Origin of the sequence: Arcobacter sp. CECT 8983 (assembly GCF_004118855.1) — a bacterium.
GTDB lineage: Bacteria > Campylobacterota > Campylobacteria > Campylobacterales > Arcobacteraceae > Halarcobacter.
On sequence record NZ_PDKF01000007.1, the window covers coordinates 1 to 115,343 of the forward strand.

The window sequence follows — 115,343 nt, forward strand, 5'->3', positions numbered from 1 at the left end:
TCATCTTCTACTGTTCCATTGTTAAATGTAAAGTCATACTCTTTTGCAGCTTCTGCTTCTCCACTTAATGTTACAGTGTGAACTAAAGAAGTTCCTTCTGTTTGTGTATCACTTGTTACACTTGATACTTCTATATCTTCTTCATTTGCTTGAGGATCATCTGTAGTAGTTGCAGTTTCATCATCATTATTAGTAGTTCCTTCAACATCAACTAAATTTCCATCTGGATCATTAAACTCTAGCCCAGTTCCTCTTCCTTCTGCTCCATAAGTGTTTCCACTAATAGCCTCTGATGCAAAAAATGTAGATGCACCGTTTGAAGTTGATTCACCTGCTGCAGCTGCTTCTAACTGTTCTGCTAATGAACCGAAATCATCTATTATAATTCCATTTTGATTTGTGCTACCATCTGTTTGAGCAAGCAAATCTTTTAATTCTCTAATAATATTATCACTTTTAAATTCAGGGTTTAATACTGTTTGATTAAGTTCATCCATACCTTCTTGGTCATTTATAATTCCAAGTACAGATTTATTTTCAGTTAGTAAGCTAGATTCTTTAATTAATTTTGCCATATCTTCAAATTTAAACTTATATTTTTGTCCATCTTTATTGAACAAAATTTCAATAGAGTCTTCCCCATCACTTAAGTTAAACTTGTATTTTTTGGCATCTAAATTCTCAAAGTAAAACTGTTGTCCTGGTTCTGGTTTAATAACCATTCCATCCGTTAATTCTCTAACTTCTTTTGAACCATCTACATTTTTAATTATCACTTTAATCATAGTACTACCCTCATTATTAGAATTTCATACTATCCATTATATATGAAAAAAGTTTCTTTTGAGACACTTTTGCAGGTTTTATAAATATTTTTATTGCTAGTTTTATTATTATTTTAAAGGTGAGATTATTTTAAAATTTGCTCCATAATTTTTATTAGAAACAAGAAGCTTTCCATTCATATTCTTTTCGATAATTAATTTTGACATAAAAAGCCCTATTCCAGTACCTTCCTTTTTACCATAAGTAAAAAAAGGTTTAAAAATATTATCAACAGGTGTTACTTCAATTCCACCTGCATTATCTTCAACACTAAGAATAGAATTTTTATTATCAGAATCTAAAGTTATAATAATTTTAGGTTCTTTTATTTTTCTATCAACTAAAGCATCTTTTGCATTATTTAATAGATTTATTAAAACTTGAGTATATTCATTTTTATAGCCATAAATAGTAGGATTATTTTTAATAACGATATCAACAAAAATCCCATTTTTACGTAGCCCTGTGATGATTATTCCTAAAGAAGAGTTTATTTGATCAGAGAGTTTAAACTCGGTTTTTTCTTTATTGGTTGCAAAGAAGTTTTTGAAGTCATCTATTGTATTTGACATATATTTGGTTATATGATTTAGTTTAGAAATAGAGTCTAATAACTCATCATTATTTATACTTTTATTAAAATTGAGTTTAGCTTCAATAGGAATAAATAAAGAAGACAACTCCATTAAGGGTTGTCTCCATTGGTGGGCAATATTCTCTAGCATTTCACCCATTGCAGCAAGTTTATTTTGTTGAAAAATTATTTCATCTTTTTGTCTATTTTTTTCAACTTCTATAGCAACTAATTTTTCTAACTCTTTATTTTGTTCTTCTAACTCCATAAAATCTTCTAAACTAGTTTGCTTCATTTTTGCCTCTTTTAGTTTTATTTAATCTCTATTTTAAACTCTACTCTTCTTGATAACTCAGGATTTTCAGAACCATCACTATTTAATATTAACTCTTTTGAAGATTTACCTACTGCTTTAAAAGTATTATCTATAAAACTTTCATTTTCAATAACTATAGAATCTAAGCTTGTTTTTAAATACTCTAAAACTGCATCTGCTCTTTCTTGTGATAGAGCCATATTTTTACTAAATTTTTCTTCTTCTGATTTAGCACTACTATAAGCTGATGATGTATGACCTTCTACATAAACATTTTTTATAGAATTTTTATATTCAACTAAAGCAGCTATATATCTAGGGAAGAAATCCGATAAAATATTTTTGTACTCTTGCTTAAGATTATTACTTCCTCTTTCAAACATTAAAGAAGGGTTATTAAATCTAAATATTAATCTATTTTCATCAAAAGAAGCATTCCATTTTGCGAAATCATTTTCAAACTCTTTTTTTAATAATGCAGGTAAACTATTGATTGCTTTTATCTCTAGTTCTTCAGAGGTAAGACCCTTTTCATTAATTGAATTTACAGAAATTGCATCAACTCTATAATAACCATTTAAAAGTTTTTCTTCTACTTGTGCACACCATCTTTTCCCTAAAATATTAGCTTCTATTACACTTTCTCCTGAATCAAATGAAATTTGAATTCTTCTTACATCCTCATCATAGATATCTCCACAAATATTTGGCGTATTATCAGTTAATATTCCGTATTCATCTATTGAGATTTGATTATAAAATTGTGTATTTGTAGTTTTTTTAGGAGTTATTACTTTGCCAATACATTCTTGTTGAATATTCTTTGAACTAAGTAATTTTGCTGTTCTATTATCATTTAATTCTCTCGCATACTCATAAACAGAAACACCCTTTTCATCTTTTGCATTTATTTTTGCACCATTACATATTAGAAGTTCTGACATAAAAGTATAACCTTTTTTTACAGAATCAATTAAAGGTGTATCAAAATAATTGTCTTTTGTATTTATTTGGGCACCCTTTGATATAAGAACTTTTGCTATATCAAAATGATTAAATCTTGCAGCAATATGTAAAGGGGTATAACCATATTCATCTTTTGTATCTATATTCTCTTTATTAAGTAATTCATTTAATAACATCATATCATTTACTCTAACAGCGTAGTGTAAATCTTTTTCAACAGGTGAGCCTGTATTTTTAGTTGCACAACCTGCAAAAACACTTAGTATAAAAACTAAACTAAAAAAATATTTATTCATTTTTTTCCTTATCTTTCATGTAAAGCATTTTGCTTTACTTTTAATATTGGTTTTAATATAAAGTCAAGTATTGTCTTTTTACCAGTAATAATATCAACAGAAGCCACCATACCTGGAATAATTGGTAGTTTCTCACCATTACGTTCTAAATAATTCTTCTCTGTTCTTACAATAACTCTATAATAACTTTTACCCTCTTTTGATTCCTTATCTACAATACTATCAGCAGAGATTTCTGTGATTTTTGCATCTAATCCACCATAAATTGAAAAATCATAGGCAGTTATTTTTACAATTGCTTTTTGACTAGGATTAATAAAAGCAATATCTTTAGGATCAATCTTTGCTTCAACTAATAAAATATCACTTTGAGGAACTATTTCAACTAAATCTACCCCTGGTTGGATTACTCCACCTATTGTATTAAAATATAACTGCTTCACTATTCCATCTACTGGCGAAACAATAGTTGTTTTAGCAACTTTATCTTTATCTCCCACTAATCTTGCTTCAAATTTACTAATTAATCCAACAGTTTCTTGTAAAGTATTTGAAGCTTCCGCTCTAAAATTATTTAATTTTTCAGATACTCTACTTTTTGCTTCTTGTATCGCTAGTTCAGACCTTTTTACAGATAATAAAGCTGTTTCTAATTCAGAACTTACATCTGTATACTCTTTTTCTATATTTAAAAGTTCATATTTAGACTTAACCCCTCTTCTTACAAGCTTATGAATTGTTTCCCTTTGTTCTTTTATAAGGGCAAAACTTTTTTTAAGATTCTTAATAGTATTTTTTATTTCAGTTAATTCTTGTCTTTTTTGTGCAAGTTGAGTTTCCAAAACATCTACTGATGATTTTAACTCTTCATATCTATTAGCTAAAAGAGTCTGTTCCAATCTATCATAACCTGATTTATCTTCTAATACTTCTTTAGGAAACTCCAAAATAGGAACTGGTTTTGTTAAGTCTAAAGTAGCTTCAGCTTCAAGTCTTTGTTTAACTGCTAATAAACTAATATACTCTTGCTTACTCTCTTCTAATGTTGCTTGAAATCTTGTTGTATCAATTTTCATTAAAGGAGTGCCTTTTTTCACTGACTCACCATCTTTTACTAGAATTTCTGAAATAATACCTCCATCAAGAGACTGAACTCTTTGAATTTTATCTGAAGGAATAACTTTACCATTTCCTCTTGCTAACTCATCAATCTCTGCAAATGCTGACCAAAGAATGACTAAAGTAAAAAAAGAAATTATAAATATAAAAGTTAGATTTGCCACTTTACTAGGTGTCTCATTTGCATTTGCATAACTTGAATAGACAAACTCTAAATCTTCATCAGGACTTTTATCAAGACCATAAAGCTTATTAAACCATTTTTTTATCATTGTTTTGCACCTTTTGGTTTATTAAAAACTTCTTCTTTAGGACCATCAAAAGCAATCTGCCCATTTTCCACAATAATAACTCTATTTACTAAATGAAGCAATGAAGTTTTATGAGTAACTATAATTAATGTTTTGTCATGGATAATTTTTTCTATTTTTCTAATAAATGCTTGTTCTGTTTGTTTATCCATTGAGTTCGTTGGCTCATCAAGCATTAGAATATTTGGATTGGAAATTAATGCTCTTGCTAAAGTAACTGACTGTCTCTCACCTCCACTTAAACCTTCACCTCGTTCTCCTACCATCAAATCAAAACCAGCTTCATGTTTTCCTAAAAAGTCATCGAGTCCTGCAACTTTTGATACCTTTAAAAGCTCTTCATCGGATACATATTGTTCTCCAATTGTTATATTATCTTTTATTGTTCCCATAAATAAAAAAGGCTCTTGGGGTACACAACCTATTGCTCTTCTTAAATCAACTGGATCAATTTGTCTTGTATCTAAATCATCAACTAAAACAGAACCAGTAGTTGGTTCATAAAGATTCATAATAAGTTTAAGAAGTGTTGACTTTCCAGAACCAATTTTCCCTAATATAGCAACCTTCTCTCCAGGTTTTATACTTAGGTTTATATTTTTAAGAGTTTGATGATTTTGTTCTTTGTATGCAAAGTTTACATCTTTTAATTCAATTTTACCTTTTAATATAGGTCTACTGATATATGTTTTATTCTCTTTTTCTACTGGCATTTTCATAACTTCATCTAAGTTACTTAATGAAAGCATTGTTTTATCAAACTTTATAATAAGTCCTACCAATTGAGAAACAGGAGCAATTACTCTTCCATTTAAAATCATAGCTGCAATAATAGCACCCATTGTAATATCACCTTCACTTGCAAGATAAACTCCCCCTGCAACAATTGCAATATTTGAAAACTGTGAAATAAAAGCAGTAAAATAAGTAATACTTTGAGATAGAAAATGCCCTTTATCTGCATAATGAACTGTTTTATTTACTGAATTATCCCAGTTAGTTCTCATTCTATTTTGAGCTCTTACACTTTTAATAATTTCTAAACCAGTAACTGTTTCAATCATTGTTGTTTGTTTTATTTGCTCTTCTTTTACAGATTTTTCAATTATCTCTTTTAATGGTCTTTGCATATACCAAGAAACAAGAATTGAAATAATTACTGTAAAGATAGTAATATAAGCCAATGGTCCTGCGATATAAAAAACAACTATTATAAAGATAATAACAAAAGGGAAATCAACAAAAGCAGCTACTGTAGCACTTGTAAAAAACTCTCTCACGCTTTCAAAAGATTGTAGCCTACTTACAAATTGTCCAGTAGAGGCTGGTTTTGAGTTTATTTTTATATTTAATACATGATTAAAAATTTTATTTGAAATAATAGTATCTGTTCTTTTACTTGCAACCCCTAAAAAATAGGATCTTAAAACTTTTAAAACAAAATCAAAAAGCATTACAATACTAATACCAATAAACAATGCCCACATAGTTTCAATTGCATTATTAGGTAAAACTCTATCATAAACATTCATTGTAAACAATGGTGTAGCTAAGATGAATAAATTAATAAATAAAGAAACCAAAATAACTTGTTTGTAAATATTTTTATTTCTAAATAAAGTTCCCCAGAACCATTTTTGAGGGCTATCTACTTGTATTTCTTTTTCTATTCTATTATTAAAATTAAATTCTGGTTTTAAAATAATCAATTCACCTAAATATTCAGAATTTAATTTTTCTAAAGTCATTTCTGTTTCACCAGAACTAAGACCAGGAAGAATTACTTTTGCTATTCCTTCTTTCTCATCATAATCAAGTAAAACACATGATCTATCTTTTTCAAGCAAAAGCACAGCAGGAAGAGCAAGCTTTGTAAGTTTTGTTATTTCTCTTTTAACAACTTTACTTGTAAGTCCAATTCTTTTTGCAGCATCAATAAACATATCTAAATCTAACGATTTATTATGAACTGGAAGATTAAATTTCAAAGATTCTGCTGAGGCTTCTCTTTTATGATATTTTGATAAAAATATCAAGCACTCTAAAAGTGTATCAACAGTTCTTCTGTCCTTGAGGGTATTTAGACTTTCATCTAATTTTTCTTTTTCTTGCAATTTGCAACCTTGATAATATTAGTTAAAATTTTAGATTTTATTTATATTATCAATATATGCCTTATTAGACAATACAAGAGTAGAGTTTAAACTAATTATTTTATCTTTAGGTATATTTAAAAAGCTATCTAATTTATCTTCTAAATTATCATTTTTATTTAAAATATCATTTGTTTTTCCATCTAATTCTAACTCTCTTTTTAAATCAAGATTTAATTCTTTTCTAATTAATTCACTGTCTGTATCACTAATTAAACCTTCAAGTTCTTTTTCAATATTATTATTTTGTTTTTTAGGTTTATAATTAATTATTCTTGGAGCAATATTTGCACAATCTTGATTTTTTGAATTCACTACTGAGTTTGTTAGGTTTGATAAGTTAAACATCAAGTCATAATAATTGTTTATTAAAGCGTATTCAACTTCTATTAACGTTTTTGTTGATTCATAAAGTTCTCTTTCTGCATCTAAAATATCAACAAAAGTTCTTGTACCTGCTTGAAATTCACTTCTATATACATCTACAATATTTACATTTGCTTTTACATATTTTTTTAGCTCTTCAATTCTTCTTTTATATGTATCATGTTTCCCATATAAAGATTTTATTTCTGCAACAATTTCTTGAGTAATATCATCTAAAGTTTTCTTTTGTTCTTCTAAGAAAGTTTTTTCTTGAGTCGAAGTTACATTATTTTTATTACCATTAAATAAATTCCAATTAAAATTCAACCTAATATATTTTTCATCTGTTCTACCATTTTCAGTTAATTCTAAATCTTCATCAATTGAAGCTTTTAACTCTAAATCTATTTTTGGTAAAAATGATGCGTTCGCTTGTGCAATTTTTTCTCTTTGCATTTTTATTTTTTCTATTTGTTCTAATATTCTATAATTACTAGCAACCGCTTTTTTTATAGCTTCTTCTAAATTTTTTGGGATTTTAGTTTCATCAATAGCTGGTCTACATGTTTTACTAGTAGGATTTTCACCCACTAATTTAAAATACTTAGCTAATGTTGTATCTTTTTTATCTTCTTCATCAATATATCTATCTCTTATAAAATGCAGTTTTGAAGATACTTGATATGTTTCTAAAACTTCTCCACTAATACTTTCTTGTTCTTTTGCTATAGCTAAATTATCTTCATTTATTTTTATCATAGACTCAGTTAACGTTAATACTTCATCTGATTGAACTAAGCCTGTGTAAGCTTTAATTGTTTCTAAAACTGTGTTTTCAATTGCATAAAAACTTCTGTGTTTATTTGCTAAATCTTGATATTTCGTTTGTGCAACTTCAGAAGGAGTCAATCCTCCATCATATATATATTGTCTTAAAACAATTGCTGCACTATAACCATCTTGATCAGTCCATTCACCATCAGTAGCTGTTTTATTTATATCTCTTTTTTCTCTTTCACTTCCCTTTTGAAAATATGATTCTATATCTAATGTAGGTAAATAATTGCCTCTTCTTTCATCAACATACATTTTATATGCTTCTTGATTCTTTCTTTCAGCTATAACATTTGGATTTGTACTTAAAACTTTTTCAACACTATCTTTTAAACTAGTTGCACAAAGAGATGTCACTGATAGATACAAAAACAAACTCAAAAAAATCATTTTTATGCTATTGTTAGATTTCATTATCTTTCCTTAAGTAATCATTTCTTGCAAAACTGATTATTTTATTATATAATTATTTTTACATTTTAGCATAAAAAGAATAAAAAGCAATGGAAAATTACATAAATAATAAAAAAAGTGTTAAAATTATTAAAGAACACTTAAATATTCTTTATATTGAAGATGAAAGAAATATAAGAGAAAAGTTAAAAGAGGCTATAAAGCTTATTGTATCGAATGTTTATGATTGTGAAGACATTTCTCAAGCAAAAGAGATTTTAGATAAACATAGAATTGACATAATAATTTCTGACATTAATTTAAAGAATGAAAATGCCTTAGAATTTATAAAAAATATAAGAAAATATTATTTAAATTTACCTATTATTTTATTATCAGCATACACTGAAAAAAATTATTTATTAGAAGCAGCAAAACTAAAACTTGTTGATTATTTAGTAAAACCCATTGATTTTAAAATATTAAATAATACTATAGATAAAGCTGCACAGGAGCTTATTCAATACGGAAATTACATTGTTGATTTTGAAAATAAAACATCTTATAATATTCTTAATAAGAAATTATTATCTAAAGAAACCAAGAAAGACATTATATTAACAGCAAAAGAGATAGAATTGCTTGAATATTTTATTTCTAACAGTAATAGAGTCCTTTCCCATGATGAAATAAAAAATAAACTTTGGATAGATTCTTATGAAATTACAGACTCTGCACTTAAAAACTTAATTAATAAACTAAGAAAAAAAATAGGGAAAGAGTCAATAAAGAATATTTCAGGAGTTGGATTTAAAATAGAATTGATTTAAAATTTCAATTTTTTAAACTCTTTAATTAAAAATAACTGCCGTTGATAAATATATTTTTCTAAAATCTTTCTATCCCCAAAAGACAATTCATATATAAAAACTATTTTACTATAATCATTATTGATTTCTTTAATTTTATGAACTAAAGCTTTGAAGGCTAATCTTTCTTTATGAACAATTATATTTTCAAAGGAAGCTTCATGTTCTGTTTTAAAACCTATTACAATATCTACCTTATCTCCTAACCTTAACTTATTAGTTATATTTTTAGCAATAAAAGAAATAGAGGAAGAAGAAATAGACTCTACTTTATAACTATATCTTTCACTATTAGCAAAAATTGATCCATTAAATGTCTCATCAGGATCGACTCGTACAGTTTTTCTATTCTTTGAACTAGTTTCAACTTGAACTAAATCCTTTAAACAAACAATATTGCTAAGTTCATCATAGCTTTCAAGTTTAGCATTTAGAATTTTATTTTCAATATGTATTGTTGTCTTTTTTTCATATCTTATAGCTTTTATCTGTACATTTTCTGTTTTTATTCTTATTCTATCTTTTTCAATATTTATAATAGAAGCATCGTGAATAAAAGGAATTCCTTTATAATGGTTAATTAGTTCAATTTTATTATTGTTTAGTTTAGAGTCATAAAGCTCTTTAAATAAATCATCTTCAATTGATTCTTCATCACTATTTTCTATCTTTTCAATTGAACACAATAAAGAAGAAATTAAAGTATCGTAGTTTACTGGTTTTTGTATAAACTCATTTATTCCAAGTTTTTTAAACTTCATTATATTCTCTTCATAAGCATGAGCAGATATTATCACTACTTGTGCATGAGGGCTAAATTCTAATAATTTTGCAATAAATTCATGTCCATCCATTTGAGGCATTGTTAAATCAGTTAAAACTAAATCTGGTAAACTTTTCTTAAAAATTTCTAAACCAACTAAACCATTGTCAGCTACATAAACTTCTTTAAAAAGTTTACCCACAAAATTTTTCATCTGCTTTTGAATATGCTTACTATCTTCTACTATTAAAACACTATATTCACTTGCTTTATTTTTTAGTTTCATTAATTCAGACAATTTCACCCCTTAATACTATTTCAAAGCAAGCACCAAAATTTTGATTATATGCTTTAATTTTACCTTCTAGATGTTTTTCTACAATAATCTTCGACATATAAAGCCCTAAACCTGTACCCTCAAGCTCATCTTTTGTAGTAAAATATGGTTCGAAAATATTATTTATAATCTCTTCAGGTATTCCTCCTGCATTATCACATATTTTTATTATGATATTTTCACCATCTAAATACTCATAAACATCTATTCTTTTGTGCTCTATGTCTCTTTGAACTAAAACTTCTTTTGCATTTTTTAAAATATTTATAATTACTTGTAAAAACTCTTTTTCAAAACTATTAACTTTTTTACCTGATGTAAACTCTTTCTTTACTTCAATATTGTTATTTTCTAAAGTTTTACCCATAACAGAAATTGCATCTTTAAATACATCTTCTACAAAAAAGCTCTCTTTTTGTTTATTTGGTTTAAAAAAGTTCCTAAAATCTTCAATTGTTTGAGATAAGTATTGTGTTTGAGATATTATGTCTTGTGCATTTTCTTCTAATGCTTCTTTATCTATCATATCAAGATCTATATCCATTAAAATATTGTTTGCACTCATTGCTACAACAGAGATTGGTTGTCTCCATTGATGAGCAATCATACTTATCATTTCACCCATTGCAGCATGTCTTGATTGTGCAATCATTAGTTCTTCTTTATCTTTTAATTCTTCTTGTAGTTTTAGCTCTTTTGTTATCTCTTGTTTGATTGCCATATAGTTAATGATTTTTTTATCTTTTTTAGAAAAAATTGGGAAAATTATAGCTCTTTCCCAAAACTCTTTTTTATTTTTACTGATATTTCTAAAAACTCCACTCCACGTTTTTCCAGAAGAGATTGTTTGCCATAAATTATCATATTCCTCTTCATCCATAGTATCTGATTGTAAAACATCAATATTTTTACCTGTAATTTCAGAAAAACTATATCCACTTACTTTAGTAAAGTGAGAATTTACATACTCAACCTCACCTTTTTTATTTGTAATAACAAAAGAGATAGGAGCTTGCTCTACTGCTTGTCGTAAAATAGAAAGTTCATTTTGGATCAATGCAAACTCAGTAATATCTTGAATAGTACCTATTACAAGATGAACTTCTTTACTTTTATCTTTTTTAAACTCTATATTACAATTAACATGTCTTACTTCTTTATCTGATTGTCTTATGATTCTATACTCTGTTCGATATCCTCTTTTTTTGTATTTACCTAAAAAGAATCTTTTTACCACATTTTCTCTATCTTCTTCATGGGTAAAGTTTTTAACTAAATCTTCAAGGGTGATTTTTGTTTCATTGGCTAAACCAAAAACAGATTTAATATTTTTTGATAGAGTTAAAGTATTAGTTTTAAAGTCATATCTAAAGTGCCCTAAATTTGACATTTTCTCAGCTTTTAGAAGATTTTTCTCACTTGTCTTTAAATTAACTTCTAACTCTTTTTGCTTTGTAATATCAGTATGAAAACCAACCATTCTAATTGCATTTCCATTTTTATCAAAGATAGTCTTACCTCTATCTAAAATCCAAACCCAATGCCCATCTTTATGTTTTAATCTATGTACATTTTCATAATATGTAGTTCTTCCTCTATGATTTGCTTTTATATCACTTATAGCTGATTCTATGTCGTCAGGATGAACTAGCTTTTTCCATGTTTCTAATGAATTTGCTAATTCATTTTCTTTATAACCAAGCATCCCTTTCCATATTTTTGAAAAATAGACTTTATTTGAACTTAAATCCCAATCCCACAAACCATCATTTGAACCATTTATTGCATGCTCATATCTTTGTGATAATACTCTATTCTTATCTGAGATTCTCATTATTATTCTATGTTTTTTATAAATATTATTTACAAAATAAATCAATACTAAAAATACTATTAAAGAAATAAAGAAACTAAATAACATATAGTAATCTCTTTTTTTATTTGCATTTATATAGAACTCTTGATAATCGCTTGTATTTAAAGTAACTCTAATTCCACCTCTTATATCTCCAATTTTATATCCTTGAGAAGAGTGGCAATCTAAACATGCTCTTGTTACAGTCAATGAAGCCATATATTTTAATTTATTTCTATTTTTGTTAAATTCAAAAAACTCTGTTTTATCTTTCTTTTCAAACTCTTTTAAAACTTTCTTCTCAAAATAATTAGGTTTATTTCCTTCATTACTTGGGTTTAAACTAGTTATCTTATAACTTTGAATATTGCTTCTACTTGAAAGGTCAAAAATCTGTTTTGTCATACTTATAGGACTAATTATTGAATAATCTTCATCTTCTTTAATGTAAACCCCATTATTTGTTGTATTCCACATTTTAATTGTAAGAAAACTAGTAAAACTATTTCTTGCTTCTTTTAATATATTATTTTCATAAATTTTGATTTGATTTGATATTGAAAAGTTTATATAATAAACTTGTAAAAGAAAAGCAAATATAACAACAGTAATAGTAAGTAAAACAGCTTTAGTTTGATTCATTATTCTCTTCTTGCTAATAAAATATCATCATTATATATAACTTTATTAATATTCTATCTTATTAATATTTAATTTTTTTTTTACAATCAGCTTACATACTAAATTAAACAATTATAATATTTATCCTTTATTAGTTAAAATAAATCTAATATTTATAAAGGAGGAGTTTGGATTTGAAAAAAATAGCCTATCTTATAATTCCTCTAATAATATCTTTACTTCAAGCAAAAAATATATTAACTAATGAAGAAATATCATTTTTAAAAGAACATAAAGAACTAAAAGTTTGTATTGATCCAAATTGGATGCCTTTAGAAAAAAATGAAAAAGGTAAACATGTAGGTATGACTGCTGATTATTTAAGACTGTTAGAAAAAAGTCTTAATATAAAAATGACAATGGTTCCAACAAAAACTTGGATTGAATCATTAGAACTAGGGAAAAATAAAAAATGTGATATTTTTTCCCTTGTAATGCCTACAAAAGAAAGAAAATTGTATTTAAATTTCACTAAACCTTATTTAGAAATTCCTTTAGTACTTGCAACAAAAGAGAGTGAAGTTTTTATTGATGACATAACAAAAGTAAAAAAAACAATGGGTATTGTTAAAGGCTATGCATATGCAGAAATTTTAAAAGAGAAATATCCAAGCTTAGATTTAGTTTATGTTAAAAATATTGAAGATGGCTTAAAAAAAGTTGACCAAAACAAGCTTTTTGGTTTTATAGGTACTTTCCCAACAGTGGGATATAATATACAAAAAAAATATGTAGGAAACTTAAAAATAGTAGGGAAATTCCAGCAAAAATGGGACCTAGGCATTGGTGTAAGAAAAGATTATCCCATTTTAGTTGAAATATTCAACAAAGCTATTAACAATATTAAATATGAAGAACACCAAGAAATTTTAAATAAATGGCTGTCAATTAAATATGAAAAAATAACCTATAAATATCTATTTGAAATAATTTTAGTTTTCTTTTTTGTTTTAGGAATAATTATCTTTGTAAATAGAAAATTATCAAATGAAATCAAAAAAAGAAAAAGAGTAGAAAGTCACTTGAAACGTGTTATTCAAGGAGCTAAGCTTGGTACTTGGACTTGGAATATAAAAGAAGATAGAAATATTATAAATAATAGATTAACTGAGATTATTGGATATTCAAAAGAGGAGTTAAGCAATAAAAATCACCTTTCTTTTATTCTAGAAGAAGACAGACCTTTAGTAGATAAAGCTCTTGAAGAGCACATAAAGGGAAATCAACCTTATGAAGTGTGCTTTAGAATGAAAGCAAAAGATGGTTCTATAAAATGGATTTTATCCAATGGAAGTATTGTAAAAAAAGATAAAGATGGTAATCCAATAATTATGGCAGGTATTTATCAAGATGTCACAGAAAGTAAAAAACTTGAACTTGAATTAAAAAGACAAAATGAATTTATTGTTCAACAATCAAGACAAGCAGCAATGGGTGAAATGTTAGAAAATATTGCCCACCAATGGAGGCAACCTCTTTCTATAATTACTACTTCTGCAAGTGGAGTTAAAATAAAAAGTGAACTTTCAGATTTAAATCAAGAACAACTATTTGAATTTATGGATCAAATAATTAAAGGTGGAATGTATTTATCTCAAACAATAGAGGATTTTAGAAACTTCTTTAAAAAAGACAAAAAAGCTACAAATATTCAATCAACTATTCTAATAGAGAAGTCTCTTCAATTTTTAAAATCAAAAATTAACAATAGAGAAATTGAAGTAATAACAGATATTCAAGTAGAAGAGTTAAGAGTATATGAAAATGAATTTATACAAGCATTAATTAATATCTTTAGTAATGCAATAGATGCCTTGGAAAAAGTAGAAAACAAAAAATATATTTTTATAACTATTAAAGAGAGTAAAAATAATTATATTATTGAAATAAAAGATAGTGCAAAAGGTATTGAAGATAAAATATTACCAAGAATTTTTGATCCATACTTTACAACTAAACACCAAAGCCAAGGTACTGGAATTGGACTTTATATGACTAAAGAAATTATCGAAAAGCATTTTTTAGGTAAAATAGAAGTTAAAAATGAAGATTTTAATTATCAAGAAATAGCATTAAAAGGAGCTTGTTTTAAAATCAAAATTCCAAAAATGGTTAAAGATTTATGAAAAAACTATTAAAAATCACTCTTGTAGCTGCTATACTAGGTGCATTATTTAGTTATGGCACACTGAAATTCCTATATTATAAAATGGAACAAGAACTTATTACATATTTAGTTCTAAATGAAGAAGCAAAAAAACTTCAAGATATATATGCATTATGCAATGGATTATTAACTACAAATCCAAGTAATGAAAATTTATTAAGTTGCAATAGTATTGTATCAAAAGTAGATAAGCTATCTATACAAATAGAAGAAAAATGTCCATATATAAGTTTTTATACAACATATATAAATAAATTAGAATAAAAAAAGGAAACCCTATAAGGTATTATTATAATACCAAGATTTCCTTTTTAGATATGCATGAAATTAATCTTTGTAAGATTACTCCCTTTTTTCTGAAAAAATACTTAATTTAACATAAGATTTACTTATAACTAAAACAGTCTTAATAATTTTTATTATTCTTATAGTAATAATAATTTTAAATTATAAAGTAATTTTGATTTATTTTGAAATGTAATTTTGATATAATAACTTTATGAATAAAAAATACATCAATAAAGAATTAGCACTAAAATATTTAGACTATGATATAAAATTGTATAAAAATATTCTAGAAGGTTTTAAAGAACAATATTATAATCTAGATTTTTTAAAGCTTGAAGATTCTACTTTTTTTAAAGAAGTTCATCAATTGAAATCAATAAGTAAAAATATTGGAGCAAATGAACTTTTCAAACTTGCTGATCATATGAACAAAAATAAAACTAGAAAAGATGAAATTTTGCTTCAAGAAACTTTGTTAAAAGTATTAAAAGAAATAGATGAACTATCCTTTATAGATATAAATAATACAACAAACACTACAGGTGAAACCTATTCAAAAAAAGCTCTTATAGAAGAAATTTTAAATGGAGCAATAAAAAATCGTCCTAAAAAAGTCGAAGAACCACTTGAAAAATTAAAACAAATGCAAAACCTTACAAAAGAAGAGAAACTTTTAGTCTCAAAGCTAGATAAAGAAATTAAAGTATATAATTTTAGGAACATTGTAAATATTCTTTCATAATAGGGGAAGTATGACTAAACCTTTAATTCTTATCGTAGATGATAACCAAGCAAACATAAAAATACTTGTTGAATTCCTTTCAAAGGACTATGAAGTCATTGTATCAATGACAGGAACAGAAGCACTAGAAATAATAGATAAAGAAGAAATAGATCTTGTATTATTAGATATTTTCATGCCTGATATGAACGGTTTTGAAGTATGTGAAAAAGTTTATGAAAAGCATGAGATGTATGATATTCCTATCATTTTTGTAACTGCAAGTAGCAATGATGATGATGTTGAAAGAGGTTTTAATCTAGGAGCCGTAGATTATGTTACAAAACCTTTTAGAAAAGTAGAGATTTTATCTAGAGTAAGAACTCATATTCTTTTAAAAGATTATAAAAATAATTTAGAAGAAAAAGTAAAAGAAGAGATTGAAAAAAATAGATTAAAAGAAAAAATTATGTTTCACCAATCAAAACTTGTAAGTATTGGAGAAATGACAAATAGTATTGCCCACCAATGGAGACAACCTCTAAACTCTATTAATTCTGCAGTTATGGGAATTGATACTTGTATGATGAGAAATAATATAAAAAATATAGAGATAAATGAAAAACTTGAAGAGATAGAAGTTCAAACTCATTATATGTCTAGAACAATTGAAGATTTTAGTAACTTTTTAAATCCTAACAAACAAAAAGGAGAAAATGATTTAAAAGAGATTGTTAGGAAAACTCTTACAATTATTCATACAAAGTTTTCTAAAAATAGTATTCATTGTGAAATAATAGAAAAAAATAAATCAATAGTCTCTTGTACAGAAGGAGAGATCATTCAAGTATTGATTGTTATATTAAATAATGCAGTAGATGCATTAAAAGAAAATAAAATAGCAAATCCAAAAGTAACTATAGAAATTGATACAAATAAAATAAGTATTATAGATAATGCAGGTGGAATAAAAAAGGATAATCTCAACAATATATTCTTACCGTATTTTACTACTAAAAAAACAGATGAAGGTCTTGGAATTGGACTTCATTTAGCAAAGTCTATTATAGAAGAATCTAATAATGGTAAACTTTCAGTAGAAAATGTTGATTGTGGTGCTAAGTTTGAGATAAGTTTTAATAGATAGTGGTGCGAATGGTGAGAATCGAACTCACACTCCGAAACCGGAATGGGATTTTAAGTCCCACGCGTCTACCTATTCCGCCACACTCGCACTTCTATATAATGGAGGAGGTAGCCGGACTCGAACCGACGCATACAGGATTTGCAATCCCGGGCATTACCAACTTTGCTATACCTCCACAAAATGGAACGAAATTATATCAAAAATAACTTAATTTTTTTTTAATCTTTTTTCTTTCTTTCTACTTTAATTAAATATACCCCAGAAAGAATTACAATTATTGCCCCAAGTATTGTTAAATTATCAGGTATATCATTAAAAATAATCCATCCTAATAATGTTGCACTAATAATTTCTAAATATTGAAAAGAAGCTAATAAACTTGCATTAGCATAATATAAAGCATTTGATACAAGAAGTTGGCTAGCTATTGTGACTACTGCTAATAAAAAAACTAACCACCATAAAGAATGGTCTATTTTATTAAAAGCAATAATCGCAAAATCAGAACCTTGAGTAGATAAAAGAACTATAGAAATAAAAATAGAAGCTACAATACCTATCCAAAAATGCATGGTAAAACTATCTTTAATATCTTTTGAAACTCTAATTGTCATAAGATAAAGAGCATAAAATAAAGCAGCTAAAATTGGTAAAATAGCTGCTGTTCCATATGCTGACCAGTTAGGTCTTATAATAATCATTGTTCCAATAAGCCCAATAATTAAAACAATAATTAAGCTTTTAGTAATTTTTTCTTTTAAAAATATAATAGATAAAAAAGTCAAAATCAAAGGTTCTATAAAAAATAAGGCAATATTATTTGCCAAAGGTAAATATACTAAACCCCAGAAAATCAGAAACATACAAGAAGAAATAAAAAAAGCTAAATAAAGATAAATCATTTTAAATGCTGCAATTTTTTTTCTTAAAATTTTTGCTAAAAAATATATTAAAATAGCTTGTAATAAAAATCTGAAAAAAGTAATTTGCATAGGAGAATATGTACTAGAAAGCCATTTCCCAATTGCATCTGAAAAAGGAATAACAAATACTGCAATAAGCATAAAAATCATTCCTTTTTGATTATTCGTTATTGAACTATTCAAAATGATATTCTCCTTAAAAGTGTTAAACTTTTGTATTCTTTAATAAAAAATTGTTTTAAGCTTTTAGAATATTAAATAAAAAGTGATTTGATTGATTTTGTGAAAAGTGGCAGTGAGTGAGGGATTCGAACCCTCGGAGGCGTGAACCTCGCCGGTTTTCAAAACCGGTACTTTCGACCAACTCAGTCAACTCACTACAACGTTAATATTTATAAGTGGTGCGAATGGTGAGAATCGAACTCACACTCCGAAACCGGAATGGGATTTTAAGTCCCACGCGTCTACCTATTCCGCCACACTCGCACTTATTGGTAGAATTTAAAAACAGATTGTTTTCAAATTGGACTGGAATTATAATAGCTTTTTTTTTATTTGTCAAGAGTTTTTTAAAAAAAGTTGAAAAATTTTTCAAATTTAATTATTTAATCATTTTTGAACAGCAAAAAAAGTATAATGTCCACCATATTATAATAGCACTAGTAAAGGATATTAATTGAGAAGTAATGAGATTAAAAAAGGCTATGACAGAACGCCTCATAGGTCACTATTAAGAGCTACGGGACTAAAAGATGAAGATTTTGATAAACCCTTTATTGGTGTAGCAAACTCTTTTATTGAACTAATTCCAGGACATTTCTTTTTAGATAAAGTTTCACAAATCATAAAAGAAGAAATTAAAGCAAATGGATGTGTTCCTTTTGAGTTTAATACTATTGGTGTTGATGATGGTATTGCAATGGGACATGATGGAATGTTATTCTCTCTTCCTTCAAGAGAGTTAATTGCGAACTCTATTGAAACAGTAATGAATGCACACAAACTTGATGCAATGATTGCTATTCCAAACTGTGATAAAATCGTTCCAGGTATGATTATGGGTGCATTAAGAGTTGATGTTCCAACTGTATTTGTATCAGGTGGACCAATGCAAAAAGGTCATACTAAAGATGGTGCCCCAATTGATTTAGCTACAGCTTTTGAAGCAGTTGGTAAATATGAAAAAGGTGACATGAACGAAGAAGAACTAAAAGATATCGAGTGTAATGCCTGTCCAAGTGGTGGTTCATGTTCTGGGATGTTTACAGCTAACTCTATGAATACTTTAATGGAAGCTATGGGAATTGCCCTTCCTGGAAATGGAACAATCTTAGCCCTTACACCTGAAAGAGAAGAGTTATATAGAAAAGCAGCTAGAAGAATTTGTGAAATTGCAAAAGATGAAAAGGCAAGTGAAGAGTTTAAACTAAGAAATATTTTAAACGAAAATGCAGTAAGAAATGCATTTGCAGTTGATATGGCAATGGGTGGTTCTTCAAATACAGTTTTACATATGTTAGCAATTGCAAAAGAAGCTGGAGTTAACTTTAACTTAGAAGATATTAACTCTATTTCTAAAAAAGTTTCTCATATTGCTAAGATTTCTCCATCTTTATCAACTGTTCATATGGAAGATATCAATAAAGCTGGTGGAGTAAATGCCGTTATGAAAGAGATGTCAAAAAGAGGTGATGATATTTTAATTGATAATCCAACTATTGGTGGGATTTCAACTTTAGAAAAAATCAAAGATGCCCAAATTAAAGATACAAATATTATTCACACTATTGATAATCCATATAGTGAAGTTGGTGGATTAGCGATTCTTTATGGTAATTTAGCAGAACAAGGTGCTGTTATAAAAACTGCTGGTATCACAGGAGATAGAGTTTTCACAGGTAAAGCTGTATGTTTTGATGGACAACCAGAAGCAATCAAAGGTATTGTAGAAGGTAAAGTTCAAGCTGGTAATGTAGTTGTTATTAGATATGAAGGTCCTAAAGGTGGTCCAGGTATGCAAGAAATGCTAGCACCTACTTCACTTATCATGGGAATGGGACTTGGAGATAAAGTTGCTTTAATCACTGATGGTAGATTCTCAGGAGCTACTAGAGGAGCAAGTATCGGTCACGTAAGTCCAGAAGCAGCAGAAGGTGGAATGATTGGATTATTAAAAGATGGTGATGAAATTCACATTGATGTTGACCAATATATTTTATCTGTAAATTTAAGTGACGAAGAAATTGCAAAAAGAAAAGCAGAATTTACTCCACTTAAAAAACCTCTTAACTCAAAATGGTTAGGACAATATAGAGCACTTGTAACTAATGCAAGCTCTGGGGCAGTACTTAAAACTGACCTTTAAAATACTAAACAAAGTATGAGAAAATTCATACTTTGTTTTAACTCTTCTTTCTTTTACATTAATCTTTTATTTACGATTTATTCAAAAATAGTTTACATTTAGCTATTATAATTCTTTTTAAATATATTAGAAAGGATAAATGAAAATGTTAAAAAAACTATTTTTCGCCGTAATATTTATAGCTACATGTTCATTTGCTGAGTCAATAGACTTCCAAATGGCTGACAAAAATCCACAAAGAGTAGCTCCAAGTAACCCAAATCAAATTTTGTCATTTAATGATAGTATCAAAGAACCAATGAAATCAGTTGTAAATATTGCAGCTAAAAGAAGAGTATCTTCAAATGCTGGCAATATTCCATTTCAGATGTTTAATGATCCATTCCTAAGAAGATTTTTTGGAGATCAATTCAATGAACAATTTGGACAAAATAGAATTCAAAGATCACTTGGTTCTGGTGTTATTATCTCAAAAGATGGATATATCGTAACAAACAATCACGTTATTGAAAATGCAGAAGAAATTATTATTACTATTGCAGACAATCCAAGAGAGTATAATGCAAGAGTTATAGGAAAAGATTCAGATAGTGACTTAGCTGTTATCAAAATTGAAGGAAAAGATTTTGATGCTATTAAATTTGGCTACTCTGAAAACCTTCACGTTGGGGATTTAATTTTTGCTATTGGTAATCCATTTGGTATTGGTACAACAGTAACACAAGGTATCATCTCAGCACTTAATAAAGACCATGTAGGTATCAATAGATATGAAAACTTTATCCAAACAGATGCGTCAATCAACCCAGGAAATTCTGGTGGGGCTTTAGTTGATAGTAGAGGTGCATTGATTGGTATAAACAGTGCAATTATCTCTAAGTCTGGTGGAAACAACGGTATTGGATTTGCAATTCCTGTTTCTATGGTAAAAGATGTTGTTAAAAAACTTATTGAAGATGGAAAAGTTACAAGAGGATACTTAGGTGTTGTTATTGGAGAACTAGACCAAAGAGTTTCAAAACTATATAAAAGATCAGACGGTGCACTTATTTTAGATGTTGCAAGTGATACACCAGCTTCAAAAGCAGGATTAAAAAGAGGTGATTTAATCTACTCAATCAACAATCTTCCAATCAAAGATAGAAAAGATTTACAAAATGTTATTGCATCATTTAAACCAAATCAAACAATAGTTGTAAAACTTGAAAGAGATAAAAAAGATGTAAAAATAAACGTAACTTTAGGAAATAGAGCGGGACTTGTAACTTCTGATTCAAATAATGGTAAGTTCTTAGGTGGACTTTTATTATCGGAACTTAATGCAAATGTTATAAAAAGATTTAGACTAAGCTCAAATACAAAAGGTGTTTTAGTAGTAAATGTTGAACCAAATTCAGATGCTGAGAAAGTTGGATTTGAACCAGGAGATGTTATTATACAAATAGAAGATATTGAAGTAAAAAGCTTCCCTGATATGCAACAAGCAATAAGAAAGTATAATAAAAAGCTAAAAAGAATTTATGTAAATAGATATGGTCAGACAATTGTTCTAGCTATAAAATAAAGGATTTCCTATAATACAAGTACTAATGATAGAAGATGATTTAGAACTAGCTCAAATCATCACAGAGTATTTAGCCTCACAAGACATTGAAGTAACAAATACAGATAGCCCATATAATGGGCTATCTATGTTAAATCTAAAAAAATATGAATTAGTTATATTAGACCTTACTTTGCCGGAAATAGACGGATTGGAAGTTATTCCTAAAATTAGAGAAAAATCTGATATTCCTATTATTATTTCAAGTGCAAGGGATGATATCCTTGATAAAGTAATGGGACTAGAAAGAGGAGCAGATGATTATCTTCCTAAACCATATAATCCAAGGGAACTTCAAGCTAGAATCAAAGCTATTTTAAAAAGAATTGGTGGAACTGAAAAGAAAAAAGAAGAAGAGAAAAAAAGTGACTTCATACTAAAAGAAGATGATATGCAAATCATTTTTAAAGATGAATCACTTAATCTTACTCTTGCAGAATATGATATTTTAAGACTTCTTATTCAAAGAAATGGTGCAGTTATTGCAAGAGAAGATTTTATCTATACTAGTGACCATATTGAAGATGACAGCAGTTTAAAAAATATTGATGTTATGATTTCAAGAATAAGAACAAAAATAGCTAAAATAGATGACTCTAAAACATATATAAAATCAGTACGTGGAATTGGTTATCAACTAGTATGATTCGAAATATTTCTATCTCTGCTTTTATCAATACTATTTTTATTTTGGCTTTAATTGCTGTTTCTATTACCTTTGCGATTTTTATAAAGCTTGATAAGCAAAGATACAATATCACTATGCAAAAAAAATATGAACTTGTAGCAGAAAATATACTTAAATCACTTGAAAGTAAGCCTAACAATGCTGGTGTGAAGTTTATTATTGAACAGTTTAAAATGGTTCAAGTTGATAAAAAAGAACTAAAACTAAAAATCATAAACAATGGAAAACCCTTGATTTTAAGAGATACTCTTGATGGAGTGTATAGAATTATTAGCTTAGATGACATTTTATATATTTATGTTCAAAGAGATGGTTATAACTTGATGATAAAAGATACTCAAAGTTATACCTATAATCTCATGATTATTTCCCTTGCTATTGCTATTTCTCTTGGTGTACTTTTTTTACTATATTATATTTTAAAAAGAAAACTAAAGCCTCTTAGAAGACTAAATAAAGAGATTAAGAAATTCTCAGAAGGCAATTTTAATGTAAAAATCAAATCAAATAGTAGTGATGAAATAGGAACTATTGCAAAAACTTTTGATGAAGCATTAACTCATATAAACAATCAAAGAAAATCAAAAGATTTATTTATGCGTAATATGATGCATGAACTAAAAACACCAATTACAAAAGCCATGTTTATAGCAGAGACTTTAGAAGATGAGAGAAAAAGAGATATGCTTCAAAAAGCCTTTCATCGTATGGACGATATCATCAAAGAACTTGCAATGGTTGAGAAACTAACTTCAAGTAACACTTTTGTGTATAAAGAACTAACTTCATTTTTCAAAATCTATACAAAGACTTTAGACATAGCTCTTTTAAGTCCTGATAAAATAAGTTCTAAAATAAAAGACTTTAATCTAAATGCAGATACAGGAATGCTTTCTGTAGCTCTTAAAAACCTCATTGACAATGCAATAAAGTTTTCACCAAATTCACATGCAATATTAAATGCGAACAAACATAGAGTAGATATTATTTCAGAAGGTGAACCTTTAAAAGAGAGTCTTGAATACTACACAGAACCTTTTTCTCAAGAAGAGAAAAGAAGTGATGGTTTTGGTTTAGGTTTATATATTGTAAAAACTATTGCAAATTTACATGAATTTAAATTAGTTTACAATCACAATAAAGGCAAAAACATCTTTTCTATTTTGATAGATTAACATTTTTCATTGCCTCAAACCAGTTTCTATTAAAATTCTTTTTAATATACCTTTCTTTGTGTGGGACTAAACATCCTGCGCAGTTTTGATGGATATAATCTTCCCCTTCAAACTGGGCACCATCTTTTGAATCAATGCTACAATAGGAATACAAGGTTTTTCCTTCTTGTTTTTTTACCCCATCATCATCAAACCTAAAGTTAGGACAGGCACAGAAGTAACAGTTTAACTCATCATAATCATGACACTTTTTATTGTCTTTGTACAAAGGACAAAAGTCAGGTTCATTTTTTACCATATTTTCAAATTTGAAATATGCTATAACCTCATCTTTAGTTTTGTCTTTTAGCTTTTCCATTATCTTTGCATGTTTGTTTCCATGCTCTAAATACCACTGTTTATATGTCATTTTCTCTTCTTAAATATATATCATTTTTTTTGTCATTCCACCATCAATAGTAAAATTACTACCTGTTATAAAACCTCTATTTTCTAATAAAAACTTTACTACATCAACTATATCTTTTACACTTCCAACTCTTCCTGATAAGTGTTGTTCCTTATCTTCTTTTGTTGGAATATACTCTTTACTTGTATTTATCCACCCAGGACTAATAGAGTTTACTTTTATCTCTTTTGATAAAGAGTTTGCTAAAGCATGAGTCAAAGAACTTATGCCTCCTTTTGAAGCACTATAAGCCTCTGTTCCCTTTTCAGACATAATAGCTCTTGTAGAAGAAATATTTATAATATGCCCTTTTGATTTTTTTAATCTTTTTGCAAACTTTTTTGATAGTATATACGGTGCTCTTAAATTTGTATTTAAAATTTTATTCCACTCTTTAATAGTTTGCTCTTTTAAAGGTTTGTGTGTAAATATTCCAGCATTATTTATAAGCGCATAAATATTATCATGGTTATTTTTTATATTTTTAATAGTTTCTAAAAGCTCTTTTTTTGAACTCAAATCACATGAATAAAACTCTACACCTTTTATATCATTTTTCTGAATATCTATATTTATAATCTTGTATTTTTTTCTTAAAGCTTTGGCTAATGCTCTTCCAATACCATTTGAAGCGCCAGTTATAATTATAGTTTTCAATTTAACTCTTTACTATCTATTATAAATGTAACTGGACCATCATTTTGAATACTTACATCCATATATGCTCCAAATACTCCGCTTTGTACTTTTATACCTTGATTTGCAACTGTAACTTTAAACTCTTCATAATATTCATTTGCTATTTGGGGATTTTCACTTGCATCAAAACTAGGTCGTCTTCCTTTTTTGATATTTCCTGCAAGGGTAAACTGAGAGATAATCAAAGCTTCTCCCTGTACATCTAAAAGTGATAAGTTCATCTTGTCATTTTCATCTTGGAAGATTCTAAGATTTACTATTTTGTTTACTAGCTTTTGAATGTCCTCTTTTGTATCACCTTTTTTAACTCCAAGTAAGATATTTAATCCTTGTTTTATTTGCCCTACTATTTTATCCTCTACTTTTACAGATGAAGATTTTACTCTTTGAATAACTGCTATCATTTATTTTCATCCTTGATTAAAATACCTGTTTCTATGAAGTTGCTTATTTTATTAAAAATATCTCTTTCTGCTTCATTTTTACTTTCTATTAAACTATCAAAATCTAATTTTTTAAAATAAATAAAACTCTTCACTAAATTTTTATAGTCTTCTATAAAATCTTGAATTTCTGCACTATTATCAGCATAATCTGATTTTTTATTTCTTTCTCTTTCTTCTATGGCAACAATATTCTTTAAATGAACTATATTATCAGCCTCATTTATATATGAAGATAATCTATCTATTAATGAAATATTAGAATTTATAGAAAAATTTAGTTCATCTGGATTATTACCTACTATTTTTGAATAATCAAGTTCAAGATTAGCTTGAATTCCTTTTATATCTTTATCTTTGATATATGCATAGAATATATGGTGATTCAATATGAAATTTATATTTACTAATATAAAATATTTAATAAAGCTTTCACTTTTTCCAATATCACTTTTTTCTATCCACTCTAAAAGATTATCTAATACTTGAATATATATTCTTGCATTTAGTTCTTCTGTTTCTTCTATTGTTTTAAGTATTAGCTCTCTATGCTTTTCTAAGTCTTTATACTTTTCTTTACTATCAAATATTAAATTAAACAACTCTTCTATACTTGGATTATAGTACAAGTATTTTGATACAGTTTTCTCTTTTACATTTGAGAAAATATCTTTCTCTTTTCCTTCAAATACATCATCGTTTAGGATAATCACTATCTTACACCCAAAGTTTAAAGATAGTTGTGTAATAAAACCAAAAAGGTCATTTAGGTCTATCTCTTTTGATTTTCTTTCAAAATCATCAAAACAAATTATTCCACCATTGTTTAATCTTGATAAAGCAACTCTTTCTATATTATCTTCTTGTTCTTCTCTTAAACCATTTGCAATTTTCTTTGAACCAAATCTTTTCATTCTTTTTGTAAAAGTTGAAAAACCGTTAGTTACAAAGTTCTTCCCACCAATTGCATCATAGTAAACTTGTGAAAAAATATCATTTTCTATCTCTTCAATTGAGCTTTTACCATAAAGGCTAATATATGAATAAACTTCTCGTTTCTTTTTTAACTCTTTTTTTAATTCTTCAGTAGCAATCTTTTCTTGCCAAAAATGAGTCTTACCACTTCCCCATTTTCCTGATAGCATGATTACCTTGCCATTGTTATCATCACTTCTTAAATAACTATTTTCGCTACCTACTAAATACTCTTCTAAAACTTTTTGATTTGCCATATTTCTTCTTTTTTATTTCGTATATAATATTTTACAATATAAAAATAAAAGAACTAGTTGTGTGTAGATTCAAGGCGCTGATTGTTTTTCTTGATTGAACTTACTTAAAGTAAGTGATTGAAAGAAAAATAATTAGCAACGAAGAAGATGCTTACAAATTGTTCTTTTATTTGTACTCCAAACTTTCTATTACCAACTTCTTATTCTTAAAGGGATCAATTATCGCTTCTATCTCTTCTAATTTATACTTCAAAGGAAATCCTATTTTAGAGTTTGTTGCTGTTGTTTCTAGTTTATAATAAGCTTGCGCATTTACATAAAGAGCTTTTTTATTTGCTAACTTTTCATTTAATTTTACTATTACAAAAACATGCTTTGGTACAAATACAAAATATGATTCATAGCCTTTTGTTTTAAGTAGTGAGATAAGCAAGTTTGACTTATCATCACAGTCTCCAAAGTTTTGATCTACTACATGTTTGGGACTTCTAGCTACACTTTTATTCACTTTATAAGGAATTCTTGTCACAAAATCAAGCATTGATTGTACTTCACAAAGCTCATTTCCTAAACAATTTTTTGTAAGAAAATTTGAGAGTCTTTTAGTGTAATAATCTTGTCTAACTTGATTTACATAAGTTGCTCCATCTATACTTATGAATTGATTTTTAACTATAAAAAATGATTTAAATAAAAAGGTTATCAAAATAGCAAAAAATAGTACTGAAACTATAACTGCAATTTTATTTGCTAACTTACTATCAAAAAGCATTTAATGCCTTTTTTAAGCCTTTTATATTATTTAAAGATCCCACATAGAAGCTTACAAAATACTCATCTATAAAATCATACTCTAAACAAGAATTTATCATAACTCCATATTTTTGGATTTGCTTTTTAAACTCATTTGAGTCAATATCTTTAAGTCTTATTAAAAGTGAGTTAGAATTACTTTGAAACATAGACTCTACAAATTTATGTTCTTGAAGTATTTTTTCTAACTCTATTCTATTTTTGATATATATTGAGTTTGTTATAGTTGCAAATTTTTTATCTTTTAAAGCCTCTTCTAAATACTTTATTTCAAAGCTTGATATCTTATTTTCAGGTTCATATTTCCGTAAGTTTTCAATACTCTTTTCATTTGCAAAAACTGTTGCAATATTTAGATTCTTTCTTGCGTAGAATTTACTTAAATCTTTTACTATAAATAGATTTTCAAAATCTGCTAGATATTTTATACATGAGCTTTTTCCACAAAAATCAATTAATGTTTCATCTATAATAATTTTCGCATTTTTACTTGCCCAATACTCAAAAAGTTTATCAAGCTCATAAAAAGTTCCATCTAGAAAAGAAGGATTCATAAAAACTACTACACTATCATCTTTGATTGGCAAAAATATATTTTCAAATCTATTAATTAACCTTGTTTCATAACCTAAGTTATTTGAAGCTTGTTTATACTCCAAGTTACAAGGAGAATAGATATAACAAAATTTTGAGTTTAAATATTTTAGAAGTGAATAAATAGAAGAAGAGAAGCCATTAAAAAGCTCGATATTTGTTTTCTTGATTTTATATCGTTGTTCAAGCTGTGATAAAAGAGATTGATAACAAGTACTTTCATCACATACTTCATTAAAATCAATTTGTATATCTGGCTTTAAAAAGTTAACTTCACTTCTAAAATCAAACATCTACAAACCTAAAAAGTTCTTTATTCCCGTAAATACAATTTGAGCAGATAAGGCTGCTAAAAAAAGTCCAGTGATTTTTGAGATTACAAGAAGTCCTTGTTTTCCAACTAATCTTTCAATAATAGAAGATGAATAAAGCATTATTCCTATAACTACAATTGCACATATAAGAGCAAGACTTCCTAAAACCATAGAGCCATTTGTATTAAAACCAGCACCCATTACAAGTAAAACCCCAATAGTTCCAGGACCAATTGTAATTGGAATAGAAAGAGGTACAACAGCTAATTCTTCGATATCTTTTTGTTCTACTTTTTGAGTATCTTTATTTCCTTTGATTAACTCTACTGCTGAAAGAAATAATAAAGCCCCTGCTCCAATTCTAAAGGCATCTAAAGTGATACCAAATACTGCAAAAATATATTTACCAAAATAAAGCAGTATTAAACTAATTATAATAACTGATAGTGTTACTTTAATAGCTAATGCTCTTTTCTGAGAAGAGCTTGCATCACTTGTAACTGTTAAAAAAACTGATAACACAAAAAATGGTGTCATAATAAAGAACATCTTTAAAAATGTCGAAAAGAATAATTCCATTATACTTCCTAAAAATTATTAAGGAAGTATAACAAAATATAGTTTTATTTATTTTAGAATTATTTAAAGTTTTTGTTTATAACTTCTAAAAACTCTTGTGGATTTTTATATCCGATTATTTTAGCTGCTTTCATTTCTTGATTATTTTCATCAAAGAAGATTAAAGCTGGTGGTCCAAATACTTGGAATTTTTTCATTAAAGCTTTATCATCATCTGTATTTTTTGTAACATCAGCTTTTAAAATAGTAAACCCTTCAAGTACTTTTAAAACCTTTTCATCTTGAAAAGTAATATTATCTAACTCTTTACAAGATACACACCACTCAGCCCAAAAATCAAGCATAACTGGCTTAGTTGAAGCTTTTATTTCTTGATCTAATTCTTCAAGATTCTTAATTTTTATATAATTCAAATCAGTAGAATATGTTGATACAACTTTTGAAGAAGTGAACTTTTCAAGAGGTTTTAAAACATTTGTTGCACCACTTATTGCTCCAATGAATGTCGCTGCTCCATAAATAAGTAATACTACTGCTAAAAGTTTCACTAAAATATGTTCAAAAGTTTTGATAAACAGTCCCGCTCCTAGGAATAATAATGCCCATAAATACATTATTAACGTAGGATTTAGAACTCTATCTAGCATCCAAACTGCAATTGCAAGCATTACAATACCAAATACTTTTGTAACTTGTTCCATCCAACCACCTGGTTTTGGCATAAACTTACCAGCTCCAAGTCCTATTAAAAGTAGAGGAACTCCCATACCTAAACTCATTACAAATAAAGCAGCTCCACCTAATATAGCATCACCTGTTTGACCAATGTAAACTAAAGCTGCAGCAAGTGGTGGTGCTACACAAGGACCAACTACAAGTGCTGAAAGGAATCCCATCACAGCAACACCAAAGACACCTTGTTTTTCTTTTCCTTCTGTTGTTTTATTTACTTTTGTTTGTAAACTTTGTGGCAACTCTAATTTAAAGTATCCAAACATAGAGAAAGCCAATACTACAAAAATAAATGCAAATGAAACCAATACATATGGATTTTGTAAAGCAACTTGTAAATTTGCACCAAATAGCCCTGCTATAACTCCTGCAATTGTGTATGCTAAAGCCATTGCTAAAACATAAACTAAAGATAAAAAGAAACCTTTTGAAGCTGTTAATTTTTCACTATCACTTGCTTTTACTATAATAGATGAAAGAATAGGAATCATTGGGAAAACACAAGGAGTTAATGATAATAAAAGTCCAAAGCCAAAGAAAGTAGCTAATACTAAGATTGCACTTTTATCTTTAAGTGCATTTACAATTGAATCGCTCTCAGAAATATTTTCACTTTCTACTGTTTTATTAGTAGCTACTTCTTTTTTAACTTCTTCATTTTTTGTAGTCTCTAATTTTGAAGCTAAATTTACAGAAATAGTTTCACTCATTGGTGCATAACAAAGTCCTGCTTTTGAACAACCTTGGAAATTTAATTGAATTTCATAATTATCTGATTTTATTTCTTGTTTTAATACTGAAAAAGGAATATCTATAGAGATTTCATTAAAGTGAACAATAAACTCATCATACTGTTCTGGTTTTGGCATATTAAGTTTGGAAGTTATCTCTTTTTTTTCTGGTTTTGTAATTAGAACTTTTAATTGCTCATCATAAAGATATATATCTTTACCAAGTTTTATATTTGCAACAATTTTATCTTGTTGCTCTTCTAGTTTTACTTTAAATGCATCTTGTGGCTCTAAAAATGACCTTTGAATAGAAAAAGCATACACAACCATAAGCATTAATAATAGTATTTTTTTCATCTATAGTATTACCTTATTTAAATATTATTGACATTATAATCAATTTATGTGAAGTATTTGTTTATATATGGATTATAACTTTCTTATATTTTCGAATTATAATTAAATATTATAAAATATTTGATATTTATTAGTTATTATTTTAATTATTAATTATAAGGAATACTAATGAGTGAAATTATTGATTTACCTGTAGATGAAGTTGAAAAACTGATAAATGAAGATGTAATAATGATTGATATTAGAAGAGAAGATGAATTTAAGCATACGGGAATTATCAAGAATTCACACAAAATGACTTTCTTTGATATGTTTGGAAACTGTGATGTACCAACATGGCTATCTCAATTTGAAAAATTAGTTAAATCAAAAGATCAATTAGTTGTTTTAATCTGTGCTCATGCAAATAGAACAAGAGTTGTGGGAGATTTTTTAATACAAAATCATGGATATACAAATATTGCACATTTAGAAGGTGGTATGGCTAATTGGTTAGACCATAATAAACAAACAGTTTTTAATTAATATGTGCAAAGAAGAGATTACTCCTCTTCTTCTTTTTTCTTTGCACTTGCTTCTTGTAAAATCTCAATTACATCATCTAAATTTGCATAGGGAATATGTGACTTCCACTCAATATCTTTTCCGTTTAATGAGATACCAATACTTACAACATCTGGCGTTCCCTTACCATATGGTTCAGAAACATTTGAAATAGAGATAATACCTTTTTTTGTTCCATTTAAAGGAAGAGTTCCTAATTCTGTAGTTGCCATGTGTAATCCTTTTTTTAATTTTATAAATTTTACTAAAAATAACTTTTATTTAGTTAAAAAAGAGGTGCTGGTTCACCTAAATAAAAACCTTGATACTCATCAGCACCTAGTTCTTGAAGTATTTTATAAACTATTTCATTATGAATAAACTCAACAACTACAATTATGTTTAAAGATTTGCAAAAATCAATTATTGATTTTACCATTTCATAAGAGGTTTGATCTTTATCTATATTTTTAATTAAAGAACCATCAATTTTTATATATTCTGGTTTTATATTTAAAACATGAGTAAAGTTAGAATATCCTGTTCCAAAATCATCTATTGCAAATTTTATACCCTTTTCTCTAAAAGTTAATATAAAATCATCTAACACTTTATGGTCTGAAATAAAGTCACTTTCAAGTATCTCAAAAACAACTCTTTGCCTTTGTTCTTTGCTTAAAAGCTTTACTTCTTTTTCAATGAAATCCATAAAATCTAAGTTTAATATATCGGAAAAACTGATATTTACAGATACAATTTCTGCTATTTTATCTAAATTATCAAAGGCTTTTTTAATAACTATTTGATTTAATTTAAAATACTGTTTTGTTTTAATTGCTACATCGAAAAAGTTCCCAGGAGCTAAAAAATGTTCTTTTCCATCTACAGTATCTTTTATCCTCATAAGAGTTTCATACTTAATTAATTTTTCATCTTTATTAAATATTGGTTGAAAAAATGGAATTACATTATCATTTTCTATTGCATTTTTAATCTTATCTTTCCAGTGCATCATTTTTTTGATATTTTCTTTTACATCAATATTTTTATTATAAACAACAGTTCGTTGTGAAGTTTGTTTTGCTTTGTTTAAAGCAGTATTTGCGCATTTTACAGGTTGGGTTTGAGAAATTGAAGTACCAACTGTAACTGATAGGTATAAATCTACACCTAACCCTTCTATTTTAAACTCTTTAATAAATAATTCATGTATTTTATCTATCATTTTTTCATAGGCTAAAAATCTAACAATATTTGTATCTTTTAAAGCAAAAATATCCCCATTTACTCGATATAAACTTAATCCATGTTCTTTTGCAAAATCCTGTAGTCTTTTAGTTATTTTAATTAATAGTTCATTTCCTATTTGAAAACCATAAAGTTCGTTTATATCATCAAAATTATTTATATCTATAAAGTTTATTGCAACAAACTCTTCATCTTTGATACTTTCAATTAAACACTCTCTATTTTCTAAACCTGTTAAATCATCATAATAAAGTCTTTTTCTAAGTTCTTCTGTTCTTTCTTCAATTTTTTCTTCTAGATTTTTTGTATTTTCTTGAATTGAATCTAGCATTCTATTAAAGTGATTTGCTAAAACACCTAATTCATCATTACTTTGAACTATTGTTCTTACTTCTAAATTTCCTTCTTCTACTAACCTTGCATTTTCTGATAAGTCTTTAATAGGTTTTAAAAGTTTTTGTAAAAATACTATTGCTATAAAAAGTACGATTAGAAGTAGAATTACTGATAAAGTAATTAACATTGAATCAATTTCTTCGACTTTTTTCTCTAAATCTTTTTTATAAACAGAAGAAACTATATACCAACCAAAAAAATCATTATGTTCTACCCAAGCAAGTTTTTCATAAATAAAGTTTTCTGGGTCTTCTTTTGTATTCCAAGTATATTTCCAGACTTCTTTGCTTAAAGAAGCTTCTTTAAGCTCTTTTGCTAGCTTAGAAACATTAAGATATTTACCATATTTGCCTAATGCTAAAGAGTCTCCAATAAATGATTTATTTGGATGAGCGATAACTCTAAGCTCTTCATCCATGATAAATATATCTCCATGTCCTTCCATAAAAAGAGTTTCAATTAAAGGCGTAAGCTTTTGGATTGCTTTTTCTTTTTGAGCATTTATTTCCATTTGAATATTTGATTTAGCAGTAGTTGAAGATATTATAATATCAAAAGGCTCAAAATAAATACTGTGCACAATCTTTTCTGAAACTATATCTGAGTTTAGTTTTTTCCAAGAATAACTACTATAAGTCTCTTTTTCTTCTATTGCATTTTTTATTATTGTAGGAGCAAACACTTTACCCTTGGCATCTTTCAAGTCATAAATATTTCTTCCAATATTGCTTTTTGTTGGATGAAATAAAACATTACCTTTAAGATCAATAATATATAAATAAGCTTCATCAGAATAATTGATTTTAGAAATAATAGAAAAGGCTTTTTTTAATACTTCTTCTTTTGAGTAGCTATTTTCTTCATATTCTTTATAATAGTCTTCAAAGATATTATAAGCAAAATAAGAAAGATCTCTTATTTTTTGTCTGTACTCTTTTTCTTTGAAGGTTTCAAACTCATTTATTTGTTCTTTTTTTGAATTTACAATATAAGATATTTTTTCAAGTTGTGATTTAACTTGATTTTTTTCAAAATTAAATAGATATTCTGTTATTTTGGGTGAAATAATAAATGTTATAAAAAATAGATATACTGAGATAATAAGAATAAAAATTGCGCCTACTTTTAAGAAAATCTTATTTTTCATATTCAGTAACCTTTTTTATAATAAAGTATTTATTGTATTAGTTTTTTTGGCAAATTTTTTGCCCATATTTTATAGATTGACCTATTAAACTTTCTAATTCAACAAATCCTTTTTCCCAAAACATTACTACAGTAGAACCCATTTTAAAATAACCAAGGCAGTCACCTTTTTTAATTATTTTATCTTCATATTCATAAATTTGTATATCTCTGATTTTTGTATTAGTCTCAACTTTTGGTTCAAATTCAAATACCATTTGACCAACATTTAGTGCTCCTACAAAAACCATATAAAATAGTTTGTCTTCATGAATACACTCTAAAATAACTCTTTCATTCTCTGCGAATAAATCTATTTGTTTATTTAAATATTTTAAGTTTACTGGATAAAGTTTTCCTGGAACATGAATCAATCTTTTAACTTCAAAATCACAAGGTGAATGATATCTATGGTAATCCCTTGGTGATAAATAAAAATTCATATATTTACCATCTACAAGTTTTTCAAAATTATTTGCGCAATTATAAGTTAAAAGCTCTTCAAAAGAGTATTCCATTCCTTTGATTTGTAAAGCTAAATCTCCTTTTACATCTCCTGCTTGAGTAATTAAACTATCTGTTGGAGAAATAAATACATTTTCATCTTCATTTATTTGTCTTGCAATTGATAATTCTCTTGTAAAAAGATCATTTAGCGATTTATAAAATTTTTCATTTCTAAATTCACTCATATCTAACTTCATACTTTTCACATATACTTTATTAATAAATTTTTGAATAAATGATGGAAACTCTGTTTTTGCAAACTTTCCAAAGTATTGAGAGATAATATTTGTAATATGCATTTTTGCCCTTGTCTAGTGTAATATATATATTTTATCTAAATTATACTTGATTTTTTAAAGCAATTTTATAAATGATTATTATAAGTCTATTTAAATTTTTTTTTGATAATCTTCAAAAAAATATTATAGGGAGAACTTTTAATGCATAAAGTTATTGTAGAAAAAGAGTGTGGTTGCTTTAAAAGAAGTGATTTACAAAACAACTTAGAATTTAACTCAAAAGACGATGCTTTAAGTAAAGCAATTCAAATGAAAAACCAAATGAATTTAGAATTTTGCAAAAAACATGAATTTGATTTAGTAGAACATGGAAACAATTTTGTTATTGATTTTAGACAAGAAGCTCCATCTTCATGTTGTGGTTCAGGATGCTGTAGTTAGCCAAGTAAATAATTAATTTTTATTATTACTTGGTACAAACTCTTTAGGAACAAGGATTGTAAGCCTTCCTTGTTCTTTCATGCCACCTGCATAAAGCTCTGCATGATTTCCACTTCCATAAAAGAAATCAGCTCTAATTTCACCTTTAATTGCTCCACCAACATCTGCTGCAACCATAAGTCTATTTATTTTCTCTTGTGTTACTGAATTTTTTGTATTGATAAATACAGGCATTCCTAAAGGAATATATTTTCTATCAACAGCTAGATTTCTTCCCGGTGTTAATTCAGTTCCTAATGCTCCAGTTGCCCCTTGGCTTCTTTTTGAGAAGAAAATATAACTTTCATTTGCATATAAAACCTCATCAACTCTTTGGGGATTATCTTGCAAATAAGCTTTAATACCTTGCATTGAAGCTCCATAACCTTGTAAAACACCTTCTTGTAAAAGCATTCCACCTATTCCTTTGTATTTATGCCCATTTTGGTTTGCATAACCTACATTTAAAATTTCCCCTGTTTCTAGTTGAACTTTTCCAGAACCTTGAATATGTAAGAAAAACAAATCAAATCTATCATCTACATAACAAATAGCTTCTAAATCATCCCTTTCATTAATAGCTTCTCTATCATCATAAGGAATTATTTTATTACCTTTTAGTTTTCCTCTTAATCTATATTTTTTAAGCTCTGGGTAAACTGAAGATAAATCAACAATATACATGTCTTTTGGTGTTTTATAAATTGGGTATTTGTATTTTTCACTTTTTATTAAACTACCTTTTAATAAAGGTTCATAATAACCTGTGATTACACCAGTGTTTGTTTCATTATTATTATAAAGTTCATAAGCAACAAAGTTTTCAGTGAAAAATTTTGAACCATTTGTGTAGTCATTGGCTTTTGAGCAAGCTTCTTTAAAGAGTTCATATCTTTTTGCTCTTTTACAATCTTTTTTAAATACTTCTAAGGCATAGTTTAAATCATCTTCATAAAAACCTTCAATAGTATTTAAATCTACTTTTAAAACTTTTGCTTTTGATATTTTATTTAATTTTTCAAGTTTTAAAGGCTCTTTTTGAGAACATCCTGTAAAGAATAGAATTAAAAGAGAAATAGAAAGAATTATTGTTTTCATGCTTTGAAGTCCTACTAAGTTTTTGGAATTCTAACATCTAAAAGTTAATAAAAGATTACATAGAACAATTAGATGATGCGCTTAGGGAATAGACCTCTTTTAGTCCACATGTTTTGCAAGTATATTCAATATCATTAACCCCAGAACAACCATGATTTTTTAGTATTCTAGCAGAAATAACATCTACTTTAAAAGTGCTTCGTGTTCTTTCATCATAAAAGGTTTTAGCTTTGTCTCCACAAGAAGGACAAATACCTTTATTTAGTTTATCTACCCTTGAGTGTTTGTTTTTAAAATAGAGTAAAACAGAGAAGATTACTATTAAAAAAGTTAATAGTAAAAATATTAGAGTTTGCATGAAGTAGAGATTACTCTACTTCTGCATCGATAACATCGTCATCGTCTTTCTTAGCTTTTTTATTTGGTTGTGCACCAGCACCTGCTTGATCACCACCTTCTTTTTTATACATAGCTTCTGCTAACTTATGAGAAACTTCTGTTAAAGCTTTTACTTTTTCTTCAATTTGCTCTTTTGTTGCATTTTCATCTTTTAGAGTTTCCTCTAAAGCTGCTGCTGCATCAATAATAGCTTTTTTCTCTTCTTCAGAAACTGCACTTTCATTTTCTTCTAAAGTTTTCTTAGTTGAGTGTAATAATGCATCTGCTTGATTTCTTACTTCAATTACTTCTTTTCTTTTTGCATCTGCTTCTTTATTTGCTTCTGCTTCATTTACCATTTTTTCAATTTCTTCATCAGATAATCCAGACGAACCAGAAATAGTAATTTTATTCTCTTTTCCAGTACCTTTATCTTTAGCAGATACATTTAAAACCCCATTTGCATCAATATCAAATGTTACTTCAATTTGAGGAACACCTCTTGGAGCTGCTGGGATATCAGATAATTCAAACATACCTAAAGATTTGTTATCTTTAGCAAATTCTCTTTCACCTTGACCTACGTGAATTGATACAGCTGGTTGATTGTCTTCTGCTGTAGAGAATACTTGTGATTTTTTAACAGGAATTGTAGTACCTTTTTCAATCAGTTTAGTCATAACTCCACCAAGAGTTTCAATACCTAATGATAAAGGAGTAACATCTAGTAATAATACATCTTTTACATCTCCTCTTAATACACCAGCTTGAACAGCAGCACCAGCAGCAACAACTTCATCAGGGTTTACACCTTTATTTAAATCTTTTCCAAAGTACTCTTTAACTACTTGGTTAGCTTTTGGTAATCTTGTAGAACCACCAACCATGATTACTTCTTCGATTTCATTTTTATCTAATCCAGCATCTTTCATTGCAGTTTTAATGTGCTCTAAAGTCTCAGCAATTAAGTGCTCAGTCATAGATTCAAATTTTGCTCTAGTTAATGATTTAACTAAGTGAACTGGTCCAGCATTACCCATAGAGATAAATGGTAAGTTAATTTCTGTTGATTCAGCAGAAGATAACTCTTTTTTAGCATTTTCAGCAGCATCTTTTAATCTTTGTAATGCCATTTTATCTGTTTTGATATCAAATCCATTTTCGTCTTTGAACTCTTTTGCTAACCAATCAATAATAGCGTTATCGAAGTCATCACCACCTAAGAATGCATTACCATCAGTTGAAAGTACTTCAAATGTTCCATCACCAATTTCAAGAACAGTAACGTCAAATGTACCACCACCTAAATCGTATACTAATACTTTCTCTTCACCTTTTTTATCAAGTCCATATGCTAATGAAGCAGCAGTTGGCTCATTGATAATTCTTAATACGTTAAGACCAGCAATAGTACCCGCTTCTTGAGTTGCTTTTCTTTGTGCATCATTGAAGTATGCTGGAACAGTAATAACTGCGTCAGTTACAGGAGCACCTAAATACTCTTCTGCATCAGCTTTTAATTTTCCTAAGATTTTTGCAGAAATTTCTTGTGGAGTATAAACTTTATCAGCAATTTCAACTGCTGCTGCACCGTTTCTATTAACGATTTTGTAACCTACTTTTTCTTGTGCTTCTTTAGCATTCTCTTCGTCCATCATAAGACCCATAATTCTTTTTACAGAATAAATAGTTTTTTCTGGGTTTGTAATAGCTTGTCTTTTTGCTGGGTCACCAACTAATACTTCACCTTTATCAGTGAAAGCAACAATTGATGGAGTTGTATTTTTTCCTTCTTTATTAGGAATAACTTTAGCTTCACCACCTTCATAAACTGCCATACAAGAGTTTGTTGTACCTAAATCAATACCAATTACTTTACTCATATTAAATCCTTAATTTTATTTTATAAAATGAAGGAACCTAATCTTTTGATGTTCTTTAGCGCTTGAAATAAATTCAAGCTAAGAACCAATCTAAAGAGCAAACAGAAGTTTGCTTTGGTTGCCTTCAAAGTTTTTTATCTTTTATCTAATTTATCTTTTAGTTTAGAGACGTTACGGTCAATCACCTACATATCACTCAAAAGTTTTATTTTGAGGATAGTTAAAGGAGGACAATTAATTTAACGAAAGAGTTTACTTAGAGTAAATGACTTTGTTAAATTATGAAGTCCAACGCAAAAATATTCCAAAAGAAAACTTTTGGACTAATTTGCGATACTAACCATTGATGCTCTTAGAAGTCTATCTTTAAACTTATAACCTTTTTGCATCACTTGAACGATTTCACCTGTTTTATGGTCTTCACTATCTACTTGCATTACTGCATCATGGAAGTTTGGATCAAACTCACCATCTGTTTCAATTATTGAGATATCATGCTTCTCAAATGCTGTGTAGAAGTTTTTAATTGTTAATTCAACACCTTCTTTTAACTTAGCAAGTAGCTCTTCTGCTGGAAGCTCTTTTGCTGCTTCTTCTGCTGCAAGTGCCATTTCTAAAGTATCAATTGGCATTAATAAATCTTTTGCAAATTTTTCAGAAGCATAATCAATTGCTTGATATTTCTCTTTTTCTAATCTCTTTTTAATATTTTCAAAATCTGCATGAACTCTAAAGTATTTGTCTTCAGACTCTTTTAATTTTGCTTCAAGCTCTGCAATCTTTTCTTCAGCAGTTAACTCTTTTGCCTCACAAGATTCATCTTGATTTTCACAAGTTTGCTCTTGTTCTTCAACAGTTTGCTCAACTTCCTCTTGATTTACTTGCTCTTCGTTTAATTCTTCTTTATTTTCACTCAAAATATATCTCCTAACTCATATTTATTTTGTTATAAAAATACTCATAGTCCTTTGATAACTCACCAACTACTAACATTTTTATATTTTTATTTTCAATTTTACAACTATGACAAACAGCTATATAGCCTTGTGGAATAATATTATCAAAATAAATTCCTTCTTCTAAAGAATCAAGAATTCTTCCTTTTAAAAATCCATTAATACTTTTTTCATCATAATTATATTTCAATGATAAAGAGAAAAACTCTTTAGTATTATAAATATGAAAATTTTTGTTTTGTAAATGTTGACTTACTTTTTCATAGATTTCATATGCCCCAACTTGTTTTGAGATATTCACAATGTGAACCAACTCTAAACCTTGCATATCATTTAAAAATCTATACAGTGCATCAGAATATTTAACTGTAATTGCAAAAGAACTAAACTCTAAAATCATATACCTATTTTCAACATTTAAAATGTCATTTAAAGTATCTGACTTTTGTTCTTGAACAAAAACTGTGATTCCAAGCTCTTTTGAGAAATACTCAATTGCTTTTTCATCTACAAAATCAAGTTTAAAATCTAATTTATTACTCCAATATTGTTTTAAAGCCTCAGTGGTTGGAGTTCTACCTGAACTCACATGCTCTTGGGCTAAAAAACCTTCTTCTCCTAACTTCTTAAAATATCCTCTAATCGTTGCAGGAGAGTAAGCAATATCATACATTGATTTTAATTGTGTAGAACCAATTGGTTCTAAATGTTCAATGTATGCTTTTATTATTGAATGTAATAAATACTCTTTTTTATCAATCATAATTTACTCACTTTTAGCACTTGAATTCTCAAACTGCTAAAAATATTATACTATATGAGTGAGTAAATGTCAAGTTCTTTTTAGCAAAAGATTCATAAAAGTGCTAATTTTTCTGGATACCCCTTTTTTTGCCACTTTAGTTTGGTATAAAGTTAAAGTAACTATAATTAAATAAATAATTTTAAAGAGTTTAAATGAAAAAGATAATTGCTATTTTTGCCCTATTATCAGTTAAAATATCACTATTTGCTGCTGCTGAGTTTGTTACAATTGGTACTGGAAGTATTACAGGAACATATTATCCAACAGGTGGAGCAATTTGTAGATTAGTAAATAAATATAAAAAAGAAACAAGAATTAGATGTTCTGTTGAAGCAACTGGTGGCTCTGTTTATAATATAAATGCAATTAGCATGGGTGACTTAGATTTTGGTATTGCCCAATCAGATGCAGTTTATCATGCAATAGAAGGGAAAAAAAGTTTTAAAAAAAATCCCATGAAGAAATTAAGATCAGTAATGGCTATTTATCCTGAACTTCTTTCTCTTATAGTAAAAAAAGATTCAAATATAAACTCAATATATGATATAAAAAATAAAAGAATCAACATAGGAAATCTTGGAAGCGGAAATGAAACTACAGTTTCATATTTATTAAACCATTTAAATATCAAAAAATCTGAACTTGCATATGTTGGAAAATTGAAAGTTGGTGAAGCTCCTGATGCATTAAGAGAAGATAGAATTGATGGTTATTTTTATATGGTAGGACATCCTACAGCAAATATAAAAGATGCTGCAAGTTCTTCTAATATAAAGCTAGTTCCAATAGAGGGAAAAGAGATTGATAAATTTATTGAAAAAAACCCTTTTTATGTAAAAGGAAGTATTCCAGCTTCTTTATATAATGGAGTTTCTACTGCAACTGCTACCTTTGGTTCAAAAGCTGTTTTAATTACAAGTTCAGATGTAAGTAGTAAAGCAGTTTATACTTTAGTAAAAGCTATATTAGAAAATTTTGAAAAATTTAAAAAGTTACATCCAGTATATAGATATATAACAAAAGAGTCTTTACTTGAAGGATTAAGTGCTCCTTTACATGATGGAGCAATTAAGTATTATAAAGAGAACAACTTTATTAAATAAAGTTGCTTCTTTTTATTTTTTTAGTTGTTTTTCGATTATGTATCCATAACCTTTATGAGAAATAATAAAGTCATCATCTTTAACTTTATCTTTTAATCTTTTCATTACTGTTCTAAAAGCAGAATCATTTGTATTTATATCATTCCATACATCTTGCTTAAATTTTTCTACAGGAACAACTTCCCCTAAATTATCAATTAGAACTTTTAAGATATCTAACTCTTTTTTAGAAAGTTTTACTATTGATTCTTGATTATATAATTTATTTGTTTTTATATCATAAGTATATCTTTTATTTAAAGGAATTAATGTTTCTTGTGTATTTAATACTGCATTATCAGCTAAAACTTCTTCTTTAGCTTTTTTTAGCATTTCCATCATATTATCAATATTTAAAGGTTTTACAAAATATCCTAGAACTCTTAAGTTGATTAATTTTAATAAGTCGTCTTCATTTTTATGAGCACTTACTATAATAAATCTTTGATTTGGAACTAACTCTCTAATATCATCAATCATAGACATTCCATCTTTATTAGGCATTTTTAAATCAGTTAAAACTAAATCAAAAGTTCTATCTTCATCAAAATCCTTTTTAAAGATTTTACTTGCCTCTTGTCCGTCACAAGCAACAACTACTTCATCAAAAATAGTATTAAGATAAAAAGATAAGGTCTTTCTTGCTACATCTTCATCTTCAACTAATAACACTCTAGTTTTATAATTTTTCATTATTCTTCCCACGCAATTAATTATTTTATTATAGCCTTAAAGTGGTAAAATAATAGTAAAAACTACACCATCGTCAATATTTTTAACATTTATGTTACCATTCATATTCTTTTCAATAATTGTCTTTGCCATATATAGCCCTATTCCGGTACCTTGGTCTTCGAATTTTGTAGTAAAATATGGTTCAAACATTCTATCCATAACTTCAGTTTCTACTTCGCCACAGTTGTTTTGTAATAGAATCTTTACATTATTTTTTTCTTTTATTATCTCTATTTTTGTTTTTGCTTGGAAGTTTTCTTTGCTATTTTTTATCTCAGCAGCATCATTTGCATTATTTAAAATATTTAAAATAACTTGCTGAAACTCATTTTTATAACTTACAATTTCTATACTTTCCCCAAGAACTTCAACATCCATATTAGTTTTTTCTAATTGTGTTTCAACTATTTTTACACAAGAGTTTATTGAATCTTTTATATTAAAGCTAGCCTTATCTTTTGTTGGCTGATAGAAGTTTCTAAAGTCATCAATTGTTTGAGACATATAATCAATTTGAAGTTTGGTATCTGAAGTAATATCTTCTATATCTTCTTTTTTTAAGTTCTCAAAATTATCTCTAATAAAGTGAGTTAAAAGATTAATATTATTAAGTGGTTGTCTCCATTGATGGGCAATATTCCCAAGCATTTCACCCATAGCTGCTAGTTTACTTTGATGAACTAAAAGTCTATCTTTTTCTATATTTTTGGCTAACTCTTCTTCTACTTTTGATTTTAACTCTTCTTCTGTTAATTTCATTTTTGTAATATCTGTTATATATCCATAAAGATGAGTCACATTTCCAAAATCATCTTTTAAGAAAATTGTTCTATTAAACACCCATCTAATAGTTCCATCTTTTTCAATAACTCTAAAGACTTTAGTAAAAGATTTTGCATCTTTTTTTATAAACTCTTTTAGCTCTTTTTGTAACTCTTTAGCATCATCTTTATGAACAAAATTTAAAAAACTATCTTTTTTATTTTCAAAATTATTTGTAGCATAACCAAAAGAACTAATTGATTTAGATACATATTCAGGAGTCAAGAAATCATCATTTTTCCATTTGAAAATAACAATTCTTCCATATTCAACTAGTAAATCAACATATTGAAGTTCTTTAGAAAGTCTTTTTCGTCTTTCAATATCCATAGACATCATAAGCATTCGTTTTGGTTTTTTCTTTTTATCTCTAAAAGCTTTACCTCTAACTAATACCCATTTATATTCATTCCATTTATTTTTAATTCTATATTCACTAATGAAATGTTCAGTCTTACCTTCAAGGTGAGTTTTTAATCTATTTTCAACAATTGGTCTATCTTGTTGATGAATTATATTTAACCAAGCATGTAAATTTTTTATTTCACCCTTTTTATAGCCAAACATCTCTAACCATTTTTTTGAGAAAAAGATGTTGTCAGTTTCTAAATCGATATCCCAAAGACCATCATTTGATGCAATAATAGCAAGTTCATATCTATCTTTCCATTTCTTATACATTTTATTTCTAGTCTCTAGTCTTTTATTGTATCTATGGAAGATAGAGTTTATAAATTTTGTAAAAACAGTAGAAGCTAAAATTAAAAATAGTGCTACTAATATAACAATAGCAATAGATACAGATAGTTTAGAATTATATTTATAATTTAAATTGGCTAGTTTACTTGGTAGTGTATAACTTTTTATTGAGACTAAAAAATTGTATTTAGTAAAATTGTATGTTTTATGACTTTTATTCACTTCATTTTCAGTTATATATTTTCGTAAGACTTCGCTTGAACTGTCAAATCTATCTTGTTCTAAAATATATTTAGCATTTAGTTTTTGTCCTTTATTATAATAATTATATACATACCCTTTATTATAATCATAGAACCAAAAGTAGCTATCTGAATAGTATTTACTTTTTTGTACAATTGAGTTAAGAATAACTTTCCTAATAGAGTCTTCCATATCATCAATTTTTGAAAAGGCTCCAAGATACCAGTTTTTGTTTTTTATATCTTTAAAATAACTAAGCCTAATTTTATGATTAGTTTTATCAATCCAATATATTAAATTATCATCTCCAATATAAAGAATATTTTCTAACATATGTTTTTGAAATCTTGTTATTTCAATTTTTGAATCAGTAATAACTCTTAGATAATTTATCACCTCTTTTCCATAGATAATATTTAACTTCTCTTTATCAAAAATCACAAACTCAAAATTACTACCTCTTTCAAGGTCTTGAATAAAACTTTTAATATCATTTAATCCAGCTTTTGTTTTTGAGTACTTTAAAAACCCACTTAAAGAAGTAACTGCATCATTTAGAGCAACTTCTTCTCCATCAAAAGATGAATTTGCTTTGAATTTTATGTCATTTATATATTGATTTAAAATATTTCTTTTTTCAAATTGTTCTTTTTGTGTTAATAATTTTTCTTCATTTTTTTGTTTTACTTCTAATACTGAAACAATAACTATCATCGAAATAATTGCAGAAATAAATACAAAGATTAAAGGAGTGTATATAAGATGTTTTTTTATGTCACCAAGAGTATAAAATTTTCTTTTTATAAACATTAGTAATAGACCTTAGCTAAATATAATCCATAAGGACTGGCTGGTGTTTTAAATATATGTTGTTCTTTTTTAAGTTGTTTTTCTAAGTCTTCACAGCTTAATTTACCATCAGATATTTTAAGAAGTATTCCAACCATAAGTCTAATTTGAGACCTTAAATAAGAGTTTGCACAAAAATTAAAAACATAAATATCTTTATATTTATAGAATTTTGTAGAAAAAACTTCTCTTACTGTATTATGCTTATCACTTCCTTTTTTATGGAAGTATTCAAAATCATGAACACCTTCAAAAAACTTTATTGCCTTTTTTATTTTTTCTTCATCTATATTTTTATGATAAGAGATATAATCAGCACTAAAAACTGTAGGTTTTTTTGTAGTTACTAAATATCTATAAACTCTTTTTTTAGCATGAAATCTTGAATGAAAATCTTCATTAACTTCTTGAATAGATTTTATGCAAATAGAAGAAGGTAGATGCTTATTAAGTACTTTTTTTAATTTTTTTAAATCAAGCCAAAAAGAAGGAATAATACAATTAAAAACTTGTCCTGTAGCATGAACATCTTTATCAGTTCTACCACTAAGAACAATTTTCGTATTAATATTTATTTCCTTGAAAGCTTTTAAAAGTGCATCTTCTACACTTAAACCATTGGGTTGGGTTTGGCTTCCTTGAAATTTTGTTCCATCATAGGATATTACAAATTTTGCATTCATTTTAATATTGTTGTTTTATTGTTTTTGTATATATAAAATATGTACTTATAATCCAAATTGTAGGTAAAATATATAATGAATTTAACAAAAATTTATCTGTTAAAACTTCTAAAAGAATATAAAAGATTACAACTGAAACCATTGCATAAGATACACTTTTATTCTTATCATATCGAGGATTATAATATCCAAAAGCAACAACTAAGAATAGAGACATTAAAGGGAAAAAAGAAGTCAAAATATAAAAAGAGAATTTATCTTTTTTCCCATTTGTAGTAAGCTCTTTTAACCAAAAGTTATAACTATTTAAAAAAAAGCCTTGAGTGTTTTTAGAAATAGAATCATTTATATCAAGTCTTTTATAATCAATTTGATTTAACTCTTCATTGTCAATTAAAAAAGATTTACCCTCATATAGTTTAAAGCTAAGTTCTCCTTGCTGATTTACAAGTTCTGCACTTTTTGAAATAACAAATTGATCTTTATTGTTTTCAGTTTTAAATAACTTCACTTCCTCATAAGTCTTATCATCTTTTGAATCAATGTATATTAGCCATTTTCCGAATTTTTGACCGAACTCTGAAGCTTTGATATTAAAATTTGCTTCTTTTTGTTTTTGGTCTAAAAATCTTTCATTTAAAAACTTTGCTTTTGGAATAAGTCCAACAGAAATAAACAATAAAGATATTGATAAGGCTATGGTTACGGGAAGAAATATCTTTAAAATTCTTAATGGATTTAAGCCAAAAGAAGTAATAACAATAAGTTCATATTCACTTGATAATTTTCCTAAAGTAATAACCAAAGAAACAAAAAAAGAAATAGGTAAAGTATAAAAAACAATTGTTGGAATAATATACATGTATAGTCTTAAAAGTTCTAAAACATTCATAGTAATAACTGATGTTAACGCAGCAATCTTAACTAAAAAAATAATTGATGTTATAAAATAAAGACCCAAAAATATAGGGAAAAATGTATGTGCAAATTGATTAAGTAAATAGTGTTTTAATTTCAAAAAATAACCTTTGTAATCTCAAAAAAATATTCAAATAAAAAGCCTAATGATAAAAATGGTATGAAAGGAATCTCTATCTCTTTATTTTTATACTTATAATATAAACTTGCTATTATAGCAAAAATTGAAGCAAAAAATATAGCAACAAAAGAACCCAAAGTTCCAATTACTATTGCAAAACTTGCTATTACTGGAATATCACCTTCTCCTAAAGCTTCTTGTGTTTTTAATGATTCATCTTTAAAAATCCTTGCTTTAATATTTTGAATATAAAAAGTCACTAAGAAATTTAATAAAACAAATCCTCCAGATAATAGACAAGCTGCTTTTAAAGCTTCAATAAAATTTTGTCTTGCTATAAAAAAAGCTACAAAAAAGATTAGTATTAATAAATAATCTGGAACAGCTTTATACTTTAAATCAATAAAAGATAAAACAATTAATATATAAAAAAATATAGAGGTTAAAAATAACTCCAAAGAAAAGCCAAACTTTATAAAAAGAGCCAAAGTTATAAATGCTGATAAAATTTCTACAATAAAATATTGAAAAGAGATTTTTTCATTGCAGCAAGAGCTTTTAGCTTTTAAAATTAAAAAAGAAAAAATAGGAATATTATTATACCAAGAAATCTTTTCATTGCAGTTTGGGCATTTACTTCTTGTGAGTATTGACTCACTTTTAGGAAGTCTTAGAATAAGTACATTTAAAAAAGAGCCAAAAATAGCTCCAATTATAAAACTAAATAGCTCCAAATCTTCGTTCTCTATTTACAAAATCACTTATCATATCATCTAGTTCAGATGTTGTAAACTCTGGCCAATAAGTATTAGTAAAAAAAAGTTCAGCATATGCATTTTGCCAAAGTAAATAATTAGATAATCTTATTTCACCACTTGTTCGAATTAACATATCCACAGCAGGAATACCTGCTGTATCAAGACAAGATTCAAAGTTCTCTTTTGTAACTTCTAAATTTTGTTCATTTAATTTATGGATTGCCCTTAAAATTTCATCTTGTGAGCCATAATTTAATGCTAATATTTGTGTAAGATTTTTTCCATTTGCTGTTTTTTCTTCCGTTTCCTTAATTATTTTTTGTAAAGAATTAGAAAACTTTGATAAATCTCCGATTGCTTTAAAACGAATAGAATTAGCTAAATAAACTTCAAGCTCACTTTTTAAATACTTCTCTAAAAGCTTCATTAAAAATTCAACTTCTAGTTTTGGTCTAGCCCAGTTTTCAGTAGAAAAAGCATAAAGAGTTAGATACTTTAATCCAAGCTTTGAACAATGTTTTGTTATTCTTCTAACTGTTTTAGCGCCTTCCTCATGACCAGCTGTTCTTTTTAAGCCTTTTTCTTTTGCCCATCTTCCATTACCATCCATTATCATTGCGATATGAACAGGGTTTTGTTTTTTCTTTTCATTCATAGGCAAACTTTTGGGCTAATTTTTCTATTATTTCAAAAGAGATTTCATCTTTTTGACCTTCAAAAGAAAAGCTTTCATCATTAAAAATAAGTTCTATTGCATTATCATTTGTTCCAAAAGAGTTTTTATCTTTTAAAATATTTAAACAAACTGCATCAAGATTTTTCTTTTGAAGCATTTTTGTTGCATTATCATTTGCAACAACCTCATCCATTTCTGCTTTAAAACCTATTGAAATTAAGCCTTCTTTATCTAATGAATTTAAAATATCAATATTTTGTTTTAGCTTTAGATTCCAAGTTTGCCCTTTCATCTCTTTTTTTATTTTTCCTGAAAAGTTTTCCTCTGGAACATAATCACTAACTGCTGCAACCATAAAAAGATAAGGTTTTTTCTCTTCTTTTTTAGCCTTTTTTGTTAAGATATTTAAATCCTCATACATTGCAAATGTGCTTTGAACACTTATTGTATTAATCTCTTCTATAAGATTTTCATGCCCTCGTGTACTAACTAAAGAAACATTAGCACCTTTAATATATAAAGCAAGGGCTAAAGAAGAAGCCATTTTACCTGATGAATAGTTTGAGATAAATCTTACATCATCAATCTTTTCAACTGTTCCTCCACCACTTAAAATAGCACTTCTTTTTTCCCAATATTTTTCTTTTAAAAGTTCTCTTGCTGTTTTATAAAAAATAGTTTCAGGTTCTGCTAAAGCTCCATTTCCTACATCTTTGCAGGCTAATTCTTTAACTTGTGAATTAATTACTTCAAAGCCTGATTTTTTTAACTTTTTTATGCTTTTTACTGTGATTTTATTTTCAATCATATTTGTATTAGCTGCTGGTGCTATTACTTTTGTACCCTTATAAGCTAAAACTGTTTGTGTTAATAAATTATCAGCAATTCCATTTGCTAATTTATTTATTGTATTTGCACTACAAGGTGCAATAACTAAAATATCAGCCCATTTTCCAATATCAATATGATTATAATCTTGATTTTTTTCCCATGACTCAGAAGACTCATCTAGAACCTTATTTTGAGAAATTGCTTCAAAAGATAGTTTTGTTACAAATCTTTGTGAAGCCTCAGTCATAAGAACTTTTACATTCGCTCCTGCTTTTACATAAAGTCTTGTTAACTCTAATGCTTTATAAGCTGCGATTGAACCAGTAATACAAAGTAGAATATTTTTGTTTTTTAAAAGCATAATCTTACTTCTTATCCTGAAAATGTTTATAAAAGTATCCTTCTACAACTCTTTTTTTAGCTCTTGTTGTATAAAGTTGTCCTTTTTTTAAATCACTCGTTACAGTACTTCCTGCACCAATAAGAACATCGTCTTCTACTGTAATTGGAGCAACAAATTGTGTATCACTTCCTACAAATACATTTTTACCAATAATAGTTTTGTACTTATTGATTCCATCATAATTACAAGTAATTGTTCCACAACCAATATTTGTACCTTCATCAATTTCACAATCACCAAGGTATGTTAAGTGTCCAGCTTTTACACCAGTTAATTTTGCTTTTTTTGTTTCTACAAAGTTTCCAATGTGAGTTGAATCAAGTTCAGATCCTGGCCTGATTCTTGCCATTGGTCCAGCATCTGAATCTACTAAAATAGAATCTTCTATTACTGTGTTTGTTTTAATATGAGAGTTTATGATTTTAGTATTTCCTAAAAGTGTAACACCATTTTCTAAAATAGATTCACCTTCAATTTGAACACCCTCTTCTATATAAATTGTGTCAGGTAGTCTCATAATTACACCTTCAGTCATAAAAGCTTTTTTGATTCTATTTTGATGAATTACTTCTGCTTGGGCTAATTCTACTTTTGAATTAACGCCTTTAAAGTTCTCTTCACTAACTATAATTGGCTTTAATACCTTTTTTTGCAAGATTGCCATTTCTATTAAATCAGTTATATAATACTCTTTTTGAGCATTATCATTTGAAAGTTTTGGTAGATTTTCTAATAAAAACTTTGTGTCAAATTGATAAATTCCTGCATTTGCTGTTGTAATTTTAAGTTCATCTTCGCTTGCATCTTTTTGTTCAACTATTTTTTGAACATTCCCATTTTCAATTACAACCCTACCATATCCAGAAGCATCTTCTAATTTAAGTACAGACATAACAATAGTTGCATTTATATCAAATTTTTTTAATTCAACTGCTTGAATTAAAGGCATGTCTGCATTTAAAACTAAAGTTTTTTCATACTTAGGAGTTATATTCATAACTGCCCCACCTGTACCTGGATAATTTTCATGGTCTTGTATTACAAAATTAATATTTGTAAAATATTTTTCCATTTCTTCTTGTACAAGTTTTGCTTGATGATAAAGAACAACAGTTACATCATTACTGACTTTTAAAGCCTCTTTTATAGAATAATATAACATTGGCTTTCCAGAGATTTTATGTAAAACCTTTGGTGTTGTTGACTTCATTCTAGTACCAGCACCTGCTGCTAAGATTATAATTGACTTACTTGACATTTAATATTATCCCTCTAATGCTTCATTTATTTCTTTTTTTAGATTATCCACCACTTCTTGTAAAGCTTTTTTCATTTTTTCATCTGACAAATTAGCATTTGTTAGCTTATCTAAATTGCCTTCTCTTTCTTTAAAAAACTTTGCTACAGATTTACTCTTTTTTCTGTGGTTGTACATTAAAATTCCTGAGGCAATTAAAACCACAACTAATCTGGTATGTCCTAAAATTGCTGCATAATTAAGAATTGTAAATCCTGCATAATCTGCTGCATTTATATCTGCTCCTGCTGCTATTAAAAGTCTTGCAATTTTATAATTACCTTTCCATTGGGTATGATGAAGTGCTGTTCTACCTTGCTTATCTTTAATATCAAGATTAGTTTTTTTACTCAATAGTTTTTCTACTACTTCAATATCATCAGCCATTACTGCTTTATGAAAAATAGTTCTTCCATCTTTATCTACTGTGTCGATATCTACTCTAAATTTAAGTAAAAAAACCAATCTCTCTAAGAACTGTTCTTTTTCTCTTTGTCTTGTTATTTTAAGACCATTATCAATCAGATAAGATAATGGTGTCGAACCATTATTGTCTTCAACATTTAAATCAGCACCTGCATTAACTATAAGTTTTATAATATCTAAATTATTTTCATTTACTAAATCAAAGATTAATGTTGTTCCATCTACTCTTGGTTGATTTATCTTTGGTTTAAATAGAAGCATTTTCTTTAATAATATAAAATAATCTTCCGTTTCTTTTAACTCTAAAAATCTTTTTAAAGTAGGTTTTTTATTATTTCTTGTGATTAAAATTGCTTCACATAAATCATCAATCACTGTTCTTTGAAAATGGTCTCTATGATCAATATCTACACCATTTTCTATTAAATGGTCAATCATTTTCATATTTGAAGGACCTTTTAAAACTGCATCAAAAAGAACAGTTTTCCCTTCATTGTCTTGGGTATTTATATCAGCACCTGAAGCTAGAAGAAAATCTATTGTGTCATAATTTTCTCTTTCAACCTCTTTGTATAAAACAGTCTTTCCATGTGCGTCTGTTCTATTTATAGCAAGTCCATTATCAATTAAAAAGCCTGTTAGCTTTAAGTAATTTCTTGTAGGGTCAACAAACCTATATTTTCCTTCTACCTTGATGTCATCAAGTTTTGAGATTGCAAGAATTTTTAAAATCTCATCTAAAAGAGTTTTATCAGCTTGGTCTTTTATATTAAGTTTTACTCCTGCTTCAAGTAAAACTTCAATTGTAGGAATAGCTTGTGAACCTAAAACTATTGCGTTAAATAAAACATTTTGTCTTTTTTTATCTAATATATTTACATCTATTCCATTTGAAATTAAATATTTTGTAATTTTATCATCATCTTTTAATACAGAGTGAAAAAGTACTGTTTGTCCATTGTTGTCTTTGATATTTATATCATCAACATTATTTACAACTTCTTTTATTATCTCTAAGTTTCCACCTTCAACTGCATCAAAAAGAACAGTTCTTCCATAATGATCTGTTATTGAAAGATCAGGGTCGTGAGCCATAAGAATTTTAAATACTTTTTCATTTTCTTCTAAGGCAGCATCTTGAAGAACAGTTCTTCCTGAAGAATTGATATGATTAACAGAAGATCCATTATCAAGAAGGAATCTTATCATCATTCCATCCATCTTATCAGAAGCTTCACTTAATACTGTTTTTCCATAATTATCTTCAGCATTAATATCAATTCCATTTTTTATCAAAATTTTTATTGATTCAATTCTTCTTTTTGCAGCAAGTTCGAACAATAATGTTCTACCTTTACCGTCTTTTTTATTGATATCTACTCCACTATTTATTAAGGATTGTATTTTCTTTTCATCAATATAATTTTTAAGAAGCTCCTTATGGAGTGCTTCTGTATTGTCACCTTTGAACATACCTAACATATAAGTTTCCTCAAGTTTTGCCTTTTACCTAAAGGATTTATTTTACCAAAAAAATGTTTAATTATCTTCTTCTATCTCTTCTTGAGTTTCTTCGTGGATTTTTATGATTACTATTACGTGAATTAAAGAACTTTTTCTTATCATCTCGTCTTTCTACTTTTAAGTTACTTTTTAATGATTTTTCAATAAAAGAGTTAAAAGAGTTTCTTAAAATTAAAGCTTTCTCGTGATCAACAAAAATATCTGGGAATTTATAAGAAAGCCAAAGATATAAAGATATTTTTTTTACCTCATCTTCTACAAGTAATAAGTCTTTTTGAGTAATAGCCTTTTTAGGCAAAGTAATAGAAGGCTTATATCTACAAACTCTATTTTTAATAACTGCTGCAATATAAGCTTCATAAGCTTGCAAAATAATATTTGATTTAGTTGTAATTGGAGCTTGTGCTAATAAATATTTTGCTTCTAAATCTAGTTTTTCTCTTTTATCAACTATTGTTGAAGCCTCAATTAAAGATGAAATATTTGAAGCAATAAAAGGACCATCAAATTTCATATTTGTTTTAAAAAATCTTAGAATCTTAACTAATGATTTTGTTTTTATATGATTACTTAATTCTAATAATTGTTCCGTTGAAATTTTTACTTTATAAGGAGGTTTTATTGTTGCTATTGGCTGTTCAAACTCTTCTTTGATATAAGATAAAACATCTCTTCTTGTTGCCCCTAAAAAACCTGCATCAAACAGTTTATATCTTCCTGCACGACCTGCTATTTGAACTATTTCATTTACAGATATTTTTCTTCTACTTACTCCATCAAATTTTGTATCAGTAGTAAAAAGTATATTTTTAATTGGAAGATTTAATCCCATTGCTATTGCATCTGTAGCAATTAAAATATCACTTTTTCTTTCTCTAAATCTTCTTGCTTCATCACGTCTAACTTCTGGAGATAGATTTCCATAAATAACTGAAACCCTATATTTCTTTTGTAACTTTTGTTTTAGTTTTAAAACATCCATTCTTGAAAAAGCAATAAGTGCAGTTGCTGGTTCTAGGTTATCTAAAGAAGTATGTCGTTCCATAACTTGCAGTGGAGTTTTTCTTTTGTGCTTTACTATTTCTAATTCTTCACCTAAATAAGAAGCTATTTTTTTAACAGCATCTAAAGCATTTACAGATCCTGTCATAATAACAGTTTTAGCTGGACATCCAATAATTGCATTTACCCAAGCCCAACCTCTGTCAATGTCATCTAACATCTGTACTTCATCGATAATTGCTACATCAACATCAAGATTAAAATCAAGCATTTCTATAGTTGAGCAAACATGAGCTGCATCTTCATTTATTTGTTGTTCTTCACCTGTAATAAGTGAGTTTTCTATTCCTGCTTCTTTTAGTTCTTCATGACCTTCTAAAGCAAGCAGTCTTAAAGGAGCTAAATAAAGACCTGAATTAGCCTCTTTTAACTCTTTCATGGCGTTATATGTTTTTCCTGAATTTGTAGGACCTACAAAAAACTTTAGTTTTCTATTCATAGATCTTGCAAGGGGAAAAAGTTGTTTTAAATCACACTTTAAAAGTGTTTGTAATTGTTGTTGGAAAGTTTCTTTCATGGGCGTATTATAGTAAATAGAATATAATATCAGATTAAAAAAATAAAATAGTATAAATTAAATTTAAAAATAGGTAGAACAACAAATGAATTGTGAATATTTTGGAAAATGTGGAAGCTGTACTTTATATGAAAAAACTTACGAAGAACAGTTGGAGTATAAAGTTCAAAGAGAAAAGAAAAGATTCTCACAATTTGATATTCCAAATATTGATATTATAAGAAGTGAAGAACAAAATTTTCGTACAAGAGCAGAATTTAGAATTTGGAAAAACTTTGATAATGAAAACAATCCTACTATTTCTTATGCTATGAATGATTTTGATAAAAATGCTTTGGAGATTGAGTCTTGTCAAATCGTTTCAGAAGATATTGCCTGTTTAATGCAAAAGCTTTTAGAAAAAATACAAAATGATGAAGAACTAAGACTTAAACTTTTTGCCTGTGAATTTTTAAATTCAACTACAAAAGATATGCTTGTAACACTGATTTACCATAGAAAGTTAGAAGAGAACTGGATAGAAAAAGCAAAAGAATTAGAAAAAGAGTTTGACATAAAAATAATTGGAAGAAGCAGAAAACAAAAAGAGATTTTAAGCAAAGACTTTATCGAAGAGACTTTAAAAATTGAAAATAAAAAGTTTCACTTCCAATACAAAGAAGGTGGCTTTACTCAACCAAATACAAAAGTAAATATCAAAATGATTGAATGGGTTTTAGAGCAACTAGAGACTTCTTCTAAAGACCTTTGTGAGTTATATTGTGGAGGTGGAAACTTTACAATACCTATGAGTCAAAAGTTTAATAAAGTACTTGCAACAGAGATCTCAAAAACATCTATTAAATCTGCCCTTACAAACTGTTCTTTAAACAATATCTCAAATATAGACTTCATAAGAATGAGTGCCGAAGAGTTTGTTGAAGCCTTAGAAAGTAAAAGAGAGTTTAATAGACTTAAAAATATTGACTTAAAATCATACAACTTTGAAACAATATTTGTTGACCCACCAAGAGCAGGACTTGATGATACAACAAGAGCTTTAAGTAAAGAGTTTGACACTATAATTTATATTTCATGTAACCCTGAAACTTTACATCGTGATTTAGAAGAATTAACAAAAACACACAAAATAATTAATTTTGCACTTTTTGACCAATTTTCATATACAGAGCATATCGAGAGTGGCGCTATTTTAAAGAGGCTTTAAAATATCAAAGGATAAAATATTATATGGAAAATAACTCAATACCAAAAGATATTATTAAAATTCAAAAAAAGCTTTGTAGTTTTGAAAAAGGTTCAAGAAACTATATCAAATATACAAAGATACTTAACAAGCATCTAAAAAAGCATGCAATGAAAAAAAGGGTTTTAAGTAATATTAAAACTATAGAAGCCATAAAAAAAATAGAAAAAAAGTCAAAAAGTAGTTAAAATTTAATCTAAATTTAAGAATTGGTATGTGATAATTCTATATAAGTTATATAGGGATCAATGGATTCCAAAGGACTAAATCCTATGCTTGGGCATTGCACAAGAATGTATATAAGGCTGTAAAATACTTATTTTACAATGTGTCATAATTAAAAGGATTTATTATGAGAATTAATACTAACGTATCATCTATTACTGCACAAGAATCTGCAGTTAATACAAACAAAAACATCAAAAGTTCATTAGAAAAATTATCTTCAGGTTTAAGAATCAACAAAGCGTCAGATGATGCATCTGGTCTTGCAATTGCTGATAAATTAAGAACTCAAGCTACTTCTATTAACCAAGGTGTTTCAAATGGTAATTCAGCGGTTACATTACTTCAAATTGCTGATAAATCAATGGCTGAGCAATCAAACATTCTTGATACTGTAAAATCTAAACTAATTCAAGCTAATACTGATACTACATCACCAGATGGTAGAGAATCTATTAGAAAAGATATCGTTAAATTACTTGAGCAGTTAGATAATATTGCTGAACAAACTAACTATAATGGTAACGTTCTTTTACAAAAAAGTGCAGAAGATACTGGACTTTCTGAAGAATTATCTTTCCAAATCGGTGAGTCAAAAAGAGACCTTATCTCTAATACAGCAGTACAATCAAATACTGATGGTTTAGGTTCTAAAGTTGATTATGCTTCTGGTTCTGAAATTGCACAAGGTGAAAAAGTAACTCTTGCAGCTTCTGGAACTATTACATTAAAAGGTTCAGATTCTTCTGATGCTAATACAGTTGAAAATGTAACTTTAGCTGGAGATGTTGATTCTTTAGATTTAACTGCTGGTATGACTATTTCTGGAGTAAATGCTGATACTAAAGCTATCTTAGATGCAGCTGTAACAGCTGGTGATTTAACTGAATCTGGTGGTACATATACTGTAACTGATGCTGGACAAGGTAAATCTTTAGATTTATCTAGTGTAGATGACGTTGCTGCAACTGTACAAATTTCTACAACTGGTGACACTGGAACTACTGCTAGTTATTCAAAAGGTGACGTTATTGATAGTGCTACAGTAACAACTGGAAGCGCATTAGATACAGCACTTAAAGATACAAATAAGTTTACAGAAGTTTCAACAGGTAGTGGAATATACTTAGCTAAAACATCAGGTTCTCTTGATATTGAAGTAGGTGAAAGTATAGACTTAACTACTCCAACAGTTGTAGATGGAACAACAGGTGGAGACTTTAGTGCAGGTGATGTTATTAAAGTAAATAGTGTTGCTACTGGTGGATTATTAGATAATGCATTAAAAAATTCTTCATTATTCTCAACAGGTTCTACAACAGGAACATATGTTGTAAAAGAAGACTTTACTGCGGGTTCTATATTCTTAGGTGATGGAGATTCTATTACAATTACTGCAGGTTCACCTGTTACTGTTGCTAATCAAGCTACTACTGGTTCTGGTCTTACTGAGTCTAACTTACAATACAATGGTAGTACAGCATATAGAGAAAATACAACTGGTTCTACAGATCAAATTAACTCAGATCAAGCAACTGGTGGTTCACAAATCAATGCATCGGGTGAAGATGAAATTTCATTTACATTAACTGCTGCAGGTGCAGGGTCAACTGGTGGTACAAATGTTAATGTTCTTGAAGGTGATATTATTACATTTACAGATGACTCTTCTGCTACTGGTGGAGATCAAATGTCAATGGATATTTTAGAATCTGGTAACTACTACCACTTAGGTGGAAATAAATATCAAGCAATATCAGATAATACTATTGAAATGGACACTAATGACGTTCTTAATGTAACTAGAAAAGTTGGTGGTTCTGGTGCAGAAACTGACTTTAAAGGTGCGACTGCAACTACTACAGCAGGTGCAGGAAGTGCAGATGCAGTTGTAAAACTTACAACTAGTTCTACAGTTGATGTAACAAACAATGATACTACAGCTGGAAATAAACTTACTATTGGTGGAACAGGTATTTCAAATGGTGAGCTTCAATTAAGTGCACTTGCTTCTTTAAAAGAAGGTGAGTTAACTAAAGAGTTAGCTGATTCATTCCAAAGTGTAGTTGATGATGCAATTACTGATCTGAATGGATACAGAGGTGACATCGGTTCGACTCAAAATCAAGTTGAATCTGCCGTTAGAAACTTAATGACACAAGCTACAAATGTAAAAGCAGCTGAGTCTATTATTAGAGATGTTGATTATGCACAAGAATCTGCAAACTTCAACAAACAAAATATTATCGCACAAGCTGGTTCATATGCTATGAGTCAAGCTAATGCTACTCAACAAAACGTTTTAAGATTATTACAATAATAATCTACTATAAAATAGCAGTTATTACTGCTATTTTATTATTTATGTATTAAAGAAGTAAAAAATATTACTTCTTTAATACTCCTTCTACTACATTTATGTAAAAATCTATAATCTTACTTAATTGATTAAATAATCTTTTCTTTAATACTTTCATATGTTTTTTAGGATTATCTAAACTCCTAATATTTAATAAATAAACAATATATGGTAAATTATATTTATAATAATTTTGAATGATTTTATTTAAATCAATAGACTTTGGATTATTTGATAATATTTTATTAATTTCTTCAATATCAGAAAGTAGTTCACTTACTTGTGAATGTTTTCTTTTTTTTAATTTTAACTCAAAAAATTCTTTTAGCTTTTTTGCACCTTCTAATTTAAGTTCATTATACTTTTTATCTTTTTCTAAAAACTTATCCTCAGATATTGAACTTAAATCTTTTTTAATCTTTTTTGATAATAATTCTTTATCTATATCTTCAAAACCACTTAATTTTATATCTTCAAGTTTGGTAGGAATTGTTCCTTCAAAATAAGCTCCATCAGATAAATTGAAAGTTTTTGTGCCAGTACTAAACATATTTGTAAATCTATTCATAATTTTTATTGAAATCATAAATACAGGTAGAGTTTTAACTTCATTAAGAAAATTACCTTTTATTGTCAATACATTTTTTCTAAAAGAAAAATTTTCTATATTTTGTTTTTCACTAGATTCACTTAATTCTAACTTGTTTCCGATATATCCATCAAAGTGACTGCTTCCTGTCTCATTATCCAATGCCATATCTAGTCCAAGTAGATATAATTCTTTAACTCCTAAAATCAATAAAACTGCGTAAGTGATTTCTCCAATAGAAGGTCCTGTTAGGCTACCCATATTATCTTTTGCACTATAAAGGGCATTAAATAAAAATAAATTCTCTTTTTTTATTTTATTAGTAACTAATTCAGTAATATGAGAAGAGAAAATAAATACTGTATTTTTATAAATCTCTTCATCCCAAAACTCTATAAATATACTACTAATTAAACTTACATTTTCATCATATTGAAAGATGATATCAGGGATAATATCTTGTTCTTTTAAATAAGGAACAACAGAAAAGATAGATACAATCATAAACTTATTTTTATTTTCTTTTATTAATTGTATATTTTTCTTCAATGATGGACCTGCAGCTAATAATAGTACTGGTTTGTCATTGAAAATACTTAATGGTTCATTTGAATTTAAACGTAAGAAGTTACTTTCTTTTTTAACGTATTCATATGTTTTAGCTAAACTTGCAAGTTCTCTGTTATATGAGTATAAAATATGGTGTTGTGAAATTAATATATTTTGAATAACATCAAAATATATTTCACAACTTTTCGAAAATAAGAAGAATTTAATATAGTGATTATATATATACACTTTTGGAATAAAAGAACTAAATCTCTCGTAGAACTGATCTTTATTTAAATTTACATATAAATACAATTTTGTTCTTTTACTTATTTCTTCATAATCAGTAGTAAATAAAGATAATCTAAATATTTCTAATGATGGTTCAATTATAATATTTAATCTTGGTTTCATTTTATTTATTAACAAAGGAATATGATGACCTAGTCCTATTCCAAAAGTTAAAAAAACATATATTGTTTTTAGTTCTTTTTCTTTTGGTTCATTTTTATTTACATAGTCAATAATAGGAGCATTATTATAGTCAGGATTATCAAGAATTGATATCTTATCAATATTATCAACAAAACCAGAGGCATATTCTTTTGCATAAAAACTTTGGAAACTATTTTTTGATGCATTGAAACTTAATTTATTTACTGCTTTTTTTGAATATTCTATTGAGTTTTCATTATAAAACCAACTATTATTTACTTTATCATAAATGTCAAAATACTCATTATACTCAAGGACATATCTTTCTTCAATTAAATTACTATTTAAAGATTCTTCAAATAATAAAACTTGATTATAAAGCTTATTATCAAACTTTTCTAAGAATTTCATATTCTTAGAATACAATGCAATTGCTTTTTCTTCTACTTCGCTCATATTATAGTTCTTCCTCCATCCATATTTAAAATAGCTCCATTCATATATGAACTTGCTTCTGAACATAAATATATAATCGTTGCATTGTATTCATCTATATTTGCCATTCTTTTCATAGGAATAAGCTCCTCTATTTTGTCTAAAAAATCTTTAGAATGATTATTAAATACTCCTCCTGGAGCAAAAGCATTACATCTAACTCCCTTATCAGCCCAATAAGAAGCTATGTATTTAGTTAATCCAATGATTCCATGTTTTATTACTGAATAAGTTACTGGTTTAACATCTTGTTCAAAATCAGATAAATTCTCTTTTTTATATAATCTTTGATCTGGAGCAATTACTCCTAAATCTGAAGAAACATTGATAATGACACCTTTATTATTTTTTGCCATTTCAATTCCAAATATTTTTGAGCATAACATAGCCCCTGTTAGCCCTACTGATATTTCTAAATTCCATTGATCAATACTAAAATTTTCTAATCTACTTTTATTGATATTTGAACTATTATCAAATTTAGGATCAATTGCAGCGTTATTGATAAGAACATTAGGATATTTGTTTATCTTATTAAATATTTCATCTTTTGCATTTAAAATATCACTCTCTTTTGTTATATCTACTTTGTATGTGAATATTTTATTTTTATACATATTTGAAAATCTATTTTCTAATGTGTTTAAAGATTCTGCATTAATATCAAATACTACTACTGTTGCTCCTGATTCTAATAAAACCTCTGTATACTGAGATCCTAGCAAGCCAGCACCACCTGTTAATAAAATTACATCAGAGTCCAAACAAAAAATATTTTTTTTCAAAATTAGTCCTTTTTTACTTATCTTCAGCTTCTTTTTTTATAAACTTAATATAGCTTAATTGATTATATGCTGTATTTACAGGGTCAATTCCCCTTTGACTTTCAAAAACAAAGTTTTTCTTATACTTTATTTCATCTAAAGCTGAAAAAACTTCATAAAAATCAACTGATCCAGTTCCTATAAGCACATTGCCTTTATCATTTTTATCTTTTAGATGTACATGAAAGATCTTATCTTTTAGAACTCTTATTTCTTCTTGTAAACTTACTTTAAAAGTAACTCTATTTCCTGTATCATAAACTACCCCTAAATTTTTACTATTAAAAGAGTTTATATATTCATTTAGTTGAACTGCTTCTATGTTAGTTTCTAAAGCTACTAAAATGTCTTTTCTTTTTGCTAATTCAAGAATTTCAGTTATCACTTGTCTATATGATTCAAGATTATCTACATTAATTTCACTTAATTCATAAAAAGGAAGAACAATAATTTTGTAATTAAGAAGTTTGTGATTTTCTATTAATGAAAATAAAGATTCTTTTACTTTTGGTTCTTCATTTAACGAATGTTTTATCATGTAATTAAAACAAATAGAATATACTTCAGAGTTATGAAGATCTAAATTTTTTTTTAATCTTTCTATACCCATATTGCTATTTAGTGGATTTTCGTTATTAAACTCTTCATCAATAAAAAACTCGATAAAATCTAAATGAGCTTTTGATAAAAAAGAAATTTCATTTTCCCATTTTCCAAAGGGAAAACACTGAAGTTCCCCATTAATTGAAGGACTAAGTCTTCCTTGCATAATACCAAATTTACTCGTTTGCATTTATTGCCTCTTTTATTGATATTGCCATTTCTAAACTATCAATTCCATCGTCAATAGTAAGAAAAGAATTGTTTTTTGTATTCACTGAATTTATAAAATGTTTCATTTCACTTAAAAATAAATCATTTCTTTTAAAAGATTCATTAACTAAATAATTATCAATCAAACCTTTTTCATTGAATACTTTTAATTCATTTTCTACTAAATCTAATATAATAACTGCATTTGACAATGATATTTTTATGCTTCTTGTTTCATATACTTGTGCAAAAGATAAATTAAGAGATACAACAAATTGTTTATCATTTTCTTGATATTTAAACAAACTAAAAACTGTATCTTCTGCATTAATATCAATTATTGAATTACTTGACTCAACAGATAGAACTTTTGACGGCTTACCGAAAAAATAGTTTAATAAGTCAAGTTCATGACTTAATGAATGAATTACTCCTCCTCCTAAATCTTCCCTTGCTGCATATCCTTTTTTATAATCTTCATATTTATGATGACTTGGTAAAAATGTTCCCCATTCAATATTTGCACTAGTTATAGAACCATAAATCTTTTCTTCCAAGATATATTTTAGTTTTTTTATAAGAGGATGAAATCTTGTTTGATAACCAATCATACATATTAAATTTTTATCTTTTATAATTTGCTTTAAGTATTCTACTTTGTCATAATTATTTGATAAAGGTTTTTCTATAAATAAATTAGCCCCTATTTCTGCAAAAGTAATTGCAGTATCCAAATGACAAGAGCTAGGATTTGTTATAAATACAATATCTGGTTCTATTTGTAATGCACTATTTAGGTCTGTTAGTTCTTTAATTTCATAAAATTTTGCTAAGTTTTCAACTTCTCTTGCCTCACCATCTTTTATATATAAATTATTATTAGAATGTTTTAATTGATATATTTCAAAATCATTCGGGTAAAGAGCTTTTAAGTTCTGAAGATGTCTTTGTCCAATTGAACCTAGTCCTACAAATAAGGCTTTCATTTTTAATCTTTAATTATATAAGAAGGTCTATCATGAGAAATAGATAATTTTTTAATTTGAATATTTTTATCTTTAAAAAAATCATCAACTGCTTGAGTTTCACCAGGCCAAACACCATAATCATCTAAAATTACAATACCACCTTTTACAACTCGATCCCACATCTTTTCCAGTGTCACTTCAACAGGTTCATAAGTATCAGTATCTATATGAAGTAATGCTATTTTTAAATGAGGATTCTCTTCTACATATTTAGGTATAGTCTCTAAAATATCACCTTTTACTAATTCAAAATTTTTTAATCCTTTATTTCCTAATACATTAGCTAAACTATCTTTTGCAAGAGATTTACCAGCTGATGAAACAAACTCTTCTTTATATTTTTTATCTTTTTCAAAAGTTATAGAAGGAAATTCATCAAATATATCAAAACCTATTACCTTTCTTGAGTTTTCATTTTCTAACAAATTTCTAAAAGATAGCCATCTAATAAAAGATACTCCTTTAAATACACCTGTCTCTACTATATCTCCAGGTAAATCACTTATCTTTTTATACAATTCATAATGTGCTAATATTTTACCTATTCTTGTTAAATCACTTGTAAGATAAAATCCATTCTCATAATCCCAAGATTTATTGATATCAAAATCCATTTTTATTTCTCCTAATCCTTATTTTTTTATTGCACTACTAACTAACATCAATTCTTTTGACCATCTGAAAAATTTAATTTTTGATCTAATTGGAACAAAGTTTGAAATAAATGAACATATGTAATTTACAAAAGGATATTTCCAAACTATTGGTAATTGTCTAAATTTAATTACATTTACATCTTTAAATCCATTCATTTTTAATATATTTTCTAAACTTATTTTATTAAAAGGTGTTTTATGGGTATAATCATCGTAATATACTTTATAACAACTTTCCCAGTCAGGAACTAACGTAATTAAAAGTCCATTAGGTTTTAGAACTCTAAAAACCTCTTGCATATATATGTCAGGATCACTAAGATGTTCTAACAATGACTTAGAAAAAATAACATCAAAACTTTCATCTTTGTAAGGAAGCTTTTCTTTTTCAACATTACAAGTTTTAATTAAAATGTCTGGGTTAAATTTTTGAGCCTCTTTAGATAAATCTGTTCCTTCTACATAAATACCTTGTTCTTTAAATGATTTTAATATCTCTCCTCTTCCACAACCTATCTCTAGAAGAGAAGAATACTTATTCAAATTAAACTTTGAAAATAAATGTTTTGCAAGTTTTTGAGGATATGTAGTATATGGTCTATTCCCCTCGCTATAACAAACATCTAGATAATCTACTTTTTTTTCTTTATCTTTTTCCTGCACTTTTATACTTTCAATATTTTCACTGATTTTATAATTGTTCTTTCTTGAAAGGAAATCCAAATATTCAAACTCTTCTTTTGTATCAACTTCAGGAGTTACTTCTGTTACAAAAGGAAAGATATTTGTTCCATATACTTTTTTTGTATAAATTTGTTCAGGCTTCAAAATATCTACATAGCCATTTGGAATATATACACTTTCAAACTCTTGCCTCGGTTTATTTGTATCTTCAATTTCTAAATTATCTGATAATGTTGTATAAGATTCTCCCTTTATTCTAAACCACTTAAAAGGACTATCTGGAGAAAGATGAGAAGAACGTAAAGAATCAAAATCATCAAACCTTTCTAAAAAATCATTTATCGCTTTATCTACGATTATTGAATCTCGATAAGGAGTAGTAGGTCTTAATAAAACAACTAAATCAGGCTTATAGTTTTCATTATCTTTAAGCCATTGTAAACAATGAATTAGAAACTCATAATCTTTTGAACTATCACTTGCATATTCTTCTGGTCTTAAGAAAGGAACTTCGCATTTATATCTCTTTGCTACTTCTACTATTTCATCAGAATCAGTTGAAACTATTATTTTATTGATAACTTTTGATTCATTTGCTGTTAACAAAGAATAAGATAATAAAGGTTCACCATTTAAATCTTTGATATTCTTCTTAGGAACACCTTTACTTCCACCTCTAGCAGGTACAATACATAGTATTTTTTTAGCTTCCATTTAGATATGGTTCTCCATTCTTTCTAAACTTATCCAGAATCCTTCTCCATTATTTTTGTGTCCTTGCCAAACTTCTGGAATAAAAGAAGCATCAGGAGAGTATTCATTTATTATAGGATACATATTTTCAAAATCTACATTCCCTTCTCCAACTTGAATACCTTCCCCATCAACTCCTGTTCCATCAGAGATATGATAGTGTGCAGTGTATGGCGCTAGTTTTTTTGTATACTCTAAATGGTCCCAATTAAACTTGTTACAAGCTAAATGAGAATGTGAAACATCTTGACAAATTTGTAATTTAGTTTCATTACAAAAATCTATTATTTCATCTGCATCAATAAAAATATTTTGGTATCTTTGGCCACCAAAAAGCCAAGGAAAAGGAGCCATATTTTCAGGAAGTAGTTCTACTTGAGATAAATTAAGTTTTGAAATAGAATCTTTTAAATTTTTATAATAAAGTGGTCTTTCTGATATATCTAACTCTTCATCTTTTGTAAAGCCACCACAATGAACTACTATTTGAGGTATTTTAGTTTTAGGAAAATATCTTTTCATCTTTAATGTTTTATCAATTACTCGTTGAAGATTTTTAATAGAAAGAGCTCTATACTCTTCATTAGGAGTACATAAATCTAACAAATGGTCATCTTCAAAAAGTTCAGGGGCATGAACAATATATTCACAATCATACTCTTTTATTAAAAACTTTTCTAAATCTTCTTCTATATCTTTAAAACTCATATGAAACTCTACTGACTTAGGGTTTGTATTTTCAAGTAAAGAATTTAAATCATGAAATCTAACAGGTAAAGCCCATGTTCTATTAAAAGAATACTCTTTCTTTGCTCTTATAAGTCCTCCTAAATCTGATTTAAATAATGCTTTTCCTTCTTCTATATCTCTTATTGCTTTATAACCAATTATTTTATTTAAATATTGAGGACTAAGTCCTTGTCCTGGACTTTTAATTTCAAACATATCTTTTGTAAAAACTTCATCTTTTTTTATATCTACTTTTGCAAAAATACTTTTTGATAAGTTTTCTCTATTTATTAACTCACCTTGAGTTATTTCTCTATCTTTATTGCTTCCTAAAGATAACTCTACTTCTCTTATACCATCAACCAATGATTTAAATTCATTATATTCTAAACTTGCAGTATGATCAGGGCCTTCCATATCTCTATCAAGAGTAAAGTGTCTCTCAATTATTCTTGCTCCCATCGCAACTGATGCAATTGAAACTGCTGTTCCTCTTTCATGCCCTGAATAACCAATAGGTACATTATATTTTTGTAAATTTTCTAGATTTCTTAAATTTATATCTTTAAAAGGAGCAGGATAAGTTGAATTACAATGCAATAATGCAAAATCAGCTTTTAATCTAGTCAAAAACTCTACTGTTTCATCTATTTCTTGTTTTGTACTCATTCCTGTTGATAAAATTAAAGGTAAGTTTTTAGCTACTAAATATTCTAATAAATCAAAATTTGTTAAGTCTGCTGATGCAGTTTTAAAAGCAGGAACACCTATTTTTTCAATTGCATCTGCACTTTTCTTATCCCAAGGAGTACACATAAATATGAGTCCCTTGCTTCTTGAATACTCTGCTAATTTTTTATATTCATCAAAAGTTAATTCAAACTTTCTTAGTAATCCCATTGTGTACTGTGTAGATAAATCACTTTTTGTTACATCTAAAGCATCTTTTGAATATAATTCATTTAAATCTCTCATTTGAAATTTTACACAGTCAACACCTATTTCTGAAGCTTGATCAATTAGTTTTATTGCATTATCAAAAATTCCATTATGGTTCATTCCTATTTCTGCAATTACAAAAACTTTATCATTTTTTCCTATTTCTTTTCCTAAAATATTCATACTTTTTCCTTTGTAATCCAACTTCTTAATCCTATTTTATCAAAAGTAAAGGTCTCGATTTCATAACTTCTTTCTTTTAATTTATTTATTAAGTTTAACTTCTTATAAGTAGGCACATAAAAAAGAAAGAACCCTCCTCCTCCTGCACCTAATAATTTGCCACCTAATGCACCATTTTTTATGGCATACTCATAGATTTCATCTAAATTTGTATTTGAAATATTGTCTGAAAACTTTCTCTTTATTCTCCATGATTTATCTAGTAGTTCTCCAAAATTATCTAAATTACCTTTTAATAAATTTGTTTTCATTTCCTTTGCAATACTTTTTGCACTTGTTGCCAAATATTTTATATCTGCTTTCTTCATATTTTCTTTTTGTATATCATGAATATCTCCTGAATTATGAGAAATTCCTGTATAGCATAATATAAGAGCATCTTCCAGCTCATTTTCTATATTATTTGGTATTCTAAGTGGGTTAATTATATTATCATTGTTTTTAAACTCCATAAAATTAAACCCACCAAAAACTGTAGCATATTGGTCTTGCCAACCACCACTTAGACCAAGTTCAATCCTTTCCGCGTGAAAGGCTAACTCTGCTATTTCATAGTCAGTTAATTTATTTTCTCTAAAATTATTAAAAGCTCCAATAATTGCAGATAATAATACAGCAGAGCCTCCTAAACCTGATCCGGGAGGAACATCACTGTATATGTAAAGTTCAAATCCAAAATCTGGATTTAACAATTTAATAACAGCCTTTACCAAATCTAAATTATCATCATAAGTAATATCAGTTATTGAATTAAAATTAAGTTCTATTTTAAAATCATTAGAATTGATTTTTATTTTTGAATCTTCTCTTTTCTCTAAGATAGCATGGGCAAATTTATTTATTGTTGAATTTAAGACCACCCCATCGTCTTCATAAAAATAGTTTGTTAAATCAGTTCCACCTCCAGCAAAACTAATTCTTACTGGAGATTTTGCTTTTGATATAATTTTTTCTTTCTGATTCCAATCAATATTGTCTTTTGAAACAATACTGATTAATTTCATATCTTCTGAAAGTATAGGTATCTTCTTTATCTCAGAATCTAGTAGCTTTAGAATATTTTCTCTTGTTGCATTTTTTTCTGTTAGAAATACAAATTTATTATTTATACATTTTCGAATTGACTCATCAAGTGTTGTTTTATTGATTAAAGCTCTTCTTATATCTCCATCTGTTGCACACCCAACAATTTTGTCATCTTCAGTAACAAAAACTATTCCTGCTTTATTTGACTCAATTTTAATTAATGATTCTTTTATTGACTCATCATCTTTTACTACAAATTTATTTTCCAAGATTTTTAACCTTTATATATTCTTGCATTAAATAATAATCTTCTGGTATACCAATATCTATAAATATTCCATTATATTTAAAAGAACCTATATTATTATTTAAATTAAGATACTCTATAAAAGCATCTTCAAGAGCAAATTTCTCAGTTTTATTATCTATTAAAAAACTAAGTTTTTTTAAAAAATAGCATCCTGCATTTATATAAGAATTTGTAGTTTTTTGTTTTTCTTTGAAAGATATAACGCAATTATCTTTTATTTCTAGTGTTCCGTATCGAGAACAATCTTCTTGAAAAGAGGCTAAAATATTTATTTCTTTAGAACTTTCTAAAATAAACTTTTTAAAATCAACTTCTAAATATGTATCTCCATTTAAAATAAGAATTGATTCATCTTTAGATAAGTTTAACTCTTTAATTGCATTCTTAATACTTCCTCCCGTACCTAAAGCTTCTTTTTCAACAATTATATTTATATTGCTATGATCAGCATAATATTTTGATATAATTTCTGCTTTATAGTATGACAATAAATATATCTCTACATTATTTAAACTTTTTTCTATTTCATTTATTTGATAATCCAAGAAAGGTTTTCCATGAATCATAGCCATTGGTTTAGGTACATCTTTAACCACACTTCTTAATCTTGTACCATACCCTCCCACAAGAATAAATACTTTTACTTTATTATTGAAAATTGACATATTATAGTATCTGTTGCCCCAATAGAAGATAATTGTGCTTCATATGCATTTGTTAACTCAGTAGAATCTATAAAGCTTCCCCACTCTTTATCCCCGCCTGGTTTTCCATTACTTAACCAATATAAATGGTTTGACAAAGGATATCTTTGAATATATTTAATAAAATCTACATTTAAACCACATTGTTTTGCTAGTATTTTAAGAGTATGTTCTGTATAAAGAAATAAGTGGCAACTCCAATATGTAAATTCCGAAAAAGGCAAATTTTTATATATTGTCAATAATGCATCATTTGCATTAGGTACTTCAATAATTATTTTTCCATTTTCTTTTAGATGTTTTTTCATATCTATTAAAATTTCATGAGGATTTTTAAGGTGTTCTAGAACATGAAAAGAAGTAATGATATCAAACTCTCTTTTTGTATCTTTTATACTTTTATATAAGTCAATTTCTCTGTCATGATAATAAGGTATTACTGCTTTTTCTAGTTCAACTGCACATACATAATGTGCTATATTTTTAGCTAAGTTAACAAAACCTCCATTGCCACTACCAAAATCCATTAAAGTTTTATTTGATAATTCTTTTTTTAGAAAATTAAAACGCCTCTCATCATCTATAGCTGTTGTTCTTTGCCATTTAAAAAAATCTACTTTATCATGTATCCCAGACTCTTCATAAAAATCATTGTTAATATGATCAAACGAGTCTAAATAAACCAATCCACAATTGTCACATTCAACAATTTTTAAATCTTGATTGTCTCTGACTTTACCTTCTCTAAATTTATATTTATCTGAATCGCACAACATACATTTCATTTAATATCGCCTTAGTATAATATGTTATCATATTAACAAAAGTTTGATAAATATATCAAAAATATTATATTACAAATTGCAATATAATCTACTACTTTAAAAAAATTGTGCTAAAATTCCAACATAATTAAAAAAGACACCAATAATTTAGGAAATAAAATGGATGAAAATCAAAAAAAATCACTTGATTTAGCAATTAAACAAATAGACAAAACTTTTGGTAAAGGTACTCTTATTAGATTAGGAGATAAAGAAGTAATTCCAACTGAAGCTATTTCTACTGGTTCTTTAGGGCTAGATTTAGCTTTAGGTGTAGGAGGTCTTCCAAAAGGTAGAGTTATTGAGATTTACGGTCCTGAAAGTTCAGGTAAAACAACTCTTACTCTTCATGCAATAGCTGAGTGCCAAAAAGCAGGTGGAGTATGTGCATTTATCGATGCAGAGCATGCTTTAGATACTGTTTATGCAAGAAATCTTGGAGTTGATATTGATAATTTACTTGTTTCTCAACCTGATTATGGAGAACAAGCACTTGAAATTTTAGAAACAGTTATTAGATCAGGAGCTGTTGATTTAGTTATTGTTGACTCAGTTGCAGCACTTACTCCAAAAGTGGAGATTGATGGAGATATGGATGACCAACAAGTTGGTGTTCAAGCAAGACTTATGTCTAAGGCCTTAAGAAAAATCACTGGTCTTTTAAATAAAATGCAATGTACAGTAATTTTTATTAACCAAATTAGAATGAAAATTGGTATGACAGGTTACGGAAGTCCAGAAACTACAACTGGTGGAAACGCACTTAAATTCTACTCTTCAGTTAGACTAGATATTAGAAGAATTGCTACACTTAAACAAGCAGAGAACTCTATAGGAAATAGAGTAAAAGTTAAAGTTGTTAAAAATAAAGTTGCACCTCCATTTAAACAAGCAGAGTTTGATATTATGTTTGGAGAAGGTATTTCAAAAACTGGTGAACTTATTGATTATGGTGTAAAACTTGACATTGTTGATAAAGCAGGAGCTTGGTTCTCTTACGACAATACAAAAATTGGTCAAGGTAAAGAAAACTCAAAAGTATTCCTAAAAGATAACCCTGAAATTGCTAATGAAATTGAAGGTAAAATTCTTGCAGCAATGGGTGTAAATGATCAAATCATTCAAGGAGAAGTAGAAGAGTCTGAAGAAGACTAACTTCTATGTGTACTTCAAAAACTTTTGAAGTACATTCCCTACTCTACACAATCCCTCACAAAATACATTTTTTTATCATTTTTATTTATCAAAGCAACTCAAAATAAATTTTTTTGTATAATATTTAGATTTAATGAATTTAGGAGACCTAAATGGTATTTATTGATAATGTTTATGCGGATGAAGTTTTAGACTCAAGAGGTAATCCAACTGTAAGAGCAACAGTTGTATTAAGTGATGGTACTAAAGAGAGTGCTATCGTTCCAAGTGGAGCAAGTACAGGTAAAAGAGAAGCCTTAGAATTAAGAGATGGTGATGATAGATTTTTAGGAAAAGGCGTTCTTAAAGCTGTAGAAAATGTAAACACTGTTATTGCTGATGAATTACTGGGATTAAGCCCATATAATCAAGCTGAAGTTGATGCAACTATGAAAGATATTGATGGTACACACAACTACTCAAACCTTGGTGCTAATGCAGTTTTAGGTGTATCTATGGCAGTTGCAAGAGCGGCAGCAGCTTCTTTAAATACTCCTTTATATAGATACTTAGGTGGAGCAAATGCAATGACTATGCCTGTTCCAATGTTCAATATTATTAATGGTGGAGAGCATGCTAATAACTCTGTAGATTTCCAAGAGTATATGGTTATGCCAGTTGGGTTTGAAGACTTCAACGAAGGGTTAAGAGCAGTTGCAGAAATCTACCAACACTTAAAAAAAGTTATTGATAGTATGGGTGAATCAACAGCAGTTGGTGACGAAGGTGGTTTTGCACCAAACTTAAAATCAAACGAAGAACCTATTACAGTTATTATGGAAGCAATTGAAAAAGCTGGATATAAAGCTGGTGAACAAATTGCTATCGCACTAGATGTAGCAGCTTCAGAACTTATCAATGATGCAGGTAAATATGTATTAAAAGGTGAAAATAGAGAATTAACTTCTGAAGAGTTAGTAAACTACTATGCAGACCTTTGTGACAAGTATCCAATCGTATCTATCGAAGATGGTTTATCAGAAGATGATTGGGATGGATGGAAAATCTTAACTGAAAAAATTGGAAACAAAGTTCAATTAGTAGGTGATGATTTATTCGTTACGAATGCAAATATCTTAGCTGAAGGAATTCAAAAAGGAATTGGTAACGCAATTTTAATTAAACCAAATCAAATTGGAAGTGTTTCTGAAACTATGTTAACTATAAGATTAGCCCAAAGAAATAATTATAATTGTGTAATGTCTCATAGATCAGGTGAATCAGAAGATGCCTTTATTGCTGACTTTGCAGTTGCTTTAAATTGCGGTCAAATTAAAACTGGTTCAACAGCAAGAAGTGATAGAATCGCTAAATACAATAGATTATTAGAGATTGGTGCAGAAATTGGTTATGCTGAATACTTAGGGAAGCAACCTTTTTCTAAAAAATAATTCATGAGAGAAAACCTTCATGAGCTAAAAAAGTTTTCGTTAATAGCAATAGGTTCTATTGCTATTACGATGCTTCTTAGCTATCATGTTGCAAATATTCTTTTTGGAGATAACTCTTTAGAAGTTTATACTTCTTTAAAAAATAAAAAAGAGTATCTCCAAAGCGAAATTAAAAGATTACAGCTTGAAAATGCTCATTTGCAAAAAGAGTATTTTGAACTAAAAAATTTGGAGCCGGAAGAATGAAAACTTTATTTACACTGTTACTACTTTTACAAGTTAGTTTAATTGCTAGGGAAAATCCTTTTCAACCAACTACTGCTTATGAAGAAGAACAAGCAAGAATGATTGAACAAAATGAGATGGATGAAAATTATGCGATTGAATTCCAAGCGGAACAACATTATATAAATGAAGTATATGAGAAGATGAATAATCCTGCTGAAGAGAAAAAAGCAGAAAAAAAAGAGCCAAAGAAGCCAGCATTAACAAAAGAAGAAGTTAAAAAGTTAATTGAAAAAGCTAAAAAAGAGACAGAAGAAAAAGCAAAAGAAATTGTAAAGAAAGCTGTTGATGAAAAGCCAAAAGAGATTGAGCAAGTTGTATATGTTAAACCTAGACTTGATGTTACTTATGAAAAACAGATGCTTCCTTTTGTAAAAGTTGAATATGATAATGACAAAATTGATATTCACTCAGACTATAAAGTTTCTAAAAAACTAACACTTCCAGGGAAAAAGAAAATTATCTTAGATTATACTGCAAAAGAAAATTTCTATACTGTAAGAGAAAAACTAGAGTCAACTAACTTCTTAAAAGTAGCAGTAGGAAATCATAAAAAAGACGGTTATTTTAGAATTGTTGTTGAATTAGCGCAACTTCCAGAAAATTATGAAGTATCTTATAATGATGATAGAGTTACTATCGTTAGATTATACGAAAACTAAAAAACTTTAATTTATTTAGCCACTTTCGCAGGTGGCTTTATAAAATTAGATAAAACTCTAATAGCAACCATTACAATCAATACTTCCATAATAGCAGCTAAAATAAAGGCATAATAATAAAACTGTGTAATAGAATGATTATTATATGCAATTGTAGCAACCGCAATTAAAAGTGTAATAGGCATAGAGTGAGAAAGCCCTACCATATAAAATTTATTCCATCCCATTTCTTTAACAAATAGTAAAGATGCAACAAATCTAATACCTATCATTGCAATAGTGATTAAGAAGGCTTTTACTACCAAACCATCTTCAAATAAAGACTCTAATTCAAAAGATGAACCTACATAAATAAAGAAAATAGGAACAAGCCAACCAAAACCAAAGTGCTCTAACTTATGAGGAAGTTGTTTATTATGCTCTTCAAAGAATGTAGTAATAAAAGTTCCTGCAATAAATGCCCCAAAAGCAACTTTAAGATTTAATAACATCATCACTGCAATCATAAGAAAGAATATCCCCATAGATAGTCTAATATCTTGTTCTTGATGATCATTTTCTGGCATAAGTACTGCTTTAATTTCTGGGTACCACCAAATAAGATTATGGAAAAACTTATAAATAACAACCATAAAAATAAGAAAAAGAATAAACAAGGTCATTGTTCTATAAAAATCAAAATTTATTCCAAATTCTAAGGCAGCAGTAACAGTTGTAAGTGCAAAAATAGAAATAATTTCTCCAATTAGTCCTACTGTAATTGCTAACCTAATCCACTCTACATCCCCATACTCTTTTTTAAGTGCTGCTAATAGTCCAATGGAAATTAAAGGAAGAATTACAATAAAAATATATCCTATTTCAAGATAAATTGAACCTATTGCAGCAAGGGAAAAAAGTATAACATTATAAAAAATTGATTTTCGTAAGAGGTTCCCTGAGATATTTATAATCTTTTTTAAATCAACTTCAAGCCCAGCTAAAAACATCAAATAAAGGAATCCTAATTGAGCGACAAGCTTTAAAATAGAGTGTTCTACAATAAAAGCAAAATATGCAGCTAAAGCTCCAAGTATTATTTCAATAGTAATTGTTGGAAGCTTTACAACTTTTGATATTAAGGGAGAAGTAAAGATTATCAAAGAGATTGATATTATAATTAAGATTTCTTCACCCATTAAATACCTACTTAGTTTCTTTCTCTAATAACTTTAATACCTTGCTTTTCAAGCTCAGCTATATCATCAGCAGGTGTTCTTCCAGCAGTTGTTAAATAATCCCCGATAACAAAGGCATTTGCACCTTTTTCAAAGATTTTATATTGCTCATCACCAAACATTAGTTCTCTTCCACCTGCAACCATTATTTTCATTGCATTTGGCACCATCTTTCTAGCTAATTCAATTAATTCAAAAGCTTCTTCTCTTGTAACAGTATTTTCAACTAAAGGCAATGCTTCATTTGGATGAAAAAAGTTTAAAGGTACATTCATAGGTTCTAATGATGCAATAGATTCAAGCATAGAAACTCTTTGTTCTTGAGACTCACCTAAACCAAAAATACCACCACAAACAAGTCTAAGACCTACTTCTTTTACATTTTTACATGTTTGGTATCTCTCATCCCAAGTATGAGTTGTTACAATCTCTGGATAAAAGTCTCTTGCTGTTTCAAGATTATGATTATATGCATCAACTCCAGCTTCCTTTAAAGTCTGTAGTTGCTCAACTGAAGCTGTACCATTACATGCAATTAAAATAAGTCCTAAATTCTCTTTTTTTACTGCCCTTGCAGCTTCACAAACAAAAGCTAGTCTTTTATCATTTAAACCTTTTCCTGCTGTTACAAGACAGAAACCATTTGCATTATTAGCTCTTGCTCTTTTTGCTTCTTCAACAATTTGTTCAATTGCTTTTTTCTTATATCTTTGAATATCAGCTTTATACTTTACACTTTGCGTACAAAACTTGCAATCTTCATTACATGTACCACTTTCTATATTACAAATAGCACATAAAAAAATCTCTTTATTTTCGCTCATATTTTATCTCTTTTTCTAAAAAACTATTTTCATTTATATTTCTTGAGTAATACTTGATTATATACTCATTTTCATTAATTTCTAACATCACACACTCAATCAAAGGTTTCTCTCTAGCACAAACTTCCCCTGGATTTATAAATAAAGTTCCATTATTATACTGGCACTCAAATATATGTGTATGTCCAAAAATCACAACATCACTATCATTTGCATTTAAATAAAAAGGTAAATGCATCAACTTAAATTTTATATCTTTTATCTTAAAAAGATATGGCTCTTGTTTTATATTATATTTATTAACATAGGACAATAAAGAGGAATCATTATTTCCAAAAACTGATATATATTTAAGGTTAGAATTCTCTAAATGTTGTAAATTCTCTTCTATACACAAGTCCCCTGCATGCACAAGATATTCACACTTCTTTTCTTTTAAGTGCTCAATCACTTCTTGGGTATAGTCACTTCTATGGTGACTATCCGATAATATTCCTATTTTCATCTATTTAGTTGTTTTTTTAGTAGTTGCCGTTTTCTTAGTTGTTGTAGATTTTTTTCTAGTTGTTTTCTTTGCAGGTGCTTTTTTAGCTGTTGTCTTTTTTGCACCAATCTTTGATTTAGGATCTTTTTCTATTATTTCTAATACTTGCTCTAAAGTTAAGTCTTCAGCTTCAACACCCTTTGGAATTTTAAAGTTTTTTCTTCCCTTTTTAATATATGGACCATATCTTCCTATTAAAACTTGAACTTTTTCTTCTGGAAAATCTTTAATTAAAGCTTTTGCTTTTGCTTCAGATATTTCTTTTATAACCTCTTTTGCTCTATCTTCTTTTATAGTATAAGGGTCATCTTCTTTTAAAGAGTAGTATGTTGATTTAACTTGTAAATATGGACCAAATCTACCAATATTTGCTTTAATATCTTCACCTTCATCTGTTTGACCCACGACCCTTGGAAGAGTAAATAAAAATAGTGCTTCTTCAAGTGTAATAGTATCCATATTTAAATGATTAGGAATAGCTACAAACTTTGGCTTTTCTTCATCATCTTTTGTTCCAATTTGAACAAATGGACCATATCTTCCAACTCTTGCACTAATTGGCTTACCTGATTTTGGGTCTGTTCCTATTTCTCTAATTTGTAAATAGTCTTCTTTATTTACACTCTCTTCTTTTTCATCAATAGTCTTTTTAAAACCACCATAAAAATCATTCATTACTTGTTGCCAAGCAATTTTACCTTCTGCAATATCATCAAACTCTTCTTCAACTTTAGCAGTAAAACCTAAATCAACAATTTCAGGGAAATGGTCAACTAAAAAGCTATTTACGATTTCACCTGTAGCAGTTGGGGCTAGTTTTTTATCTTCTGTTTTTTCTACATATTCTCTTTGTTGAATAGTAGAAATAGTTGGTGCATAAGTAGAAGGTCTTCCAATTCCTTCACTCTCTAATTTTTTAACTAAAGAAGCTTCTGTATATCTTGCTGGTGGTTTAGTAAAATTTTGTTCTAAATCTAGTTTTTCTAAATCTAAAACTGTATCTTTTTTAATAGTTGGTAAAATCTTTTCACTACTATCTAAAGCGCTTTCTGGATTATCACTTCCTTCAGTATAAGCTTTCATAAATCCAGCAAAAACAATTCTTTGTCCCTTTGCTTGAAACTCTAATTCTTTATCTTTTCCAGCTTCTATTTTATATGTAGTATTTGCAATAACAGCTGGTGCCATTTGTGTTGCAAGTGTTCTTTTCCAAATTAAAGAGTAAAGTCTAAATTGAGCTGGCTCTACATATGCTTTAATGTCACTTGGTTTTAGCGCCATATTAACAGGTCTAATTGCTTCGTGAGCTTCTTGTGCACCTTTAGCTTTTGACTTATATGCTCTTGGTTTAGATAATGAATACTCTTTCCCATATTCAGTTTCAATTACTTCTTTAGCTGCGCTTGTAGCAACTTTTGAAAGGTTAAGTGAGTCTGTTCTCATATAAGTGATTAAACCACCTGTATGATTTGGAATATTTCCAACATTTCCTTCATATAATTGTTGAGCAATTACCATTGTTTGCTTAACTGAAAGCCCTATTTTTCTACTTGCTTCTTGTTGCAATGTTGAAGTAGTAAATGGAGCTGCTGGATTTCTTTTTGATTCTTTTTCTTCAATATCTACTAAAGTGAAGTTAGAAGCTAAAGCTGAAGCCTCAATCTCTTTTGCTTCTTCTTCATTTCTAATTTTTTTAGCTTTCCCATCAACTTTTGCTAATATTGCTTCAAGTTCTGGATTTGCGAAGTTTGACTTTATTTTCCAAAACTCTTCAGGCTCAAATGCTCTAATTTCATTCTCTCTATCAACAATAATTCTAACTGCAACTGATTGAACTCTACCTGCACTTAGACCATATCTTACTTTCTTCCAAAGTAAAGGAGAAAGTTCATAACCAACTGCTCTATCAAGAATTCTTCTTGCTTGTTGAGCATCTACTAGATGTTGATTTACTTCCCTTGGATTATTAATAGCTTCTAAAATAGCATCTTTTGTGATTTCATGAAAAACAATCCTTTTTAATGGATTTTTTTCTATTTTTAGTGCAGGAATTAAGTGCCATGCGATAGCTTCTCCCTCTCTATCTTCATCGGCTGCTAGGTAGATTGTAGTATCTTTTGTAATCTCTTTTTTTAAATCACTAATAACTTTTTTCTTATCAGTTGAAACCAGATACTTTGGTTCAAAATTATTTTCAGGATCAAATCCCAACTTTGACTTTGGAAGATCTCTAACATGCCCCATTGAAGCCATTACTTTGAAATCTTTTCCTAAAAACTTTGATATTGTTTTTGCTTTTGCGGGAGACTCTACTATTACTAAATTTTTCACCAAATCATACCTTACACTAATTTTAAGCTTTGAATTCTAACATAAAAAAATGAAAACTCTATTAAGCTTAATATATAATTATTTCTTCTTCTATTTCTATATTAAATTCATCTTTTATTCTCTGTTTTGCTAGGTTAATTAAAAAAATTGCATCCTCAAAACTACCCTTGCCATAATTAACTAAAAAGTTTGAATGCTTTTGGCTAAATCCCATTTCACCCTTTTTAAAACCTTTTAAACCAACTGCTTCAATTAATCTTCCTGCGAAATCACCTTTTGGGTTTTTAAAACAACTTCCCGCACTAGCAACTTGTGGTTGATTATCTCTCATTTGTTTAAAAAGTTCTGCTTGTTCTTTTGAAAATCCATATTCAATATTAAATACAACCTCATAAACTATTGTATCTATTTTAGTTTCTCTATAAGAATATTCAATATCATCTTTTTTAATATATCCATCTTTTGTTTTTATTGAATGAATATAATTAAAAATTTCCCATTGTTTAAGTCCTGCATTCATTTTAACTAAGCCACCAAGACTTCCTGGAAGTTTTCCTAAAAATTCTAAGTTTGCTAAGTCATTCTTTTTTGCATATGAAAGTAGCTTTCCAGATTTTGTAGCACAGCCTACATATAAAAGGTTATCTTCTTTTCTTATATAATCAAAGGCTTCACCTAAAACTGCAAAGTTTGGATGAGTATTTGAAATAAGAACATTATTTGCTCTTCCTAAAATAACATAATTACTATAATCACCAATCTCATTTATAACTAGAACTTGCGCTTTTGGTCCTATGTGAATAGAAGAGTACTTTGAAAAATCTATCTCTTTAGTATAATTATTCATTATTCACTTTTCACTATTCATTTAGAACGAAGTTCCTCATATTCACTTGGAATTAAAAAATCTTTTGCTTTTACTTGAGCTTCATAAAAACCATGCTTATATCCTAATTCATATAGCTTGTCTAAAGCTTCATATTGAATATCACTTAATTGAACTGAATTATCATTTGCATAAAGGTCTAAATAGTTATCTAAAGTATTGGCATCTACTCTAATAAGACCTTTTTCAAGTAACATAGGAGCTAAAACTTTTCTATTTTTATTTGCAACATCAACGGCTTTTATTAAAGTATTTTCATAATCAATTGCATTAGTTAAAGGAAGTGATCTTCTTAAACACATTCCTCCAAGAGGTAAAGGTAATCCTCCACCACTTAACTCTTCCCAAATATCCCACATCTCTTTTTCTACTTCAAGTTCTTTATCAAAAGTAAGAATTGATTCATGAATTAAAACACCAGCATCAACAGTTCCCTCTAATACTGCTTGCTCAATATCTAAAAAGTTCATATATGTGATTCTAGCTTCTGGATAAGCTATTTTAAAAAGTAATGCATTTGTTGTAAACTCACCACTAAGAGCTACTTTGAAGTTTCTTTTTAGCTTTACATCTTTTTTCTTTACTAACTTAGGACCATAGCCTTCACCAAAAGATACAGCAGTTTTTAAAAGTGCAAAATCTTCTTTAACAAAAGGATAAAGAGCAAAAGAGATAGCACAAATGTCATACTCACCTTTTAAAGTTGCTTGGTTTAATGTTTCAATATCCGCTGCAATATTAGTAAACTTTGCATCTTTAGGAGTAACCCATCCAAATTTAATCGCATAATACATAAAAATATCATCAGCATCAGGAGAGTGTGCAACACTTATTTCTTTCAAGACTATTCCTTCTTTATTTCATTTTCTATGGGGATTGTATCAAGTTATGGATTACTTTTTCATTTAATCAAAATTATTAGATTAAAGAAATTAACTTTTTTAAGTAATGATTTTGTCACTTAAAAGTTATATACTTTTGTTAATATCTATTTAGAATATAAAAAAGGTAAGGATATGATTGTAAAATTTATTGACTGTACCGAAACCTATCACTCTGATATGAATAAAATCATAGAGTTTTTATCTAATTACCTTAAATCAATGAAGATAAAAAATTACATACTAAAATTAAGTGAAATGAGAATTGTTAGATGTACACAATGTAGATGTTGTACACTAAAAAAAGGAAATTCTCCTGTTAAATGTGTTATTAAAGATGATATGAATAAAACAATAGATGAAATAGAAGAAGCAGATGCTTATATTATTTTAGCAGATAGAAATAACCTATTTTCAGAAAATAAAATTCATGAAAAATTTTCTGAACGCTTAGTTGCTTACTATTATTGGCCTTATAGCCAAACCAATTCAACACCAAGAAGAATAAGTCTTCAAAAAAAGTCTATTTTAATAAACTACAATACAACAAAATATTTTTTAAACCATAGTTTCTATACTGCAAAAAGATATATGGAACATGCTTCAACTTCTATTGGAGCAAAAGTTTTAGATTGGGAAGCTATAACTCCACAAAGCAATCTTATAAAAAGTTATAGCAGTAGATTGAAAAATATGGCTGATAATTTAATAGCTTCTTTTGAAAAATAAATCGTGGGTACTAATATTTTTTAGTACCCTGAAATTTGAACATAATATGAAATAATTTCTAATAATGGTTCTATTAAAAAAATTGAAAAGATAACTAATACTGTACAAACTCCTATTACTACTTTTATTGGAGTTGTTGAATTGAGTAAAATATCATCTCTTTGTTCAGTTGCTTCTTTAAAAAACATAAACACAATTGGTTTTAAATAATAATAACCTGCAATTGCAGAATTTAGTATCATAATTAATGCCAACATCAAATATCCAGCATTTACAGCACTTCCTATTAAATAAAGTTTTCCCCAGAATAATGCAAAGGGAGGAATCCCTGCAAGAGAAAATAAAAACAATCCCATTAAAAGTGCAAAAAATGGCTCTTTTTTTATCAATCCTGAATATTTATCCATAGCATTATCAGAAGTAGAAGAAAAATCACTACTTGTTTTATTTCTATTTATCCATATAAGAGAAAAAGCTCCTAAGTTAGTGATTAAAAACATCATCCAATATAAAAAAAGACCTTCCGTAGCTTGTGTACTTCCTATTAAAATAGCAGTCATTGCAAAACCTGCGTTTGAAATTGAAGAGTATGCAAGCATTCTTTTTATATCATTTTGTAAAAGAGCAACAATATTTGGAATGGTTATTGTCAATACCACAGTTATATACAAAATTATTTCAACAAAAGGATCTGAACTTGCAATAAATATTTCAAAAAACCTCAAGGCTACTACAAAGGCAGCCATCTTTGGAACAATAGATAAAAATCCTGCAAGTGATGCAGTTGAACCTTCATATACATCTGCTACCCAAGTATGATAAGGAACTAATGATAACTTAAATCCTAAAGCACCTAAAATAAATACTACACCTAAAAGAATCAACGGATAATTTTCATAATTTGAAGCAACTAAAACCTCAGAAATCTTTCCAAACTCTACAGTACCTGTTACTGCATAGAAAATCAAAGAACCAAAAGCAAAAAAAGCAGTGGATAAAACTCCCATTGTAAAGTATTTAATAGCGGCTTCTAATGCATTTAATCTATTATGCATAGCAATCATTGTATATAATGCCATAGATGCTGTTTCAAGTCCAACAAGTATCAAAATTAAAGAATCAGAACTTACCATAAACTGAAATCCAGCTACCATAAATAAATATAGTGCAAAATATTCAGGATATCTGTACTCTTGAAATCTAAGTTTACCCATTGCTGTTAGTACAAAGAATATTGAAGCTAAGACTATAATTCCTTGAGATAAAATAGAAATCCCATCAACTAATAAAAGATCAAAAAAACCTCTTACATCAGAAGTGAACCCAATAATTACACCTAAATCTATAATCAAAAATAAAACTGCTATCATCACATAAAGTGATTTATCAAGGTTTTTATTTATTAGATCAATTATTAAAATAACCAATGCCCCAAGAATAGCTATAATCATTGGAACAATAGTTGGAAAGTTTAAACTTGCAAACTCAATTGCAATTGGTGAGATACTATTCATTATCTAGCTCCTTCAATTGAGTTTCTATCTAATATCTCAACTCTTGTATTGTCTTCAAAAGCTTTTATTTTCATAACCTCAACTACATGATTTACAGAAGTTTCTATTGATTTTAAAATAGGTTTTGGATAAACACCTAATATTACAACTAAAGCAACAAGAGGAATTAAAGCACTTAACTCTGTTTTATTTAAATCCTTTAATTCATTATTCTTTTCATTTTTAATTGGACCAAAAAAAACTTTTTTATACATTGTTAACATATAAACTGCTCCAAAAATAATTGTAAGTCCAGCTATAAAAGTTAAGGTTGCGCTAACTTTAAAAAACCCAAGAAGAGATAAGAACTCTCCTACAAAACCTATTGTCAAAGGAAGTCCAATTGAAGCCATAAGCACAATTGCAAAAATAGTTGCATATTTTGGCATAACAGAAGCTATTCCACCATAGTCTTTTATCATCTTAGTGTGGGTTCTATCATAAACAACTCCAACTAACATAAATAAAGCTCCTGAAACAATACCATGGGAAATCATAAGAAAAATTGCTCCACCAATACCTTCAACATTTAGTGCAAAAATCCCTAAGATAATCACACCCATATGTGAAACAGAAGAGTAAGCAATAACCTGCTTCATATCTTCTTGGGCATAAGCTACCATTGCTGTATAAACAATTGCAATTAAAGCTAAAATAGCAATTGGAATTGTGAAGTAAACACTTGCATCAGGAAAAAGTGGTAATGAAAATCTAACAAACCCATATGTTCCCATTTTAAGTAAAATTGCAGCTAAGATTACTGAACCAATTGTTGGGGCTTGACCATGGGCATATGGAAGCCATGTATGAAATGGGAACATTGGAACTTTAACAGCAAACCCACAAAAGAATGCAATAAATAACCAAAATTGCATATCAAATGGTAAAATAAGCATATTCCAATCTTCTAAACTAAAGCTATAAGTTCCTGTAGTTATATAATAAATATATCCTAAATATAGCATTCCTACAAGCATTATTAAAGAACCTAAAAATGTATATAAGAAGAACTTAATAGAAGCATAAATTCTTAACTTTCCACCCCATGCTCCAATAATATAAAGCATAGGTATTAATGATAATTCCCAGAAAGTATAAAAAATAATTGCATCAAGGGCTAAAAATACTCCCACCATAGTCATTTCTAAAAATAAAATTGTGATAATTAAATTTTTTAAATCTCTTTTTTCACTAAGACCAATAAGTGAAATCATCGTCATAAAAGTTGTCATAATCACTAAAAACAATGAAATCCCATCAACTCCAACATTATAATTAATTCCATATGAACTAATAAGTGGAATTATATGAGTAAACTGCATTTGTCCTTCTGTGATATCAAACTTCAACCAAAGAACAAGTGATAAAACAAACTGCATTGCAGCAACACAAATTCCATAAGCCTTAATAGAGTTTTGTTTTACCAAAAACCCAATTAATGCTGCTACTGCTGGAAAAAATATTAATATTGATAAAATATATTCCATCTTAATAAACCCCTTGGCTTGCTACTGCTAAAACAACACCTAAAACTAAAAGAAAAACTATTCCCAAAACCATTAATCTTAAGGAACTTGATAAGTTTCCACTTTGTGAAACTCTTGTTTTATCACCACTTTTATAAATTACTTTTGCAATACCATCAACCATAAAATCTATTATTTTCATATCAAAAATTCTATATGCAATTATTGAAAGAATTAAATATGATTTATTTACAATTGCTTCTATAAAGTGTGGAATATAAAATTGATTGGCTAATAATCTATAAAAAAACTTATCTTCTAAGAAAGAAGAAAAATAAGTACCTCTTTTTCTAAATCTTAAAATTGCAAAGGCAATAGAAATTAAAACAATAGCAGATGTTGCAACAATTAAAAGATACATAGTAGAATAATCTAAATGCACATTTAGTACAGGAAGTTTTTTAGTTACAAACTCTACGAACAGAGGTTTAAACCACCCTGCAACTATTGAAAGAATAGCTAAAATTGACATTGAAGCAATTACAAAACTCTTTGCTTCGTGTGGATGATAATTAAACTCTTTGAAGTTTTCTTTCCCAAAGAATACATACATAATAAGTCTAAATGAATAAAACGCAGTAAACCCTGCTGTTATAAATAACACTGTCCAGATTATAAAGCTATGACTTCCAAAGGCAACTTCTAAAATTAAATCTTTTGAGAAGAATCCTGCTAATGGGAAAATTCCAGCAAGTGCAAGAGAAGCAATTATCATAATAATTGCAGTTGCTTTCATATGCTTATATAAGCCACCCATATTTTTTATATTTATTTCATCATTAAGTGCATGCATAACATTTCCAGCTCCTAAAAATAAAACTGACTTAAAGAAAGCATGAGTTGCAAGGTGAAATAATGCAACCCAATAAGCTCCAAGCCCAGCTGCTACAAACATATATCCAAGTTGAGATAAAGTAGAAAAGGCAATGATTTTTTTAATATTTGTTGCAACTAATGCCATAAGTGCAGCCCCAATTGCTACAAAAGCACCAAGAGAGGCAATAAAATATCCTACATTTGGAGCTGCTACAAAAATCTCATTTGCTCTTATTACTAAATAAACACCAGCTGTAACCATTGTTGCAGCATGAATTAGTGCTGAAACAGGAGTTGGTCCTTCCATTGCATTTGCAAGCCATTGATTAAAAGGAAACTGTGCTGATTTTCCCATTGCTCCTATAAATAAAAGTATAGCAATCCCTACAATTAAACTATTATCCAAAGCAATTATATTTGCAAACACTACATCATATTGTAAGCTTCCAATATTCCAATAGATTAAAAACATCCCTAAAAGCATTGCTAAATCAGCAATTCTATTTGTGATAAAAGCTTCATTTGCTGCAAATGAAGGGGAAATAGAAGAGAATGGTGATAAAGTAGAAAATGGTGATTTTTTAATATCATTTGATAACTCTTGGTCTTTTTTGTAATACCAAAAACCAATTAAACCCCAAGAACAAAGACCAACACCTTCCCATCCAATAAACAATCCTGCGAAGTTATCACTCATAACAAGAATCATCATTGAAAATACAAAAGCCCCTAACCATGCAAAAAATCTATTAAAACTTTTATCATGTTCCATATAACCAATAGAATGAATATGAACCATAGTTGAAACAACTGTTACAACAACCATCATCACAACACTTACTTGATCAACTACAAAACCAAAAGGTATTGATAAATTACCTATTTCTATCCATGAAAAAAGTTTTGTTAAAACTACTACATCAGTTGAATAAACAAAATATAAAAGTTTTAATGAAGCAAACATTGAAATTGCAATAGAAAATGTTGCTAATACTCCAATAAAAGTTTGTTTTTTACTATTTGAAAATAAAGCAGCTATTAGTGAGCCTACAAGTGGAGCAAAAAGGGCAATATATAAATAATTTTCCATAAACATTGCCCCCCTATCCTTTCATGCTTTGTAAAGTATCAAGATTGATTGAGCCTTTTTTCTTGTACCAAAGAATAAGAAGTCCAAGTCCTATAGCAACCTCACTTGCTGCAACAGCAACAATAAAAAAGGCAAACATTTGTCCTGTGATATCTTCTTGAAATTTTGATACAGCAGCAAGTCCAACATTTACTGAATTTAACATGATCTCTGTTGAAAAGAAAAGCATTAAAAGATTTTTTCTTCTTAATACTCCAAGCATCCCTATAAAAAAAAGTATTGCAGATAAAATTAAATATGCATTTAAACTCATTTGTTTCTCTCTTTCTCTTCTTTTTCTAGTGCATCAATTTGTTCTTCACTAAGTTCTGTATATGATACATTCATCTTTTTACCTGCTAGAATAATTCCACCAATCATGGCAACTAAGAGCATTACTGCTGCAATTTCAAAGGGAACTAAATATTTTGTAAACAGTATAATTCCAACTTGTTGTGAATTTCCTAATTCTGTATTTACAGGATAGTGAGCATTAATATTTGATTCGATAATTGGAGCAGTGAATATTAACACTACAATTAAAGAAGAAATTCCAGTTAACAAAAATACTAATCTTGGATTTTTTATATTCTCTTTTACAGTTGATAAAGAATCAAAAAACATCATACCAAAAGCATATAAAGCCATTACAGCTCCTGTATAAACAACAATTTGTACAGCTCCTAAAAACTCTGCTCCTAGCAGAAAGAAAAAAGCTGAAATAAATATCATTCCAGCTGCTAATGAACTTAATGCATATAAAGAGTTATTTGTAAAAACTGTAATTGAAAACATTGATACAGTTAAAAATGCAAAAAGATAAAAGGCTACAATCTCAAACATTCAAACTCCTTAATATAATAGTGGTGTTTTTTTAATTTTTTTATCAGCATCAGGGGATACAGCACCAAAACCTGGATACTCTTTTTGCTCTAATAATTTATCAAGGGGTGTTAATAAATCCTCTTTTAAAGCAAAATGAGCTCTTTGTTCACTTGCATTTTCATATCTGCCACCATGAACAATTGCAAGCTCTGGACAAACTTCTGCACAATAACCACAAAAGATACATCTACCCATATTAATTGTATATTCAAGTACTTCTTTTCTAGAGTTTTCGTCAATTCTAGTATCCATTCTAATACAATCAGCAATACAAATTTTCTCACAAAGACCACATCCAATACATCTATTTTCACCAGATTCTAAAAGTGCAAGTAATTTATGAACTGCTCTATATCTAGGTCCAATAGGAAGTTTTTCAGCTGGATATTGGACTGTTTGCATTTCACCTTTAAATAGTGCTTGTCTCATAATATTTAAAACAATTCCAAGTCCTTTAAAAAGTTCACCCTTTAGTGATCTTTTTATAACTTGTTTAAAATGTTCCCATGAAGTTTTTGGATAGTTATCTTCAAATATGTTTATATAATCATCTACGCTAACATCTCTATTTTTTAATTTATCTAAACTCATTATCAAATCCTAAAACATCAAGATTAAACCAGTGATTAAAATGTTTATCACTGATAATGGCATTAAAACTTTCCAGCAAAGCCACATAAGTTGGTCAGGTCTAATATGAGGCCATGAAGCTCTTGTCCAAAGGAAAAAGAAAATTAACATCATTACTTTTAGTACAATTGCTAAACCACCGGGAATAAACCAAAGGTCATTAAACCCACCAAGGAAAATAAGTGAAATTAAAAAACATACTGTAAATAAATTTGCATATTCACCTATAAAAAACATTCCCCATCTAAGTCCTGAATACTCCGTTGCATATCCTGCAACAATCTCTGCTTCGTGCTCTAATAAATCAAAAGGTGTTCTATTTGTTTCTGCAAAACCAGCAATTACAAACAAAATAAAAGCCATTGGTTGAGACCAGATTATCCAATTTGTAAATCCACCTGCTTGATAATTGTTTATATCAATTAAAGATAGACTTCCAACTAACATTAAAGGTGCAAGTAATGCAAGTCCTGAAACAACTTCATAGGATAAAAGTTGAATAGCTGTTCTTGCTCCCCCTAAAAGTGCCCATTTATTAGCAGAACTCATTCCTGCTAATAATGGTCCATAAAGACCTACAGAGGCAACTCCTAATACAAATAAAACACCAACATTAATATCAGCAATAATTGGTCTTACGGTATATCCAAAAAGTTCAAACTCTGGAAAGAAAGGAATTGCAGTCATTGCAATAAATGCAGTAGCAGCTGTAATAATTGGAGCTATCATAAAGACAGGTCTTGCTGCATTTGCAGGAATAAAATCCTCTTTTGTAAAAAGTTTTATTCCATCAGCTGCTAATTGTAAAAGACCATGTGGTCCAACATTCATAGGTCCCAATCTTCTTTGCATAAAAGCTAAAATCTTTCTTTCAATATATGTTGTAAACCCTGCAAGTGCTGCAAATACAGAAAGCACAACTACTGCTTTAACAACTGTTTCTATTAAAATTGAAGTTTCCATTTTAGTCTCTCATAACTTTTGCTATTGCATATCTTGAATTTTCAAAGAAAACTTTGGTATCTAAAGCTTTTTCAAAAGTAGAAACTAAAGCAATCTCACCATCAATTTGGTTTTCACAATAAGCTTTTAAAGTTCTTTTTATTTCACCTACTTGAACAGTAACTTTTTGATTCTCTTCTAATTGTAGTTTTTCAAATAAAGCTTTTGAGAAGAAAATACCACTTTGAAGATTATTCTTAAACTCATGGGCAATAGCTGTAAACTCATTAAACTGATTTATAGGATTAGCTTTATAAATAACTATTTCATTTTCACTTGAAACTAAAGAAGTTGAAGTTTTTAACTCAAACTCATTATCTACTTCAATATCATCAATTTTTAAATCATAACCTCTGTATTCAACTCTATCATTGCCAAAATAGTTAGGAAGGTCATCAAACTCAATTTTACAATAGCCTTTATTTAAAGGAAGTTCCTTTGTATATTCAATGGTATAATCAACGTCACATTCTAAAATCTCATTTGCAAGATCATTTAAAACATAACCTTTATAATCAATGGCTGCATTTGTAGGAATTATTTTTTTATCAATATTTGTAAAAGTTCCTTCTTGTTGATTAAGTGCTGGAATATCAAGCTTACCATCACCTAAAGCACTTAATTCAAAGTCAGCTTTTTCATTATAACCAACGGTTAAACCAGTTTCTTCTTCAAATAATTCATCACAAATTAAACTAACACCCAAAGTATTTGTTTGAGTAGGAAGAATCAACACATCAAAAGAAGTATATTTATCAACCAATCCACAAAGTTTTGCCAATTCTTCATAATTTTCATTATGAATTAAATCTTCACCAATGATTAATGAAAACTTATCTTTTTTTACAAGCATTGAATCTATTAACTCTAAGAACGTTTCATCTTTTTCAATTGCCTCTAAAAATCTTATATATTCAAACTCTACTTCTTTTTCTTCTTTTTTAGTAACAAGTTTTTTAACCTCTTTTTCTTCCCCTGTCTCTTCATCTTTTACAAGTTCAACTACTTGCTCTTTTTTAGACTCAACAACTGTTTTAGTTCTTGTTTCTTTTTTAGAGTCAATAAACTCTTGAATTTCATTTGGTAAATCTTTTCCAAAAAGATATAATAAAAGATATAAAATTGAGCTCTCAACATTTGGTTTATGATATATAAACTCAGTTGTTTTGCCCTTCTTACCAACTTTTTCCATAACAGGGTCACTTACAGGATGAAAATAAAGTCCTGCACCTTTATTCATAATAACAGAGTTATTAAAGGCATACCTAGCACTTGGTAAATCAGATTTTAAGTACGCACCTAATGAGATTACAAAATTTGAATCATGTACATCTTTTAGTGTCGCAGAATAAAGAGATTTACCAGAAGTTAAACTATAATTTTGCATAAATCTTTTAAATCTAAAGGCATCTTTATTTACTAATTTTGCTCCTGTTTTTAAAGCAATTTTTTGTAAAAGTAAAGTCTCTTCATTTGTAATATAAGAATTAAACTTTATAGTGTCTGCTTTTTTGAAAGCTTCAATTGCTTCATTGAAAGCTTTTTCATCTTTTCCTTGAGTTTTATTTTCAAAATCATAGGCAAATCTTGCTGCACCATTTAATGTTGAATAATGATGTTCATTTGTAACCCTATAAATTTTAGGACTTGAATCATCTACAGAGGTATGCTTAGTTTCATAATACATAAAAGCACAATCACTAGAGTGAGGATTTGCTGCTGGAATTTTTGTAAGCTCCCAAGCATTTGATTTATATTGGAAATCATTTGAAACTAAGGCTCCAACAGGACAAACAGAAATACACTCTCCACAATCAGTACAATTGTCTTCTTCAAAACCAATAAGTGATTTATTAAGTTTATTCCACATTGAGTATGCATCTTTTGGCATCTGCTCTTTGAAAACTTTTTCAATTGCTTCAGAACCTCTTTTTACTGTACTTAAAGCATTTGAACCAATCATATCTTTACAAACTGTTACGCACTTTTCACAAACAATACAAAGACCTGGGTCATAATTCATAACTCCCCAGTGTTGTGTTGGTCTTGGAACATCTTTAATAGCATAACTTTGTGAATCAAGTTTCATATAAAGAGTATAGTTTTGCAATTCACACTCTCCACTTTGATCGCAAACTCCACATTGCAATGGATGGTTTACATCATAAACCTCCATAATGGCTCTTCTTTCTTTTTCAATATTAGGAGTTGAAGTGGTAATATTCATCCCCTCTTTTACTTTTGCATTACATGCGTAGATTTGTTTGCCATCTGCTTCTACAAGACAAAGCCTACAAGCTAATGTTGGAGAACATCTTGTTAAATAGCATAAAGCAGGAATAAAAATATCATTTGCCCTTGCTGTGTTTAATACAGTTTCATCACTTTTAGCTTCAACAACTTTTCCATTAATTGTTAAGCTGATTGTATCACTCATTATTAAGCCTTCTCTACCTTAACTTGTTTATATCTATAATCTTCAGTTAAAAAGCTAATATTACTATCTAAAATAGGACATAAGGCAACTGTTCCATAAAGGTCTTCATTTATAATAAACTGCTTTTTCACTTTATGTCCATTGTAGTTTAAGTAAACCTCATCGTTATCTTCTATCTTAGCAATTCTTGCAAAAGATTGACTCCCAACTAATTTTTGACAATCTTGTTCATCAAAAATAGAATAAACTATTGTTCCATTGTATGAATCTAACTCTTGTACTTCTTCAATATCTTCATCAGTACAGGTATCAACTTGTTCTTGTGTTTTTTCATCTAAACAAATAACTTCTAAATCAGAATATCTATTTATTGCCGCTAAAATCTTTACAATATTTTCTACTCTTTCATGAGTAGTGATATCTCTTCCTACTATTAATACTTTTGAAGTCTTTTCTTGGGCTTTCTCTAAAGCCTCTTCAAACTCTTCTTCCCCAGCAGAACTTTCACCAGAAATATATCCTATATCTAAATCATTTAGATAAGCTTTGATTTTATCACTTGCATTAATTGCAAAGGTATCAAGTAGCATTGAAGCAATTCCTTCTTCACTTCCTACTTCATATTTAATTAACTGCGAATAAAAAACTTTTAAATCAATATTATCAATAGGATGCATATAGATAAACTCTGCATTTCTTTGTGCGATAGTTTCTATAATCGCTTCTTTTACTTGCTCATTATCTTGGGCTAAAAATGACCCAAATGAGATAATATAATCGCTATTTAAAACTTTTTCTATTTTAGTATTCATTAGTCCTCTTTATCTTCTTTATTAATCTCTTCTTGTGGTTTTTCTTTTTTCACAACAATAGTCCAATCAACTTCATTGAATTTAATTGAATTCATAAGTGTATATCCAGCATCTTTAATAACATCTGCACTTTTTTGAACACAGGAGAAGTCCCCTATTTCAAAAAGGAAAATTGCATTTTCACCTTTTGAAATATCTTTATCCATAAGTTCTAACATTCTGTCATAAAAATCATCTTTCAATGGTCTTAAGTCAAATCTTTTCATCCTCTAGCCTTACCTATCAATCTCACCAAATACAACATTTAAATTACCAATAATAGTTACAACATCAGCTAATTGATGTCCTGGTAATAAGTCTTCTAAAACCCCTGTATGCCAGAAAGATGGTGCTCTTAATTTCATTTTATAAGCATATGGACTTCCATCACTAACTATCATATATCCTAATTCACCTTTTGGGGATTCAGTTGCTACATAAATCTCACCCTTTGGTGGCCTCATTCCTTGAGTTACAAGGACAAAGTGTTGCATCAAAGAGTAGTTTTGAGTCATAATATCTTCTTTAGGTGCTGAAATATATTCAGGTGCATGAGCCATTAGTTGACTATCACTACTTTTATACATAGGAATTAATTGTCTTAATATTTTTGCAGATTCTCTCATTTCTTGAATATAACACTTATATCTTCCATAAGCATCACCAGTACTTGCAATCGGTATATTAAACTCAAGCTCAGGATAAAGTCCATAAGGCATTTCACGTCTAAGGTCCCATTTAACTCCAGCTGCTCTTAAAACAATTCCTGAACATCCCCAAGATTTTCCTAACTCTTCATTTATTACACCTACATTTTCAAGTCTCATTTTCCAGATTCTATTTTCTGTAAGTAAACCTTCGTATCTATCAATCTCTTTTTCAAAGTTAGTGATAAATCTTTCTAAGTCTTCACACCAGTTTTGTGGTAAATCTAAAGGAACTCCACCAATTCTAACTGCACTATGAGTAAGTCTTGCCCCACAATAGTCTTCTATTAAATCCATTGCATATTCTCTTTCTCTAAAGGCATATAAAAATACAGACATAGCTCCAACATCAAGGGCATGTGTAGCAAGCCAAAAAAGATGAGACATTACTCTATTTAATTCTAAAAGCATAGTTCTAATAACTTCAGCCCTTCTAGGAGCTTCAATACCTAATAGTTTTTCTACTGCTAATGCAAAACCATAGTTATTTGAAGTAGAGGCAATATAATCCATTCTATCTGTTGTAGGTAAAAATTCATTATAAATCATATTTTCACCCATCTTTTCCATACCTCGATGAAGATATCCAATTCCAGGTGTTGCTTTTATTACTTCTTCTCCTTGAAGTTCAAGCATAAGTCTCATTTGACCATGTGCAGAAGGGTGTTGAGGACCAAAGTTTACTATCATAGTATTATCTTCACGCTCAAAGTTAATATTTTCAAAAAAAGGTTTTAATCTATTTGCTGTTTGCCGCATTTATCTTCTCTTATCTTCTTTTTTTAAGTGTAACACTTTTGTTTTCATCAAATCTTTTGATAATAGGAACTCCACCCTCTTCTTGATAAGCTAAAGGAGTATGTTCAGGCTCTTTGCCATTTGTAATATCAACGCCATATGGAACTTCATGACCTAACCTTGCAAATCTTTTAGTATCATATCTATCAATAGCAGCAGAGTCTCTTATTTCAGCCCCTATTTCTTCCCTTGCTTCTTTACCAAAAATTTTATCAACCTCATACCAAGATGCTGCTTCATCACCTTGTAAAGGATATGTCTTTCTTAATGGATGATCATACCAATCATCTGGCATAATAATTCTTTTTAGATTTGGATGATTTACAATTTTAATACCATACATATCATACATCTCTCTCTCAGACCAATTAGCCATTTTAAAAACTTCATAAACAGATTTTAGCTCTTGTTTTTCTTTGATAAAAGTTTTAATTCTTACTCTTTTTCTTTTTGTTAAAGAAAGCATTTCATAAAAAATTTCGAAGCCACCCCTTTGTGCAACATAATCAATTGCAGAAAGTTCCATTAACATTTCATATTCTAATGCTTCTTTGAAAAATGCAATAATATTTACATTATCATCAGGGTTTATATAAACAACTAATTCATCTATTTCTATATATGAATTTAAAATTTCATATTTACTACTTAAGAAATTTAAATCCTCTAAATAGATTTCATCACTATTTACTTCTTTTTTTGGAGTTTCAGGGGCAATATAAAATCTATCACTAAAGTATGATTTCTTTTGTACATCATTTTTAGGTGTATATTTTCTCATTATACAAGCCTCTTTTTCTTGATTTTTCTAAAAATAGACTCTTTTCTAATCTTTTTTTGAAGCATCATAAGTGCATACTGTAAAGTCTCTGGTCTAGGAGCACAACCTGGTAAATAAATATCAACTGGCACAATTCTATCAGCACCTTGAACAGTTGCATAAGTGTTAAACATTCCACCTGTATTTGCGCAAGATCCCATTGAAATAACCCATTTAGGTTCTGGCATTTGGTCATATAACCTTCTCATAAACTCTGCGTGTTTTTTTGTCAAAGTTCCCGCAATTACAATAACATCTGCTTGTCTTGGACTTGCTCTAAAAATTGTTCCAAATCTATCAAAATCATATCTTGAAGCACCCGTTGCCATCATTTCAATAGCGCAACATGCTAATCCATATGTTAAAGGCCAAAGTGAGTTTGACCTTCCCCAATTTACTAACTTATCAACTGTAGTTAATGCAATTGGAGCTCCGCCATCTTTAAAATAGTCTACTTTATGCTGTGCCATTCTAAAGCTCCTTTTCTCCATGCATAAATAAATCCGATTGTAAGTAATAAAATAAATAAAATCATCTCAACAAATCCAAACCATCCTAAAACTTGGAAATTTATAGCCCATGGAAACATAAATATAATCTCAATATCAAATAAAATAAAAAGTAGTGCCATTAAATAAAATTGTATAGATACACTACTTGGTTGTTTTGTAACTTCTGGTCCACACTCATATAGTGTGGTTTTTAGTTTTTCAGTATTTAACCTTGCAATTTTCCTACCAATAACTCTTGCAATATAAACTACTGTAAGGAAAACACCGAAACTCAAAACAAACATAACAAAAACGCCGAAATACGGATGTGAAAACTCCATATGTGTCATGTTTTATCCTTAAAATTATTAGTTTTTATAATAACTAACCCTTAATCTTCTTCAACTTATAAGATTAAGTAATACTTTTTCTTTAGTTATCAATTATAGTTAATTTTTATTTATAAAGTCTAATTTAGAAAAAACCAACTTTATTTTCTGAATCAAAGTTACCTTTTAATTCTTTTGCAATCTGTTCTTCAAAAGATTTATTTGTAAAAATTGGTTCATCATCAACGGCTATTTTAAATGCAGTATTTTTTATAACCATCTCTATTTGACCACCTGTTAATTCATAGTCTGCTAATTTCTTTATATCAAAATCTTTATCCAAAGGTAAAGTTGTTGGAAGTAGTTTATTCCATAACTCTACTCTTTGCTCATAATTTGGTTTTTTAAATTCTATTTTGTAATTAAACCTTCTTGAAAATGCTTTGTCTAAAGACTCCAAAAGATTTGTTGTTGCAATTAAGATTCCATCAAATCTTTCTATTTGTTCTAAAAAAATATTTTGCATTTGATTATGCATTTTTTCACTTCCACTAGCACTAGAAGTTGTTCTAGAACTTAAAAATTGATCTGCTTCATTTAATAATAAAATCGGTTCAGATTTACTTTTGTCCCTAATCTCATAATATTTATCAAATATTGCTCTAACATTTTTTTCACTCTCACCAACATACATAGAAAGAATCTTTGAACAATCAAAACTTAAAACTTGTCTTTTTAAAGTCTTTGCAAAAGCAAGTGCTGTTAAAGTTTTACCAGTACCAGCAAAACCATAAAAGATAATTCTTGCTTCAATACTTCTTTTATGTTTTATTCCCCACTCTTTAAGTCTATTAAATACTTTTTTATCCATTTGCTTTAACAGTGAATCTAAAACTTCTCTTGTCTTGTCATTTAAAACAACATCATCTAAAGTTTTATTTGTAGTAATAAGTTCAAATGTTTCTTGCTCTTTTATCAAAGAATCAAGCTTCATCTTCGTACTTCTATTTGTCTTTTTAGTTGGATGTGAAATTTTATATAAAATATCATCGGGAATATAGAAGTTTCTATTTATTCCCCCAAAAGGAGTTAAAACTTCATCATAATCAACCAATGAACTTGAAACAAGGTTTGATCCCTCTTCCAAAAGTGATCTATATTTTATTTTTTCATAATCATCACTTGAAATTAGTGTGATTAGAGAGTTCATATCCCTTAAAGTTCCATCACCACCTGAATACTCCTCTTTTAAAAGAGCTAGAAACAATAATTGTTCTTGTTCATTTAAAGTATATTGTTTAAAAAAATCTTCCATCATAATAGAGCCATCAGTCTCTTTTACTCTCTCTTTGATTCTGTTTTCAAGAAGAGTTAGTTTTGACCTTAATCTATTTATATTTGGTGAATTTTCATCAAAGTTGTTTTTTACTAGATTTAATTGTTGAGCTAAATCTATTCTAAAAAATTGATCTTGTAAATATTCTAAATGGTCTTCATATTTTTTAACTTCTGGTAAAACAAACTCTAATGAACCTTTTTCTAAAAGCTTTAAAAATGCAGGAGATAGAGTAATCATCGAGTTTAAAAGTTCTAATTGTGACATTTCACTAAGTTTTAGTTGGTCAAAACCACTTTGAACAAGCCACCCAAACTCTAATAAAGACTTGATTAATTGAATTTTATTTAAATGCTCATATGTTTTTACATCATAAAATTCACTTAAAATATCTATAACCATAGAAGTATCTCTTCCTTGGATATATTGTCTTGTGATGTATTGTAAAATTTGTGCTTCTTCTTTTGAGCATTTTAATTGTTTAAAAAATGCTGACTTCTCAACATTTTTTGCCTTTATAAATTCTATTATCTCGTTCATCTGTTTTTTCTTTCCTCTATTAAATTATAAAATTTTTCGAGGTTCTGTTTTTTTTGAAACCGTATTTTATAATTTTTATTTATAATTATCATTAAATTTTCTTTTTTTACTTCATTTATTTCATTAAATTTAACAATTTCTTTATCTTTTTGCAAATCTGGACTAAAACTGTTAGGTATTTTTAGGATATAATCTTGACAAAATCCCTTGTATTCACCTTTTGAATAGATGACATTTAAGCACTTTTTCTTTAAGTAGTAATTTTCAATTTTTTGTAAATTTGAATTATCATAAATGTTTAAGGCAATAAATATAAAAGCTAAAAGCCCGAAAAAAATTATAAAAATCATTTTACTCCAATTATATGTTTTATTAATCATATTACATTAAAATCTCTTAACCAATAATGAACCATTTTTTTTATTGTTAAATCTATATTAAGATTATTTCTATATGATTGCATGTTTATTATAAATAATTTTTAGGAGGTAAAATGAAACAACTATTATATAGTATCTTAGTATTTATATTTTTAACAGGTTGTGCAACAAATAATTTTTTTAATGGTAGTAAATATCCAAAAGAAACTTTAATCAATCAAGCAAACAATGGTGACTTAAATGCTATGCTTGAACTTTCAAAGTATTTTGATTTCCCTCAAACAATTGAAGGTTTACAATATTTTGATAAATGGTATGAAAATATTGATGAAAATGATGCTGCAGAACAAGTGGCACTTTTAGGTGAAATATATTATGACTATAGTGATATGTTTTTAAATGGAGAAGAAAAAGCCTTAAAACTTTTAAACCAAGCTTCTAAAAAAGGGAATCTTGATGCAAAGATATCTTTGATTAAACATTATCTCAATGAGTACAAAACACAAGAAGCAAATGAAATAGAGAATAATATTATTGATAAATTATCAGTAAAACAACTTCAAAAACTTTATTCTATTTATTTTGATAAAAGAAAAAGAGAAAAAGCTGAAAAAGTTGCCTCATACTTAGCAGAAAGAGAAGCAGATATTCCTTATGATTTACAACTAAAAAAGGTAAAATCAATAATCTACAGAGGAAGTTCTCAGGAGAAGGTTAAAGAGTTTATTGAAAAAACAATTGCTACTAATGATGTTGAAAAGATAACTAAATTAGCTGATATACTTGTAAAAAGACGAGCTTATAAAGAAGCTATTAAATTATATACTGCACTTATTAAATTAGATAATGAAAATGCTGATGCTTATTATAATCTTGCAATGATTTATAATAGAGGTAGCTATTTACAAAATCTAGAAAAAGATAAAGAAAAATCAAATAAGTACTTTATGAAAGCAGTTGAATTAAATCATCTAGAAGCTACAGTTAACGTTCTTGATGCATATTCAAATAGTAAAGAGAGTTTAGATAAATACTTAGAGTTAAAAAATAAGCTACTATCTTCAAATGAAGGTATTTTGGTTTTAGCAAACTACTACAAGAAAAATAGATATAATGAAAAAGCAAGAGAGTTATTCGAAAAACTTGCAGAAGAAAACGATCATAAAGCTATTTTAGAACTTGCATTAAAAATTCCGTCTAACTATAACTTTAACCCTGAAGAATATGTTAGTGCTAGAAGATGGCAAGAGTTTATTCTATCAAGTAGCAATACAAAGTTGAAAGATAAATTTACCAAAGAAGTTATAGAAAAACGAAGTTTCAGAAGAGCCTTCCCAGAAGTAACTAAAAAACTAGAACAAGAAATTTTAAACTCTGATAATATCTTGACTTTAAGAAAATTTGCTCAGAAGAACAGATACTCAAATATAGACTTTTCAATTAAACTATATGAAAAAGCTTCCAAAGCAGGAGACATAAAAAGTTCCCTTGAACTTGTAAGTCTTTATACAAATAAAAAAGTAAATAAATATGATAAAGCCGTAGAAGTTTTACAAAAACTAATAGATAAAGGGGACAAAAAAGCTGCTTATAAATTAGCAAACTTATATTTACATCCACCCTACTTTTTAGATGAAAAACCAAACTATAAAAAAGCTTTAGCTATTTATGAAAAGTTAGCAAAAGAAGATGATATAAAAGCTATTGAAGAACTAGTAAGATACCATCTTTGTAACTCTTGTGAGAAATCTCCATTTATAAATCAAGAAACTGGTTTTTTCTATATGAAAAGACTATATGAATTAAGAAAAACTCCTAGAGATTATGCTTCAATGGGATGGGCTTATGCTTATGGAAAAGGAGTTAAAAAAGATCTGAAAAAAGCTGAAGAGTATTACTTCCAAGCTGCACAAAAAGGTTATACTTCTGCTTATTATAACTTAGCTTGGTTATATTATAGAAATAAAGAAAATAAAGATAGAGATATCATTAGACTAGATTATAAAAAAGCAAAAGAATACTTAGAACTTGGGGCTAAAAACTACAACTATCCAAGTATAAATCTTCTAGGAGTTTTTTATAAAGATGGTCTAGGAGTAAAAAAAGATATGCAAAAAGCAGTTCGTTTATTTGAAAAAGCAGCAAGATATGACAAATATGCAGCAAATCATCTTGCAAATTATTATAGAGATAAAAAAGATTATAAAAGTGCTATGAAATACTATGAATATGCGAAGAGTAAAGGTGATGCATCAGCTCAAATAGAACTTGGAATACTTTATGAAAAAGGACAAGGAACAAAAAAAGATATTGAAAAAGCTTTAAAATATTATAAAGATGCTTTTAAAAACTATAGAGATGATTCACAAAAAGATATTGCGGCATATAATATAGGACTTATATATCATTATGGAAAAGGTGGCATGAAAAAAGACCTAGAAAAAGCCAAATACTGGTATTCTAGTTCAAATTTTGATAAAGCAAAAAAAGAGTTAAAAAAGATAGAGAAACTAAAAAAGTAATCTCTTTTTTAAAACTGATTTTGAATTAACATCAAAATCACAGAAATAGACAAAATTGAAAGCAATGTCTGCATAGTAATAACTGCAGACATTAGCTTTAAATCTCCTCCAAGTTGCCTTGCTAAGATATAAGCCGAAGAAGCAGTAGGCATAGAACCAAATACTACAAGTACTAAAAGTGCAAGTCCTGTTATCCCTAAAGTCTTTCCTATAAAATAAATTGCTAAAGGATAAATAATAAGTTTAAAAATAATTGCTAAAATTAGTTCTAATTTTGCTTCTTTTATATGTGACAAATGAAGTCCAACCCCTACAGATAAAAGACCTAAAGGAAGTGCTGCTGAACTTAAAATACCAAGGGTTTTTTCTATTGGAGTAAAAAGAGTTATTCCAAAGAAGTTTAATAAACCACCAACAACACAACCAACAATAAGTGGATTTTTTATAATTGAAAGAATAAACGACTTTACAGTTATTTTATTACTTGCTGCATAAATTGAAAAAATAGAAATACAAAAGATATTTATAAGAGGAATCATAAAGGTCATTAAAAGTGCAGCTAAAACTAATCCACTATCACCATAAATAGCATCAACAAGAGCTAAAAAAACATAGGTATTAAATCTAATGGCACCTTGATAAATTGAAGTAAAAGAATCCCCTTTAAACTTCTTTACAAAACGATTAAATATCATAAGAATAAGCGTTAAAATAAGCATTGTTAAAAATGCACTTAGAATAAAATTAAAACCATCAATTCCTTCTAAAGAAGCAGTTGATAACTTATATATTAACAATGCTGGAAATAGAACATAATAAGTAAACTTGTCTGAACTTGCCCAAAATTCTTCATTTGGGAACTTTATTCGTTTAAAAAGATATCCTAAAATAATAAGGAAAAAAATTGGTAATAAGGCTTCAATTATATTTTGCATAAGTGATTATACACTTCTTTTGCTTTTTTACAAAAAATTTAAAGGTATTATTTTTTCAAGGGTTTATTATGCCCTTGAAAGTTTATCTAACTGCTGAATCATATTTTTAGCAGTTTCTTCATTTAATGGTTTATCATAACTTGTTAAAATCTCTCTAGCTAAAATATTTGCACCTAAGTGTTGAAATTGAATTCTCATAGCTTGAAGACCTTTTTGACCTCCACCCCCAGAGTGAGTTGCTAAACCTACAACTTTTTCATTAAATGCATCTCTCCAATCTTTTGTAGTTCTTGAAGTCCAAGCCATAGCATTGTTTAATACAGGAGGCATAACTCCATTATATTCAGGAGCAACAACTATAAATGTTTTTAAAGTTAATATCTTACCTGCTAATTCTTTTGCAGCTTCAGGAAGTCCATTTTTTTCTTCTTCAACTGTACTATATAAAGGTAAGTCTAAATCTACTAAATTTATAACTTCAGATTCAACACCCACTTCTTTAGCAAGCTCTTGTAGTCTTTGCCCTAATTTTAGGTTATTGTTTGCACTTGCAACTAAGATTCCTATTTTTGACATAAATCATCCTTCAAATGTAATATTAATTTTTCCTTGCATTTTATTCTCTTTTGATAAAAAAAGACTAAATTTTTAAAAATAAATATTTTCCTTTAATTATTCTCACAACTTAATTCAACCTGTTTTATCACTAAAGCTAAAGCTTCTACTGCATTGTCTGGTGGATATTTATATTTTTTAAGAAGTCTTTTTACTTCTCTTCTCATTCTAGCTCTTGTGTTTTCTTTGTATTGCCAATCTATTGTTTTAGAATTTTGTATTGTTTTTGTAAGTTCTACTGCTAACTCTTTTAAGACACTTTCATCCATAGCTTCTTTTACTGTATCAAACTTTGTCAATGCATCATAAAAAGACTTCTCTTCATCTGTTAGACCTAGTTCATTTCCTTTTAGAAAATCTTCCATCATATCTTTTGACATTTTTAAAAGTTCATCTATCACTTCTGCATTTGTAAGAGCTTTGTTATTGTATTTGTTCATCACTTCATTCATCAAAAATGAAAACTTTTCACTTTGAACTAAATTTGTTTTTTCATAAGCTTTTATCTTATTTGATAATAATCTTTTTAAAAGTTCTAGGGCTATATTTTTTCTTTTCATTGAAGATATCTCTTTTAGAAACTCTTCATTAAAAATATCTAACTCATTTTGTTTGATACCTAAGATATCATTTAGCTCCAATATAGAATCTTTTTGTATAGAGTCTTTTACTAAACTTAGAACTCTTTGGTTTATCTCTTTTAGATTAAACTCTTTCCCCTCTAGCTTATTTAAAGCACTTTTTACTGCTTTAAAATAAGCAATCTCTAGTTTCATATCATCATCAAGCATTGAGTTACAAAGTGTTTGGGCCGCACTTAATTCACTTACTTTTTTATTAAACTCTTTTTTTATATTTTCTTCACCATAGCTTTCTATTAAAACATGTTCTACTCCATCTCCAATAAGAGTTAATCTATCTTTATCACTTCCTGTTTTAAATCCATTATAATCAAAAGCAGAAAAAAGTTTTCTCAAGAAAGTCAGAGCATCTTCTAGCTTATGAAAAGCCGCATCAAGGTTTAGTTCAACTTTATCTATATCTCTTCTTGTATATGTTTGTAAAGCCTCTTTTAGTGAGCCCATAATTCCTATATAGTCAACTACAAGTCCACCTACTTTGTCTTTAAAGACTCTATTTACTCTAGCTATAGCTTGCATTAGATTGTGTGATTTCATAGGTTTATCAATATACATTGTACTCATAGAGGGCACATCAAAACCTGTAAGCCACATATCCACGACAATCACTATTTTTAATTCATCATTTATATCTTTAATTCTTTTTGCTAAATAAACCCTATCCTCTTTTGTGGTTTCATATTTTTTTAAAAGTTCATCATCACTTGCACTTGATGTCATAACAACTTTTATTTTCCCCTTATCCATATCATCACTATGCCAAGAAGGTCGAAGCTTTATAATTTGCTCATATAGATTAACTGCTATTTTTCTATTCATACAAACTATCATTGCTTTGTCTAAAAACTTTGGAGCAAGGATAATCTCTCTATCTTCATAATGTCTTACAATATCCATAGCTAACATTTCCAGTCTATGGGTATCTCCCACTATCTCTTCTAGCTTTGTAAATTTTCTTTTTGATTCATCAAGAAGCTCTATAGGAGCACCTTCATCTTCTAGTTTTTCATACTCTTCATCAATCTCATTTAAAACTTTTTCATCTAGTTTTAGTTTTGCAATTCTACTTTCATAATATATCTTTACAGTTGAGCCATCTTCTACAGCTTGAGTCATATCATAAATATCAACCTCATCTCCAAAAATTTCCCTTGTGGATTTATCACTATTTTCTATTGGTGTTCCTGTAAAACCTATAAAAGTTGCATTTGGTAAGGCATCTCTAATATGTTTGGCATATCCATAGCTTATTTTCCCTGTTTTTGTGTCAACCTTTGCTTCCAAGCCATATTGACTTCTATGGGCTTCATCTGCTATAAGTATAATATCTCTTCTATCACTTAAACACTCTATTTGTACCTCATCATCTTTTAGAGCAAATTTTTGAATTGTTGTGAAGATTATCCCTCCACTTTCTCTATTTAGCTTCTCTCTTAAATCATCTTTATTTTCTATTTGTATTGGTGTTTGTCTTAAGATACTGCTTGATTTTGAAAAGGTTGTAAATAGTTGCATATCTAAGTCATTTCTATCTGTTAATATTATTACCGTAGGGTTTTTCAAAGCTTGTATGATAGAGCTTGTATAAAATACCATTGAGAGTGATTTTCCACTTCCTTGTGTATGCCATACAAGACCTGCTTTTTTTGATTTTTCTAAGATTGAGTTTACAGTTGAATCTACTGCTTTTTTTACAGCAAAATATTGATGATAGGCACTTAATATCTTTGTACTTTTTACCCCATCTTCTACAAAAACAATAAAGTTTTTTATAATATCTAAAAGCCTACTTTTTTCAAACATTCCTAAAAGTAAAGTCTCTATTTGAATATGTGAATTTAATTTTACTCCATCTACACTTTTCCAAGCAGTAAATCTCTCAAAATTTGAGCTTATGGTTCCAACTCTTGCATTTACTCCATCACTTATCACCAGAAAAGCATTTGTATTAAATAAGCTTGGAATCTTTTGTTTGTACGTTTGTAATTGATTATAGGCTTTTTCACACCCTACTTTTTCATTTGACAATGATTTTAACTCAAAAACAATCAGAGGCAAACCATTTATAAATAGTATCAAATCAGGTCGTCTCTCATCAAACTCTACGATAGTAAACTGATTGACTATCAAAAATTCATTTTTTGAAATATCTTTAAAATCAAAAAGATATACCTTGTCCCCTTTGTCATTTCCATCTTTATCTTTATAGACAACATCCACACCTTCTACTAAATACTTATGAAAAGTCTTGTTATTTTCACTCATCATGGGTGAGTTTGGGTGAATAATTTGTTTGAAGACATCTTCTAAAACATCTTTTGAAATAGTAGGATTAATCCTTTTTAAGCTATCAAAGAACTTCTCTTTTAAAATAACTTCATGAAAATCATCCCTAGCACTCTCTACTGCATCTGGAGCTATATCTATACCACTTTTATACTCATAAGCTAAATCATTTTCAAAGATTTGTATCACTGCTTGTTCTAAATTATCTTCGTAAAAGTTATTCATTAGATTAAAACCCTTTCAATTATAGTAAAGTCCGTACTTAAGTAATCTTTAATCCCATATAAGTAATAATTCTTATGCTCATTTACCAAAGATGTAAAAAGAGATGGGGTGCTCGCCTGCCCAAACTGGCGACCATTTTTTATTAAATCCATGTTGACAATCCTAAATTCAAATCACCTGACTTTTCATATCTATCTTGATATGTCGATTTATTATAATTATCATCAATATAAAAAGCTGTTACTAAAAAACTGCTGTTTCTATTTAGTTTTTCAATGATTACAACATAATCATGCGATTTTGCCCAAATATACAAACGAAGTTTTCCTCTATTTTGACCTTCTGTCTCTCTATAAAAAAAAGCAAATATATTTTCTTCAATTTTATTAAAATTTTGTATTAGATATTTTATCCATCTTATTCTTTTTGCACGATTTTTATCAAATTTTCTTATTTTTTTTGTTTGCCAAGTTCTTCCTCTGGGAACTCTAACTTCTTTTTCTCTTGTTATCACATGCCAAAATATCTTAGGTTTATTTTTTTTCACTGAGTTCATATCTATATCAATATTATATTGATTATTTAAAACTGTTGTATTAGTTATAAAATCATCTTCAAAGTATTTGTATAAAATTTCTAAATTTTCCCTAACTGTTTTAGTACTATCATATTGAACTATAAGACTTGTCATCTACCGTATCCTGCTTGATGATGAAAGATATTAAACTTTGACTCTTCTCTTGATGTATTCAGTAATAAACTTCGTCCATGTTTTTGTTCTATATGGTCATAAATTTTATTTTTAATCTCACTTCTATGTTCTATATCTTCTCTTTTTTTGTATACAATTGCACCTATTAAAAAATCTGCTAACTGTAATAATACTGCTTCATGGGAACGAATCATTTGAAAATTTAGAATGATATTATGATGTTTTTTTGATACTAAATATTGTTCTAAGATCCTTAATTGTTCAGCTCCATTGGAGTCTTTATAGTCTGTATAAACATAATAATTATTGTTTACTTCTTGCATCGGTTCAAAAGCTAAATACATCAATTTATAATAAAAATTATCATGACTACCATCATTATAAGTTTTATGGTCGAATACAGTTTTATCACTTGTAATCGCACGAAATCTCAAAAAATCGCTTTCAAAGAAATAATCTATCAATGCCTTATAAAACTCTATCCCAGATGGGCTGACTTTAGTCCATTTTAGCTCATGAAAAGCATTATATTTATATTTTAAGTATTTAATATATCTAGTGGCTTCTGTAAATTTCTCTTTTTCACAAAAGATTGCTCCTCCACCCATAATATTTATCCCATCAAACTCTAAGTGGCATGTTTCATCGAAAAATACTTTATATTCCATTTTTATACCTTTTATAAAACTAAATCATTTATATTTTTTGGTATTTCTAAACTATCAATAAATTTATCAAATTTATCCATATCTAAAACACCTATTTCTTCATAGCCCAATAAAGAAAGTTTTTCTCTTGCTTTTGTTCTTGATATATCATTATTGACAATAAACTCATAAAGTGCTTTATTTTGAGGGAAATTTTCTTCTATATATTCTAAAACTTTTGTTTTATAATCTTTTTTCTCTTCTATCTCTACACTTACCTCTTCATAAGAAACTACTTTTTCTTTCTCACTCTCATTGTCTACATAGTTGTGTTTTAAGTATTTTGCTAAATGTTCTGGCTCAGGAAATAAGCTATATCTATTTATTCCTATTTGATCAAGTTCTTCAAGCAGTTGTTTTTTATACTCTTTAGGAATGATAATTCTATTTTCATCCCTTTTCACATCAAATTTTATTTTTTTATCATAACTGCCTTTATTTGAAAAAATAAAAAAATCTCCATCTTGTTTTATCACTCGGTTATTATTTTTATTACTTTTTACTAATGCAAACTCTTTATTAAGTATTCTCTCTAACTCTTTTTTTGAAAGCTCTATACCTAACTGCTCTTTTACAAAACTATAAAAACTATTTACTCCAAAATCATACTTTACTTTTGGAAGTAAAGAGATAATATCTACCTCTTTTTTATCATAATTTTCAAGTTCACTAAAAATATATACCGCTCCATCACTACATTTTTTGCAATCTTTCTTATCAGTACACTCTTTTTCACATTTTTGATGGGTAATACAAGCAAAATATAAAGCTACTAAAGAGTTTTTTGTGATATCTAAAAGTCTAGTTGGTAAGCCTTGATGTTGCATATATACAAGTTTGTCTATTACCGAGCTTAGTTTTGACATCTCATTGTAAAGGTTTCTTTCCATTTCATGGTAAAGATTGTGTTCATTGAACAGATGGTCTCGAAATACGCTTGGTACCAAATCCCAATGTGCATTGCTTTGACCTCTAAAATAGTTGGTATATTGTTTCTCTGCTGGTAATTCCAAACTTTTTATTTGCTCTTTGACACTTTTTAAATAATCCTCTACATGTTTTATTGTCATCTTATACCCTTATCTCACCACTTATAAGTTTTGGTAAAAGTGCATCTCTTTGTTGTTTTAATATTTGATTTTGTTGTTGATTTTGTTGTATTTGTTCAAAAATTGGTTTAACAATATGTGAAAACTTTTCACATATATTTTTACTTATTGGAAAACTCAATTCACGTATAGCTTTCAATGATAAATTTTTAATTGTAGTTCCATTTGCATAATTAAAAAGGTACTGTTTAAAATAGTCACTTTTGAATAAACAAGCTATAAAAACTTTATAATAATTCTCTAAAACATTTATATAACATACACTTTTACTAAGAAATATTTTTTCTTCATTATAAAAAGCAATATTTCCTAATGTTCCATTTATTGATAAAAAAATAGTATTTTCATTTAATTCTTTTTTATACTTTTCATATTCTTCTTTATTTGTTCTTTTTGTTTTTTGATCTATTTCAATCATTCCATTGACTAAATTATTACCATTAATAAAAAAATACTCTCCACCATCTATATACTTTGGAGTGCCATGTAGTCCATCTCCTATTTTTGATGATATACTTTTTAAATCTAAAACTTCCCAATTAATAGGTATTTCTCCCAATTCACTTGGTTTCATATCTCCGCCACTATCTTTATAGGGTTTGCCTTGATTATTTGGAAAATTGAAGTTTTCAAACCACTCTTTAAAAAGTGCACTTGCCATCTCTTCTAGGGTTTGGTTGATTTGATTATTGATTTCTATTTTATCATCAAAGGCAGATAAAATATCTGCTATTCTTTTTTGTTCATTTATATCTGATGGTATTTTTATTTCAAAATTTTTTAATGTATTTCCTGAAACTTCTTTAAATGTAGAACCACTTGCAATCTGTTCTAAGTCATCTTTTTTACTTTTTAAATAATAGTATATAAAGATATTATCAAGTTTATCTTTATTACAAACTAAGTTTTTAAACCCTTGATTTGTAGATAATTCACCTTCTGCAATTGCCAAATAGCCTATTGGTGCACGTGAAGATAAAAGAACAGTACCTTTAGGGAGAAGTTTAGCGGAAGATTTTTCTAATCCAAGAACTGTAATATTTCTAGCACCATTTTTTATGTATTTTTTTGTATATCCAGATAAATCTTTAGGGGTAATCCAGCCTATCTCACCATTATAAAATGCTTCATTCTTTGTAGAAGGAGTACCCCCACTAACTACTTCACTTACATCTGAGATTTTTACTTTTTCCCACCCTTGAGGCAATTTATTACTCATTTTGCCACCTTATAATAGGTACTTCTACCACTTCCACATCTTTTTAATATTTTTTTATCTTCCACAAGTGTTTTTAAAATCTCATATACTTTTGTATTTTGTAGTCCTGTTAACTCTACAGCTTCTTTTCTTGTAATTTTTTGATTATCTAAAATATAAATTAAAATAGTTTTCTCTTCAATAGTTAATCGTTCGTAATCGTTCGTAATCGTTCGTAATCGTTCGCAATCGTTCATTTCTGGCGATATTCGTTCGTATTCGTCCATTTTTATATCTTGTGGACGATAAAACTCCACATCTACAAAGTCATTTTTCTCTTCTATCATTGGCTCTTTTAAATCACTTTCAAGACAAAGGTTTTTTATCCTTTTTATGCCACTTCCCCACTGTTCTATTAGTCCCAACTCCTTAAAAATATTTGCTAATACTTTGTTTCTAGTCTCACTTCGACCATTTTCTATATCTTCTTTTGTGATAGTGTTTGGGAAACTTCCAGGACTTACAATATTTACAATATCATCATAAATTCCTACTTTTATATCCCTTCCACTATTGGTATAGTCCCTATGAATAAAAGCATTTATCAAAGCTTCTCTTAGAGCTACAAGGGGTATCTCATATGTATCTGTTCTTTGAAGTGCTTTTATCTCACCTTTTAGATTTATATGATTTAGTATAAAGTTTTGTGTATTTTCAAGGTTTGAGAAGATATCACTTTGGTACTCCTTTTTATCTATAAACATATCCATAGTGACACCCTTAAATCTTGCACACTTTACACTAGTGTGAGAAAAGGCTCCAAGGATGATAAGCAATGCATTTGTAGCATAGGTTTTATTTGACTCTTTTTTGATAAGTTTTAGGTTCTCCAACTTTTTCTCATCTAAAGTTTTTCCTACACTTTTAAAACTCTCATATAGTGGTGTTAAGTCTAAAGATTCAAACTCAATCTCATAATTTACCTCTTCATCAAAACCTATATTTCTTTTTTGTCTCTCTAGTTCAAGGATATTTTCATACTCTGCTTTTCTATTGCTTGCACCTACTCGTATGTAAGTTCCTTGATTTTTACCTTCACTTTTTAGATAATAGGGCAAAAGATTTCCCCTAAATACTTCTACTACTAAAAGAAGTTTTCCTTCACAATTTACAGTATAGATTTCAGGAATAATATTTGGCGTACAGTTATCATAGATAATAGAAGCTATTTTATCTTGAAGTTCAAAGATATTTTCCTCTTCTATTCCTACAATATTTCTATCATCATCTACTCCGATGATAAGTTTTCCTCCCGCTGTATTGGAAAATGAGATTACTGTTTTAGCTATTTTTTTATTTTCTGGTAGTTCTTGCTTAAACTCTAAAGTCTTACTCTCTCCTAAGGCTATCTGCTCAATTAATCTCATAGCCTAAGCCTTTTAGATTCTCTTTTATCTGTTTTTCTAAAATATTTGACTTCTCAAACTGCTCTTTTAGTTGAGTGGATAATTTTGTCATCTTCTCTTCAAAAGGGATACCATCATCTTCTTCCTTCGCTATTCCCACATATCGCCCAGGAGTTAATACATAATCATGTTTTTGTATCTCTTCAAGGCTTGCACGCTTGCAAAATCCTTTTATATCTTTATAGTTTCCCTCTTTGTTTTTATATGCGTGATAAGTGTCTGCTATGGATTTAATCTCCTCTTCACTTAACTCACGGTGTTTTCTTGTAACCATCTCTCCAAGATTTCTTGCATCTATAAAAAGTGTTTCACCACATCTATTTCTATAGTTTTCATGGGATTTATTTTGAGAAAGTATCCAAAGACATACAGGAATCCCTGTAGAGTAAAAAAGCTTATCAGGAAGAGCAACGATGGCATCTACCTTGTCATCTTCTATCATAGCCCGTCTAATAGTTCCTTCATTTGAAGTATTTGAGCTAAGACTTCCATTTGCAAGTACAACTGCACCTAGTCCTGCTCTACTTCCAAGGTGAGTTAGAATGTGAGAGAGCCAAGCATAGTTTGCATTTCCAACAGGGGGAATTCCCCATTGCCATCTATCATCTTCTTTAAGTCTTTCTCCTCCCCAATCAGAGATATTAAAAGGGGGATTTGCCATAGCAAAATCTGCTTTAAGATTTTTGTGCAAGTCGTTGTGAAAACTATCTGCATGGTGAGCACCAAGATTTCCATCAAGACCACGAATAGCCAAGTTCATTTTACACAATCTCCAAGTAGTAGGATTGCTCTCTTGCCCATATATTGATATATTGTTTATATTTTGAGAATGCTCTTGAATAAATTTTCCAGACTGGATAAACATACCACCACTTCCACAAGCAGGGTCATACACTCTTCCTTTATATGGTTCTATCATCTCAACAATAGTTTTTACAACAGAAGTTGGAGTATAAAACTCACCCCCTGTAATATCCGCAAAAGCATTTAAAAAGTATTCATATACTCTACCCATCAAATCTTTTTCATCATGATATTTTGCAGATACATTTGTAATCAAAGTAATAAGCTCACCAAGTTTTGTTTTATCTAAATCTGGTTTTGCATATCTTTTGTCCATCACACCTTTTAATGAATTGTTCTCTTTTTCTATTTGCAAAAGAGCATTGTCTACTAGTTTTCCTATTTCCGGTGAATTTGCATTATCTCTTAAAACTTGCCATCTTGACTCTTTTGGAACCCAAAAAATATTATCCATGATATATTCATCTTTATCTTCCTCAAAACCATCACCCTCTTGTACAAGCTTTTCATAACGTTCATTAAATTTATCAGAGATGTATTTTAAGAAAATCAGCCCTAAAACAATATGTTTATACTCTCCTGCATCCATATTGTTTCTAAGCTTATCAGCCATTTTAAAAAGTTCTTTTTCAAATCCTACATTTGCAGTAGTTGTCATATATTTTATTCCTAAATTTTCATAAATAATTTTTAGTAATAATTTTATCGAATATTATATTAGGTATTTGTTATAATGCTTATATGAAAACCAATACTTTAAATAATGCCATACTAAAAAGCCTTGAAGAGTTAAATAAACCTTCTACTCAAAAGAAGTATGTAAGCATATTCTCTTAAATAACTATTATGAATTTGGGAATGCAAAAACACTTTAGAAGAAGGAAAATTTAAATACAGACGACATCTTGTAAGAGAAAGAAACTCAAAAATTATAAAACTTGCAAAAATAAAATTTAAAAAAGAGATAGGAAAATTATATTGCGAAGTTTGTGGATTTGACTTTGAAAAAACCTATGGAAAAATCGGAACAGATTTTATAGAAGGTCATCACAATATTGGTGTTTCAGAGTTAAAAGAAAATCAAAAAACAAGAATAGAAGATATCTCTCTTGTATGCTCAAACTGTCATAAAATGTTACATAGAAGAAAGCCTTGGTTAACTGTTGAAGAATTAAAAGAGTTTATAAAACAGTAAAGAAGTATTTTACTTCTCCACTAATTTATACATAGACTCAATCTCATAAATTGTTTCTAAAAGAAGAATATAATTTATTCTTTCATCATTTAATAATAAAGTTAAAACATTTGACAATATATTTAATTAAGAAACATCACTTATATAACAAATCGCTAGTTTATTTAATGTGAAGCATTCAACTGTATAATTAGACCACCAGTTTATAAAAGGGATAATTATGCCAAGAATGGTCAACAAAGAGGAAAAAATTGATTATATTTGTGATGAAGCTTATAATGCTTTTGTTGAAAATGGAATTGATAAATTTTCATTAAATAAATTTATTACTGACATTAAAATGTCAAAAGGACAGTTTTATCACTATTTTTCTACAAAAGAACAACTAATTTACCAAGTTATGTCAAAAAAATCATTTGAACTGATGAATAAGATAAAAGAAAAATATAAATATGAAGAGAGCTATATTAATAAAATCAATTTAATTTTTGAAATATACCTCAATGAAGATAAACCATACGTAGATTTAAGAAAATTGTATATCAATACTTTGCATATGTATATTACTTCAGATGACAAGGAAATAAAAGAATTCAACACTAATTTATACAAAACAATATTTAAATATTTAGAACAACTCTTTGATGATGAAATTCAAAAAGGTAATTTCCAACCAGAGTCAAAAAATTTAGCAAAAGCTTTATGTTCTACAGCAGATGGAATGTTTTTATTATCAGTAATGATAGAAAATTATGATTTAAAAACCGAATTATCAAACTACTTTTCAGAAATTGAAAAGTTATCAAAAAAATATTAAAAGAATCGATATGAACGTAACAAAAGCTAAAATATCATCAATTTTTTTTCAATACTCGATACCTTCGGTATTAGGAATGTTGGCAATATCATCTGCAAGTATAGTTGATGGCTTTTTTATAGGGAATCATGTAGGTGATAGTGGACTTGCTTCAATCAATATAAGTTTTCCTGTTTTCTCTTTTTTATTTGGATTTGCATTGATGTTATCAGTAGGTAGTAGTGTTGTTGCAGGGAAGCTTATTGGGGAAGGAGATCTTTACAATGCTTCAATTGTTTTTAGCAAAACAATTATAACAATTTCTCTTTTTAGTTTTTTAACTTGCACTGTTTTATATTTAAATATCGAAACCCTATTGCGTCTATTGGGTGCTAATAAAGAGTTGACACCCATTGCTATAGAGTATTTATCAGTTATGTTGATATTTATTCCTTTTTTAATGATAGGTGTAGTCTTTGACTATTTTGTAAGAGTTGACAATAGACCAAATCTTGCCTTTATAGCTTTACTTTTAAGTGCTCTTATCAATATTATTTTAGATTGGTTTATGATTGTATATTTACAAAAAGGTATTTTTGGTGCAGCATTAGCAACTGGTCTTTCACAGATGGCTTTACTAATCATTCTTTTACCACACTTCTTTTCAAAAAAAGCAACTTTAAAGTTTGTAAAACCCATAGGAAATTATACTCAAATCATCAAAGCCTGCTACAATGGAACATCAGAGTTTGTCAATGAAATATCAGTGGGAATAACCACTTTGATTTTTAACTATGTGATGATAAAAAATTTTGACATAGAAGGTATTGCAGCATTTACTGTTATTAATTATCTTTTAATGATTGGTATTATGATAAGTTTTGGTATTAGTGACTCTTTACAACCGATTATCAGTAAAAACTTTGGTGCAAAAAAATATACAAGAATAGATGAGTTTATAAAACTGGCTTTTATATCTACAAGTTTAGTAGGAGTTGTTATGATAATATTGATACTCTTATTACCTGAAACTTTAGCTAATATTTTTTTAGTAGATAGTAATTTAGATACTAAACAAATTGTTTTAAATTTTACAAAATTTATATGGATAGTTTTTCTTTTTGATGGGCTTAATCTTGTAATATCATCTTATTTAACAGCCATGCATAAACCTTTGGCTTCAATGATTATAGCACTCTCTCGAAGTCTTATTTTTCCAGTGTTTTTTATACTTACTCTACCTTTTGTATTTGGTGACAATGGCATATTTATGGCTATTCCCTTAGCAGAAGCATTCACTTTTGTAATTGCAATTATACTGTTTAGAAAATTTAGTCCAAAAAAATTGCTTAAAAAAGATGTGTGAGTTAAGATAAAATATTATAAAAATAAAACTAAATTATTTTTACAATAAAAAAGTTTTTAAATCTTCAAAAACCTCTTTTTGTTCTTTATCTGATAGTTTAACGTAGTTTAAATTCATTGCTGTAAACATTACTTCAGAAAATAAAAAAGCCAATCTTAATTTTCTACCTTCTTCTGTGTTTGTATCAATTGATTTTAAGGCACTACTGTGCCACTCATGTAGCCCTTCAAAAACAGATTTATCTTGTAGAAGAATAGTAATAACTTTAGATATTTTATCAAATTCTTTAGTACTATTGTATTTTGAAATATATTCAATATGTGCTTTTAACTCTGAATATTTTGAGTCATCACTTTTTGATAAGTTTTTTATATGCTGGTTGTATTCATCTTCATTCTTTTCTAAAACAGCTTGAATCATAGCTTCTTTATTTCCAAAAATATATTGAACTCCACCTATTGAAATATTTGCTTTAGCTGCTACTTTTCTAATACTTAAACCTGAAAGACCCTCACTTAAAATAATATCTTCAAGAATACTTATTAATTGACTTTTATCTATTTTATTCTTTTTACTCAAATTTTTCCTTTTCATTTTTATATTATTTAATAAAAAATTAAGACTTCTTTAAATAGTATTCTTCAAATTAAATACATACGTATGTATTGTAAAGGTTAATTAATGAAATTTTGCTTAAAAAGTTTATTTTTATTGTTCGTTACAATTTTTTTATTAGGATGTGGAAATCAACAAAACAATAGTTTTTCAGAAGAAGAACAAAAAACTGAAGTTGGATACATAACATTAAACAAACAAGAAGTTCCTTTACAACAAGAGTTGTCAGGAAGAATAAAAGCTATTTATAAATCTGAAGTTAGACCACAAATTGATGGTATTATAAAAAAACAACTTTTCAAAGAAGGAACTTATGTAAATAAAGGTGATATTTTATATGAGATTGATTCAGACTCTTATCAGGCTGCTTACAATGAAGCTTTAGCAACACTTAAAAATTCAGAAGCAAATTTAATAACTCTAAAACTAAAAAAACAAAGATATGAAAAATCTGTAAAATTTAGTGTAGTATCACAACAAGATGTAGATGATGCAAAAGCTGCATATTTACAAGCTGTTGCTTTAGTTGAACAAAATAAAGCTTTACTAAAAAGTGCGAAAATAAATCTTGATAGAACAAAAATAAAAGCACAAATCTCTGGTTTTATTGGAATATCAAATTATACGATTGGATCTTTAGTTTTAGCTAATCAAACAAATGAATTAACTACAATTAGAGATACAAGTAGAGTATATGCTGATTTAAGTCAGTCAAATAATCAATTATTTAAATTAAAAAAGATAACAAAAAACAACAATAAAAAACAGGATATCCCTGTAAATATTATATTACCAGACAATTCAAGATATGCACACTCTGGGATACTTAAACTTCAAGAAATTTCAGTAGATGAAGATACAGGATATGTGACGCTAAGAGCAGAGTTCCCAAATCCTGAAGGGGAATTATTGGACAATATGTTTGTAAATACCATAATAGATATTGGTACTTATTCTAATGTTTTTTTAGTTCCTCAACAAGCAGTTACATTGGATGGAAAATCAAATTATATGGTTACAATTATTGAAAAAGATAACACAATACAGAAAAAAACAATAACTGTAGAAAAAGCAGTAGGAAATAAATGGCTTGTAACAGATCGCCTTTTACAAACAGATAAAATTATCGTTGAAGGTTTAAATAAAATAAATAAAAATAGCATAGTTATTCCTAAAAATGTTAATAACTTATATGTAGATAATTCAAAAAAAGAAGTAAAATGATAGCTCGTTTTTTTATTAATCATCCAATTTTTGCTTGGGTTATATCGTTACTTATAATGTTAGTAGGAATACTTTCTATTAAAAATTTACCTGTAGAGCAGTATCCAGATATTGCTCCTCCCACAATTAACATTCAAGCAACATACTCTGGTGCAACAGCTAAAACTATTGAAAATAGTATCACTCAACTTATAGAACAAGAATTAACTGGATTAGATGGA

General features: G+C 28.2%; 103 protein-coding genes and 4 tRNA genes (1 of these 107 running past the window's edge). 26 read left to right on the forward strand and 81 right to left on the reverse strand.

Translation table 11 applies throughout. From position 1 onward, the window contains the following. The 6 genes from CRV01_RS08175 to CRV01_RS08200 form a co-directional block, all read right to left on the reverse strand. Nucleotides 1–785 (reverse strand): hypothetical protein (locus CRV01_RS08175; RefSeq protein WP_164970034.1); only part of this gene is annotated, 785 nt, incomplete at its 3' end. 108 nt (nt 786–893) lie between these two features. Beyond that, complete coding sequence (locus tag CRV01_RS08180; protein ID WP_129007724.1) at nt 894–1,694, reverse strand: sensor histidine kinase; 801 nt, start codon at nt 1,692–1,694, stop codon at nt 894–896. A gap of 17 nt (nt 1,695–1,711) precedes the next feature. Beyond that, nucleotides 1,712–2,977: an ankyrin repeat domain-containing protein gene (locus CRV01_RS08185; protein WP_129007725.1), complete on the reverse strand. Its 1,266-nt coding sequence runs from the start codon at nt 2,975–2,977 to the stop codon at nt 1,712–1,714. 8 nt (nt 2,978–2,985) lie between these two features. Further along, nucleotides 2,986–4,368: an HlyD family type I secretion periplasmic adaptor subunit gene (locus CRV01_RS08190; RefSeq protein ID WP_129007726.1), complete on the reverse strand. Its 1,383-nt coding sequence runs from the start codon at nt 4,366–4,368 to the stop codon at nt 2,986–2,988. After that, on the reverse strand, nt 4,365–6,521 hold the full coding sequence (locus CRV01_RS08195) for a type I secretion system permease/ATPase (protein WP_129007727.1): 2,157 nt from the start codon (nt 6,519–6,521) through the stop codon (nt 4,365–4,367). The genes CRV01_RS08190 and CRV01_RS08195 overlap by 4 nt, the downstream gene beginning before the upstream one ends. 30 nt (nt 6,522–6,551) lie before the next feature. After that, nucleotides 6,552–8,174, reverse strand: a complete 1,623-nt coding sequence (locus CRV01_RS08200) for a TolC family protein (protein WP_258238364.1) — start codon at nt 8,172–8,174, stop codon at nt 6,552–6,554. 89 nt (nt 8,175–8,263) lie between these two features. Between CRV01_RS08200 and CRV01_RS08205 the strand changes: the two genes are divergently transcribed. Further along, nucleotides 8,264–8,983, forward strand: coding sequence for a response regulator transcription factor (locus tag CRV01_RS08205; protein WP_129007728.1), 720 nt, complete (start codon nt 8,264–8,266; stop codon nt 8,981–8,983). Here CRV01_RS08205 and CRV01_RS08210 read toward each other — a convergent pair. Both CRV01_RS08210 and CRV01_RS08215 read right to left on the reverse strand, forming a co-directional pair. Beyond that, nucleotides 8,980–10,083 (reverse strand): response regulator, encoded by a 1,104-nt coding sequence (locus CRV01_RS08210; RefSeq protein WP_129007729.1) that lies wholly within the window; start codon nt 10,081–10,083, stop codon nt 8,980–8,982. The genes CRV01_RS08205 and CRV01_RS08210 overlap by 4 nt on opposite strands. Continuing rightward, nucleotides 10,076–12,619: a PAS domain-containing protein gene (locus CRV01_RS08215; protein ID WP_129007730.1), complete on the reverse strand. Its 2,544-nt coding sequence runs from the start codon at nt 12,617–12,619 to the stop codon at nt 10,076–10,078. The genes CRV01_RS08210 and CRV01_RS08215 overlap by 8 nt, the downstream gene beginning before the upstream one ends. A gap of 173 nt (nt 12,620–12,792) precedes the next feature. Here CRV01_RS08215 and CRV01_RS08220 point away from each other — a divergent pair, with 173 nt between their 5' ends. From CRV01_RS08220 to CRV01_RS08235, 4 genes are all read left to right on the forward strand, one after another. Next, nucleotides 12,793–14,784, forward strand: coding sequence for a PAS domain-containing protein (locus tag CRV01_RS08220; protein WP_129007731.1), 1,992 nt, complete (start codon nt 12,793–12,795; stop codon nt 14,782–14,784). Beyond that, entirely contained in the window at nt 14,781–15,089 is a 309-nt protein-coding gene (locus tag CRV01_RS08225) for a hypothetical protein (RefSeq protein WP_129007732.1), read from the forward strand. The genes CRV01_RS08220 and CRV01_RS08225 overlap by 4 nt, the downstream gene beginning before the upstream one ends. A 235-nt stretch (nt 15,090–15,324) precedes the next feature. Beyond that, on the forward strand, nt 15,325–15,855 hold the full coding sequence (locus CRV01_RS08230) for a hypothetical protein (protein WP_129007733.1): 531 nt from the start codon (nt 15,325–15,327) through the stop codon (nt 15,853–15,855). A 10-nt stretch (nt 15,856–15,865) separates the two neighbouring features. Next, nucleotides 15,866–16,981: a hybrid sensor histidine kinase/response regulator gene (locus CRV01_RS08235; protein WP_129007734.1), complete on the forward strand. Its 1,116-nt coding sequence runs from the start codon at nt 15,866–15,868 to the stop codon at nt 16,979–16,981. Here CRV01_RS08235 and CRV01_RS08240 read toward each other — a convergent pair. The 5 genes from CRV01_RS08240 to CRV01_RS08260 form a co-directional block, all read right to left on the reverse strand. Then, nucleotides 16,982–17,068, reverse strand: a tRNA-Leu gene (locus CRV01_RS08240). Between the two features lie 12 nt (nt 17,069–17,080). Continuing rightward, nucleotides 17,081–17,156: transfer RNA gene (locus CRV01_RS08245), tRNA-Cys, on the reverse strand. Nucleotides 17,157–17,199: 43 nt separating this feature from the next. Then, nucleotides 17,200–18,087: a DMT family transporter gene (locus CRV01_RS08250; protein ID WP_129007735.1), complete on the reverse strand. Its 888-nt coding sequence runs from the start codon at nt 18,085–18,087 to the stop codon at nt 17,200–17,202. A 107-nt stretch (nt 18,088–18,194) separates the two neighbouring features. Beyond that, nucleotides 18,195–18,283, reverse strand: a tRNA-Ser gene (locus CRV01_RS08255). 20 nt (nt 18,284–18,303) lie between these two features. Continuing rightward, nucleotides 18,304–18,390, reverse strand: a tRNA-Leu gene (locus tag CRV01_RS08260). Between the two features lie 190 nt (nt 18,391–18,580). Between CRV01_RS08260 and ilvD the strand changes: the two genes are divergently transcribed. The 4 genes from ilvD to CRV01_RS08280 all read left to right on the forward strand — a co-directional run bounded on the left by ilvD (nt 18,581) and on the right by CRV01_RS08280 (nt 23,735). Next, on the forward strand, nt 18,581–20,269 hold the full coding sequence (gene ilvD / locus CRV01_RS08265; protein ID WP_129007736.1) for a dihydroxy-acid dehydratase: 1,689 nt from the start codon (nt 18,581–18,583) through the stop codon (nt 20,267–20,269). A 145-nt stretch (nt 20,270–20,414) separates the two neighbouring features. Beyond that, complete coding sequence (locus CRV01_RS08270; protein ID WP_129007737.1) at nt 20,415–21,833, forward strand: Do family serine endopeptidase; 1,419 nt, start codon at nt 20,415–20,417, stop codon at nt 21,831–21,833. A gap of 10 nt (nt 21,834–21,843) precedes the next feature. Beyond that, the gene (locus CRV01_RS08275) at nt 21,844–22,518 is read left to right on the forward strand and encodes a response regulator transcription factor (RefSeq protein WP_258238372.1); all 675 of its coding nucleotides are present in this window, start codon (nt 21,844–21,846) and stop codon (nt 22,516–22,518) included. Beyond that, the gene (locus CRV01_RS08280; RefSeq protein WP_129007739.1) at nt 22,515–23,735 is read left to right on the forward strand and encodes an ArsS family sensor histidine kinase; all 1,221 of its coding nucleotides are present in this window, start codon (nt 22,515–22,517) and stop codon (nt 23,733–23,735) included. The genes CRV01_RS08275 and CRV01_RS08280 overlap by 4 nt, the downstream gene beginning before the upstream one ends. Here the strand turns inward: CRV01_RS08280 and CRV01_RS08285 are convergent. The 8 genes from CRV01_RS08285 to dsbD form a co-directional block, all read right to left on the reverse strand. Continuing rightward, a complete protein-coding gene (locus tag CRV01_RS08285; RefSeq protein ID WP_129007740.1) occupies nt 23,719–24,144 on the reverse strand; it encodes a hypothetical protein in 426 nt (141 codons plus the stop codon). The genes CRV01_RS08280 and CRV01_RS08285 overlap by 17 nt on opposite strands. 9 nt (nt 24,145–24,153) lie before the next feature. Continuing rightward, entirely contained in the window at nt 24,154–24,840 is a 687-nt protein-coding gene (locus CRV01_RS08290) for an SDR family oxidoreductase (protein ID WP_129007741.1), read from the reverse strand. Continuing rightward, nucleotides 24,837–25,286 (reverse strand): D-aminoacyl-tRNA deacylase, encoded by a 450-nt coding sequence (dtd, locus tag CRV01_RS08295; protein ID WP_129007742.1) that lies wholly within the window; start codon nt 25,284–25,286, stop codon nt 24,837–24,839. Before dtd ends, CRV01_RS08290 begins: the two co-directional genes overlap by 4 nt. Beyond that, entirely contained in the window at nt 25,283–26,557 is a 1,275-nt protein-coding gene (locus CRV01_RS08300) for a P-loop NTPase fold protein (RefSeq protein ID WP_129007743.1), read from the reverse strand. The genes dtd and CRV01_RS08300 overlap by 4 nt, the downstream gene beginning before the upstream one ends. 166 nt (nt 26,558–26,723) lie before the next feature. Next, complete coding sequence (locus tag CRV01_RS08305) at nt 26,724–27,329, reverse strand: hypothetical protein (RefSeq protein ID WP_129007744.1); 606 nt, start codon at nt 27,327–27,329, stop codon at nt 26,724–26,726. Next, nucleotides 27,319–28,257 carry an aminotransferase class I/II-fold pyridoxal phosphate-dependent enzyme gene (locus tag CRV01_RS08310; protein WP_129007745.1) on the reverse strand — a complete coding sequence of 313 codons (939 nt, stop codon included), beginning with the start codon at nt 28,255–28,257 and terminating at the stop codon, nt 27,319–27,321. Before CRV01_RS08310 ends, CRV01_RS08305 begins: the two co-directional genes overlap by 11 nt. Further along, on the reverse strand, nt 28,258–28,857 hold the full coding sequence (locus tag CRV01_RS08315; RefSeq protein WP_129007746.1) for a MarC family protein: 600 nt from the start codon (nt 28,855–28,857) through the stop codon (nt 28,258–28,260). It abuts the gene before it with no gap. Between the two features lie 59 nt (nt 28,858–28,916). Beyond that, a complete protein-coding gene (gene dsbD / locus CRV01_RS08320) occupies nt 28,917–30,677 on the reverse strand; it encodes a protein-disulfide reductase DsbD (protein ID WP_129007747.1) in 1,761 nt (586 codons plus the stop codon). A gap of 168 nt (nt 30,678–30,845) precedes the next feature. Here dsbD and CRV01_RS08325 point away from each other — a divergent pair, with 168 nt between their 5' ends. Beyond that, nucleotides 30,846–31,202, forward strand: coding sequence for a rhodanese-like domain-containing protein (locus tag CRV01_RS08325; protein ID WP_129007748.1), 357 nt, complete (start codon nt 30,846–30,848; stop codon nt 31,200–31,202). Between the two features lie 17 nt (nt 31,203–31,219). Here the strand turns inward: CRV01_RS08325 and CRV01_RS08330 are convergent, their stop codons facing one another. The 3 genes from CRV01_RS08330 to CRV01_RS08340 are packed head-to-tail and all read right to left on the reverse strand — an operon-like array spanning nt 31,220 to nt 34,855. Beyond that, on the reverse strand, nt 31,220–31,453 hold the full coding sequence (locus tag CRV01_RS08330) for a hypothetical protein (RefSeq protein ID WP_129007749.1): 234 nt from the start codon (nt 31,451–31,453) through the stop codon (nt 31,220–31,222). 53 nt (nt 31,454–31,506) lie between these two features. Further along, the gene (locus CRV01_RS08335) at nt 31,507–34,011 is read right to left on the reverse strand and encodes an EAL domain-containing protein (protein WP_129007750.1); all 2,505 of its coding nucleotides are present in this window, start codon (nt 34,009–34,011) and stop codon (nt 31,507–31,509) included. A 37-nt stretch (nt 34,012–34,048) separates the two neighbouring features. Further along, complete coding sequence (locus tag CRV01_RS08340) at nt 34,049–34,855, reverse strand: phosphatidylserine decarboxylase (RefSeq protein WP_129007751.1); 807 nt, start codon at nt 34,853–34,855, stop codon at nt 34,049–34,051. Nucleotides 34,856–34,996: 141 nt separating this feature from the next. Between CRV01_RS08340 and CRV01_RS08345 the strand changes: the two genes are divergently transcribed. Continuing rightward, a complete protein-coding gene (locus CRV01_RS08345) occupies nt 34,997–35,236 on the forward strand; it encodes a hypothetical protein (protein ID WP_129007752.1) in 240 nt (79 codons plus the stop codon). A 12-nt stretch (nt 35,237–35,248) separates the two neighbouring features. Here CRV01_RS08345 and CRV01_RS08350 read toward each other — a convergent pair whose 3' ends face one another. The 5 genes from CRV01_RS08350 to CRV01_RS08370 form a co-directional block, all read right to left on the reverse strand. Then, complete coding sequence (locus CRV01_RS08350) at nt 35,249–36,373, reverse strand: murein transglycosylase A (protein ID WP_129007753.1); 1,125 nt, start codon at nt 36,371–36,373, stop codon at nt 35,249–35,251. Between the two features lie 55 nt (nt 36,374–36,428). Beyond that, nucleotides 36,429–36,731, reverse strand: a complete 303-nt coding sequence (locus CRV01_RS08355; RefSeq protein ID WP_129007754.1) for a hypothetical protein — start codon at nt 36,729–36,731, stop codon at nt 36,429–36,431. 10 nt (nt 36,732–36,741) lie between these two features. Beyond that, the gene (gene dnaK, locus CRV01_RS08360; RefSeq protein ID WP_129007755.1) at nt 36,742–38,634 is read right to left on the reverse strand and encodes a molecular chaperone DnaK; all 1,893 of its coding nucleotides are present in this window, start codon (nt 38,632–38,634) and stop codon (nt 36,742–36,744) included. Nucleotides 38,635–38,957: 323 nt separating this feature from the next. Further along, entirely contained in the window at nt 38,958–39,551 is a 594-nt protein-coding gene (grpE, locus tag CRV01_RS08365) for a nucleotide exchange factor GrpE (RefSeq protein ID WP_129007756.1), read from the reverse strand. A gap of 10 nt (nt 39,552–39,561) precedes the next feature. Then, the gene (locus tag CRV01_RS08370) at nt 39,562–40,353 is read right to left on the reverse strand and encodes a heat-shock protein (RefSeq protein ID WP_129007757.1); all 792 of its coding nucleotides are present in this window, start codon (nt 40,351–40,353) and stop codon (nt 39,562–39,564) included. 194 nt (nt 40,354–40,547) lie between these two features. Between CRV01_RS08370 and CRV01_RS08375 the strand changes: the two genes are divergently transcribed. Beyond that, entirely contained in the window at nt 40,548–41,498 is a 951-nt protein-coding gene (locus tag CRV01_RS08375; RefSeq protein ID WP_129007758.1) for a TAXI family TRAP transporter solute-binding subunit, read from the forward strand. Between the two features lie 12 nt (nt 41,499–41,510). Here CRV01_RS08375 and CRV01_RS08380 read toward each other — a convergent pair whose 3' ends face one another. From CRV01_RS08380 to CRV01_RS08425, 10 genes are all read right to left on the reverse strand, one after another. Beyond that, complete coding sequence (locus tag CRV01_RS08380; RefSeq protein ID WP_129007759.1) at nt 41,511–42,230, reverse strand: response regulator transcription factor; 720 nt, start codon at nt 42,228–42,230, stop codon at nt 41,511–41,513. Nucleotides 42,231–42,266: 36 nt separating this feature from the next. Further along, nucleotides 42,267–44,846, reverse strand: coding sequence for a PAS domain-containing sensor histidine kinase (locus tag CRV01_RS08385; RefSeq protein WP_129007760.1), 2,580 nt, complete (start codon nt 44,844–44,846; stop codon nt 42,267–42,269). Further along, a complete protein-coding gene (gene truA, locus CRV01_RS08390; protein WP_129007761.1) occupies nt 44,846–45,568 on the reverse strand; it encodes a tRNA pseudouridine(38-40) synthase TruA in 723 nt (240 codons plus the stop codon). Before truA ends, CRV01_RS08385 begins: the two co-directional genes overlap by 1 nt. A gap of 1 nt (nt 45,569) precedes the next feature. Further along, the gene (locus CRV01_RS08395) at nt 45,570–46,586 is read right to left on the reverse strand and encodes an LptF/LptG family permease (RefSeq protein ID WP_129007762.1); all 1,017 of its coding nucleotides are present in this window, start codon (nt 46,584–46,586) and stop codon (nt 45,570–45,572) included. Beyond that, entirely contained in the window at nt 46,583–47,341 is a 759-nt protein-coding gene (locus CRV01_RS08400) for an A24 family peptidase (protein ID WP_129007763.1), read from the reverse strand. Before CRV01_RS08400 ends, CRV01_RS08395 begins: the two co-directional genes overlap by 4 nt. Then, complete coding sequence (locus CRV01_RS08405) at nt 47,328–48,020, reverse strand: di-trans,poly-cis-decaprenylcistransferase (RefSeq protein WP_129007764.1); 693 nt, start codon at nt 48,018–48,020, stop codon at nt 47,328–47,330. Before CRV01_RS08405 ends, CRV01_RS08400 begins: the two co-directional genes overlap by 14 nt. Beyond that, complete coding sequence (coaBC, locus tag CRV01_RS08410) at nt 48,013–49,233, reverse strand: bifunctional phosphopantothenoylcysteine decarboxylase/phosphopantothenate--cysteine ligase CoaBC (protein WP_129007765.1); 1,221 nt, start codon at nt 49,231–49,233, stop codon at nt 48,013–48,015. Before coaBC ends, CRV01_RS08405 begins: the two co-directional genes overlap by 8 nt. A gap of 4 nt (nt 49,234–49,237) precedes the next feature. Then, nucleotides 49,238–50,533, reverse strand: a complete 1,296-nt coding sequence (gene glmU / locus CRV01_RS08415) for a bifunctional UDP-N-acetylglucosamine diphosphorylase/glucosamine-1-phosphate N-acetyltransferase GlmU (protein ID WP_129007766.1) — start codon at nt 50,531–50,533, stop codon at nt 49,238–49,240. 6 nt (nt 50,534–50,539) lie between these two features. After that, nucleotides 50,540–52,480: an ankyrin repeat domain-containing protein gene (locus tag CRV01_RS08420; protein ID WP_258238365.1), complete on the reverse strand. Its 1,941-nt coding sequence runs from the start codon at nt 52,478–52,480 to the stop codon at nt 50,540–50,542. Nucleotides 52,481–52,541: 61 nt separating this feature from the next. Beyond that, nucleotides 52,542–54,101: a helicase-related protein gene (locus CRV01_RS08425; protein ID WP_129007767.1), complete on the reverse strand. Its 1,560-nt coding sequence runs from the start codon at nt 54,099–54,101 to the stop codon at nt 52,542–52,544. An 85-nt stretch (nt 54,102–54,186) separates the two neighbouring features. Here CRV01_RS08425 and trmA point away from each other — a divergent pair, with 85 nt between their 5' ends. The 3 genes from trmA to CRV01_RS13860 all read left to right on the forward strand — a co-directional run bounded on the left by trmA (nt 54,187) and on the right by CRV01_RS13860 (nt 57,892). Then, nucleotides 54,187–55,308: a tRNA (uridine(54)-C5)-methyltransferase TrmA gene (gene trmA / locus CRV01_RS08430; protein ID WP_129007768.1), complete on the forward strand. Its 1,122-nt coding sequence runs from the start codon at nt 54,187–54,189 to the stop codon at nt 55,306–55,308. Between the two features lie 23 nt (nt 55,309–55,331). Further along, nucleotides 55,332–55,535 carry a hypothetical protein gene (locus tag CRV01_RS08435; protein ID WP_129007769.1) on the forward strand — a complete coding sequence of 68 codons (204 nt, stop codon included), beginning with the start codon at nt 55,332–55,334 and terminating at the stop codon, nt 55,533–55,535. 164 nt (nt 55,536–55,699) lie between these two features. After that, nucleotides 55,700–57,892 carry a flagellin gene (locus CRV01_RS13860; RefSeq protein ID WP_258238366.1) on the forward strand — a complete coding sequence of 731 codons (2,193 nt, stop codon included), beginning with the start codon at nt 55,700–55,702 and terminating at the stop codon, nt 57,890–57,892. A gap of 67 nt (nt 57,893–57,959) precedes the next feature. On the opposite strand, the gene CRV01_RS08450 is transcribed toward CRV01_RS13860, so the two are convergent. Genes CRV01_RS08450 through CRV01_RS08495 form a run of 10 tightly spaced genes read right to left on the reverse strand, consistent with a single transcriptional unit; the run spans nt 57,960 to nt 69,493 of the window. Beyond that, a complete protein-coding gene (locus tag CRV01_RS08450; RefSeq protein ID WP_164970035.1) occupies nt 57,960–59,960 on the reverse strand; it encodes a 6-hydroxymethylpterin diphosphokinase MptE-like protein in 2,001 nt (666 codons plus the stop codon). Further along, entirely contained in the window at nt 59,957–60,784 is an 828-nt protein-coding gene (locus CRV01_RS08455; RefSeq protein WP_258238367.1) for an SDR family oxidoreductase, read from the reverse strand. The genes CRV01_RS08450 and CRV01_RS08455 overlap by 4 nt, the downstream gene beginning before the upstream one ends. 13 nt (nt 60,785–60,797) lie before the next feature. Continuing rightward, nucleotides 60,798–61,616, reverse strand: a complete 819-nt coding sequence (locus tag CRV01_RS08460) for a sugar phosphate isomerase/epimerase (protein ID WP_129007772.1) — start codon at nt 61,614–61,616, stop codon at nt 60,798–60,800. Beyond that, nucleotides 61,603–62,622: a Gfo/Idh/MocA family protein gene (locus CRV01_RS08465; protein ID WP_129007773.1), complete on the reverse strand. Its 1,020-nt coding sequence runs from the start codon at nt 62,620–62,622 to the stop codon at nt 61,603–61,605. The genes CRV01_RS08460 and CRV01_RS08465 overlap by 14 nt, the downstream gene beginning before the upstream one ends. A 2-nt stretch (nt 62,623–62,624) precedes the next feature. After that, a complete protein-coding gene (locus CRV01_RS08470; protein WP_129007774.1) occupies nt 62,625–63,278 on the reverse strand; it encodes a TylF/MycF/NovP-related O-methyltransferase in 654 nt (217 codons plus the stop codon). Between the two features lie 18 nt (nt 63,279–63,296). Beyond that, entirely contained in the window at nt 63,297–64,718 is a 1,422-nt protein-coding gene (locus CRV01_RS08475) for a cytidylyltransferase domain-containing protein (protein WP_129007775.1), read from the reverse strand. Further along, nucleotides 64,719–66,608, reverse strand: coding sequence for an N-acetylneuraminate synthase family protein (locus CRV01_RS08480; protein ID WP_129007776.1), 1,890 nt, complete (start codon nt 66,606–66,608; stop codon nt 64,719–64,721). Further along, on the reverse strand, nt 66,605–67,963 hold the full coding sequence (locus CRV01_RS08485) for a CBS domain-containing protein (RefSeq protein WP_129007777.1): 1,359 nt from the start codon (nt 67,961–67,963) through the stop codon (nt 66,605–66,607). The genes CRV01_RS08480 and CRV01_RS08485 overlap by 4 nt, the downstream gene beginning before the upstream one ends. Further along, entirely contained in the window at nt 67,953–68,669 is a 717-nt protein-coding gene (locus CRV01_RS08490) for a sugar phosphate nucleotidyltransferase (RefSeq protein ID WP_129007778.1), read from the reverse strand. The genes CRV01_RS08485 and CRV01_RS08490 overlap by 11 nt, the downstream gene beginning before the upstream one ends. Beyond that, nucleotides 68,645–69,493, reverse strand: a complete 849-nt coding sequence (locus tag CRV01_RS08495; protein WP_129007779.1) for a class I SAM-dependent methyltransferase — start codon at nt 69,491–69,493, stop codon at nt 68,645–68,647. Before CRV01_RS08495 ends, CRV01_RS08490 begins: the two co-directional genes overlap by 25 nt. Nucleotides 69,494–69,652: 159 nt before the next feature. On the opposite strand from CRV01_RS08495, the gene recA reads away from it, so the two are divergent. From recA to CRV01_RS08515, 4 genes are all read left to right on the forward strand, one after another. Further along, nucleotides 69,653–70,687 carry a recombinase RecA gene (gene recA, locus CRV01_RS08500; protein WP_129007780.1) on the forward strand — a complete coding sequence of 345 codons (1,035 nt, stop codon included), beginning with the start codon at nt 69,653–69,655 and terminating at the stop codon, nt 70,685–70,687. Nucleotides 70,688–70,839: 152 nt separating this feature from the next. Further along, nucleotides 70,840–72,117 carry a phosphopyruvate hydratase gene (gene eno, locus CRV01_RS08505; protein WP_129007781.1) on the forward strand — a complete coding sequence of 426 codons (1,278 nt, stop codon included), beginning with the start codon at nt 70,840–70,842 and terminating at the stop codon, nt 72,115–72,117. A gap of 3 nt (nt 72,118–72,120) precedes the next feature. Next, nucleotides 72,121–72,363, forward strand: a complete 243-nt coding sequence (locus tag CRV01_RS08510; protein WP_129007782.1) for a septum formation initiator — start codon at nt 72,121–72,123, stop codon at nt 72,361–72,363. Further along, nucleotides 72,360–73,064 (forward strand): AMIN domain-containing protein, encoded by a 705-nt coding sequence (locus CRV01_RS08515; RefSeq protein WP_129007783.1) that lies wholly within the window; start codon nt 72,360–72,362, stop codon nt 73,062–73,064. The genes CRV01_RS08510 and CRV01_RS08515 overlap by 4 nt, the downstream gene beginning before the upstream one ends. Nucleotides 73,065–73,075: 11 nt before the next feature. On the opposite strand, the gene CRV01_RS08520 is transcribed toward CRV01_RS08515, so the two are convergent. The 6 genes from CRV01_RS08520 to CRV01_RS08545 form a co-directional block, all read right to left on the reverse strand. Further along, complete coding sequence (locus CRV01_RS08520; RefSeq protein ID WP_129007784.1) at nt 73,076–74,242, reverse strand: cation:proton antiporter; 1,167 nt, start codon at nt 74,240–74,242, stop codon at nt 73,076–73,078. Between the two features lie 11 nt (nt 74,243–74,253). Next, entirely contained in the window at nt 74,254–75,105 is an 852-nt protein-coding gene (locus CRV01_RS08525; RefSeq protein WP_129007785.1) for a biotin synthase, read from the reverse strand. Further along, nucleotides 75,092–75,610, reverse strand: a complete 519-nt coding sequence (locus tag CRV01_RS08530) for a metallophosphoesterase (protein WP_129007786.1) — start codon at nt 75,608–75,610, stop codon at nt 75,092–75,094. Before CRV01_RS08530 ends, CRV01_RS08525 begins: the two co-directional genes overlap by 14 nt. Beyond that, the gene (gene topA, locus CRV01_RS08535; protein WP_129007787.1) at nt 75,611–77,980 is read right to left on the reverse strand and encodes a type I DNA topoisomerase; all 2,370 of its coding nucleotides are present in this window, start codon (nt 77,978–77,980) and stop codon (nt 75,611–75,613) included. A gap of 67 nt (nt 77,981–78,047) precedes the next feature. Beyond that, a complete protein-coding gene (locus tag CRV01_RS08540) occupies nt 78,048–78,827 on the reverse strand; it encodes a UDP-N-acetylmuramate dehydrogenase (RefSeq protein WP_129007788.1) in 780 nt (259 codons plus the stop codon). Between the two features lie 17 nt (nt 78,828–78,844). After that, nucleotides 78,845–79,708, reverse strand: a complete 864-nt coding sequence (locus CRV01_RS08545) for a menaquinone biosynthesis family protein (RefSeq protein ID WP_129007789.1) — start codon at nt 79,706–79,708, stop codon at nt 78,845–78,847. A 174-nt stretch (nt 79,709–79,882) separates the two neighbouring features. Here CRV01_RS08545 and CRV01_RS08550 point away from each other — a divergent pair, with 174 nt between their 5' ends. Further along, nucleotides 79,883–80,476, forward strand: coding sequence for a flavodoxin family protein (locus CRV01_RS08550; protein WP_129007790.1), 594 nt, complete (start codon nt 79,883–79,885; stop codon nt 80,474–80,476). Nucleotides 80,477–80,496: 20 nt separating this feature from the next. On the opposite strand, the gene nuoN is transcribed toward CRV01_RS08550, so the two are convergent. The 16 genes from nuoN to CRV01_RS08630 form a co-directional block, all read right to left on the reverse strand. Next, nucleotides 80,497–81,990 (reverse strand): NADH-quinone oxidoreductase subunit NuoN, encoded by a 1,494-nt coding sequence (gene nuoN / locus CRV01_RS08555; RefSeq protein WP_129007791.1) that lies wholly within the window; start codon nt 81,988–81,990, stop codon nt 80,497–80,499. Next, a complete protein-coding gene (locus CRV01_RS08560) occupies nt 81,990–83,516 on the reverse strand; it encodes an NADH-quinone oxidoreductase subunit M (protein ID WP_129007792.1) in 1,527 nt (508 codons plus the stop codon). Before CRV01_RS08560 ends, nuoN begins: the two co-directional genes overlap by 1 nt. A gap of 1 nt (nt 83,517) precedes the next feature. Next, nucleotides 83,518–85,461 carry an NADH-quinone oxidoreductase subunit L gene (gene nuoL, locus CRV01_RS08565; protein WP_129007793.1) on the reverse strand — a complete coding sequence of 648 codons (1,944 nt, stop codon included), beginning with the start codon at nt 85,459–85,461 and terminating at the stop codon, nt 83,518–83,520. Between the two features lie 13 nt (nt 85,462–85,474). Further along, complete coding sequence (gene nuoK, locus CRV01_RS08570; RefSeq protein ID WP_129007794.1) at nt 85,475–85,774, reverse strand: NADH-quinone oxidoreductase subunit NuoK; 300 nt, start codon at nt 85,772–85,774, stop codon at nt 85,475–85,477. Further along, a complete protein-coding gene (locus CRV01_RS08575) occupies nt 85,771–86,343 on the reverse strand; it encodes an NADH-quinone oxidoreductase subunit J (protein ID WP_129007795.1) in 573 nt (190 codons plus the stop codon). The genes nuoK and CRV01_RS08575 overlap by 4 nt, the downstream gene beginning before the upstream one ends. Before the next feature lie 9 nt (nt 86,344–86,352). Then, nucleotides 86,353–86,976, reverse strand: a complete 624-nt coding sequence (gene nuoI, locus CRV01_RS08580; RefSeq protein WP_129007796.1) for an NADH-quinone oxidoreductase subunit NuoI — start codon at nt 86,974–86,976, stop codon at nt 86,353–86,355. A 9-nt stretch (nt 86,977–86,985) separates the two neighbouring features. Then, complete coding sequence (nuoH, locus tag CRV01_RS08585) at nt 86,986–87,978, reverse strand: NADH-quinone oxidoreductase subunit NuoH (protein ID WP_129007797.1); 993 nt, start codon at nt 87,976–87,978, stop codon at nt 86,986–86,988. A 1-nt stretch (nt 87,979) separates the two neighbouring features. Further along, on the reverse strand, nt 87,980–90,454 hold the full coding sequence (locus tag CRV01_RS08590) for an NADH-quinone oxidoreductase subunit G (RefSeq protein ID WP_129007798.1): 2,475 nt from the start codon (nt 90,452–90,454) through the stop codon (nt 87,980–87,982). Between the two features lie 2 nt (nt 90,455–90,456). Next, nucleotides 90,457–91,266, reverse strand: coding sequence for a hypothetical protein (locus tag CRV01_RS08595; RefSeq protein WP_129007799.1), 810 nt, complete (start codon nt 91,264–91,266; stop codon nt 90,457–90,459). Then, complete coding sequence (locus CRV01_RS08600) at nt 91,266–91,532, reverse strand: NADH-ubiquinone oxidoreductase subunit E family protein (protein ID WP_129007800.1); 267 nt, start codon at nt 91,530–91,532, stop codon at nt 91,266–91,268. The genes CRV01_RS08595 and CRV01_RS08600 overlap by 1 nt, the downstream gene beginning before the upstream one ends. 9 nt (nt 91,533–91,541) lie before the next feature. Beyond that, a complete protein-coding gene (gene nuoD, locus CRV01_RS08605; RefSeq protein WP_129007801.1) occupies nt 91,542–92,771 on the reverse strand; it encodes an NADH dehydrogenase (quinone) subunit D in 1,230 nt (409 codons plus the stop codon). Nucleotides 92,772–92,781: 10 nt separating this feature from the next. Then, nucleotides 92,782–93,591, reverse strand: a complete 810-nt coding sequence (locus CRV01_RS08610; protein WP_129007802.1) for an NADH-quinone oxidoreductase subunit C — start codon at nt 93,589–93,591, stop codon at nt 92,782–92,784. Continuing rightward, nucleotides 93,591–94,100, reverse strand: a complete 510-nt coding sequence (locus tag CRV01_RS08615) for an NADH-quinone oxidoreductase subunit B family protein (protein ID WP_129007803.1) — start codon at nt 94,098–94,100, stop codon at nt 93,591–93,593. The genes CRV01_RS08610 and CRV01_RS08615 overlap by 1 nt, the downstream gene beginning before the upstream one ends. Beyond that, entirely contained in the window at nt 94,082–94,471 is a 390-nt protein-coding gene (locus tag CRV01_RS08620) for an NAD(P)H-quinone oxidoreductase subunit 3 (RefSeq protein ID WP_129007804.1), read from the reverse strand. Before CRV01_RS08620 ends, CRV01_RS08615 begins: the two co-directional genes overlap by 19 nt. Nucleotides 94,472–94,595: 124 nt before the next feature. Continuing rightward, nucleotides 94,596–96,326 (reverse strand): ATP-binding protein, encoded by a 1,731-nt coding sequence (locus CRV01_RS08625; protein ID WP_129007805.1) that lies wholly within the window; start codon nt 96,324–96,326, stop codon nt 94,596–94,598. Further along, nucleotides 96,323–96,676 (reverse strand): hypothetical protein, encoded by a 354-nt coding sequence (locus tag CRV01_RS08630; protein ID WP_129007806.1) that lies wholly within the window; start codon nt 96,674–96,676, stop codon nt 96,323–96,325. The genes CRV01_RS08625 and CRV01_RS08630 overlap by 4 nt, the downstream gene beginning before the upstream one ends. A 143-nt stretch (nt 96,677–96,819) precedes the next feature. Here CRV01_RS08630 and CRV01_RS08635 point away from each other — a divergent pair, with 143 nt between their 5' ends. Continuing rightward, nucleotides 96,820–99,228, forward strand: a complete 2,409-nt coding sequence (locus tag CRV01_RS08635) for a tetratricopeptide repeat protein (RefSeq protein ID WP_129007807.1) — start codon at nt 96,820–96,822, stop codon at nt 99,226–99,228. A gap of 8 nt (nt 99,229–99,236) precedes the next feature. Here CRV01_RS08635 and CRV01_RS08640 read toward each other — a convergent pair whose 3' ends face one another. The 9 genes from CRV01_RS08640 to CRV01_RS08680 form a co-directional block, all read right to left on the reverse strand. After that, nucleotides 99,237–100,163 (reverse strand): AEC family transporter, encoded by a 927-nt coding sequence (locus CRV01_RS08640; RefSeq protein ID WP_129007808.1) that lies wholly within the window; start codon nt 100,161–100,163, stop codon nt 99,237–99,239. Between the two features lie 66 nt (nt 100,164–100,229). Next, nucleotides 100,230–100,739 carry an NADPH-dependent FMN reductase gene (locus tag CRV01_RS08645; protein WP_129007809.1) on the reverse strand — a complete coding sequence of 170 codons (510 nt, stop codon included), beginning with the start codon at nt 100,737–100,739 and terminating at the stop codon, nt 100,230–100,232. A 92-nt stretch (nt 100,740–100,831) separates the two neighbouring features. Then, complete coding sequence (locus tag CRV01_RS08650) at nt 100,832–103,930, reverse strand: type I restriction endonuclease subunit R (RefSeq protein ID WP_129007810.1); 3,099 nt, start codon at nt 103,928–103,930, stop codon at nt 100,832–100,834. A 142-nt stretch (nt 103,931–104,072) separates the two neighbouring features. Next, nucleotides 104,073–104,621, reverse strand: coding sequence for a hypothetical protein (locus CRV01_RS08655; RefSeq protein WP_129007811.1), 549 nt, complete (start codon nt 104,619–104,621; stop codon nt 104,073–104,075). Beyond that, nucleotides 104,618–105,310 carry a DUF3800 domain-containing protein gene (locus tag CRV01_RS08660; protein ID WP_129007812.1) on the reverse strand — a complete coding sequence of 231 codons (693 nt, stop codon included), beginning with the start codon at nt 105,308–105,310 and terminating at the stop codon, nt 104,618–104,620. Before CRV01_RS08660 ends, CRV01_RS08655 begins: the two co-directional genes overlap by 4 nt. A gap of 11 nt (nt 105,311–105,321) precedes the next feature. Beyond that, nucleotides 105,322–106,419 carry an FRG domain-containing protein gene (locus CRV01_RS08665; RefSeq protein ID WP_129007813.1) on the reverse strand — a complete coding sequence of 366 codons (1,098 nt, stop codon included), beginning with the start codon at nt 106,417–106,419 and terminating at the stop codon, nt 105,322–105,324. Between the two features lies 1 nt (nt 106,420). Next, complete coding sequence (locus CRV01_RS08670) at nt 106,421–107,677, reverse strand: restriction endonuclease subunit S (RefSeq protein WP_129007814.1); 1,257 nt, start codon at nt 107,675–107,677, stop codon at nt 106,421–106,423. Next, nucleotides 107,674–109,083, reverse strand: coding sequence for an RNA-binding domain-containing protein (locus tag CRV01_RS08675; RefSeq protein ID WP_129007815.1), 1,410 nt, complete (start codon nt 109,081–109,083; stop codon nt 107,674–107,676). The genes CRV01_RS08670 and CRV01_RS08675 overlap by 4 nt, the downstream gene beginning before the upstream one ends. Then, nucleotides 109,070–110,584, reverse strand: coding sequence for a class I SAM-dependent DNA methyltransferase (locus CRV01_RS08680; protein WP_129007816.1), 1,515 nt, complete (start codon nt 110,582–110,584; stop codon nt 109,070–109,072). Before CRV01_RS08680 ends, CRV01_RS08675 begins: the two co-directional genes overlap by 14 nt. A gap of 306 nt (nt 110,585–110,890) precedes the next feature. Here CRV01_RS08680 and CRV01_RS13905 point away from each other — a divergent pair, with 306 nt between their 5' ends. The 3 genes from CRV01_RS13905 (at nt 110,891) to CRV01_RS08695 (ending at nt 113,283) form a co-directional block, all read left to right on the forward strand. After that, nucleotides 110,891–111,121: an HNH endonuclease gene (locus CRV01_RS13905; protein ID WP_309109209.1), complete on the forward strand. Its 231-nt coding sequence runs from the start codon at nt 110,891–110,893 to the stop codon at nt 111,119–111,121. A gap of 220 nt (nt 111,122–111,341) precedes the next feature. Continuing rightward, nucleotides 111,342–111,938, forward strand: a complete 597-nt coding sequence (locus CRV01_RS08690) for a TetR/AcrR family transcriptional regulator (protein WP_129007817.1) — start codon at nt 111,342–111,344, stop codon at nt 111,936–111,938. A 10-nt stretch (nt 111,939–111,948) separates the two neighbouring features. Further along, nucleotides 111,949–113,283, forward strand: coding sequence for an MATE family efflux transporter (locus CRV01_RS08695; RefSeq protein ID WP_129007818.1), 1,335 nt, complete (start codon nt 111,949–111,951; stop codon nt 113,281–113,283). Nucleotides 113,284–113,322: 39 nt separating this feature from the next. On the opposite strand, the gene CRV01_RS08700 is transcribed toward CRV01_RS08695, so the two are convergent. Further along, the gene (locus tag CRV01_RS08700) at nt 113,323–113,862 is read right to left on the reverse strand and encodes a TetR/AcrR family transcriptional regulator (protein WP_129007819.1); all 540 of its coding nucleotides are present in this window, start codon (nt 113,860–113,862) and stop codon (nt 113,323–113,325) included. A 102-nt stretch (nt 113,863–113,964) separates the two neighbouring features. On the opposite strand from CRV01_RS08700, the gene CRV01_RS08705 reads away from it, so the two are divergent. Together CRV01_RS08705 and CRV01_RS08710 are read left to right on the forward strand one after the other, a co-directional pair. Next, nucleotides 113,965–115,122 (forward strand): efflux RND transporter periplasmic adaptor subunit, encoded by a 1,158-nt coding sequence (locus CRV01_RS08705; RefSeq protein ID WP_129007820.1) that lies wholly within the window; start codon nt 113,965–113,967, stop codon nt 115,120–115,122. Then, nucleotides 115,119–115,343, forward strand: the start of a protein-coding gene (locus tag CRV01_RS08710) for an efflux RND transporter permease subunit (RefSeq protein WP_129007821.1). Its footprint extends 2,913 nt past the window's final position; 225 of the gene's 3,138 nt are visible here — the first part of the coding sequence; it begins with the start codon at nt 115,119–115,121; its stop codon lies beyond the right edge, outside the window. The genes CRV01_RS08705 and CRV01_RS08710 overlap by 4 nt, the downstream gene beginning before the upstream one ends.

What these genes read in the sequence shown, in the direction of transcription:
- CRV01_RS08180 (WP_129007724.1), bottom strand. Translation starts at nt 1,694, where the DNA reads ATGAAGCAAACTAGTTTAGAAGATTTTATGGAGTTAGAAGAACAAAAT.
- CRV01_RS08185 (WP_129007725.1), bottom strand. Translation starts at nt 2,977, where the DNA reads ATGAATAAATATTTTTTTAGTTTAGTTTTTATACTAAGTGTTTTTGCA.
- CRV01_RS08190 (WP_129007726.1), bottom strand. Translation starts at nt 4,368, where the DNA reads ATGATAAAAAAATGGTTTAATAAGCTTTATGGTCTTGATAAAAGTCCT.
- CRV01_RS08200 (WP_258238364.1), bottom strand. Translation starts at nt 8,174, where the DNA reads ATGAAATCTAACAATAGCATAAAAATGATTTTTTTGAGTTTGTTTTTG.
- CRV01_RS08205 (WP_129007728.1), top strand. Translation starts at nt 8,264, where the DNA reads ATGGAAAATTACATAAATAATAAAAAAAGTGTTAAAATTATTAAAGAA.
- CRV01_RS08215 (WP_129007730.1), bottom strand. Translation starts at nt 12,619, where the DNA reads ATGAATCAAACTAAAGCTGTTTTACTTACTATTACTGTTGTTATATTT.
- CRV01_RS08225 (WP_129007732.1), top strand. Translation starts at nt 14,781, where the DNA reads ATGAAAAAACTATTAAAAATCACTCTTGTAGCTGCTATACTAGGTGCA.
- CRV01_RS08230 (WP_129007733.1), top strand. Translation starts at nt 15,325, where the DNA reads ATGAATAAAAAATACATCAATAAAGAATTAGCACTAAAATATTTAGAC.
- CRV01_RS08235 (WP_129007734.1), top strand. Translation starts at nt 15,866, where the DNA reads ATGACTAAACCTTTAATTCTTATCGTAGATGATAACCAAGCAAACATA.
- CRV01_RS08270 (WP_129007737.1), top strand. Translation starts at nt 20,415, where the DNA reads ATGTTAAAAAAACTATTTTTCGCCGTAATATTTATAGCTACATGTTCA.
- CRV01_RS08280 (WP_129007739.1), top strand. Translation starts at nt 22,515, where the DNA reads ATGATTCGAAATATTTCTATCTCTGCTTTTATCAATACTATTTTTATT.
- CRV01_RS08285 (WP_129007740.1), bottom strand. Translation starts at nt 24,144, where the DNA reads ATGACATATAAACAGTGGTATTTAGAGCATGGAAACAAACATGCAAAG.
- dtd (WP_129007742.1), bottom strand. Translation starts at nt 25,286, where the DNA reads ATGATAGCAGTTATTCAAAGAGTAAAATCTTCATCTGTAAAAGTAGAG.
- CRV01_RS08300 (WP_129007743.1), bottom strand. Translation starts at nt 26,557, where the DNA reads ATGGCAAATCAAAAAGTTTTAGAAGAGTATTTAGTAGGTAGCGAAAAT.
- CRV01_RS08305 (WP_129007744.1), bottom strand. Translation starts at nt 27,329, where the DNA reads ATGCTTTTTGATAGTAAGTTAGCAAATAAAATTGCAGTTATAGTTTCA.
- CRV01_RS08310 (WP_129007745.1), bottom strand. Translation starts at nt 28,257, where the DNA reads ATGTTTGATTTTAGAAGTGAAGTTAACTTTTTAAAGCCAGATATACAA.
- CRV01_RS08315 (WP_129007746.1), bottom strand. Translation starts at nt 28,857, where the DNA reads ATGGAATTATTCTTTTCGACATTTTTAAAGATGTTCTTTATTATGACA.
- dsbD (WP_129007747.1), bottom strand. Translation starts at nt 30,677, where the DNA reads ATGAAAAAAATACTATTATTAATGCTTATGGTTGTGTATGCTTTTTCT.
- CRV01_RS08325 (WP_129007748.1), top strand. Translation starts at nt 30,846, where the DNA reads ATGAGTGAAATTATTGATTTACCTGTAGATGAAGTTGAAAAACTGATA.
- CRV01_RS08330 (WP_129007749.1), bottom strand. Translation starts at nt 31,453, where the DNA reads ATGGCAACTACAGAATTAGGAACTCTTCCTTTAAATGGAACAAAAAAA.
- CRV01_RS08335 (WP_129007750.1), bottom strand. Translation starts at nt 34,011, where the DNA reads ATGAAAAATAAGATTTTCTTAAAAGTAGGCGCAATTTTTATTCTTATT.
- CRV01_RS08340 (WP_129007751.1), bottom strand. Translation starts at nt 34,855, where the DNA reads ATGCATATTACAAATATTATCTCTCAATACTTTGGAAAGTTTGCAAAA.
- CRV01_RS08345 (WP_129007752.1), top strand. Translation starts at nt 34,997, where the DNA reads ATGCATAAAGTTATTGTAGAAAAAGAGTGTGGTTGCTTTAAAAGAAGT.
- CRV01_RS08350 (WP_129007753.1), bottom strand. Translation starts at nt 36,373, where the DNA reads ATGAAAACAATAATTCTTTCTATTTCTCTTTTAATTCTATTCTTTACA.
- CRV01_RS08355 (WP_129007754.1), bottom strand. Translation starts at nt 36,731, where the DNA reads ATGCAAACTCTAATATTTTTACTATTAACTTTTTTAATAGTAATCTTC.
- dnaK (WP_129007755.1), bottom strand. Translation starts at nt 38,634, where the DNA reads ATGAGTAAAGTAATTGGTATTGATTTAGGTACAACAAACTCTTGTATG.
- CRV01_RS08370 (WP_129007757.1), bottom strand. Translation starts at nt 40,353, where the DNA reads ATGATTGATAAAAAAGAGTATTTATTACATTCAATAATAAAAGCATAC.
- CRV01_RS08375 (WP_129007758.1), top strand. Translation starts at nt 40,548, where the DNA reads ATGAAAAAGATAATTGCTATTTTTGCCCTATTATCAGTTAAAATATCA.
- CRV01_RS08380 (WP_129007759.1), bottom strand. Translation starts at nt 42,230, where the DNA reads ATGAAAAATTATAAAACTAGAGTGTTATTAGTTGAAGATGAAGATGTA.
- CRV01_RS08385 (WP_129007760.1), bottom strand. Translation starts at nt 44,846, where the DNA reads ATGTTTATAAAAAGAAAATTTTATACTCTTGGTGACATAAAAAAACAT.
- truA (WP_129007761.1), bottom strand. Translation starts at nt 45,568, where the DNA reads ATGAATGCAAAATTTGTAATATCCTATGATGGAACAAAATTTCAAGGA.
- CRV01_RS08405 (WP_129007764.1), bottom strand. Translation starts at nt 48,020, where the DNA reads ATGAATGAAAAGAAAAAACAAAACCCTGTTCATATCGCAATGATAATG.
- coaBC (WP_129007765.1), bottom strand. Translation starts at nt 49,233, where the DNA reads ATGCTTTTAAAAAACAAAAATATTCTACTTTGTATTACTGGTTCAATC.
- glmU (WP_129007766.1), bottom strand. Translation starts at nt 50,533, where the DNA reads ATGTCAAGTAAGTCAATTATAATCTTAGCAGCAGGTGCTGGTACTAGA.
- CRV01_RS08420 (WP_258238365.1), bottom strand. Translation starts at nt 52,480, where the DNA reads ATGTTAGGTATGTTCAAAGGTGACAATACAGAAGCACTCCATAAGGAG.
- CRV01_RS08425 (WP_129007767.1), bottom strand. Translation starts at nt 54,101, where the DNA reads ATGAAAGAAACTTTCCAACAACAATTACAAACACTTTTAAAGTGTGAT.
- trmA (WP_129007768.1), top strand. Translation starts at nt 54,187, where the DNA reads ATGAATTGTGAATATTTTGGAAAATGTGGAAGCTGTACTTTATATGAA.
- CRV01_RS08435 (WP_129007769.1), top strand. Translation starts at nt 55,332, where the DNA reads ATGGAAAATAACTCAATACCAAAAGATATTATTAAAATTCAAAAAAAG.
- CRV01_RS13860 (WP_258238366.1), top strand. Translation starts at nt 55,700, where the DNA reads ATGAGAATTAATACTAACGTATCATCTATTACTGCACAAGAATCTGCA.
- CRV01_RS08450 (WP_164970035.1), bottom strand. Translation starts at nt 59,960, where the DNA reads ATGAGCGAAGTAGAAGAAAAAGCAATTGCATTGTATTCTAAGAATATG.
- CRV01_RS08460 (WP_129007772.1), bottom strand. Translation starts at nt 61,616, where the DNA reads ATGCAAACGAGTAAATTTGGTATTATGCAAGGAAGACTTAGTCCTTCA.
- CRV01_RS08465 (WP_129007773.1), bottom strand. Translation starts at nt 62,622, where the DNA reads ATGAAAGCCTTATTTGTAGGACTAGGTTCAATTGGACAAAGACATCTT.
- CRV01_RS08470 (WP_129007774.1), bottom strand. Translation starts at nt 63,278, where the DNA reads ATGGATTTTGATATCAATAAATCTTGGGATTATGAGAATGGATTTTAT.
- CRV01_RS08475 (WP_129007775.1), bottom strand. Translation starts at nt 64,718, where the DNA reads ATGGAAGCTAAAAAAATACTATGTATTGTACCTGCTAGAGGTGGAAGT.
- CRV01_RS08480 (WP_129007776.1), bottom strand. Translation starts at nt 66,608, where the DNA reads ATGAATATTTTAGGAAAAGAAATAGGAAAAAATGATAAAGTTTTTGTA.
- CRV01_RS08490 (WP_129007778.1), bottom strand. Translation starts at nt 68,669, where the DNA reads ATGTCAATTTTCAATAATAAAGTAAAAGTATTTATTCTTGTGGGAGGG.
- CRV01_RS08495 (WP_129007779.1), bottom strand. Translation starts at nt 69,493, where the DNA reads ATGAAATGTATGTTGTGCGATTCAGATAAATATAAATTTAGAGAAGGT.
- recA (WP_129007780.1), top strand. Translation starts at nt 69,653, where the DNA reads ATGGATGAAAATCAAAAAAAATCACTTGATTTAGCAATTAAACAAATA.
- eno (WP_129007781.1), top strand. Translation starts at nt 70,840, where the DNA reads ATGGTATTTATTGATAATGTTTATGCGGATGAAGTTTTAGACTCAAGA.
- CRV01_RS08510 (WP_129007782.1), top strand. Translation starts at nt 72,121, where the DNA reads ATGAGAGAAAACCTTCATGAGCTAAAAAAGTTTTCGTTAATAGCAATA.
- CRV01_RS08515 (WP_129007783.1), top strand. Translation starts at nt 72,360, where the DNA reads ATGAAAACTTTATTTACACTGTTACTACTTTTACAAGTTAGTTTAATT.
- CRV01_RS08520 (WP_129007784.1), bottom strand. Translation starts at nt 74,242, where the DNA reads ATGGGTGAAGAAATCTTAATTATAATATCAATCTCTTTGATAATCTTT.
- CRV01_RS08525 (WP_129007785.1), bottom strand. Translation starts at nt 75,105, where the DNA reads ATGAGCGAAAATAAAGAGATTTTTTTATGTGCTATTTGTAATATAGAA.
- CRV01_RS08530 (WP_129007786.1), bottom strand. Translation starts at nt 75,610, where the DNA reads ATGAAAATAGGAATATTATCGGATAGTCACCATAGAAGTGACTATACC.
- CRV01_RS08540 (WP_129007788.1), bottom strand. Translation starts at nt 78,827, where the DNA reads ATGAATAATTATACTAAAGAGATAGATTTTTCAAAGTACTCTTCTATT.
- CRV01_RS08550 (WP_129007790.1), top strand. Translation starts at nt 79,883, where the DNA reads ATGATTGTAAAATTTATTGACTGTACCGAAACCTATCACTCTGATATG.
- nuoN (WP_129007791.1), bottom strand. Translation starts at nt 81,990, where the DNA reads ATGAATAGTATCTCACCAATTGCAATTGAGTTTGCAAGTTTAAACTTT.
- CRV01_RS08560 (WP_129007792.1), bottom strand. Translation starts at nt 83,516, where the DNA reads ATGGAATATATTTTATCAATATTAATATTTTTTCCAGCAGTAGCAGCA.
- nuoL (WP_129007793.1), bottom strand. Translation starts at nt 85,461, where the DNA reads ATGGAAAATTATTTATATATTGCCCTTTTTGCTCCACTTGTAGGCTCA.
- nuoK (WP_129007794.1), bottom strand. Translation starts at nt 85,774, where the DNA reads ATGAGTTTAAATGCATATTTAATTTTATCTGCAATACTTTTTTTTATA.
- CRV01_RS08575 (WP_129007795.1), bottom strand. Translation starts at nt 86,343, where the DNA reads ATGTTTGAGATTGTAGCCTTTTATCTTTTTGCATTTTTAACTGTATCA.
- nuoI (WP_129007796.1), bottom strand. Translation starts at nt 86,976, where the DNA reads ATGAGTTTAGATAAATTAAAAAATAGAGATGTTAGCGTAGATGATTAT.
- nuoH (WP_129007797.1), bottom strand. Translation starts at nt 87,978, where the DNA reads ATGGAAACTTCAATTTTAATAGAAACAGTTGTTAAAGCAGTAGTTGTG.
- CRV01_RS08590 (WP_129007798.1), bottom strand. Translation starts at nt 90,454, where the DNA reads ATGAGTGATACAATCAGCTTAACAATTAATGGAAAAGTTGTTGAAGCT.
- CRV01_RS08595 (WP_129007799.1), bottom strand. Translation starts at nt 91,266, where the DNA reads ATGAATACTAAAATAGAAAAAGTTTTAAATAGCGATTATATTATCTCA.
- CRV01_RS08600 (WP_129007800.1), bottom strand. Translation starts at nt 91,532, where the DNA reads ATGAAAAGATTTGACTTAAGACCATTGAAAGATGATTTTTATGACAGA.
- nuoD (WP_129007801.1), bottom strand. Translation starts at nt 92,771, where the DNA reads ATGCGGCAAACAGCAAATAGATTAAAACCTTTTTTTGAAAATATTAAC.
- CRV01_RS08610 (WP_129007802.1), bottom strand. Translation starts at nt 93,591, where the DNA reads ATGAGAAAATATACACCTAAAAATGATGTACAAAAGAAATCATACTTT.
- CRV01_RS08615 (WP_129007803.1), bottom strand. Translation starts at nt 94,100, where the DNA reads ATGGCACAGCATAAAGTAGACTATTTTAAAGATGGCGGAGCTCCAATT.
- CRV01_RS08620 (WP_129007804.1), bottom strand. Translation starts at nt 94,471, where the DNA reads ATGACACATATGGAGTTTTCACATCCGTATTTCGGCGTTTTTGTTATG.
- CRV01_RS08625 (WP_129007805.1), bottom strand. Translation starts at nt 96,326, where the DNA reads ATGAACGAGATAATAGAATTTATAAAGGCAAAAAATGTTGAGAAGTCA.
- CRV01_RS08630 (WP_129007806.1), bottom strand. Translation starts at nt 96,676, where the DNA reads ATGATTTTTATAATTTTTTTCGGGCTTTTAGCTTTTATATTTATTGCC.
- CRV01_RS08635 (WP_129007807.1), top strand. Translation starts at nt 96,820, where the DNA reads ATGAAACAACTATTATATAGTATCTTAGTATTTATATTTTTAACAGGT.
- CRV01_RS08640 (WP_129007808.1), bottom strand. Translation starts at nt 100,163, where the DNA reads ATGCAAAATATAATTGAAGCCTTATTACCAATTTTTTTCCTTATTATT.
- CRV01_RS08645 (WP_129007809.1), bottom strand. Translation starts at nt 100,739, where the DNA reads ATGTCAAAAATAGGAATCTTAGTTGCAAGTGCAAACAATAACCTAAAA.
- CRV01_RS08650 (WP_129007810.1), bottom strand. Translation starts at nt 103,930, where the DNA reads ATGAATAACTTTTACGAAGATAATTTAGAACAAGCAGTGATACAAATC.
- CRV01_RS08655 (WP_129007811.1), bottom strand. Translation starts at nt 104,621, where the DNA reads ATGACAAGTCTTATAGTTCAATATGATAGTACTAAAACAGTTAGGGAA.
- CRV01_RS08660 (WP_129007812.1), bottom strand. Translation starts at nt 105,310, where the DNA reads ATGGAATATAAAGTATTTTTCGATGAAACATGCCACTTAGAGTTTGAT.
- CRV01_RS08665 (WP_129007813.1), bottom strand. Translation starts at nt 106,419, where the DNA reads ATGACAATAAAACATGTAGAGGATTATTTAAAAAGTGTCAAAGAGCAA.
- CRV01_RS08670 (WP_129007814.1), bottom strand. Translation starts at nt 107,677, where the DNA reads ATGAGTAATAAATTGCCTCAAGGGTGGGAAAAAGTAAAAATCTCAGAT.
- CRV01_RS08675 (WP_129007815.1), bottom strand. Translation starts at nt 109,083, where the DNA reads ATGAGATTAATTGAGCAGATAGCCTTAGGAGAGAGTAAGACTTTAGAG.
- CRV01_RS08680 (WP_129007816.1), bottom strand. Translation starts at nt 110,584, where the DNA reads ATGACAACTACTGCAAATGTAGGATTTGAAAAAGAACTTTTTAAAATG.
- CRV01_RS08690 (WP_129007817.1), top strand. Translation starts at nt 111,342, where the DNA reads ATGCCAAGAATGGTCAACAAAGAGGAAAAAATTGATTATATTTGTGAT.
- CRV01_RS08695 (WP_129007818.1), top strand. Translation starts at nt 111,949, where the DNA reads ATGAACGTAACAAAAGCTAAAATATCATCAATTTTTTTTCAATACTCG.
- CRV01_RS08705 (WP_129007820.1), top strand. Translation starts at nt 113,965, where the DNA reads ATGAAATTTTGCTTAAAAAGTTTATTTTTATTGTTCGTTACAATTTTT.